This window comes from Sphingobium sp. 15-1, assembly GCF_013375535.1.
Lineage (GTDB): Bacteria > Pseudomonadota > Alphaproteobacteria > Sphingomonadales > Sphingomonadaceae > Sphingobium > Sphingobium aromaticivastans.
Map to the genome: position 1 here is coordinate 1,320,077 of NZ_JABXJG010000002.1, position 89,924 is coordinate 1,410,000.

An 89,924-nucleotide genomic window follows, 5' to 3' on the forward strand; every position below is an offset into this window, starting at 1 on the left:
CCAGCGCGATGTTCGCGTTGACGGTATGGCCGATCGGCACGCACTCCGTCCTGATCGTCTCATAATAGAGGTCGACCCACTTCTTGGCTTCCTCGTAACTGACGAAGGCGAAGGTCAGGGCGCCCATGCCCATCTTGGCCGCACGCACGATGGAATCCTTGTTCGAACAGGCGAGCCAAAGCGGCGGATGCGGCTTCTGAACGGGCTTCGGCACGACATTGCGTGCCGGCATCGAGAAGAATTCACCCTGATATCCCGGATAGGGGGTCATGGCCATCATGTTGGCCATTTCCGCCGTGCCCTCGCGCCAGGCTTCGCGCTTGTCGTCCGGCTTGATGTTGAACCCTTCCAGCTCGATCGCGGATGCCGATTCCCCGGTTCCCAGTTCCAGGCGGCCGTTGGAGATCAGATCGAGCGTCGCGCTGCGCTCTGCGACGCGGGCGGGATGGTTGTAGGCCGGCAGGGTCAGAACGACCGCGTGGCCCAGTCGAATGCGTTTGGTGTTGCGCGCAGCGGCGGCCAGGAAGACTTCGGGCGCCGAAGAATGCGCATATTCCTCCAGGAAATGATGTTCGTTCGCCCAAGCGTAGTCGAAGCCGAGACGGTCTGCCAGTTCAACCTGAGCCAGCGAGTTTTCGAACAGCTTTCGTTCGTCATCCTCGCTCCAGGGGCGAGGAAGTTGCTGCTCATAAATCAATCCGAACCGCATTTGCCTTCTCCATATCATTAATGTTTTCAATTTTTTCCATCACTGTGTCCTCACGCCATTTCACGAAGAAATCGCCGGGAAGATCCAGGGATTGGAAATCGTCAACTACCCCGGTGATCAAGGAACGATCCGGGTCGTATTTGTAGACTTTGCGAACACGATCAAATTCGTATCGCAAGATATCGGGATTATTCGCGAACCAGGATTCGATGAACAATTCAGCGAAGTCCTCGTCAGGCGCCGCCATGGCGATGAGCGCATTATATTCACCCGTCGTCTTCGAAATATAAGCGACAGGGGGTAGGACGCGCAGCCGCCTGGCCAGTGCCTCAAGTCTTGTCGGCCGTATCGCGGCCCGGATGAGATATGTCACCTCGATGCCCAGCATCGCGGCGTTCACCACGGCGCGAAAACGGATCACCCGCGCATCGAGCAGCCTTTTCACCCGTTGCCGGACGGCAGCCTCGGACAGGCCGACTTCCCGCGCAATCTCGCTATTGGATGCACGCCCGTTGCGACGCAGACAGGCGACGATGCGTTGGTTCAACCGATCGTCGATCATGACAATAGCCCGTAGGTCGTCGAATATTTATAGATGTCGCCCGCGATCTGGGCAGAAACGAAACAGATATGCGGACTGGACTCCTCCACCCGGCGCACGATTGCGTGGAAATCATCTACGTCGCGCGCAAAAAAGATCAGGGTCAGGACACCGGGCGTCACGGAACCGAACACGATATCAATCTCTGGTAACCGGCATATTGCCTCGGCAGCAGCATCTACTTCTTCGATGTCCGTTTCCACGCGCGCAAACGCCTGAATCTGAAACCCTTCAGCCCGGGCATCACGCTCGACAGTCAGTCGCAGGGTGTTTTCGGCCGTTAGCCTGTTGATTCGCGCTGCCACCGCAGACTCTGACAGTCCGACGCGTCGAGCAATGGCCGCGTTGGGAATGCGCGGCTCAGCCACCAATGTCTGAACGATCGCCTGATCGAGACTATCCAGCTTCACTTGGTCATCCTCTCGCGAACTGCGGCGCGCTTCTGTGGCATCCGCCAACGTTCTGATCATGATCATACGCCCAAAATCAGCGAAGGAACAGAAGATATCGTTGTAAAATACGCATGTAGGATTCGGAATCTGTTGTGAAAAAGCAACCGAATGACGGAAATCCGGGGATTTTTGGCTGTGGCGCATGGAGCAAGCGCTTTTCATCCATCACATATTTGATGCATGGGCGGGCAGGCCCGACGATGCGTCGAAAAGCACATTCCCAAGGCGCAGTCTGACGGTTGGCAGGATGACAAAGGCGACAGCGAATGGGGCGGAGAATGAAACATCATTCTCCGCCCCAAATTTCGACAGGCTTGGAAATATTATGGGTCAGTTCAGTTTATACGTCTTGCCGCACCTTCCCAATAGGGCTCCCTTATTTTCCGGCGCAGGATCTTGCCGGATGGGTTTTTGGGGATTTCATCGACGAAATCGACCGATCGGGGGCATTTGAATTTCGCGATTTTCTCACGCGCATAGGCAATGATGCCTTCGGCTGTCGGACTGCTGCCGGGACGCGCAACGACAACGGCTTTGACTGTCTCTCCCCATTTATCGTCCGGGATGCCGATCACGGCCACTTCGGCCACGTCGGGATGGCCGTAGACGGCGTTTTCAACCTCGGCCGGGTAGATATTTTCTCCTCCGGATACGATCATGTCCTTGATCCGGTCATGCAGGTACAGATAGCCGTCCGTGTCGAGATAGCCGGCGTCGCCAGTCCGCAGCCAGCCATTGCCGACGAACAGGTCGGCAGTGGCGTCCGGACGGTTCCAATAGCCCTGCGTCGCGAAGCTGCCGCGACAGACGATTTCACCAACCTCGTCAAACGGAAGGAATTGGCCGTCTTCGCCTATGATGGCGATTTCCGCGCCGGGCATGGGAATGCCAGCCGACCGCATCTTGCGATTGCCGGACGGATCATGGTCATTGGGCGGCAGATGGGTCACGCCGCCGGCGGTTTCCGTCAGGCCGTAGGACTGGATGAAGCCGCATCCAAAAGCGTCCATGCTTTCGCGCAGCAGGTCGAGCGGAATGGGCGAGGAGGAATAGAGAATGTAACGCAGGCGGGAAAAATCGACCTTCTTTATCCGTGGATCGCGAATGATGATCTGCATGGCCGATGGGACAAGGAAAATCTTGGAAACGACATGCTGTTCCATCTGGCTCAATATGGCGTCGGGCGAAAATTCGCGCGCGATCACATTTTTCGCGCCCGCATAAAGGCCGATGATGCCCCAGCCCGAACCGCCGATATGCCCCACTGGCGTCGCCACCAGGCAGACGTCATCCGCAGTCCAGTCGAACCATGGCCGTCCGGACAGGATCTGCGCGCGCCGGATGCCTAGGACATTTTCATGGGTGATGAGCACGCCCTTGGGAAAGCCGGTCGTTCCGGATGTGTAGAGTTGAAGGAAGACGTCATCCGGCCCGATGACCATGTCGGGATCGGAATCGTCTGCGGCATCGCGCCATGCCGGGAAGGCGGGATGCCCGCCATCGGCCCGTTCCATGGCTATGAGCTGGCGATCCCCCGTCGCCTCCAGCACTGTGGAGAGCGTTTCCGGCCCCGAAAACACCAGCAGCGATCCCGAATCCTCGATGATGAAGCGGATTTCCTCGCTGGCCAGGCGCCAGTTGATGGAAACCAGAACGACGCCGGCCTTGGCCGCCCCGAACATCAATTCGAAATAGAGGTCGCTGTTCTTGCCGACATAGGCGATGCGGTCCCCCTTGCCGAGGCCATGGGCCAGCAGGGCGTTCGCGACGCGGTTGGTGGAAAGGTCGAATTCCCCGTAGCTTTGCGTTCGCCCCTCGAACAGCAGCGCTTCCTTGTCACGCCGCTGTTTCGCATGATGCCGGGCAATGTCGGGCAATGTCCGCATGGCGGCGAGGTCGTGATGCAGATCAGGGGAAAGCGGTGGTTCGGCGGCGCCGCTATAGGCGGCATGATCCGGCAGATCGGCGGGCCTTGGTAGAAAATTCGTCGCCGCTTCGGCTGTGTCGGAATCCATCTTCATATTTCCTTGTCCTGCCATACGCCGCCCTGATCGATCATGCGGCCTGTATGCCGACGCCGGTCCGGCCAAGAATGATGTCGGCGGCCTTTTCCGCGATCATGACGACCGGCGCATTGGTATTGCCCGACACGAGTCGCGGCATGACGGACGCGTCGACGACACGAAGGCCATCGATACCCCGGACGCGCAATTGCGGATCGACCACGGCCAGATCGTCCCTTCCCATCTTGCAGGTTCCCACGGGATGAAAGATGGTCGTTCCGGCCGTTCGCGCATAATCCAGCAGTTGTTCATCGCTGGCTACCGCGGGGCCGGGCACGATTTCATGATCGATATGAGGGGCAAGCGCGGGCTGCTCCACGATCTTCCGGGTCCATTTCAGGCCAGCGACAGTCACGGCGCGATCCGTCTCGCTCGTCAGATAGTGGGGTTGGATGGACGGGTGCTGTGCCGGGTCCGACGATTTGAGGTGGATCGAGCCCCGGCTTTCGGGGCGAAGCTGGCAAACGCCGAATGTCAGGCCGGGCACCTTGTCCAGTGTCATGCGGCCTGTTTTGGCCATCGCTTCATAATCGGTTGAGGCGGGATGGATATGAAATTGCAGGTCCGGGCTGTCGAGGTCGGGGCTGGACTTGCAGAAGGCGGCGACATGGGATGGGACGTGGGACAGCAGGCCCCGCCGGGAAACCAGATACTTGCCCACTTCCCAGAAAAACCGGGCGCCATGCGCGGATCTGTTGAATGAATAAGTACTGTTTTTCAATCGATAGCGGGATGCAACCACGAAATGGTCCTGAAGATTTTCACCCACCCCGGGAAGGTCGGCGACAACCGAAATATCGAGCTCGCGCAACCGTGCCGCGTTTCCTACGCCCGACAGTTCGAGCAGTTGCGGGGAATTGATCGCGCCGCCGCACAGAATGACCTCCCGCCCGGCGTGGACGCGGTGCGTTACGTTCCCCTTGCGATAATCGATGCCTGTGGCGCGCTTGCCCTTGAAAACTATGCGGCTGGCCAGGGCCGACGTCACGACCTTCAGATTGGAGCGGCGCATTGCCGGGTGCAGATAGGCAACGGCGGTAGAGCAGCGGCGCCCCTTGCGCGTGGTCGCCTGATAGGGGCTGACGCCATGCTGGTCCCAGCCGTTGATGTCCGTGGAAATGGGCATGCCGGCCTGCACGCACGCCTCCATCACCGCGTCAGAGGTGGGATTGTCGGCGCGGATGTCGCTGACGGTCAGCGGCCCGCCCACGCCATGCAGATCGGACTCGCCCCGCTCCTGGTCCTGCGACCGGCGGAAATAGGGCAGCACGTCGGACCATCCCCATCCTTCGCATCCCAATTGGCGCCAGACATCGTAATCCTCGGCCTGCCCACGCACATAGAGCAATCCGTTGATGGAGGAGGACCCCCCCAGAACCTTGCCCCTGGGCCAGAAATGCGACCGGCCTTTCGTCTCTGGATCGGGTTCGGTCATGTACATCCAGTTCACGGCCGGATCGAGCATCGCCCGCGCAAAGCCTACCGGAATGTGGAGCATCAGTTTGTTGCGGAAGGTTGCGAGGTCCCGAAAAGGCCTGTCGTCGCCGCCTGCTTCGAGCAGAAGCACGGTCGACCGGCCGTCTGCCGACAGACGATCCGCAAGCACACAACCCGCCGAACCGGCGCCGACAATGATGTAATCGAAAGTTTCCATCTTTATATTCCTTCGCCCTGAAAGGATCGACTGCCAAAGGCCAAGTCAACGGAAAGTGTTGGTCGTGACACAGCCAGCAAGGATGTGATGCCTTGCCGTCATTGCGTTCATCCGTTGATGGCCTGAAACCAGCCTGCGGCCGGCGGCGTGTCGAGGCAGGCGACAAGGGCCTTGAGGGCATCGCGGGGCATTTGCGCGGATGCGGCTTCATGGGCGGCTCGATCGGCCCACCGTTCGATGAACAACACGGACCGGGGATCGTCGATATCGCCCATGGCCTCTGCGCCGGCGCATCCCGGCAGGTCGCGCACGACGTCCACCAACCGCTTCAGCACGTCACGTACCTCCACCTCCCGTCCATCAGCAACGGTCATGCGATAGACCCGCAAGATCATGTCCGCCTCTCCTTTTCAGCTTCTATCGGCGGGTTCCGACCCACTCCGATTGTTATATGTTTTCGATCTTCCGGGACCGGCCGTTTCAGCCCGCCCCGGAATGCGTCAAAGGGCGTTCGCTGTGCCCAGGATCGTCGTGACCTGGCTGGACAGCACGCCGCCATTGCCATGGCACAGGGCGATCTCGCTTCTGTCCTGCTGGCGTTCGCCGGCTTCGCGGCGCAGCTGCATCGTGGCCTCGACCAGCGTAAACAGGCCGTACATTCCCGGATGAACGCAGGAAAGTCCTCCGCCATTGGTGTTGACGGGTAACGACCCTCCCGGTGCGATGGCGCCGCTCGCTACAAATCGGCCGCCTTCGCCCTTGGGGCAGAAGCCCAGATCCTCCAGGAACAAGATCGTGTTGATCGTGAAGGCGTCGTAGAGTTGCACCACATCGACATCGGCTGGCGTCAGCCGGGCCTGTGCAAGGGCGCGGGGGCCCGACTGCGCGGCCCCGGTAACGGTAAGGTCGGGCATCTGCGCTATTTCGCGATGCGTCACCGCCGCCGCCGTTCCCAGCACATGGACGGGAGCCTTGCGGAGATGGGCAGCGCGATCGGCCCGCGTCATGACGATCGCGGCGGCGCCGTCGGTGACCAAGCAACAGTCCGAGACCCGTAACGGGGTGGCGACATATCGACTGGCAAGACAGTCTTCGATCGAGAGCGGGCCCTGGCGAAAGGCATCCGGGTTGAGATTGGCCCATTGGCGCGCAGAGACCGCCACCGACGCCAATTGCTCGGGCGTCGTGCCATAGACATGCATGTGGCGCGCCGCCGCGAGCCCATAGGCCATGACAGGCAGTCGCGGTTTGTAGGGCGCTTCGACAGGCGACGGACCGAATGCACTGACGAGGCCGCTGGACATGGTCCGCTGGTTGCTTCCATAAGCGATCAGGGCGACGTCGCAGGCGCCGGCGTCGAGCGCCAGGGCCGCATGTGCGACATGCGTCAGGAAGGCGGAGCCGCCGGTCCGGTTGTTTTCGGTCATCTTGGTCTGGATGCCCAGATATTCCGCGATCGTCAGGCCGGAATTGAAATCCTGCGGCAGTCCGGTGAACACCGCATCGACATCGCTGAGCTTGAGGCCCGCATCCTCGATGGCGAGCCGGCTGGCCATCGCGGCGAGATCGATGGCTTCATAGCCCGGCATTTCGCCGATGCCATAGGTCGCGGCGCCGACAATGGCGGTTCGGCCTCTTGGGAAAGCGTCGCTCATGCCTGTTTCTCCCGGCGGAACAGCAGGATCGGCTTTCCATCCTCCTCTCCGATAAATGCGGTTACCGGGTCGCCTATACAGCTTTCATGCGCAGGCGCATCCATGACCCGGCTCAGCAGGCGCGGTCCCTCTTCCAGTTCGATGATGGACAGGGTCTCGTCGGCCTCCGGCGGGCGTTTTGGAATGGTCGTGCTGGAATAGATCGTCCCCTTGCCGGACGCTTCCACCCATTCCAGATCCATGTCGCCGCTGCCCGGCGCGAACAGGCGCGGATAAAAGACATATTGCCCCGATGATCTGGACCTCTGGATCATGAAGTGGCCGGCGGCCAGTTGCTGAAAATAATAGGCGATCGGCGCCTGTTGTTGCGGCTCGCTCATACGCCGATCACCCATCCGCCATTCACGGACAGATGCTGTCCCGTTATATAGGCCGAGGCGTCCGACAGCAGGAAAGCGATGGAGCGCGCCGCCACATCCGGTTCCAGGAAATGGCCCAGCGGGATTTCCTCAAGATAACGCTCCCGGAAGCGTTCCTCCGTGCGCAGAGTCGTCGTCATCTCGGTGGCGACGACTCCGAACAATATGCTGTTCACCCGCACTTGATAGCGGGCGAGTTCGCGCGCGGCGCTCATCGTCAGGCCAAGGACGCCGGACTTGGCGGCGCCGTAATTGACCTGGCCCAACGTCCCCTTCCTGCCCGCGTCGGAGCTGATGTTCACGATGGCGCCCCCGATGCCGTTTTCCTTGAAACGCTGGACCATGTGCGTGGCGGCGGCCTGAAGGCAGACGAAACAGCCGGTCAGGTTGACGTCTATGACGTCGTCCCATTGCTGGCGGTCCATCTTCATCAACATGGCCGGGCGCGTGATGCCGGCATTGTTGACCAGCCCGTCGATCGCCCCGAACCGGTCGACGGTCGCCTGCATGGCCTGCTGGACGAAGGCTTCGTCGGAAACGCTGCCGGTCTGGACCAGGAGCCTGTCGGGATGCTGTTGCGCAAGCTCGTCAATGGGTTCGCGCCGCATGTCGATGACGGCGACGTTCGCGCCAAGGGACAGGGCTTTCCTGGCAACGGCCTGGCCGATTCCCTGTGCGCCGCCAGTGACCACGATGGTCCGGTTTTCCAGCGACATGTCGTTTGTCATGATATCTCTCCGTTGGTCCCGATTTACCTTATCCACACGCCGGAAGCGCGTGACCGATAGCCCAGGCATTTATAGGCGGCGTCGACCAGCGACTGGCCGCGTTCATTCAGCCATATCCCCGGCCCCATTTTGTTCATCGTGTAACCAAAGGACATGCCGGCGCCAGGATCGGCGAAACCGATGCTGCCGCCCGCGCCGACATGCCCGAAGGCGCGATCGCCCAGAACAGCGGACAGGATATGGCCGAGCGGCAGATGATGATTGTCCAGCGACTTCATGAAGCCCAGGGCAAAGCGTGTAGGGATTTGCAGGATGGCGTCGCGCTGGGTGGCCATCGACACCTGTCCCATCCGCGACACGAGATCGGCGGAATAGGGTCCGGCATCCGGCTGTGCCACCAGCGCGTAGAGGCGTGCAAGGCCGCGCGCATTGGTCACGCCGCCGGCTCCCCCCAGTTCGGCCCTGCGGGCGCGGGGCGTATCGGGGATGCAACGCCCCGTCTCCTCGTCGCGCAGCACAGGGCTGTAGCCTCCCGAATTGATCATGGCGCGCGCCGGCAGGCTTTCAGGCTGTTCAAGGCACATCCGCTCGAATTCGACGACGTTCGACATGTCGCGATGTTCAAACGGTTGGATATGCGCCACGCGATCCTCGTCCCCTTCCTTCTGCCCGATGGCGAAATCCAGCGCATAGGGTTCGGCAAGCTCCTCGCGGAAGAAGGCGCCCAGCGATTTGCCGGAAACCCGGCGCACCAGTTCGCCCACGGTCCATCCGAAGGTCAGCAGATGATATCCATTGCGCGTGCCGGGTTCCCAGAAGGGTTCTTCCCGCGCCAGCGCATCGACCATGAAATCCCAATCCTCGAACGCCCATTGGGACACGGGTTCGCGCAGGCCGGGCAGGCCCACGCTGTGGTTGAGCGCCATCAGGACGGTGGCGTCCTGCTTGCCGGCCTGAGCGAATTCGGGCCAGTAATGACTGATCGGCTTGTGCAGATCGAGTTCGCCGCGCTCGACAAGCATATGCGCGGCGAGGGCAGTCGCGCCCTTGGTTGCGGAAAAGACCAGCGAAACGGTATTTTCTTCCCAGGGCTTGGTTTCGCTCGCATTGCCGCCCCAAAGATCGACAACGGCGCGCCCCTGATGATGGATGCACAGACTGGCGCCGATTTCGCCCTTGTCCGTGAAATTTCGCATGAAGGCGTCTCGTATCGCCTCCCATCCGGGCGAGCAGATGCCAGAGACTAGGTGCGGTCGCAGCATGATCTTCCTCTCGTCATATCCTTTAGGGGTTCATAACTGACTCTGCATCGCAACGCGAAGGACGGGACCGGACATCACATATCTGGCGAAGGTCCAGCAGCCAGACGTGCCGTCCCACGGTCCAGCACGATGATATCGCGTTCGACGGATTTGCAGCGGAACCGGACATCTCGCCCCTGCCGCCATATTTCCGTCCTCAGCGTCTCGCCAGGATAGAAGGGCTTGCTGAAGCGCGCGGTGAAAAATTCAATCCGGTTGGCGTCTCCGTCCGCCGTCATGCGGGCCAGCGCCCGCCATGCATAGCCGTAGGTGGCAAGCCCGTGCAGGATCGGCCGGTCGAAACCCACTGTCCGTGCGGCCGCCGGGTCGGCGTGAAGCGGGTTGTAATCACCGTTAAGGCGATAGAGCAGGGCGGCCTGGTTCGGCACCGCCAGTTCCAGCTGGTCGTCCGGCGCGGTGGAGGGCAGGGCGGGGCCAGCCAGCGATGGCACGGTTTCATCGCCGCCAAAGCCGCCGTCTCCAGCAAGAAGCCAGGACATCACGGCTGTCGCGACAGGGTCCGGTTCACCCTGCGCAAATATATTCTTTGTGATATGGAGCATGGCGCCGCGATCCGGCCCCCGATCCTGAAGCCCGGTGAAGCTATATTCCGCCCGAATGTCGATATCCGCCTTTATCGGGCGGAAAACCCGCAGCGACTGTTCGGCATGCAGGATGCGACGCCAGTCGATTTCCAATTCGGGCGTGTTCGTCCATTGTTCGAAGCGCCCGAGCACGAGCGCCACGGCTGGATGGACCTTCAGCCTGCCCTCATAGACATAGTCCAGCTCTTCCGAGCGTTCCGGATCGCTGCCATAACCAAGTCCAAGGGCGTAGAGCATGGCATCACGCGCCGTAAACCGCTCCTGCGCTGATGGAATGCTGAAACGCCGGAAGGCTTCGATGTTCATGTTTCCGCCTGCTTGTACCTATTGTGCTCACGCCCCGCACTATCGGCATCGCACGCGCCGTAAAGCGAGGCTATTTCCTCTTCCGTCAGGTCAAAATACTCATGCAATATTTCGGCGGTGTGCTCCCCCGGTGCGGGCGGAGGCCGGCGATAGGATGCAGGAGATGAAGAAAAGCGCAGCGGGCTGGCGATCGTCCTGACCGGTATTCCGGCGTCGCGGTCCATGGAAACAAGGATTTCCCGGGCAATGACCTGCGGGTCCAGTTCCAGATCTTCCATCTTGTTTATCGGCCCGCATGACACGGTCGCTGCATTGAGAAGATCGGTCCATTCGGCGCGCGTCCGTCCTCGGAGGGCTTGTGTCACAAACTGCTTGAGCGTTTCGCGATTGGCTACCCGCGCCTCGTTCTGTGCGAAACGGGGGTCCTCTATCCATTCCTCATGCCCCAGAGCTTTTGCAAGGCGGACAAATTCGCGGTCGCTGAAAGTGGCGATGATAAGATGGCCATCGTCCACCTCGAATATCCCATAAGGCGCTGCGCTTGGATGATCGTTGGATGTCAGCCCGATCGAATGCTGGCTGTTCAACCAGGCCGATGTTGGGTTCAACATGCTCGCGATGGCGGATTCGAAGAGGGATATGTCGATATGCTGCCCTTCACCCGTCCGGTCCCTGTGCCGGATCGCAGCGATGATCGCGGTCGCCGCGTTCATGCCGGAGAGGATGTCGACCAGCGGGATGCCGACACGCATGGGGCCGCCGCCCGGCATGTCCTCCGGATGCCCGGTCACGGTCATTAGTCCGCTCATGCCTTGCGCGAGATAGTCATAGCCCGATCGGGAAGAATAGGGACCATCCTGGCCGAAGCCTGACAGGGAACAATAAATCAACCCGGGATTGAGCTGCTTCAGATTCTCATAGTCCAACCCATATTTGCGCAGGGTTCCCGGCCGGAAATTTTCGACAAACACGTCGCAACGCTTTGCCATTTCCCGCAGGATTTCGCACCATCTGGGATTGGAAAAATCCACGGTCATGGACCGTTTGTTGCGATTGACCGAATGATAGTAAGTCGAATCCTTCAGTTTCGCCTCTGCCCCGCCGGGCATCCATGGCGGGCCGATATGGCGGGAATCGTCGCCGCCATTGGGCCTTTCGATTTTCACTATGTCCGCGCCAAGATCGCCGATGATCTGGGTCGCCAGCGGACCGGCTATCACCCGGGTCAGATCGAGGACGCGAATATCCGCCAGCGGGCCGGGGCGTTCGATGTCGTGGGATGTTGCATTGCCAGCCATGAAAGCCTCACAGACGCTGATATGTCGGAGCAGGGGTATTACGGTGGCCCGTCGCCGCCGCCACGGGAATAGCCGTGGACGACAACGCGCAGGCGAGGCGGGGGAGGGGGATCATCAGAAATCGAGCTTGGCCGTGACGCCGATGGAGCGGGGACGCCCCCGCCAGTTCAGGTCGTTGCCGAAGGACTGTTCGGTATTCTGGCCCTGGCTGTAATAAAGCTTGTTGGCCAGATTCCGGACATAGGCGCCCAACGTGATGTGGCCGGTCGAATAGGTGAGGTTGGCGTCGACCAGCGCATAGGCCTTCTGCCCTTCCACCAGCAGCTTCCCTAAGCTCGTTTCACCATTTTCAGGATCGAAGAATATCTGGCTGCTGTAGGAAATATTCGTGTCGATGGTCAGCTTGCGGTCGCCCTCGTTGATCAGGGCATATTGCACGCCGCCGACGGCCGAGAATTTCGGCGCGGACGGGAAGCGGTTGCCGCCCACATTCCAGCTGTTGACGATCTGATCGGGTCCATTGTCATATCGCGAATTGAGTGCGCTGAGCGAGAACGACGCGTTTAGCCGCGAGGACAGCCGTGCATTGGCCTGGGCCTCCACCCCATAGACGCGCCCGTCGAGTCCGGTCAGGCCGGGATAGCTGATGCCCGGCGATGTCGGCGTGGCGGGAATGTTGAATTGAGTCAGGACCTGCTGGTTCTTGATCTTGGTATAATATCCCGTGATGTTCAGCTGGACGTCGCCGCCCGCCAGCCTCAGCTTCGTGCCGAGCTCGAAGTTGTCGACCTTTTCCGGGCCAACATAGCTCAGCTCGGCGGGGGAAAAGAACTGGACTCCATTGAATGCGCCATTGCGATAGCCATGGCTGTAGCTTGCATAGATCATGCTGCCGTTGAACTTGTAGGTGGCGATGGCGCGTCCGCTCAGCCCGTCGGACTTGCGAGTGACATCGGGATAGTAGCTGTTCGGCACATAGGGGCCGAAGCTCGGGATGGTCATGCCGATCGGGTCGCCATACAGGGCGTCCAGCAGCAGCGTGCGCATCTTCGAGATGCGGGTGCGATCCCATGTCTGGCGGACGCCGCCCGTCAGTTCGAAGCTGTCGGCGACCGCGATGGTGGCATCGGCAAAGGCGCCATAGGTCCTGCGATCCTGTTCGAAGCTGTTTTCCAGGAAGGTGGTGCCCGCAAAGCCGACATTGGACGTGAGATCGAAACTGTCCTTTGCGTAGAAGGCGCCCGCGGTAAGCGTCAGCAGGTCGTTCTTCAACTGGCCGCGAACGTCCTGACTGAACTGGTCCCCGCGAGAGGCGAAGTTCGCGATGCACAGATCGGACGGTGACCCGTCGCAATCGTTGCGCAGAATGGATTTGCTCTTCTGGTAGGACGTGATGGATGTCATCTTGACGTCGCCCAGTGTCTTGTTGATGGTCAGGCCGCTTTGCCAGGAACTGGCCTCCGGATCGCGATTATAGCTGAGTTCTGCTTCTCGATTGCTCAAGCCGCTCCGGGAATAGCCGCCGAAATTCGTGTGACCTGGCAAGATGCCGTCGCTGAACCCGGAGGATATGGTTCCATCGAAGTCGTTGGCGTAGAATTTGAGTTCGATATCCGTTGTGTCGTCGGGACGGAACAGCAGGGTAGCGCGGCCTTGGGTCGAGGTCGAATCGCCATAATAGCGTGGGCCGGAAGTGCCCACGTTCCGGATGAACCCATGCTGACTTTCGCGGAAAACGGCGAGGCGCAGGCCCAGCACATCGTCGATGACGGTGATGTCGCTGGCCGCTTCCGTCAGGAAACGGTTGAAGCTGCCATAACCCAACCGAACATAGCCGTTCATCTCGCCCTTCGCGAGCTTGGGGTCGTTGGAGATGAAGCTCACCGCGCCGCCTGTTGTGTTACGTCCGTAAAGCGTGCCCTGCGGCCCCTTGAGTACCTCGACGCGGGCAAGGTCGAACATCTGGACGCCCGGCGCGGGCAGATAGGTCTGATAGATTTCGTCCATATAGGTGCCGACCGGCTGTTGGACGTTGAGGTTGTACTGATTGGCCGGCCCGATGCCGCGAATGGTGAATGCTGACGCAAGCGTGGTCCCGTAGGAAGACGCCGCCTTCAGGTCCGGCACGAGCGCGCGGACTTCGTCCAGGGCCGTGATCTGGCGGTTCTGCAATTCCTCGCCGCCGACCGCCGAAATGGCCTGGGGAATGGAATTGATGTTTTCGGCGCGGCGTTGCGCGGTGACGATGATGTCGCCAACGCCGAGGGGCGCTGCCGATCCATCCTGTTCCGCTGCCGTCTGCCCATGGGCCAGGCCCGAAAGCGCGAAGGTCGAGGCCATCGAAATCGTGCCGAGCGCGCGAATGAGTACATGTTTCATCTAACATCCTCCCGAGATATTTATCGCGGCCTTAATCGGCCTGTAGGTCGGTCAGGACAATTCGAAATGCGGATGGTGCGCGATCCATCAAATATATGATGTCACCGAATTGGGCGCTTCACGGATGCCGCGCCATTCATCGACCATTACATCACAAATATATTGTTTGCCCGAATTTCTGGTCAAAGCGGATCGGCTGGCCTAATCGCAAAAGCATCCGGTCCCATGTTTCGGACGGCCGGTTCATTGATGCATGGACAGTCCAGAAAGCGAAAATGATGCTGCCGCGCGATTTCACTGAAGAACAGGGAATGTTCCGCCAGACCTACCGCCGTTTCCTGACGGAAGAGGTGGTCCCTCACATGGAGCAATGGAGGAAGGATGGCATCGTCGACCGCTCCCTCTTTCAGAAGGCGGGCGAGCAGGGCCTGCTCATGATCTGGCCGGACGAGAAATATGGCGGCATCGGTGATCGGGACTTCCGGTTCGAGCAGATCATCATCGAGGAAAACGCCTATGCGCGGACCGCCGATTGGTATTGTACGCTGCATTCGCGGCTGGTCGCGCCCTATTTCACGCGCTTCGGGACCGAGGCGCAGCTTGATCGGTTCCTGCCCGACTTCGTGTCGGGCAGGAAAATTCTTGCGATCGCCATGTCGGAACCTGCCGCCGGCAGCGACCTGGCCGCGATCAAGACGCGCGCGGTGGAGCATGACGATCATTGGGTGCTGAACGGCGCCAAAACCTATATCTCCAACGGGATCAACGCCGATGTCGTGGTCGTCGCCGCCAAGACGGGGGAGCCGGATCAGAAGCATCACATGACGCTGTTCGTTGTCGAGCGCGGCATGGACGGTTTCGAGCGGGGTCGCAAGCTGGCGAAGATGGGCAAGATGGCCCAGGACACGGCGGAACTCTATTTCAACGACGTGCGTGTGCCCAAGGAAAATGTCCTCGGCCGGGTCGGTGAAGGCTTCAAGCACCTTATGGTGGGCCTTGCCGAAGAGCGGCTGATCGGATCGACCGGCTATCTTGCGGCGGCGCAACTGTCGTGGGACCTGACCCGCGATTTTGTGCTGGATCGGCATGTCTTCGGGCGTCCGCTCGCGGACAAGCAGAATACGCAGTTCAAAATGGCGGAGATGCGTACCCGCCTTGATGTCGCTCAATGCTATCTGGACCAGTGTGTGCGGTCCTTCAACGCGGGCCAGTTGACCGCAGAGGACGCGGCGAGAGTTAAGCTGACGACCAGCGAACTCGCTATCGATGCGGCTGATCTGGGCGTGCAGTTGCATGGTGGCGCCGGCTATATGGATGAATATCCGATAAGCCGCCAATATACCGATGCGCGGATCGCGACCATCTATGCCGGCAGTTCCGAGATCATGAAGATGATCATCGCGCGCGAGATGCTGTCCGATCGCTATCAGCCGTTCAACATCCGCAATTTTTGATGGCCATGACAGCGAAGGATATGCAGCAGATGGGGCCGTTGACCGGATTCAGGATCGTGGAACTGGCAGGCATCGGCCCTGCGCCGATGGCGACGATGATGCTCGCCGACATGGGGGCGGAGGTGATCCGCATCGAACGGCCCGGTGCGCAACCGCTCAGCCAGAAAACCGACGTCAGCCTGCGGGGGAAGAAGTCGGTCGCGCTCGATATCAAGGATACCGCGCATCGCGAAGCTTTGATGCGCATCGTCGATGAGGCCGACGCCCTGATCGACCCCTATCGTCCCGGCGTGTGCGAAAAGCTGGGCATCGGTCCCGAAGCTTGTCTCGCGCGCAATCCACGCCTCGTTTTCGCGAGGATGACCGGATGGGGGCAGGAAGGCCCGCTTGCCCAGTCCGCCGGCCATGACATCAACTATATTGCGCTGTCCGGCGCGTTGCGCGCTTTTGCCAGGAAGGGGGAACGGCCGCTCGCACCGCTCAATCTGGTCGGCGACATGGGCGGTGGCGGCATGCTGGCGGCCATGGGCATATTGGCGGCGATGTTGGAGGCGCAGCGTTCGGGTGCGGGACAGGTCGTCGACTGCGCGATGGTGGATGGCGCCGCGCAGCAGCTCTGGTTGATGCACAGCCTGCGCGCAGGCGGCGCCTGGATCGATGAGCCTGAATCCAATCTGCTGGATGGCGGCGCCTATTTCTATGACAGCTTCACCTGCGCGGATGGCAAATATGTCGCCATCGGCGCTATCGAGCCTCAGTTTCACCGCCAGTTGATCGAGCGGCTTGGCCTCGATCCCGCTCAGTTCGATCAAAGCGACCGCGACGGCTGGCCGCGCCAGAAGGAATTGATCGCGGAGCGCATTGCGATGAAGAGCCGCGACGAATGGGCCGCGATCATGGAGGGTTCGGACGCCTGCCTGGCGCCCATTCTGGATTTTGAGGAATCCTTCGCCCATCCGGCGAATGTGGCGCGAAATGTGTTCGTGGAGGTCGATGGGGTCATGCAGGCCGCGCCAGCGCCGCGCTTTTCCCGCACGCCATCCCATATTGCGCACGGCTCCCGCCCGATTGGTGCCGACAGCGTCCAAGTGCTTCGTTCGATAGGATATGACGACCGGGCGATCGCTGCGCTCGGCATTGACTCCTTACAGGACTGACATCGCCCTTTTGGGGCAAATCGACCATCATGACGATAGAGTGAGACGATGGACTTCACACTGAACGACGATCAACAATCCCTGCAGGAAGCCGCCCGCAATTTCGCGCGCAACGAATTGCCCGATATCGCGCGCGATCTGGAGAACCGAAATGCGCCGCCATCGCAGGAGTTGATCCGGCGCTATGCTGAGCAGGGCTTTCTGGGCGTCAATGTCGCGCCTGAATATGGGGGCCTTGGCCTTGGCAATCTGGAAGCTCTCATCGTTGTAGAGGAGTTCGCCAAGATTTCCTCCGCCGTGGCCTTTCCGATCTTCGAATCCTGCGTGGGCCCGGTGCGCGCGATTGAGCATTTCGGCAGCGAAGCGCTCAAGCGCCGTGTGATTCCGAAAGTGTGTAGAGGCGAGATCGTCGTTGCTGTCTCCATGTCGGAACCCGATGCGGGCAGCGCGTTGACGGACCTCAAGACGCGGGCGGAGATTCGTGGCGACGAAGTGGTGTTGAACGGCACGAAACGTTGGTGCTCGGGTGGCGGCCATGCCGACGGCTATGTGGTTTATTGCCGCATGTCCGACGATCCCGGCGCCAAGGGGATCGGCGCGGTCTATGTGGAAAAGGACGCGCCGGGCCTGACATTCGGGCCGAATGAAACGCTGATGGGATTTCGCGGCGTTCCTTCCAGCGACCTTTATTTCGACGATGCCCGCGTGCCGCGCGAAAACATCATTGTTCCGGCCGGCGGCTTCCGCAAATTGATGGAAGCCTTCGATCTGGAACGCTGCGGCAATGCGACCATGTCGCTTGGCCAGGCATCGGGCGCGCTGGAGGATGTGCTGGCCTATGTCCAGGAACGCCGGCAGTTCGGAAAGCCGATCGTGGATTTCCAGGCCGTGCAGCTGCGCCTTGCGGAAATGCAGATGCGCGTCGATGCGGCTCGCCTGCTGATCTATCGCGCGGCGGCCAATTCGGAAAAGGGTCTGCCGTCGGTGTTGGAATCGTCGCTCGCCAAATGTTTCGCCAATGAAATTTCGCGCGAAGTGACGGGCCATGCGGTGCAGTTGATGGGCGCTTATGGCTATTCCAGCGAGTTTCCGATGGAACGGCGGTTGCGCGATGCCTGGGGTTGGGGGATCGCGGGCGGCGCTATCGACATACAAAAGACGAATATTACCAGCGCCATGATCGGCCGGCGTTTCGATCAGCGCGGCTGAACGCAATGACCGGCGCAGCGCGCAAATGATGCGACAACAAAAGGGGTGAGCATGCGTCTCCGTGCCCGATGAGTTCATCGGGCTCGGAGTCCCTCAACTTATACCGAAGCCGCCATCGACACGGAGCTCCGCGCCGGTGACATAGCTGCTTTCGTCGGACAGCAGGTACAGCGCCGCGCCGACGATTTCCCGCGTCGCGGCCGTCCGGCCGAGGGGCACCATTTGCGCGCCCATCTCCAGGCCATGTCCTCCCGATGCATCGTGCAGCAATTTGGTGTCGAAAAAGCCCGGATGGATCACATTGACCCGGATATTGTCCGGGGCAAGTTCTGCCGAAGCGGAACGCGACATGCCGACAATCGCGCCTTTCGTCGCCCCATAGACGGCCTGTTGTGGGATAGCCTTGACGAAACTGACGGAACCGATGTTGATGATCGAACCGCCACCCGCGGCTCGCATCGGCCCGACGACATGCTTCATTCCCAGCAAAGGACCCAGCTGGTTGACGCGGAACACGGCTTCGGCCGTATCCGCGCTGATATTCTCTATGGCGGACAGTTCCGGACGGCCGGCATTGTTGACCAGCGATGTGATGGCGCCGAAGCGTTCCAGCGTGCCGCTGACAACCCGCTCCCAATCGCGTTCATCCGCCACGTCCATCGGCATGTAGATGGCATGGTCGTCCAGCGACGCGGCGATTGACCGGCCCGCCGCGCCGTCCCTGCCGCCGATGACGACCCGCGCGCCTTCCGCCACGCATGCACGCGCAATCGCTTCGCCCATGCCACGCGTGCCGCCGGTTACGATGACGACCTTGTCAGCCAGCCGGGACATGGTTCAGCACCTGCCGCCGATGGAGGCGAGATGATCGGTGCGCAATTCCGGCAATTGCGACACGCATTCTTCCGCGAGCAGGAAGCGATTGCGGCTGCGGTCGAAGAAATTCTCCTCATCCTCCTCGAACGCCTGTTTCAGGGCAGGCTCCGTCAGCAGGAGCATCGCCTCCTCGAAAGAGGCCCGGTCGTCATACCACATCTCGGTAATGACATCGAATTCGGGCTCGACCAGCTGGCCCGTGAACGGTTCGCGATAGGCCTCCAGATAGGTGCGGCTGTAACGGCGCAACTGCGGCACATAACGGGCCATCTGGCTGTGACGATTTTCATAATAGTCCCGGAAATCCTGCATCGACATGCCCGACTTGCGTTTGAACAGTCCTATGGTCTTGAACATCGATGCTCTCCTGGGCTTCCGGTGCGCGAGCCCGGCTTTGCCAGGTCCCGCAGCCAGCGATGGCGGTGCGGAACAAATCGACTGCATTTCGCGAGGATTGTCGACTGGCCGTTCAGTTCGACTTCCATTCATCATGCAGGTGATTTCGGCATGCGGACTTTGACGAAGTATGAAAGGCGGGCGGATAAACGCGCCGTTGCAGCATATCAGATGAAATTCGAAGGAGAAGGTCATGACGCGCATAAGCACCGTGGACAGTCCAGACCATCCGGTCGCGAACGTTCTGGACCATGTCGATGCCGTGCTGTCCCATCGGCCCGACGCGCTCGCCGCCATGAAGGGGCTGGCCGAAAAGATCCTGACGACCGGGACATTGCCGGGGCGCCTCATGGAACTGGTCCGCCTGCGCATCGGCTTTCACAATCAGTGCCGGACCTGCATGGCCGTCCGCTATCAGCCCGAAGATGTGGTGACGGAGGATCTGGTCTGCTCGCTCGAACGGCCGGAGGAGGCGGATGATCTGACGGATCACGAGCGTGCGGCGCTGCGTTTCGCCGACCTGCTGGCCGTCAATCATTTCGGGATCGACGACAGGGCATATGATGAGTTGCGGCGCTATTTCAGCGATGGCGAGATCGTCGAACTGGGCATGTATTGCGCCTATTGCGTCGGTTTCGGCCGCTTCTTCGCAACGCTCAAGGTCACGGAAATGCTGGTCGACACCTTCCGGGTACCCGGCGACGGTGAACGGGTCACGCCTTGGGGCCATGACCGGGTCGAGCGCCCTCTGGGCTGAGGGCGCTGGCCCGGCTTCAGCGCGGCGGCGGAATCTGGCCCTTGCGGGGGCCGAGATAGCCGAACAGATAGCTGGCGACCTTTCGCATCTGGATTTCCTCAGACCCTTCCGTGATGCGATAGCGGCGATGGTGGCGATAGATATGCTCGAAGGGCTTGTGGCGTGAATAGCCGATGCCGCCATGCACCTGCATGGCCCGGTCCGCCGCCTCGCAACAGAGGCGGTTTGCCCAATAATTGCACATGCTGACCTTGTCGGAGATGCGCTTTTCCACTTCGGGATGCGGCATCTGGTCCATTTCCCAGGCGGTCTTGCGGATCAACAGGCGCAGCATCTCGATCTGCGTCGCTAGTTCGACCAGCGGCCACTGGATCGCTTGGTTGCGGGCCAGTTCCTCGCCGAACGGCTTGCGCGCGCGGGCATAGCGCACAGATTCCTCGACGCAATAAGCGGCGGCGCCCAGAGAGGAGGCGGCCTGCCTGATGCGGTTTTCGTGCACGAATGCCTGGGCCAGCGCCAGGCCGCGATCAGGCGGACCGAAAATGCAGCTGTCGTCGACCCACAGGTTGGAAAAACTGACCCGGGGATGGTCTGTCGGCATGTTGAACGTCCAGAGATATTCCTCGACCGTGATGCCCGGCGTGTCGGTGGGGACAAGAAAGGCGGTTATGCCTTTCGCGTCGCCATCGTCGCCGGCGGTCCTGGCGAAGATGATGACATGCGTCGCGCTGTGCATGCCCGTGGTCCACATCTTGCCGCCGTCGATCCGCCATCCGGCCTTGCCGTCGCGCATTTCCGGAACGGCCCGCGTTTCCATGTGCGTCGCGTCAGAACCATGATCGGGCTCGGTCAGGCCGAACGCCAGGAACAGCTTGCGATCCAATATTCCGGGGATGAAGACGTCCTTTTGCTCGGGCGATCCGAAATCGCGCAGCATGATGACCGACGGGAAATTGCCGACGACCGAATGTTCGTTCTGAAGGTCGTTGTGCAAACCGAGCCCGCGCGAGGCCAGATGCTCGCGGATGACGGTCATCCACAGGTTCGATCCATTGCTGCCGCCATATTCGCTGGGCAGGGCGAAGCGCAGGAAGCCCGCCTTGTCGGCGCGCCGCTTGGCTTCCTCCAGTAACGCTTCCCACTCATGGCGGGGCAGGCCGCCTTCCTCGAAATTTGTCCGCGCCCATTCCCGGCGATGATCGAAGAAGCGGATATTGTCATCGGCTTCTTCGAGAGGCTCGATCTCGCTTTCGATGAAGGCGTCGATCTTCGCAAGATATTGGGTCAGTTCATCGGGAAGTGAGAAATCCATGCCATGCCTCTCCATCAGTCTTTGTCGTCGGACAATGTCCGTAAGGTGGGATAGTTGGGCTGGTCGATGCGGATCTTCTCCAGCGTCGTTTCCCAAAGATGCGCCGCGACCTGCGCGTTCATGCCGTCGGCGCCTTTTTCGCGCAGCTGGACGCAAAGCGCCTCGTTCAGCGCTTCCAGATCTCCGTCCATTTCCAGAAGCGCCTGAAGCCGGGCGCGTTCCCGGGTCTCGCTCACCTTGCCCAGCGACAATTCGCGCTGGACGAGGCCAAGCGCGTTGATCGCGACGCGGACCTCGAACTGCTTGCGGGCGGGCAGATGCTCGATCACGCCGCGCAGGGTAGCGATGACGGCGGTCAGGAAGTCGTCAGGACTGGGACGATCAAGCATGGGCCATGCCTCCGCCGTGCGGGCGCGGAACATTCAGCGCCATCAGAAGGTCCAGTTCCGTTTCGGATGCGCGTCGCGCGATCACATGACGCTCCAGCGAGCGATCCACGCCGTCCAGCACCCATTGCCCCATATCGGCGCACATCCCGCCCCATCGCAGCAATGAAACGATGCTCCAGAAACGAAAGCGCACCGGATCGATGCCGCGCCCGGATGCGGCGGTATAGGCGTTTTCCAGATCCGCGAACTGCCCGATCCCGCCGACCGGCTTGTCGAGGGCGCCGAACCGCCAGCTTGGCATGCAAAGCCAGGCAAGATCCTCGACCGGATCGCCGACATGGCAGACCTCCCAGTCAAGCACACCGGCGATAGAGTCTGGCCCGAGCATCAGGTTGCCGGTGCGAAAATCGCCGTGGACCAGTGCCGGTTGATCGACCGGCGGAGGCATGTTGTCGGCCAGCCAGCGGAAGGCATATTCGAACACGGGCCGCTGGATCGATGTCTGGCGATAGCGGCTTTCGAGGTCGGCGACCATCGTGGCCGGCTGATGCAGCGGCAGGCCGAGATTCTGCCAGTCGAGCGCGTGAATGGCGGCAAGAATATGCCCGGCGTCCTGGGCGTAATTTTCCCGCGCTGTGGCATGGGCAGGGTCGCGCATGATCTGCTGGGGAAGCGCCTCACCCTCGATGAAGGTCATGACCAATGCGGTGCCGATCCCGTCGTCAGGGGTGAATGTGTGGCGGATTTGGGGTACGGGCAGCTGCGCCTTGCCGGCGTGGGCGATGACGGCCGCCTCGCGCAGCAGGCCGATGCCGCGGCCGTCGGCGCTCCTGCCATCGGGTTCGCGGCGCAGGATCAGCCTTTCGCCCCGTCCGTCGCCCGTTATTTCGAAAAGCCACGTTTCCATGCTTGCGCCGCCGGACAATTGCCGCAGCCCCCCTATGGCCCCCCCGCCCGGAGCAAGCTGCTGCGCTTTCGCGGACAAGGCCGCAAGAATTGTCGCGCCGTCCATCAGCCGTTCCCGAAGCTGGATGCGTTGTGCCGGGAAAGCGCCAAAGCGCGGCGGGGACAGCGTATGGTCATTTTTCGATGAACAGGCTGGCCAGCCACATCTTCTCTCCTTCTTCCGCTTCGTTGTCGGCCCGTATCGCCGTTGAAGAAAAGGCTATACAGCGCGCACCTGCAACAGCACGCTAATAGATCATCACGGATGTAATGCCTTGTACTGGAAGGTCGGGCATCGCCCGATACCCATCTATCGGCGGCTATAACTTACCGGCAGATGCTCGATGGCGCGGAACATCCAGTTATGCGCGTAAGTCACCGACGATCCTGGCTGCACGCGGATGTCGCGCACGGTGTCGAGCAGGGCGCGAAAACCCCAATATAGCTCGCGTCTCGCCAGATAAGACCCAAGACAGGCGTGGGCGCCCGAGCCAAAGGACAGATGCGTCGCTGCATTGTCCCGCTCCAGATTCACAGATGCCGGGCAGGCGAAGTGGCCATCGTCCCGATTGGCCGCCGCCACGCGCAAGGCGACCAGCGCGCCCTGCGGAATGGTCGCGCCATGCAGCGAGATATCGCGTTTCGCCAGCCGATAAAGGCCGACCGCCGGCCCTTCCAGTCGCAGCACTTCCTCGGCAAAGCCGCGCAGCAGGTTGTCGGGATCGCTGGCAAGGCGATCCTGTAGCGCCCGGTCCTGACACAGCAGATAAATGCCGCTCGATAACGCCTTGGACGTCGTTTCACCCCCGGCCATGAACAAATCCAGCATGACATGCATCAGGATCTGCGCGTCGGTCATGCGGGCGCCGCTGGGCAGGTCGGCGTTCACGAATGCGCTGAGGATCGTGTCGTCGGGATGGGCGCGTTTGGATTCGATCAGCGCCATGAAATAATGTTGGGCCGCGATTTCCTTTCTGGCTCCCGCGATCTCCTCCTCTTCCGTTCCTACGAAACCCAGATTGGCCACCATCGCGTCCAGCGCGTCCTTGATGACCGGAAGGGCATCGGTTGGTGCGCCCAGCAGCCTGAAGATGATGCGCAGCGACATCTGTTCGCAGAATTGCGACACCATTTCAGCCTCGCCCTGATCTGCTATCGCTTCGGCAAGCGCATAGGCGATGTCCCTGATCTCATCCTCTTTCTCGCGAATCCTGCCGGCGCGCAGGAAACTTTCGAACAGGCGGCGCCTTTCGCGATAATCCTGGCCATCATAATGGCCGATCGCCCGTTCGCGCGGCCAGCCTTCATCCGCAAACAATTGGCGGATTCGCGCCGCCCGTGCAGGATCGGGATCGCCGCGCAGCCGTTCGCCGACATGTTCGGATGTCAGCGCCGTGTTGTCGCTCAACAGCGTCCGGCAATCCTCATAGCGGCTGACGACGTAGAAGCGCGCGACAGGATCGAAATAGATCGGCGCTTCGTTCAACAGATAGTCATGCGCCTGTTGCGGGCAGCGAATGACGTCGGCGTCCTTGAGCGAAATGGCCATCGATCTTCCTCGTCCTGTCTTCGTCCGGCTGTTCCCCGGCTATCCTTGATGAAGGAAGGGCGATGGAAGGCAGGTAGGCAAGACAGGTGGTCGATTATTACGGAGGTGATGGGAATGGTTGTCGCAGTGACGATTGCCATCAAGCATATGATGACTTTTTGCATAATTTGCTGGTCCGTGCACAGAATGATAATTCTGCAAGACCGACGTTCATAACCGGTCGTCCTCATTCCCCGGAAAGGGGAAGTGGTGCGTCTCCGGCAAGACTGATTCAGTTCATAGTCAGAACAGATAACAGATAGAGGAGAGGCCGTGCTCGATCTTGTCATCAGAAATGGGCTTGTGGTGGATGGCGGCGGGGGGCAGCCCTTTGCCGCCGACGTCGGCATCCGTGACGGGATCATCGTCGAGGTGGGAAGCATTGCCGCCAATGCTGCCGAGGAGATAGATGCGCGCGGGCATATCGTGACGCCCGGTTTCGTGGACATCCATACCCATTATGACGGCCAGGTCATCTGGGACACGCATCTGCGCGCATCGTCCGCCCATGGCGTGACGACTGTCGTCACGGGCAATTGCGGGGTCGGCTTCGCGCCGTGTCGCGCGACGGATCGCGAGCGGATGTATGCGCTGATGGAAGGGGTGGAGGATATTCCCGAAGTCGTGATGGCAAAGGGATTGAGTTGGGAATGGGAGAGCTTTCCCGAATATCTCGACGCCATCGAACGCCGGCCGCATGACATCGATGTCGCGGCCATGCTGCCGCATTCGCCGATGCGGGTCTATGTGATGGGAGAGCGCGGCTCCAATCGGGAGCCGGCGACGGATGACGACATGGCGCGCATGAAGGACATCACGCGCGAAGCGATGGAGGCGGGCGCGCTGGGTTTCGGGACATCGCGCCTCATTCTCCACCGCACGCGCGAAGGTTCGCTGATTCCGAGCTATGATGCAGGCGCGATGGAACTCAACGCTATCATGGCGGGCATCAGGGAATCGGGGTGCGGCGTCGTCCAGGCGGTTCTGAATCTGGGCGCTGGCGTGGACTTCGACCAGGAATTCGGCGTCTTCACGGATATGGTCGCTAACGCCGAACGACCCGCTTCCTATTCGCTTGCACAGACCTGGGACGCACCGCATCTTTGGAAACGGGCGCTCGAATTGACGGAAGAGGCGAATGACAAGGGGCTGGAAGTCCGGGCGCAGGTGATCGGCCGGCCGACCGGGCTGCTTTACGGGCTGGACCTATCCTTCCACCCCTTCTGTCGGCATCCGTCCTACATGGAAATTGCGGATTTGCCTCTGGTCGAGCGTGTGGCGCGCATGCGCACGCCGCAACTGCGCGAGCGGATATTGGCCGATGCTCAGCGACCCGATGATGATTTTCCGCTCCTGGTGCTGCTCAACAGGTTCGAATGGATGTTCCCCATGGGCGACCCGCCCGTATATGAGCCGGCGCCCGAACTCAGCATCGCTGCGCAGGCCCAGGCGCAGGGGCGCACGCCCTATGAAGTCGCCTATGACCTGTTGCTGGAGGATGATGGACACGCCATTATTTTCCAGGCCGTCGCTAATTATGTCGAAGGCAATCTGAACGTCGTGCGGGAAATGCTGTCGAACCGGCACACCTTGTTGGGTCTGGGCGATGGCGGCGCGCATTATGGGGTCATTTCGGATTCCAGCTATCCGACGTTCATGCTGACCTATTGGGGGCGGGACAGAAAGGACAGCGTTCTGAGCGTCCAGGAAATCGTGCGCAAACTTGCCGCCGATCCGGCCCATGCGGTCGGCCTTCACGATCGCGGCCGCATCGCGGTGGGTTATAAGGCGGACCTGAACGTCATCGATTTCGACAAGCTTCGGCTGGAGCCGCCGCAGGTTCATCACGATTTACCAGCGGGCGGTAAACGATTGATGCAGGGAGCAAGCGGCTTTCGCGCCACCATCGTCAGCGGCGTGATTATCCAGCGCGACGGTGGGCCGACGGATGCGCTACCAGGGCGCCTTGTACGCGGGGCGCAGTCGGTCCCCGCATAGTGGGCGATAGACCGATTTCCGAGCGATCGGGAATCGCTTCAGATTTATTGTGCCGCTTCCTTCCACAAGCGCTGGAAGGTTTGTTCTGGATTTTGAGAAGCGGTGCAATCCTCAAGGTAAATGCCTGAAAATAAAATATGTTAAAAAATCATCTTATACATGATCTAAATAGTAATCATATAAATATGATTGCAGAAAATATTCCATAAAATATTACTATTCATATAAATATTACATAGGAGGGTGAAGTTATGGGAGATTTTCGGGGGGGCGGACTGCGGCTGGCCTTGTGCGGATTTGCATTGATGATGCCGTTTGAAACTTTTGCACAGGGTGTCGATGAAATCATCGTGACGGCGCAGCGCCGGGAACAGGCTTTGCAAGATGTTCCCGTTTCGGTTTCGGTCGCGACGGGAGCGAGTCTGGCAAAGCAGGGCATCATCTCTCTGGCAGACCTCAGCACGCGGCAACCGAATCTGCGTATCGTTCAGGGATCGTCGGCGGATCAATTGCACATCCGAGGCACCGGGTCGGGTTATAATGGTGGTTTCGAACAATCTGTCGCGACTTTCGTGGATGGCGTCTATCGCAGCCGGGCTCGTTCCACACGTCTTGCATTGTTCGACATCGAGCGCGTCGAAGTGCTGAAGGGGCCGCAGACTACCTTCTTCGGGGCTAACGCCATCGCAGGTGCGCTCAATATCACTACCAAGCACCCTGCCGACCACTTTGAACTTAACGCGCTTGCTCTCTATTCGCCGAGCGATGGGGAATATAATACCGAACTGGGCGTGACGGTGCCGTTGTCGGACAGCTTGAGCCTACGCGCCGCCGGCCGGTTTTCCGGCATGGATGGTTATGTGAATTTCGATCGCGATGTCGATGGTCCACACCTTAATGATCGGCAGGGACGGATTTCGCTTGCCTGGAATCCCAGCGACAGGATCGAAATATTTGCGCGGTTTGATGCAGCGCGGATGCGCGACCGAGGCGCGTTTCCCATGGAAATCTACGGTTGCCCGCCAAAGGGACTGCCCGCAACGGGCATTTGCGCGGCTGCTATTGCGCAATTCGGACCCATTGATGACAAGATAGACTATCATTCCGATGGCGCTTTTTCCGGTCGATTCAACCTCAACATGCGTGAGGGGCTGATCAACAGCCGGATTGCCTTTGAAAGCTTCGACCTCATCCTGTCGACGGCCTATATCGACCAGAATCTGCGTGCGATCGTCGATACGGCGCCATTTCCCGGATTGTCGGTGACCGGAACCGGGACAAGGGTGCCCGTCAACACCGGTGAGGACTATCAGCAGTTCAGCCAGGAGATCAGGCTGCAATCGACCGCCGATGGCCCGTTACAATATATGATCGGCGCCTATTATGAGCATGGCGATCTATTTACCGACACCTATACGGGCCTCTATCTTGCCAACCTTGCGGCTGCGGCACCGGCCTTTTTCCCCAATCGGACGCCGATTGCGATTGATTGGAACTTTCATCAGAAATCCCAGACGATGTCCGGCTTTGCGTCGCTTACCTACAATCTGACGGACGCGCTGAGCATAAGCGGGGGTCTTCGTTATTCGCGCGTCAGGAAAAAAGCGAGCAGAAGTGCGCTAATGGGAACGGGCGGCCGGTTGTATGTCACGCCTGAAGACTTCGTCGCAGCGCCTGAAGCGGCGCAGCTTCTTCTGGCGCGCGCGGCGGCTGTCGATCGCTCGCAATTTGCGGCGCCGCGGCGGGTGGATTCGGAATGGATGCCGAGTGTCAACCTGCGTTATGAATTCTCTCCCGATGTCATGGCCTATGCCTCCTTTTCGAAAGGATTCAAGGCGGGCGGTTATGGCTTCGTTTCGCCGGACACCTTCGAACCGGAAACGGTCAAGGCCTATGAGGCGGGTCTGAAAGCCTATTGGTTCGGCCGTCGGCTGCTGACAAATATTGCCGTGTTCCGCAGCGACTATGACAATCTTCAGGAATCGCAGAACATCACCACCGTAGCAGGCATCCCCTCGCTGGTTATCGGCAATGCGGCGAAATCGCGGGCCGAAGGCGTCGAGTTCTCCGGGCAATGGAAGGTCAGTTCCGCGCTCAATCTGTTTACGGAAGTCGCCTATCTCGATTCCAAATATGTGAGTTTCCCGAACGCCTCCTGCAATCCCATCCAGGCGGCCGGGCTGACTTCCTGCGTCCAGGACCTATCAGGACGACCGCGACCATTTGCATCGAAATGGTCGGGCAGTGCAGGAGGTGACGTGACCCTTCCTCTTGGTAATAGTCTGCAATTCGAAGCAGGTGCCGTTGCCTACTTCACAAGCAGCTTCTATTCACAATCCGTCCTGGGCGCCCCCGTCCGCCAACCCGCTTACGGCAAACTCGACCTGCGCGCCGGGCTGGGCGCGCCCGACGGGAACTGGAAATTTTCGATTATTGCCAAGAATGTTCTGAACCAGAAGACAGCGTCCTTCAGAAACTATGCATCGGGGACGTCAGGCACCGGCAGTGTTATCGCGGATAGGCCGCGCTCCATCGCGCTTCAACTCAGCTATTCCATGTAGGCGCCGGGGCGAAGGCAAAGAGGGCGACTATTGTCTCGCGCTTTTTGCAGGCTCCCGGGAAAATTCTTTCTCTAGACGAACGAAGGAGAGTTAGGATGGATTTTCCAGTTATTTCCGCCGATTCCCATGTAACCGAACCACCTAATACCTATATCGACTATGCCGATCCCGATTTTCGTGATCGCGCGCCTCGTCTTGCTGAAGAGGAGGAGGGCGTGGCCTTCGATATCGAAGGTATGGGCAAGTTCCGTATCGCTGTGGCGGCGGGGGCAGGCATTCCGCCTGAACAGCGTACTGAACGCCTGAAGAACATGTCCGATCTGCATCGTAGCGGATGGGATTCCCGCTATCGCTTGGAGGACCAGAAAAAAGACGGCGTGGCCGCCGAAATAATCTATCCTACTGTCGGCATGATCCTGTGCAATCACCCGGATATCGATTTCAAGGTTGGCTGCTTCAACGCATATAATCGCTGGATCGCTGAATATTGCGCGTTTGCGCCCAATCACCTGCTTGGTGTCGGTCAGACAGCAATGCGAGCGCCACAGGAGGGGATCCGGGATATCGAGGCCATCAAGGCCGCCGGCCTGCGCGGCGTTATGATGCCGGGCGTGCCCGGCGTCGAAGATTATGATTCGCCGATCTACGATGATTTTTGGGCAGCTGCCGTCGAAAATGACGTTCCGCTCGCATTCCACATCCTCGCCGTCGGGGGGCATGAGTTCAAATATCGCGGCGAGAAGGTCAACATCTTTTCGATGGTGCTTCGCGGCGTGCAAGATGTCATTGGAATGATGATCTTTGGTGGCGTTTTTGAACGCCACCCAAAGCTCAAGATCGTCTGTGTCGAAGGCGATGCTGGATGGCTGCCCCATTGGGGTCATCGCTTGGATAGGGCCTACGTTGAGCATCGTCATCATCTTGGCAGTCGTGGGCTGACAAAGATGCCATCGGAGTATTTTTTCGAAAATATCTATTTCACATTTCAGGACGATCCGATTGCGTTTCGATGTGCGGACATGATGAATTGGAAGCGACTTATGTGGGCTAATGACTTCCCTCATTCGGACGCGACATGGCCGCACAGCCAGAAGATATTGGAAGAGCAAACACGATGTGTCACGGAAGAACAGAAGCGAGCCATTCTTTGTGAGAATGCGGCAGATCTTTACAAGATCGATCTTACTGTTTTTGATAAGGCAATCGCCGTGTAGAAGTGTATTGCCGGATAAATAATTCACCGGTACTTCGGAAGATTTAAGTATAGAAATGCAATCCAGATGGGTAAATATTACATTATAAAATTCAGGAAAAGAACGAATTTAATTATTGATACGATATAAAGGTGGTGTAAAGATCATTCATAAAATTAAAGCATGGTTCAATTAATTTGATTCGGAATGCGCTTATTATTGTGAATATCTATTGATAAATCTAAAATTTATATCGAAATTGCAACGTGTCAGTACGGGGATAACCGGATATAAAGGTATTAACCTGCTAGATTTCACGGAAATGAAGGCCATCTCTATAGTGTATTTTATTGAAGATATTCTTGATGTTTCCGGTGAGCGGTCAGGCTACCGTTCGATCTTCTACACCTGGACGGAAATTGGTGAGTGGACACCCTCTGTCATTGGGTGCCGATCTACCTTGTAGTCCGGCACCCAATGACAGAAGGTGTCCAGGTTAGTCGAGCGGCATTACTGGCGCCAGAGGTAGCGTCCGAGGTTAATTCCGTGAGCGAGTAATTAGAGGGGCCGGAATTCCAGAAATGGAGATCATGGCCTCTTTACAGGCTTGTCAGGTCCAGGCGGGTGCGCAACTCGGCCAATTTCTCCTGACAGAGTTCGTTTACGACGGTTCCAAGAAGCTCGATACGTTCGGAGAGGTAAGTGAATTCCTCTTCGGTCATCTTGAAGTGATCGGAGTGTCGGGCCTTCACGTAGGCGTCCTTGAGTTTTAGAAAGCGCGCCTCGACCTTTCGAATTTCTCGTGGCCAGACATCAATCAGGCGCGGTGAAATCCGTTCTGCCAGGGAGCGTAGATACTTTAGATTATGACTATATGGCGTGTAGAAGGTGAAAACGAGAAGGATGCAGTAGTACAGCCGTTCACAAGCTTGCTGGAGATTGTAGGCTGCATCTGGATACCTGCCGTTCTCGTGACAATACTGAAATATCATCTTGGACGATATCGCAAGATCAAACCATTGATCGAAATAACCTTGGGCCATGTCATAGGCTTGCTGCGGTGTTTTTGGCTTTGGCTTGTGAAGCTCACTATTGTCGGATTGGTAAAGCGCAATGCCATCGCGCGCTATATCCATGAAGAAATATCGGCCATGAGCCAGGCCGTCGTTCACTTCCTGAAGCGTGTGAACAATGAAATTGACCGGCGCGCGCAAGCGATTCAGGATCATGAATTCCCTATCAATGCGCTCGGCAGCCTTATCCCAATATTGGAGCCAATCCGTCAATTCCTTCTGGTTGACGATGACAAGGAGGTCGAAATCCGAGCGATAGCCTCTCTCGGTGTGGGGCTCATGCACCCAGCGTCCGGTAGCATATGATCCGTAGAGAATTATCTTGAGGATGCGCGTAACCGGGGCAGATTCCCGGGCGTTCAGGCTGGGGCGTGCCGGACGAGGTCTGGTAGCCATTGGACGTGTGGTGCGCCGGGGACAGCGAAGCGGTCGCCGAGGAATTGGTAGAAAGAGATGCGCAGCTTGGCGCATGTCTTGAGCAGGCCAATCATGGTGTCGCGGGCGATCCTTCCGGCCTGGCTGACGGTGCCGCCGGAGATTTTGCGCTTGGTGACGAAGGCGCGGATATCGTTTTCCGAACCATTGGTGTGCAGGGGGATTTCCGGGCGCTCGAGGACGCGAAGCAACTGTGCCTTCTGGCGATGGAGGCGCGTGAGCAGCCGGTCGAGCATCACGTAACCGGTGCGCCTGGTGAAGATACGGTCGAAGCGGACCCGCAGGGCTCTGGCCCGTTTGGGATCGGGATAGCGCTGCCATGCCTTGAGGTCGGCATAAAGCCACCAGATCAGGGTGCGTTTGAGCTCGACGGCGTCACGATCTTTCTTCGAGCTGGGCTGGAGCTTGTGCACCAGCCGCTCGCAATGGACCCAGCACAGAGCATGATTGTCTCCGACCCGGAACTGGCCGGCACCATCGGAGACGATCGCCGTGTCGCCCAGCAAGCCTTGTTCGCTGATGGCACCCCACAGGGCACTTTCGGTAGCGACCTTGACCGGATCGGGCTGGACGTTGAGCTTGTCGAAGTCCAGCGCCGCAAGGTGGGCAGCCCAGGCCTCGGCACAAGCGAAGCGCTTGTCACCATGGCTTGCAAGGGCATCGATCTGGGCCGCCGCCATGTTCATCTCGCGCATCCGGGCCACTGCCACGTCATTGACGACATGCTCGCTGCGCCCGGCCTGGAGCAGACCCAGAAAGGCGGCACGGGACTTGGACACGCCACTCCGGAACACCGCAAAGCGCTGGTCACCCAGTTGCGTGACATAGCCATTGCGCCGGGCATGGGGAGCGCTGGTGTCATCGACGCTGATCCACCGGGCGGTCTCCAGTCCTGTGCGCAAAACGGCCTGATCTTCAGCCACCAGGGCTTCAAGTCCCCTGCTCAGAAGACGGACAACTTGCCGCTTGGAGATTTGCAGGCCCATTCCGTTCAAGATGGCTGTCAGCCGTTCACTCGTCATCTGCCCCTGGAAGTGACCTGCGGCAATGAAGCGGCGAAGCTCGGAGCCAAAGCCACCCAGGATGCCCGGCGGCAGAGGCGCCAATATCCGCTCGCCCGTCGCCGCCTCCCAGCGTTCCCGGCGATAGCGGACCACCTCGACGCTGATCTTCAGATCCTGCACCAGCACGTCTTCGTAGCCGCGAAACCTCGATCCGGCAGGCGCATCCGCCTTCAGCTTCACTTCTGACGTTACAGCCAGCTTGTCACGCACCGATCCCCGGCCGCGTTTACGGCCTTTCTTGCTCTTCGGCTTCGATGTTGCCTGCTCCATCCCCGATGGCTTCGTCTTGAACTTCGGTCGCGGCGGCAGCCCTTTCAGCCGCGCGATCTCGTCCTTCAGGGCCGCAATCTCGGCATCTTTCAGTGCTACTACCGCAGCATGCTCGTCCTGAGAATCCTGAAGCGACTTCACCTGCGCCGCCAGCGCACCAACCACACGGCGTAAATCGGCAAAACCGCCATCGTCGTCAGGGCCAGATCCACCGGGAGTCATCCAAAGTGTGAATCACAAACCGTGAAGCTTGAAAAGACCCCTGCACGGAAATTTGCCCCGCTTACAGGATGCGCCCAAGCTTTCGCGGTCCCGTCGGTTCTCCGTGAGCGTCCTCGAATTCCTCGAAAAGGATCTGAACAACGCGATCCAATTCGCGGCGCTTGTTTGCGGGAAGATGATCGAGGTCCGTTTTCATAAGTCTTTATCGCGTCAATTAGGCAACCATGGCCTATTACGGCCTATGGCTCAACATAGATTTTGCCAAATTTCTGAGACAGTTTGGCGGCATCCGAGGGGAGGAAGGGGAGGTTGGTGTTGGGGCTCTCCGCGATTGACGAGGCGGCCCGATCAAAGATGGCGACGCAATGCTGATTGTCGAAGCGTGACGTGTAAAGGATGCCGTCCGCGCTGGTGGTGGCATGGATGCGGGCGCTCACGGCCCAGGTCTTTGCATAGGCATCGCCATGAAGATCGGTGAATGAAAGGCCAAGCTTGGAAACTCCGCTGTTAACAAGGGGGTAAAGACGCAGGTGGCTGGTCACCAGCAATTCGCTTCGAACGCGCGCGTTCACTGCGGTGGAGAGCACAAATGGAATGTGGGGCGATCGGACCAGCGTCTCTCCGAACGCTGTCTCAAGCTTCCGGGCCGCATAGAGGAGCTTGAAACTGCCGTCGGGTGCGTCAAATCGGCCGTTCGGGTCCACGTCCGTCGGCCCGAAAAAGAGAGGGTGCATTGCGGATCGAGGAGCGCGCTTTGTCGCTTGTTGATGAGGTTTCGTGATGGTGCAGATACATCTCCAAGCCCGGACCCCGCCTGTTGTGCGGGCGGAAATCGCCCGCTCGGCTGAGCCCGCCAGTGTCGTGGCCAGGCGCTATGGCATCAGCGACGAATGGTCCGCAGGTGGCGGAAACGTGGAGACCAGGCGGTCCTGGATCGCTCAAGCTCGCACCTTCGTCTGGCCTGGTCCTCTCAGATCTCTACAGAGAAGTCGGGGGCGAGCGGAGGCTACGAAGGTGGAGCTGGAAAGTCCGGTTGAGCATGTCTGAAAGGATGTGCTTTCGTTCATGTTGAACTAGTAGTAGCCATAAACTCGATTGGGAAAATGAGCAGCGTTGACGTCGCGGAGGCGCAGAGACGTCCTTGGGAATCGACTAGCTTCGCTTCTGAGAAAGCGACACGACGACCGAGCGTCACCAGTTTGCCCTCCGCACGCACCGGTCCGCTTTGCTCGCTCAAGGCACGATGATAGGCAACTTTCAATTCCAGCGTCGTGTAGCCTTGACCTGCCGGAAGGCTCGAATGCACCGCGCACCCGCAGGCGCTGTCAAGGAGCGTCGCCGCGTAACCACCATGCACCGAGCCGATGGGATTGAAGACCTTGCGCGTGGGCGCTCCCTCGAACACGACACGGCCGCGCTCCAGTTCGATGAGGGCGAAGTCAAGCGTTTCGCCAATCGGCGGTTGGATATTGGCTTTCATTAATGCTGCAAGCTGGTCGTGCCCGTCGAGGCCGGCCGCGCTTTCGAGAATATTCATGCCATGTGCTTCCCGTCCGCCGAAGTTTCCTGGCTTGACGCGTTCTTGCCGTCGATCCAGGCGCGCGTCTTGGTCAGCAATTCTTCCGATAGCACAGGATCGTCGATCGACCGCGCCAGGATGAGCGCACCGACCATTGCCGACCAGTTGCCGATCGCGCTCAGACGGCGCTGGTCCGCATCTTTCCCGGGCATGACATTTGCAAAGCTATCGATCTGCGTTGCGAGCACCTGCCCCATTGAAGCGCGGGCTTCAGGTGATTGTTGCCGCATCAACCCAGCCAAAGCGGCCGTCGGGCAGCCGAGGCCAGGATGATCACGGTGAGGAAGCGACAGATAGGTGTCCATCCAGGCAGCGATACCGTCAGGCGCTGACTGATTGCCGAGGGAATGGGTGATGGTGTGAGCGATCAGATCGTCCTTCGATTGGAAATGCCCATAGAAGCCGCCATGGGTAAGCCCCGAGGCCTTCATAACCTCCGCGACGCTTACCGCATCGAAGCCCTTCTCGCGAAACAGGCGTCCAGCTTCGGTCAGGATGCGACTGCGGTTATGCGCCATCTGCTCCCGGCTGACTTTCATGTCGAACTATCTCCACGCACTATTGACATTTTCATGATGACCATCATATAAGTCATTCATGATAATCGTCATGAATATAGTTCAATGTTGAAAAAGGGCAATCCCCATGACCGCCAAACCAACCGTTCTTGTTACCGGTGCCTCTACCGGCATTGGCGCGGCCTATGCTGAGCGATTCGCGCGACGTGGCCACGATCTGGTACTGGTCGCCCGCAATGTAGGGCGGATGGAGGCACTGGCGGATAGCCTGCGCGGCGAAACCGGCGTTGCGATCGATATCTTGCCCGCTGACCTGGCCGATCCTGGCGAGCGCGCCACGGTCGAGGCGCGGCTGCGCGAGGATGGGCGGATCGATATCCTCATCAACAATGCCGGTACGACCTTGCCTGGAAACTTCATCGGCCAATCGACGGATGATATCGAACGGCTGGTGAGCCTGAATACGACCGCGATGGTGCGGCTCGCCCACGCTATCGCCCCACGCCTCGCGCAGTCGGGCAAGGGAGCGATCGTCAACATCGGCTCGGTGGTGGGTTTCGCGCCGGAATTCGGAATGGCCGTCTATGGCGCCACCAAGGCCTTCGCCCTTCACCTCTCGCAGGCCCTGAACGTTCAGCTCGGACCCCAGGGCATATATGTTCAGGCGGTTCTGCCTGCCACGACCCGCACCGAAATCTGGGGTCATGCCGGCGTCGATGTCGACACCATGGGGGCTGTGATGGAAGTAGACGACCTGGTTAACGCCGCGCTCGCGGGCTTCGATCGCCGTGAGGCGGTTACTATCCCGCCGCTGCACGATGTCGCAAAATGGGACGCCTACGAGACGGCCCGACAGGCGATGCTGCCCGGCATTAGCCAGTCCCGCCCGGCCGATCGCTACCTGGCGACTGCCTGATCCGCCTCTCGGACTCCCCATCCAATACGGAAGATGGACCCATGACCAATACCGACCTGTTCAAACCCTATGATCTCGGCGACCTTACGCTTGCAAACCGCATCGTCATGGCACCACTGACCCGAAACCGCGCCGGCGCGGGGCTGGTCCCAAGCGATTTCGCAGCCGAATATTACGCCCAGCGTGCGAGCGCCGGATTGATCATCACCGAAGCGACGCAGGTCTCCAAGCAGGCGCAAGGCTATCAGGAGACGCCCGGCATCTACACACCCGAGCAGATTGCAGGCTGGCGGAAAGTGACCGATGCGGTACACGCCAAGGGCGGGCGCATCTTCGTCCAGCTCTGGCATGTCGGCCGCGTCAGCCATGTCGATCTGCATGGCGGACAATCGCCCGTCGCGCCATCTGCGATCCGTGCCGAAGCCAAGACGTTCGTGAACAACGGATTCGTGGATGTGTCGGAACCGCGCGCGCTCGAACTGGACGAGATACCTGTCATCGTGGAAGATTTCCGCCGCGCTTCCGCAAGTGCGATCGCGGCCGGGTTTGATGGCGTCGAGATACATGGCGCGAACGGTTATTTGCTGGACCAGTTTCTGCGGGAAACCGCCAATGTCCGCACCGACGCCTATGGCGGTTCGATCGAGAACCGCGCAAGGTTGCTGCTCGAAGTGACGGCGGCGGTGGCGAACGAGATCGGCGCGCAGCGCACAGGCGTGCGCCTTTCGCCGGTGTCGCCAGCAAGTGGCATCGTTCCTGCAGGCGACGAGCAGCCGCAGTTCAACCATGTTGTCGAAGCCTTCGACGGACTCGGAATCGCCTACATCCATATTGTTGAAGGCGCGACCGGCGGACCGCGCGATGCGGCACCGTTCGATTTCGATGCGCTGCGGCAGCGTTTCCGCAACAGCTACATCGCCAACAACGGCTATGATCTGGAACTGGCCAGATCCCGGCTCGCCGCAGGCAAGGCTGACCTGTTCGCCTTTGGCCACCATTACATCGCCAACCCCGATCTGGTCGAGCGGCTGGAGAACGGCGTCCCGCTCGCGCAGCTTAATCCGGCCACACTCTACGGCGGCGGTGCCGAGGGATATATCGATTATCCAAATGCCACTGTCGCGGCTGACGCCTGATTGGGAACATACGCCATGAAAGCCTTCATTTTGGACCGCTACGGCAAGACGCAGGCGCTGCGCCTTGGCGACTGGCCTGAACCTGACATCGGCCCTGACGACGTTCTGGTCGAGGTGGGGGCGGCAGGCCTCAATCTGCTCGATGCCAAGCTCCGCAATGGTGAGTTCAAACCAATCCTGTCATACAAGACCCCGCTTGTTCTGGGCCACGATCTGGCTGGCACGGTCGTTAAGGTCGGTGCCAACGTGCGGCGCTTCAAGGCGGGCGATGCGGTCTACGCCCGACCGCGCGACGGGCAGATCGGCACTTTCGCCGAGCGGATCGTCGTCAAGGAAGCCGATCTCGCTCCCAAGCCTGCCAATCTCTCGATGGTGGAAGCGGCATCGATCCCGCTGGTTGCGCTGACCGCCTGGCAAGTGCTGGTCGAGCGGGCGAATATTCGACCCGGGCAGAAGATACTGATCCATGCCGGATCGGGCGGCGTCGGCACGATCGCCATCCAGCTCGCCAAGCATCTCGGTGCGACGGTCGCGACCACGGCCAGCGCCGCCAACGCCGCGCTGGTGAGGGAACTGGGCGCGGATATCGTCATCGACTATCGTACCCAAAAGTTCGAGGAAGAACTGTCGGGCTATGACGTCGTCCTCAACAGTCTCGATGCCACGACGCTGGAAAAGTCGCTCAAGGTCTTGAAGCCGGGCGGCAAACTGATCTCCATCTCCGGCCCGCCCGATCCGGCATTTGCGCGCGCGCAGGGCTTGAATGGGGTGCTTTGGTTCGTGCTGCGACTGCTGAGCGGCGGCATCCGGCGCAAGGCAAAGGCTGTGGGCGTCGATTATTCCTTCCTCTTCATGCACGCCGACGGTCGGCAGCTCAAAGAGATCGGCAAGCTGATCGAGGACGGCACGATCCGTCCCGTGGTCGATCGCACCTTCCCGTTCGAAAAGCTGAACGAAGCCTTCGCTTATATCGAAACCGGCCGCGCCAAAGGCAAGGTCGTCGTCACGCTCAGGTGACGCCTTCAAGGAAATGCGATCATGGCACTCTATACCCGCAACGCCGACTGGAAGATCGCACCGACCCGTCATGTCGAAGCCGCTGGCACGCATATTGCGTATCGCCAGCTCGGGCCTCAGGCTCGCGTGCCGGTGGTGCTGCTCAACCACTGGGGCGCGAACCTCGACAATTTCGATCCGCGCATTGTCGAGGGACTGGCAACGGATCGGCCGGTCTACGCGCTCGACTATCGCGGAATCGGCACGTCGGGTGGTGAGGCTCCGCTAACCGTCAAGGACATGGCGGACGACATGGTCGCCGCGATCCGTGCGCTGGGGCTGGCCTCTGTCGACCTGATCGGCTTCTCGCTCGGCGGCTTTGTCGCGCAGCAGATCCTCATTGATGCGCCCGATCTTGTCCGCCGCGCCATCCTCGCGGGCACCGGTCCGGCGGGCGGAGCGGGTATCGAGCGGGTCGGCGCCGTCTCCTGGCCGCTGATCATCAAGGGGCTACTGACGTTCCGCGATCCCAAGACATATCTCTTCTTCACCTCCAGCACGGATAGCAGGCGCGCCGCCAAGGCGTTCCTCGCCCGATTGAGGGAACGGACCCGCGATCGCGACAAAGCCGTGCCGCCCAAGGCGTTTCTGCGACAGCTTGACGCCATCAAAGCCTGGGGCCTGCAAGCCGCGCAGCCCCTGGACGCTATCCACACACCCGTGCTCGTGGTCAATGGCGATCATGACATCATGGTGTTGACCGAAAACTCGATCGACATGGCGCACCGTATCCCGGGTGCCGAACTCGTCCTGTATCCCGACGCGGGGCATGGCGGCATCTTCCAGTATCATGAGGCCTTTCTGACAAGGGCCCGGACCTTCCTCGCCGCCTGACCCGCCGATACTGCACACATGAGGATCTAGATGATGAACTATGCATCTTTCGGCCGCACCGGGCTGCAGCTTTCGCGACTGGCGCTAGGCACCGGTAATTTCGGCACAGGCTGGGGCTATGGCGCAGACGCTGAAACGGCGATTGCCATATTGGACGCCTATGCCGCAGCAGGCGGCAATTTCATCGATTCCGCCGATGTCTATCAGTTCGGCCAATCTGAAGAGATTCTCGGTAAGGCGCTGGAAGGGCGGCGCGAGGATTTCCTGCTGGCAACCAAATTCAGCAGCGGTACCGCGCCGGACGCCAACCGGCTGGTGACGGGCAACAGCCGCAAGGCCATGGTCGCCTCGGTCGAAGCGAGCCTGAAACGGCTGAAGACGGACCGGATCGACCTTTACTGGGTGCACCATCCCGATGGCCAGACGCCGATGGAAGAGATTGTGCGCGGCCTCGACGACCTCGCGCGCGCCGGTAAAATTCTCTACGCTGGACTCTCGAACTTTCCGGCCTGGCGGCTGGCGCGCGCGGCCACGCTCGCGGAACTGATTCGCGCGGTGCCGATCGCCGCCGCGCAGTTTGAGCACAGCCTTGTCCATCGTGAACCGGAAGCCGATATGTTCCCCGCCTGCACCGCGCTGGGGATCGCCGCAGTGACATGGTCGCCGCTGGGCGGCGGCGTACTGACCGGCAAATATCGCAAGGGGGAAACAGGTCGCGCCGAAGGTTTTGGTGGTCGCGTCTTTCAGGCGGAAAACACACCGCTCCGCACGGCCACCGTCGATGCTGTGCTGCAGGTGGCCGAAGAAGCCGGCACCAGTGCCGATCGCGTCGCAATCGCCTGGGCCGCGACGCACGGTGCGGTGCCGATCATCGGGCCGCGCACGCTCGTCCAGCTCGAAAGCAATCTGGGCGCAGCAACACTGACCCTTTCGGCTGAGCAGGTTGCGCGTCTTGATGCCACCAGTGCGCCTGCGGGAGCGCCGCCCCGCGCGGCGATACACCCTGTCGCCTGATACTGGAGTCAGACCATGGCCTCGCTGATGAACCTTCTCGCACAACCCCTTACCTTACCCAACGGCGTCGTGCTTAAGAACCGCCTTGCCAAAGCGGCGATGAGCGAAACGCTGGGCACCTGGGCCAATCGGCCAACCGCTGGCCTTGCCACACTCTACGAGCGTTGGGCTGCTTCGGGACTGGGGCTGATCATCACCGGCAACGTCATGATCGACTGTCGCGCTCTGGGCGAGCCGGGCAACGTCGTCATCGAGGATACGGCCGACCTGCCCGTACTGCGCGATTGGGCAAGCGCGGCAACGGCACAGGGTGCCGCGATTTGGGCGCAGCTCAACCATCCCGGCAAGCAGGCGACCAAGGGCCTCAATGCCGAGACGATCGCACCCTCCGCTGTCCCGTTCCGCGAAGATATGCAGGGACTGTTCGCAACGCCCCGTGAAATGACCGCGGCGGAGGTCGAGGACGTGGTCCGTCGCTTCGGCGTGAGTGCGGCGGTGTGCAAGGCGGCTGGCTTTACCGGCGTGCAGATCCACGGCGCGCATGGCTATCTGATCAGCCAGTTCCTCTCACCGCATCATAACCGGCGAACCGATGACTGGGGTGGCACGCCCGAAAAGCGCCGTCGCTTCGTGCTGGCGGTCTATCAGGAGATACGGGGGCAGGTCGGTGCCGAATTTCCGGTCGCGATCAAGCTTAACTCGGCTGATTTTCAGCGCGGCGGCTTTAGCGAGGCAGAATCGCTGGACACGATCCGTGCGCTTGCGCAAGCCGGTGTCGACCTCATCGAGATTTCGGGCGGAACTTACGAGGCGCCGGCGATGAGCGGAGGGCTGGAGGATAGCAAAGCCTCGACACGCGAGCGGGAAGCCTATTTGCGGATTCCGGCGAAGCCGGCCACTAATTCCGACACGAAGTCGGCCACCGCACCGATTTGAAGCCGGCCACCATTCCGATCTGATGTCGGCCATCTGGATGGCTCGTGCGGGTCTTGTTAATTGATGTCCTGATCTGTCTTGTTTGGTCAAGTGTCGAGTGACGAGACGCGCCTTTTGCGGAGGCTCTCGCCGGTTAGATCGATGCGGTATGCGTTGTGAACGACGCGATCCTGCTTATTGACTTGCCAGGTCCAGGTGGGAGCGCAATTCGGCCAACTTCTCCTGACAGAGCTCATTTACAACGGTTCCAAGAAGCTCGACACGTTCGGAGAGGTAGGCGAATTCCTCTTCCGTCATCGTAAACTGATCCGAGTGCCGGGCCTTCACATAGGCATCCTTCAGCTTCAGAAAGCGCGCTTCCACCTTCCGAATTTCTCGCGGCCAGACATCAATCAGGCGTGGCGAAATCCGTTCTGCTAGGGAGCGTAAGTATTTAAGATTGTGACTATACGGGGTATAAAAAGTGAAAACGAGAAGTACGCTGTAGTACAACTGCTCACATGTCTGTTGGAGATTGTAGGCTGCATGGGAAAACTGCTTGTTGTCGTAGAAGAATTGAAACCCCATGCGCGACGCTACGGCAAGATTAAACCATTGGTCAAAATAAGCTTGGGCCATGTCATAGGCTTGCTGCGGTGTTTTCGGCTTGGGTGTATGTAGCTCACTGTTGTCCGACTGGTAAAGCGCGATGCCATCGCGCTTTATGTCCATGAAGAAATATCGGCCATGGGCCAGTCCATCGTTTACCTCTTGCAATGTGTGCACGATGAAATTGACGGGTGCGCGCAAGCGGTTCAGGATCATAAATTCCCGATCAATGCGCTCGGCAGCCTTATCCCAATATTTGAGCCAGTCCGTCAATTCCTTCTGGTTGACGATGACGAGGAGGTCGAAATCCGAGCGATAGCCTCTCTCGGTGTGAGGCTCATGTACCCAGCGTCCCGTGGCGTAGGAGCCGTAGAGAATTATCTTGAGTATGCGTCCCAGCTTGCGCCGGCCGGTGGGTTCTCCAAGCGCGTCCTCGAATTCCTCGAACAATATTTGAACAACGCGATCCAGTTCGCGACGTTTGTTCGAGGGAAGGTGGTCCAGATCCGTTTTCATATGCCTTTGTCGCTCTACCCGCTCACCATGGCCTAATGATGCCTAAGGCTCAACATAGATTTTCCCGAATTTTTCCGCCAACTTGGCGGCTTCTGAGGGGGATAGGGAACGCTTCACATTGGGACTTTCCGCGATGGATGATGCTGCGCGATCGAACAGGGCGACGCGGCGCTGATTGTCGAAGCGCGACGTATAGAGAATGCCATCCGCAGTGGTGGTGCCGTGGATATCCGAGTTGACCGGTCTCCAGCTCGACGATGTGAACCGCCCTACGGTCGATGCGGTCCATGTGCTGGGGAAAGGTCGCCGCGAACGCGTGCTCCCGCTCTGGAAGGAAACGCAGACGGTCTTGCGCGACTGGCTGCGGATACGACCGGCGGCCGACGATCAAGCTGTGTTCCTCAACGCCCGCGGCGAAGCAATGGGGAGGCACGGCTTCGCCAACCGCCTCGCGGCGCACGTCAAGACGGCTCAGCGATCCGCCCCGAGCTTGACCCGCAAAAGCGTAACGCCGCACGTTTTGCGGCACACCTGTGCGATCCATACCTTGGAGGCGACTGGCGATATCAGGCGGGTTGCGCTGTGGCTCGGTCATAGCAGCGTTACCAGCACTGAGATCTATCTCCGGATCGATCCGAGCGAGAAGCTCGACATCCTCGACGCGGGCGCTCCGCCGCAGATCAAGCGCGGCACCTTCAACGGCGTATCTGACCGGCTGCTGGCCATGCTGGAGGCAAGCCATGCGCGATAATTATGTGAAGCAATCCATGGCCGGTGCCGCGCAATGCGGCACCGGAGGGCAAGCCCTCAACATAACGCAGTGCTCGACATACTTCGGCCTTGCGGACCTTGGCTTTGGTTGCCCTGAACTGGGCTATTTCAGCCTGATGGAAATCACCGCGATCCGGCTTCCTTTCGGTCTCAGGGTCGAGCGGGACATTGCCTTCAACAGTCTGACGCCGATTTCCATCTGGTCCGATTGGTCGCGGCGCACTGGTTCGATCATCTCGGCGCAAGCGAAACTGGCCCAAGCGCCCCATCCGCTACCACCCGGCTTTGATCCCGACATGATCGGACAGGGCGGCCCGTCCCGTTGATCTGACACCCCATCGACGAAAGGCCGGGGTCGCCTCAGCGATCCTGACTTCTCCCCCAACCAATCCCAGAATCGGAGCATGACATGACCCAAAATCCCAACGGCACTACCGCCGATGGCGCAGACCCGCTTTCGACTCTCAGGGCACGGCTTGAACGCGCCGCCGCCGAGGCGCAGCGGGGTTGCGGCCTCTCCTATGACCTCCATGTCCGACGCTTCAGCGCCGAAGCCGAATCGCTTCTGGACACGGTTGATCCCGATCTGCGGAGTGAGGCCGCCGCGATTGCTGCCGCGCTCGGATATGGTGATGACGAGGCGGATGCCGACTATGGGCCGGGCGTCTGCTCGCTCACCGGCATCGATGAATATTGCTGTCCTTGCGGGCGGCATCCTTGAAGGAAGCGCCGCCCGGACCGGCTCGCTCGCGTGTCGCGCGACCCGGCCGGACCGCGCGGCGCGACGCCTCGACCGGCCCCAAGACAACACCACAACTCTCTCACAGACGTCCCATTGTGCCAGACCGCCTTCACCTGCCTCAAGGATCGGTGGTCCCCCCAATTTAGCCGCCGCCGCCGCCACGCTTCGCGCGGCAGCGGCGGCAACTAAATCGGTTCCCCCACCGCCCGCTGCGCGGTCGCCGGCTGCGCCGGCGCTCCTTGACCCAGGCTCGGCGGCCCGACGCGGGACCTCCCGTCTTTTCGACATCAAGGAGGCTCCCATGCACACGAACGCCGCTTACAATCACAGCGCCTTTCTTGCCGCAGTCCGCTCCGCCGAGCGCCGCGCCGCTTGCAGCTATTACGATCAGCATGTCCTGGAGGATGGCGAGCAGGGCTATGTCACCATCGACGAGGGGGATTATACCGAGCTACCTTCGATGCTCATCGAGCGGATCGTCCACACCGTACCGGGCGCGCTCATCGACGAACTCTGATCCTAAGGGGAGGGCCAGCACGGCCCTCCGGCCCTTCCCGGTTCGAGGCACGATCATGGGGGCGTCGAACCCCCATGATCGTCATGGCGAGGGGGACGTCCCGACTTCAGGATGGTCGGGACGGCAGCGCCTTGAGGGCCTGAAGCGAGGCCGTGGACCCGGCCTTGATCGCGAGGCTGATGAGGTCCCGAAAATCCCGCTCGGTCAGCAACTCCACCTCCAGTTCGGAGATGATGGCCGCATATTTGCCGCGTAGCGCAACGCGGGTCTGCTCTATCTCCTCGGCGATCTTGCGCTTGCGCTGCTCCAGCTCTGCCAGTCGTTCGCGGTCCGTCAATTTGGGCATGGTGACACCTTCTACACAGGAAGGTTGGTCCGCCGCTCATGGCCGTAGCAGGGGAGCCGGACGCGGCAAGAAGGATCGCGGCCAGAATGGCGGCTTTTGCCGATCAGGCGGGGAAGGGTCGGGCGTGAGGATGGGGCTTGCCTCTCACGAAGAGACCCGCGCCTTCCGGCACGAGGTCGGCGCAGCGGACAAGCGCGCTGCGAAGAGGGGACGCACGCCCTTGGGCGTTTGTAATGCACCGTACGCACGGGTGCTGCGGGCCAGAAACTCCAGCTTTTCTGCGGCTTTTCGTTGGCGCAAGATGGCAGCCGTTTTGGCACAGGTCGGCAGCCGGCGGCAGCCATCAGTTGAGCGGGGAACGGCTAAGCCCCTGATCTGGCTTGGCACTTTGTGGCTGCCACCGGCAGTTTTCATAAACTATTGAGTTTGAAGCATAATTGAGCTATCAGAACTGTGCTTCATCACAGTTTTCGCGTGTCGGATAAGGAGTCCGGCACGTGGCACGTATTACAATCCGAATAGACGACGACCTCTACGCGCGCCTTGTCAGTCAGGCGCGCGGCGCTGGCGGGGGTACGGCGAGTTATTGTCGCGACATATTGGACAGGTTCGATGGCGCCGACCCAACGGGCTATCATGGGCGCTTTGACGAACTCCACGCGACGGTCATCCAGGCCTTCGCCATCCTCGCGACATCGGTCGGTGAGCGGTCGCCCGAACTCCTCCAGAAAGGTCTGACCGAGGCCCGCCGTCTCCTCCGTGAAAGGGGATTGCTCGAAGCCGGGGAGGACCGGCCATGAGCATCTTCCGGCATGATACGCTCGGTTCCTGGACCAGGGGCGGGCAGGCCATCGTTCACAATGTGCGGATGACGACGCAGGTCTTCTACCAGACTTTCCTGGCAGGGTTCGTCATCTGGATCGGTGGTATCATCTGGTATGCCTGTGAGGCGTCCACCGATTATGAGCGGTTTATCCTTCTGAAGATCGGGCAGGCGACGATCATGGGGGACGCGGTCCCCGGCAATGTCACGCCGATCCTTTTCAGGACACCAGATGGGCAACAATATTGGACGAATCCCAAGGCTCTCATCGAGTCGGGCATCGCCCATAAAACGCTCGGCGCCTTCGAGACCTATCTGATCCATGGGGCGCTCATCTCTGGCGGCTTCGCCCTTCTCATGCTGTTCTGGGCCTGGTTCTATTTCACCCGGACGGGGAGGGGGCTGGGCTCCAACCAGTTCCTGCGCGGGGCGCGTTTCGGCACTGTCCGCCAGGTCCGCCGCGCGCTCTGGCGGCATGCCAAGGGCAGCTTCGATATCGGCGGTGTGAATGTGCCGGACATCTTCGAGCCGGAACATATTCTCATCTGCGGAGCCCCCGGGACGGGGAAGACGAACCTCATCGTAAAGATGCTTGAAGGGATCCGGCAGCGCAGGCGGCGAGCGATCGTCTATGACACCGCCGGCACCTTTGTAGAGAAGTTCTACCGGCCGGGGATCGACGTTCTCCTTAATCCGCTCGACGCCCGTTCTGACTGCTGGTCGCCCTGGGTCGATGTCCCGCGCGACTATCATTATGACCAGATTGCCGAGTCCACGATCCCCGACAAGGCGGGCGATCCCTTCTGGGCCAAGGCCGCGCGAGGCACGCTGGTCGCCGTTCTGCGCAAGCTCGCCAGGCAGGAGCGGCCCCTCATTTCCGTCCTCCTCGATATCCTGCTGCGCTCGAAGCTCAAGGATCTCGCCACCTTCGTCGACGGCACGGAGGCCGCTGCCTTCATTAGCCCGGAAGGGGAGCGCACGTCGGCCGGCGTCCAGGCCGAACTCGCCTCGGTGATGCGCAGCTTTTCCTATCTTGATGACACGGCGGATGGGCTTTCCATCCGTGACTGGGTGGCGCACGAGAAGGACGACAGCTGGCTGTTCATCACCGTGAAGTCGGATCAATTGCCATCGCTTCGGCCGCTCATCACCGTCTGGCTCGACATTGCGATCAGCGCGATCATGAGCATGACACCCGACCGCAACCGCCGACTCTATTGCGTGGTCGACGAGCTTCCAACGCTCCAGAAGCTGCCCTCGCTGTCGGACTTTCTTGCCCGCGCCCGGAAATATGGCGGCTGTGGTGTCCTCGGTTTCCAGAGCTCTCCCCAGCTGGAGGCGACCTACGGCATCCAGGATGCCGCTGCCATCACAGGCTATTGTTCCACCTGGGTCGCATTGCGCGCCAACGATACGCCGACAGCGAAGCATGTCAGCGAGAATCTTGGTCAGGTCGAACAGGTCGAGGCCAATGAGGGCATGTCCTACGGCGTCAATGACATGCGCGACGGGGTGAACCTCTCGCGCATGCAGGTGACCCGTCCGCTGGTGATGCACACGGAGGTGACGAACCTTCCCAATCTGGCCGGCTATCTGCGATTCGGGAGGAGCCTCCCGGTCGTGCGGTTCGAGGATCGGTTCAACAAGGTTGCCTCCATCGCCACCGCCTTCGAGGAACGAATCGCTCCACCCGTGAGGCTTGTCGAGGACGCGCCGGAGCCCGTTAGTGTCCCGCCCGTGCCACCAAGATCTCCCCGCCCGGCTCCGCCGAAAGCGAGATCCCGCAAGCCACAGGCCGCGTCCGACGAAGCGGAACTGCCACTCCTCCCGCATCCTGAACCGCATTCCGGGAAGAACAAGGATCAGGCAGGGCCGACGGCAAATGCCGGTGATGCCGGTCCGGGCGAACCGCCAGCAGTTCCCCAGCTTGAACTCTTCGGCAAACCTGCCGGCTTCCGTCTCCGGCAGCATGGCCGGCGCAATGGCCACCGTAACTCAGCGAGGCCGGCATGATCCATCCCCGCCGCCTCAAAGGCACACCCGCCAATATCGCCCGCTACTATACGGTGGGCGACTATTATACGAAGGGCGCTGACGAACATAGCGAGTGGGGAGGGGCCATCGCGCGTGACCTCGGCCTCGAAGGGAAGGTGGATGGCGCCATATTCGCCGCTCTGCTGGAAGGAAAGGTCGCGGGGCAGCAACTCGGCCGACATCGCGCCAACGGGGAAATCCAGCATCATCCCGGATGGGACTTTGCCGTGAACGCCCCCAAGTCGGTGTCGATCATGGCGCTCGTTGCCGGTGACCGGCGCATCATCGACGCTCATGAGCAGGCGGTGGGAACTGCCCTTTCCTGGATGGAAGAGCATGCCGCTACCAGGGCGCGCGTCAATGGCGAGATCACCGAGCGCACGACCGGACGCCTTCTCTTCGCGCGCTTCACCGAACATGCCTCGCGCGAACTCGACCCCCATCTCCATACCCATGTCGTGGTGATGAACCTCACCAATGATGCGGTAGGGCAGCGATTCACCAGCCTCGAAACCAGGGCCATGTACGCCGAGCAGATGGTGGCCGGGCAGATCTATCGCAACGAACTGGCGCATCTTCTGCGCGAACGCGGCTATGAGGTGGAGTTCGATCCGCGCAAGGGGCTGTTTGAGATTCGGGGCGTGCCCCGTGACCTGATGGCGGACATGTCGCAGCGCGCCCAGCAGATCGAGGCCCATGCCAAAGAGCACGGCCTCACCGGACAGGCGGCTCGCCGCGTTTCCTTCTACGCTACCCGGGGGGGCGAAGGAGAAAGTCTCGCTCGAGACCGTTCATGACCAGTGGCACGTCCGCCTCGGCAAACATGAGCAGGCGATCGAAGAGACGCGACTTGCGGCGGAGAAGATCGGTGACCGGACGCTTGCTGTTCCTACCCAGCTGGCGGCGCGCTCCATGCTGTTCGGTCTGCGGCAATCAGAGGGAAGGGAGGCGGTCAATAATCTGGGCCGGCTGCTCCGGGTTGCCCTAGCGTCCCATGTCGGGGAGGTTCGCCTGAGCGACATTCGTCCCCTAGCACATGAGCATGAAGCGCGGCGAAAGCTCCTGGCGACCCGGCACCAGACAGGAGATGAAATCCACACCCAAGGCCGCACGACTCGCCGAACCGCGCGGCTGGAGCTTGCCTTCTCGGATCACCTTGCCCTGGCCCTTGGTGACGCCAAGCCGCTCGCGACACAGGAGCGACTCGTCGAGCAGGCAAAGGCGCATGACCTCAATGCTGGGCAGCGCGTGGGCCTGCTGCATCTGGGGACCAGCGAGGATCGGGTGATCGGCGTGCATGGGGTCGCCGGCTCAGGTAAGTCGACGCTCGTTGCCGCCTTGCGGCACGCTGCCGATTCGGAAGCGATCCTGGTTGCCCTCGCTCCGACGTCGTCAGCGGCAGCTGAGCTGGGCAAGAAGGCGAAAATCGAATCGCGGACCGTCGCGAGCCTGATCGCTGGAGCCGGCCGTGGCCTGGATGACCGCCACACGCTCGTGGTCGACGAAGCGGGGCAGTTGGGTAACCGGCAGGCGATTCGCCTGTTGGAAATCAGTCGGCTCACTGGTTCCCGCATCATTCTGCTCGGTGACAATCGCCAGACCGGCGCCATCGAGCAGGGTAAGCCCTTCTGGCTGATGCAGCGTCTGGGGCTGCCAAAAGTGGAACTCACCGAACCGGTGCGCCAGCAGAACGACGCCATGCTGGCTGCGGTAGCTCAGGCCCGTCTTGGCAAATACGAAGAATCGATCGGGTATCTCGACAAGGTCGTGAGCGGCGCATCAAGCGACAAGCTTGCAGCGGGGCTGGTGGAGGAATGGACGCGGCTGAGTTCTCTAAGCAGGGACCGCACGAACATCCTCGTCCTGGAAAATGCCACCCGGCTGATCGTCAACTCCAAGGTCCGCGAGGCGCTCAAGACGGAGGGGGCGATCGCTGCTGAAGATGCCCGGCTCTCGATACTGGCCCCGTCTGGCATGACCGATCAGGAGAAGAATTTCGCCCGCTTCTATGCTCGCGGACAGGTGGTGACCTTTGCCCGTGATAATGTCGGCCTCGGGATAGGCCGCGATGCCCAATATAAGGTCGTCGGCCTGTCGCGCGACTCGCGTGGTCGGCAGAGGGTCAGCCTCACCGACGAGAATGGCAGGACGATCCAGTGGGATCCGCGACTCGGGCGAGCGTCGCAGATCAACGTGTTCAGGGAGGAAGACCGCGCTCTCGCAGCTGGCGACCGGATTCAGTGGCGTCTGGTGAACCACGAACTTGGTCTGAAGAACGCCGAACGGGGAACGGTCGAGCGCCTTGATGGGCCGATCGCCTCGATTCGTTGGGACCGCGACGGCAAAGTGCAGGAGGTCAACCTGTCCCAGCACCGGACCTGGGACCACGGCTATGCCGAGACCATTTATGCGGCCCAGTCTAAGACCTACGATCGGGTCTATGTCTTGGCGCCGGTCAATTCCCCGCTGGTCACCGGACAGAATTATTACACCGCCATCACCCGCGCGCAATTTGGTGTGAAACTCTGGACCGAGGACGCAAAGCGCCTCGCCGAGAAACTCACCCTGAAATCTGGCGAAAAGACGTCCTCTCTGGAGGGACTCGGGCGCCTTGACCGGAGTTCCGTCAAGGGACGAGCAGCGCAGCATGGTGAGCGACTGGAGCGGTTGCGCGAGCAGCAGCTTGGAGATCGCGAAGCCCGGAGGGCGCGGCTGGCAGCCGAGCGCGCGGAACGGAAGGCCAGGGAACCGGACGGCATTGCAGCGCTCCTTGCGGGCAGGGCTCAATCGGCGGCGCGCTTCCTGGATCAGTGGCTCGTTGCGCTTCTCGACCGCAACAGAAGCGATCAAGGGCAAGTGAATTTTCCCCATCAGTCGGCACCGGAAATCCCAGCAAATGTGCCGAGTCGAAACGAAGAACTCGAACGCGGAGGTGGGTATGACCGTTGATCGGCTTTGCGGCGGCACCACCTTCATGCTCCTGCTGTGCTTGACCCAGCCTGTTCATGCGAACCCCGTCCTTCCAGCGGACCATGAAAGCCGAGTGGGTCGTTGCATTCGACAGGCTTCCGATGGTCGGCTTTGGTTGGAGCGGACCCTTTGGGGCTTGCGTGACCAGGAGGCAGGGTGGGTCGGAGCTGAAATCCTCAACAGGGACGGCTCTCATGATCTGGGGCCGCTTCAGGTCAACAGTTTCTGGGTGCCCAAGCTTGCCGCCATGGTCGACCGACCGCCGGCTCAGGTCCGCGTCTGGCTTACCCATGATCCGTGCTTCAACGTCCAGGCCGCTCGATGGATATTCCTGTCCGCGCTATCGGCGACGCACGACTATTGGAAAGCCGTCGGCGTCTATCATAGCCCCGCCGAAAGGCGGCAACGACATTACGCAGGCCTGGTTGCGGCTAAGCTGGTCCAACGATTTGGTCCTTCCATCTTCCTGAAGGGCGATCATCGTGTCGGAGACTGATGGTGGCAATCCGCGCCGCGACGAGGATCGCGCGCTCAGAATGCTGCTTCGCCGCGTGCCCCGGACTGGGACGCTGCCGCAGCAGCTACCGCCACTTGCGGTTCCGATCGAGGTGGCGCCGTTTGAGGGAAGAACCGTAATGCAACCGCTTTGCGTTCGCATTACGGTCGCTGCGCAGATGCTCGGCATCGGTCGCACCAAGCTATATGCCCTGATAAAGCGCGGAGAGCTAAAAACTATCAAGCTGGGCGGCTCGGTACTCATCACGATGACCAGCCTTGAGGCATTCGTTCAAAGATGCGCTGACGCTGGTTTGTCAGGTCGGAGATAAAATCAATATGTTCAATGATGTGCCTGTCTAGTCACCTGGACTGAAGTAGGCATCATTGTATAGCTCTGTTGGAAGGCAGGTCCATATGGTGGCGGGCAGGCAGGCGGGTATGGTGATATTGAGCGATGATGATCGCTCATTTCTGGAGGGGCAGGTTCGGCGGCACAAAGCGCCGCGCTCTTTATCCGACCGGTGCCGGATGGTCCTTCTCTGTGCCGAAGGACTTCAGAGCAAGGAGGTCGCCGAACGCCTCGGCGTCCACGAGCATACGGTCGGCAAATGGCGGCGTCGGTTCATCCAGGATGGCATCGAGGGGCTGACCGACGAATATCGTGCGGGCCGACCACGCACAGTATCGGATGAGCAGGTAGCTCAGGTGATAGAGCGGACGCTGAACACCACGCCGAAGGATGCAACCCACTGGTCGATCCGTTCCATGGCAGCCGCGTCGGGGCTATCGCACACCAGCATCCGCCGGATCTGGGGCGCGTTTGGCTTGCAGCCGCATCGGTCAGAGACGTTCAAGCTGTCCGCCGATCCTCTGTTCGTCGACAAGGTTCAGGACATTGTCGGTCTCTACATGTTGCCGCCGAACCGGGCGATTGTGCTGTGCGTCGACGAAAAATCGCAAATCCAGGCGCTGGATCGCGAGCAGCCGGTCCTGCCCATGGCACCGGGCATGCCCGAGCGGCGCACGCATACTTACGTCCGCAATGGCACGACGTCTCTATTCGCAGCGCTCGACATCGCTACAGGCGCCGTGATCGGAAAATGCTACAAACGCCATCGGGCAACCGAGTTTCTCGACTTTCTCAAGCGGATCGACGCCGCGATGCCCAAAGGGCCGGACGTCCACCTCGTGATGGACAACTATGCCACCCACAAGACGCCGAAGATAAAGGCCTGGCTCGCGCGCCGCCCGCATTGGCATGTCCACTTCACCCCGACTTCGGCGTCTTGGATCAATCAGGTGGAACGGTGGTTTGCAGAACTGACACGCAAGCAGTTGCAACGCGGCGTCCATCGATCCACAGCCGAGCTTGAGGCAGACATCACTGCATTCATCGCGGCTCACAACGAAAATCCCAAGCCCTACAAATGGGTGAAATCCGCCGACGAAATCCTCGCCTCCGTCAAACGATTCTGTCAGAAAACAATGAACCGAACTTCGGATTCAGGTGACTAGAGCCTGCGCGGGGTCCGACGGCGTTTGATTTTAGAAATGCCTCCAACTCGTTGAGGTGGCGTCGGCCGAATCGAAAGAGGCGCAAGATATGAGAAGATCTGTCGGGTTCATCGATCGCGAGATATTGGCCGACCGTAAGGCTTGGCTCTTGGGCCAGGATATCGCGAGTCCGCCAGTTCAGCGGAAGCTCGAAAAGGGGCGTTTCCGATGTCACCTGGACAACGGGCGGCATTCGTTCGAGAGCCTCGACCGCCGCGGCGTGGAGTTGAGAGGCCCGGCCCGGAGAGATCCTGAGTTCTTGGCCGATTTTCGCGAAGCTTGCACCAGACTTCCGCCGAGTCAGAACGAACGCGCGCCGAGCTTGGACATCTACCATGTGAACCTCCAAGAGGCGGCTAACATAGCTAAAACGTTAGCAAATTTCTAGACTGGGTTGGCGGTGTTCTCCGGCTACATCAGGCTACCTCTTCCAGGATTTGCGCGCGAGCCTGTTGTCCGGCCGTTTCGAGATTTGGCGATCTTCCCTGAAGATAGTCGGTCGGCCATGACCGACTTCCGCTTTTCAAACGCATCCTTTCTGCGGTACGCACGGGTGACCGAGCTTCCCACCTGATGCGCCAATGCGTGCTCGATGACGGTCTCTGCGTGATCGGTTTCATCGCCCATGTAATCGCGAAAACTGCTGCGCATTCCATGGACTGTGAACTGCCCGAGGTTCATCCTTCGCATCAGCAATGGCATCGCCATCTGCGACAATGGGCTATCGGGTTTCTGACCCGGGAAAATATAGTCGCCGGGCTTGCAGGGTCTTCCTTCGGCAACCGCCCTGAGCACGGCGACGGCTGCGTACGACAAGGGTATCCGATGCTCGATCCGCATCTTCATCCGTTCAGCCGGGATGGTCCATATGCTCCGATCGAGGTCAACCTCGCTCCAGCGGGCGAGCAAGGTTTCGCTGGTCCGGGTCGCGCAAAGGACTGTCAATTCGAGTGCCCGGGCTGTCGGGGCTTCCCTCTTTTGCAGAGCTTCGAAGAACTCCGGCATGTCCTCATAGGGGATCGCGGCATGATGCCCGGTGACGAGCCTCTTCCGCTTTGGCAGGAGAAATTGGAGGTTGCCCTTCCATTTTGCTGGGTTTTCCCAAGGGCTCTGAATGTGCCCCTCGGCCTTGGCAGCGTCGAGAACGTTTTCTATCCGCCCCCTGACTCGACCGGCAGTTTCGGCGAACTTCGTCCAACTGGTCTTCAGTGCTTCCGCGACATCTTGCGGAGTGATCTTGTCAACGGGGATGTTGAGGATCCCCTTGGCGTGCTTCTCCAGCGAGTTGGTCCACTGCCAGATATGCTTCGCGTTGGACCAACCGCCCTCGTGGGCGGCAATGTATTTCTTGGCATAAGCGAGAAAGGTTGGACTTCCGGTAGCTGGCCGAGCCTCTTGCTCCTCTTTTTTGCGCTCGGCTCTTTCCTCCTCCTGTTCCGTCTGCCTCATCTCGATGGGATCATATCCCTCCTTCAGCAAATTCCTGGCCGCCGCCGCCATCTCCCTCGCGTCGTCAAGCGTGTAGGCATCGTACGAACCAAGTCCCATCTCACGCCGCACCTTGTCGCGGATCCAAATGAACTTCCAGCTTTTGGAGCCCGAGGGTTTGATCCGGAGCCAGAGGCCACCTCCATCACCATGCCAACCTGGCGTGCTCAGCGTTTCCAACCGCCGCGCCTTCAGTTTGTGAATTGTCCTGCTCATTCCTTGTCCACCTCACACACCCAGGGCCTAATTCAGGGCCAAACCTTTGAGTCCATCCGGGCCTAATTTGGGGCCAAATTTCAGCGCGTATCTGCGTGAACAGATTTGAACGAATTTGAACGTGCCTGAACGCATGGCCTGGAATTTATGTAGCAAAAACAAGGCTTTTTTGCAAGTTTTCTGGTGTTATTTCAAAGTGTTAAAAGGTCTAATTAGGGCGACCATGCATCCGCCGCGCCCACCCCGGCAGCAAGGCCACCGCAGCCTGCATCATCATCGCCTGCGCGGGCGCGAGCGCCATGGACGGCGCGGGCTGGCGCAGCAATATCCGCGCGACCTCCCGCGTCCGCTCCGTCACCGCCAGCTCCCCGCGAAAGCGCGCCATCAACAGCACCGCCTCCGCCCGGCTCTCCGGCACCGGATCGGCTCCCAAAGCCCGCGCCACCAACGCCGCCTCGGCAAAATAGCGGTCCTGCTCAATCAGCGGCATGAACGGCTCCGCATAGGCGATCCATGCGTCGAGAAAGCTCAAAGCCTCGCAGACATGCACCCAGGCCAGCAGGTGCGGCTCGCCCGCTGCATAAGCCGTGCCATCGGCCAAAGTCCCCCGCACATGTTCATGCACCGCCCGCACCCGGGCGATGGCCGCCTCCGCCTCTTCCCGCTCGGCATAGGTCTTCACCGCAATGAACCGCGCCGTCCGCCGCAGCCGCCCCAGCATATCGTCGCGGAAGCTGCTATGATCCCAAATCCCCGCCAAAGCCGCTGGATGCAGCATCTGGAGCAGCAGGGCGCTCACCCCGCCGATCATCATGCTGGTGACATCGCCATGCACCCGCCGGATCACCGACCCCGGCGGATAGAGCGCAAGGTCCGAAGCCTTGACCGGCGCTTCGCCCTTCGCGGAGTCGTGAAAGACGCTCCGCACCTGTCCCACAAGAAGACGCCGCACCATTTGCGAAGGACGATCCATCAGCCTATTTCTCCGCCTTCATTATCCCTCGCCCCTCTGGGGAGAGGGTGCGCAGACTTGGCAGCTTGCTGCCTAGTCATAGCTGGGAGAGGGGGAGATGCGGTGCCTTACCCCCTCTTCCAACTTCGCCTAGCTTCACTCTGTTCAGCAAGGCTCCGTACCCTTCTCCCCCAGGGGAGAAGGGGAAACAGTCCTACCCCGCCGCCATCTGGGTCATCGACGCATAATCCGTCTTCCCGGTTCCCAGCAGCGGTAGCGCGTCCAGCACCCGGATTTCCCGAGGCAGAGCCAGTTCCGCCACCCCATGCGCCTTCCCCCAGGCCTGAAGCGCCGCCGCCTTCGCGTCCCGCGCCGTGGTGAACAGCACCAACTGCTCCCCCTTGCGCGCATCGGGCCGCGTCACCACCGCATGCTCCGCCTCTGGCCACAGCGCCGAAGCATAGCCCTCCACCGCAGGCAGCGAAATCATCTCCCCGCCGATCTTGGCGAAGCGCTTTGCCCGCCCACGGATCGTCACGAAGCCCTGATCGTCGATGGTCACGATGTCGCCGGTATCGTGCCAGCCCCCATCTGGCGGTTGCAGCACGCCGGGGGCATTGGCCTTCATGTAACCGGCCATGATGTTCGGTCCCCGGATCGAGAGCCGCCCGCCCTCGTCGATCCCCGGCACTGCGTCCAGCCGCGCCTCGATCCCCGGCAGCAGTCGCCCGACCGATCCGGCGCGGAAATGCATCGGCGTGTTGACGGCGATCACCGGCCCCGCCTCGGTCGCGCCATAGCCTTCCAGGATGCGCAGTCCGAACTTCTCGGCATAGACTTTCCGCGTCTCGTCCCGCACCCGCTCGGCCCCCGCGAATATGTAGCGCAGCGAATAGAAGTCATAGCCATGCGCCATCCGCGCATAGCCCGACAGGAAAGTGTCGGTCCCGAACAGGATCGTCGCATTGGCGTCATAGGCGAGCGCAGGCACGATCCGGTAATGCAGCGGACTGGGATAGAGCAGCGTCTTCACCCCATGGAAGATCGGCAGCAACGTCCCGCCGGTCAGCCCGAAACTGTGGAATACCGGCAGGGCGTTCAGCACCACGTCGGCGGAGTTGAAGTCGATCCGCGCCGCCAACTGCCGGCAATTGGCCAGCAGATTGCGATGGGTCAGCACCACCCCCTTGGGCAGCCCCTCCGACCCGCTGGTGAAGAGGATGACCGCCGCATCGTCCGGCGACACGCCAAGCCGCCTGTGCGCCCGCCCGGCAAAGCGGCTGGCGATCAACCCGCGCAGCTTCGCCCCGGCCCCGATGCCGGCGGCCACATCCTCCAGCCAGAGAAAGCGGACGCCCTCCGCCTCCAGCCCGGCAACCACATTGCCCAGCTTGCCTTGCTCGACAAAGGCCCGCGCCGTCACGACCGTCCCGATCCGCGCCGCCGCGCAGGCCGCCTTCAAATTGGCCAGCCCCGCCGTGAAGTTCAGCATGGCGGGCACGCGCCCGCCCGCCTGCAACGCGAAGAAGGTCACCGCCACCCCTGCCACATTGGGCAGCAGCACGCCGACCGCTTCTCCCTGTCGCGTCGAGCGTCCCAGCGCCCGCCCCAGCACCAGCGCGCCCGTCACCAGCCGCCCGTAACTCAAAGGCTCGCGCTTCACATCCTCGACCACCGCCGCGCCCGCGCCATGGACATGCCGGGCTTCCAGCAAGGCCTCGAACAAGGTCCGGTCCGTGTCCGACGTGGCGAACATCATCTGGCTCATCTCGTCATAGAGCCGCCGCCCGGCAATCGCCCGTCGTGCCCGCGCCGTCATCTCGCCCTCTATGGCGAAGCGGCGGGGCGGAAGCACCGTCAGGTGAATCTTGGGGAAAGGCCGCAACCGCACCTTGCCCTTCAGGCGCGAGAAGGGCGTGTACTGCGCCCCGTCGATCCGCACCGGAATGATCGGCGCATCCGCCTTGTCAGCGACCATGCCGGGGCCGTCGAATATCTTCATCAGCGCGCCGGTCACAGTGATCCGGCCCTCCGGAAAGATCACCAAGGTCCGCCCCTCGCGAACCGCCTTCACCATCGCCTTGGCCGACAGGGGATTGGTCGGATCGACCGGAAAGGCATCAAACAGGGGAAGAAAAGGCTTCACCCACCAGGCCTTGGCGATCCGCGTATGCACCGCGAAGGTCGGCTTGCCCGGCAGGAAAGCCGCCAGCAGCAGGCCGTCCAGGAACGACACATGGTTCACCACCACGACGGCCGGTTCCCCGACTCCGGGCATATTCTCCGCCCCATGCACCTCCACCCGGTAGCAGAGCTTCAGCAGCCCCCGCACGATCGCCTTGATCAGCGTCTCCGGCAGCAACCAGCAACTGATCAGCGCCACCGCCAAAGTCGCAAAGCCCATCACCCCGATGACACCGGGCACGCTCTCGCCCCGCGCCAGCATCGCCGTCACCGCCGACACGACCGCCACCGTGGTCGCCGCATTGACGATATTGTTCGCCGCGATGGTCCGCGATCGCTCCTCGCGCGGGCTGTGCGTCTGGAGGATGGCGTAAAGCGGCACGATGAACATGCCCCCCGCAAAGGCGATGCCGAACAGATCGGCCATGATCCGCCAGCTCCCCGGCGACCCGACGAAGGCTGCGATGCCCGCCCCCGAATGGATGGGGGCATAGCTGCTGGTCGACAGCCACAGATCGATCATGAACCCGGCCAGCGCCAGCGCCGACACCGGCACGAACCGCGCCGACACATGCCCGCCCAGCAGCCGGTTCACGAGCATCGACCCCAGCGCCACGCTGACCGAGAAGATCAGCAGGAAGAAGGTCGCGACCTCCTGCCGCGCCTTCAACACGCCGCTCACCAAAGGCGCGAATTCCGCCAGCAACACCGCGCCCACGGCGAAGAACCAGCTTATCCCCAGGATCGACAGCCACACGCCCCGCCCATGCCGGGCCGCCTTCAAAATATGCCAGGTGCTCCTGAACACATTGCGCTCGATCCTGAGGCCCGGCACCACCGTGGGAGCTGACGGCACCGCCAGGCTGACCAGAAAGCCCAGCGTCGCCAGCGCCACCGCGACCACGCCCGCTTCCCAGGGCGGGATCACGCCCGCCAGCAACTGCCCGCTCAATATCGCCAGGAAAGTCCCCGCCTCGATCAGCCCGGTCCCGCCCATAATCTCCTCCGGCCGCAGATGCTGCGGCAGGATGGAAAATTTGACCGGGCCGAAGATCGTCGAATGCAGCCCCATCAGGAACAGGCAGGACAGCAGCAGCGGCACGGACTGAAGCCAGAAACCGGTCACGGCCAGGCTCATGATGACGACCTCCGCCGCCTTGACCGCCCGCACCAGCTTCGCCTTGTCCCAGGCGTCGGCCAATTGCCCGGCCAGTGCGGAAAAGAGGAAATAGGGCAGGATGAACAGGCCCGTGGCGATGGTCGCCAGCAGCTCCGCCTTGTCAGGTTCCGCCCGATACAGGCCGAAATTGGCCAGGAAAAGCAGCGCGAACTTCAGCAGATTGTCGTTGAACGCGCCCAGAAACTGCACCACGAACAAAGGTGCGAACCGGCGTTTGCCCAGCAAAGACAGATCAGGTGCGGACATTTTCTTACCCCCGTCCTTCACGCATTATGCCGCATTCGTCGCGGAGTTGTTAACCGGTTCCCGCAACACGCGATTGTAAAGCCATCCGATCCCGATCAGGCTGAACCCCAATGCCAGGAAGGAAGCGATCCGCAGCAGGCCGGTCAAGCCCGAAGCGTCGAACAGGAACACCTTCGCCACGGCGACAAGCATCAGCAGCAGCGAAGCGATCCGCCAGTCCCGCGCCTGCCTGTGGATGCCCCACAGCAGGAAGCCCACCGCCAGCCCCAGCGCGAGCACGGAGCGGAGAATATCCTCCGCCTGGCCGACCCCCGGCACCGTCAGCAAGGGGCCCGCAAAGGCTTGCCGGAGCAAGGCGACCCCGAACAGCGCCGTCAAGCCCATCCGCAGCCCATCCGCCATGCGCGGCCCCCAGGCCCCCACGACCCGAAGCGCCAGGAAGGAGAGGGCAAGAGCAACCGGCAGCAGATTGACGACCGGCCAGCGGCCGACCTCCTGCGGAAACCACAGCGGATCATGCAGCACGACGGTATAAACCAGCAAATGCGCCAATCCCGCACCGGCGAGCAATCCTCCGGCGGCCTGTCCTCCCATCCGCCAGATCAGGAATCCGGCCCCGATCAAAAGCCCTTCCCAAACCGTCCGCTCCGCCAGAGCCCAGCGCGTCACGTCGCCCCAATCCGCCAGCCCGAAAAGCTGCTTATACCCCACATGCACCGCGACCCCGCCCAGCAGCCCGGCGACAGCCCATCCCACCCGCCGCTCGACCAGCCCGACAACCGGAGCGGCGCGCCACAAGGCCACAGCCAGCAGCGCCGCTGGCACGGCCAGCCGCCGCGCCGCGTCCCCGATCCCCGGCAGATCCCGCGCCAGCACCGGCTCGCCCGCCAGCGACAGCAAGGCCCGGCCCAACCACATGCCCAAAGGCCAGCAAGCCCAAAGCGCCACCACCGCCAGGACCACGCCCAGCGCAGGCACCATCCGCCCCACCGGCAGCCGCCGCGCCCCCTCCGCCAGCAAGGCCAGCCCCAAAGCGGCCGCCACCGCCAGCCAGCCCCCCGGAACCAACTGCGTCACCGCGCCATAAGCCAGCAGCGCCGCCGCTCCCTGGGCCACCAACCGGCCCTCCGCAAAGCGCGCGCGCCAGGCGAAGAGCGCCGCCATCGCCGCTACGGCTGCCCAATGCGCCATGCACTGCGCAGGCGCGCCCGATGCCGCCTCGCCCCAGAGCCGGTCCATTCCGTTCGATCCCGCCAAAGCCAGGACCGCCATGCAGGCGAATCCCCAGCCGCTCCATTCGACCCGCCGATCCTCCGCGCGCTCCGCCAGCATCAGCATCCCCGCCGCCACCGCCGCGATCACCACCGGCAGCATCCACTCCGGCAGTCCCAGCCCGCCGGACAGCAGCATCAGCATCCCCGCCGCGCTCGCCAGCGTCACGAAACGCGCATCCCCGCGTCGTCCCTCGCAACCCCAGCCGGTCAGCATCGCCGCCCCCGGGAATCCCGCCGCCGCCAGCGCCAGCAGGGCAAATTCCCCGTCCAGCCCCACGCGCCAGAAATGCCCCAGCGCCACGAAAAACCCGCCCAGCGCCAGCCCGGCGATCTGCCCCGCCTCGACCAGTCCACCGACGCGCCAGAGCCGCCACAGGGCCGCCCCGCCATAGATCGCGACCATCCCCAGCATGACGAGCGTGAAGCGCCCCATCTCCGGATGCGGCCACACCGCCGCCAGCAGCAGGGCCACGGCCGCTCCGACCGCCGCCAGGGGCCGCAACGCCGCCTCCCGCCCCAGCCACAGCAGCGCGGCGGACAGCAGTCCGAACAGCCCCCAATGCAACAGCGCAAAGCCGCCCGTCGCCACCAGCGCCGCCATTTGCGCCGCCGCCACGACAGCCGCGCCGACCCGCAGCAGCACCGCCCGCGCTCCGGAAAAGGCGAACAGCGGCAAGATGATGCCCAGCATCAGCGCCAGCAGGCCAACCGACAGCGACGACGCCCATTCCAGCGCCCCGACCGCCAGCATGACCGCGCCCCAGCCAGCCCCGCCGATCAGCGCGCTCACGCCCAGCCACATCCACCGCTGCGTCCGCGACAGCAGCGTCAGGCCGCCGACCGCCAGGGCCAGATAGCAGCTCAGCAAGGGCACGTTGGGCTGCCCCGCCTGGACCAGCGCGGGTGCCGCCAACCCGCCGACCAGCCCCAGCAGGGCGCTCGGCGCCCCGAAGCGCAGCGCCAGCGCCATGGCCAGCCCAGTCACCCCCGCCAGCCCGGCAAAGGCGACGGCCGGTCCCACCAGCCCGTACAGCGTATGCGCCGCCAATATGCTGACATAGAGCGTCGCGAGACCTGCCCCGGACAGCGCCTGCCATACCCGCGCATCGCGCACCCGCTCCTCCAGCCGCAAGGCCGCCTCGGCGCCGCCGATCAGCCCGCCGCCGAACAGCAGCCCCAGCGCGACCCGCACCAGCGGCGACAACAGCCCTGCGTCGATCGAATATTTGACCAGCAGCACCCCCGCGACCGCCAGCGTCACCCCGCCCGCCCAGATCGGCAGGCGGTGGCCGAACAGCTCCTCGAAGCTGAAGGACGGACGGGAAGGGGCCGCGACGGGCGTTTCCGGTTCGGCGGGGATTTCTGCGATCGAGGGCGGGGGAGAGGCTTCTACACTATCCGTGCGCCGCTCCACGATCGCCGCAGGCTGTAATGGCCGCTCTGCCTCTTCCTTCTCCTCTCTGTCATTCCCGCGAAGGCGGGGCCCCATCTCCCGCACCTCACCCCAGGGGGAACGCTCATGAGATGGACCTCCGCCTTCGCGGGAGTGGCGGTCGAGGGCAAGAGGGGAGGGCGCAGTCATGTCCCCACCCTCCAGCACAGCCAATCGGCGCTCCGCAGCCTTCAGCCGCCCGCGCATATCGAACAGCATGATCCCGAAAACCACTAAAACGAGCGTCATGAACATGAGTCGAACCCCTGAAACCCGACCGACATGCTCCTGCTACCGAAAAATTTAACACCGTTCAATAAAATAATTAGACAGCGTTCAATTCATTCCCTATCGCTCATCCCATGGGCAGACGATCCGATCACAGCCGCGAGGAATTGGAGGCGTTCATCCTGGAGGAAGGCCACCGCCACATGGCCGAATCCGGTTTCGCCAAATTCTCCTCCCGCGAAGTGGCCAAGCGCATCGGCTACTCCGTCGGCACGCTCTACAATGTCTTCGGCAGCTATGACCGCCTGGTCGCCGCCATCAACACGCGCACCTTCGACCTGTGGGCCGCCTTTCTGGAGCAGCGTCTCGCCGGCGATCCGCAAGACCGCATCGCCGCGCTGGTGGAGGGATATTTCAGCTTCGCCCAGGAAAACCCGAATATCTGGATGGCGATCTACGACCACCGCCTGCCGCCCGGCGTTCCCATGCCGGAGGATTATGCCCGGCAGCGCGGCCGCCTTACCGAAGTCGTCGTGCGCGAAGTCGCCGCTGTCCTGCCGCCGGACGGCAGAGAGGGCGCCCCGCGCCTCGCCCGCTCGCTGGTGGCGACGGTCCACGGCCATTGCACTTTCGCGCTCAACGGCAGCTTCGCCCTTCTGGGGGAGACCGATCCGCTTGAGATGGCGACGGCCCGCGTCAAGGAAAGCTTGATCGCAGCCGGGGCGAAATTGTGACATGGGAGGGGCCGCATCGCATGATCCTGCGCGGAACAGGGAATCGCGACGCAGCCTCCTGAATCTGCTATAGTCCCCTCCGGCTGTCAGGGGAGTCGCATCATGGTCTACTGGATGCTCAAGGGCCGGGAATTCGCCAACTGCAACTGCGAATATGGCTGCAACTGCCAGTTTGGCGGCTTGCCCGACAAGGGCCATTGCCAGGCCGCCTTCGGCTTCGCCATCGATGAGGGGCGCCACGGCAATACCGACCTGTCCGGCCTGAACATCGCCGCCGTGTTCCGCTGGCCCGGCCCGATCCACGAAGGGCAGGGCGAATGCGTGACCTTTGTCGACGAACGCGCGAGCGAGGCGCAGCGCAACGCCCTGCTGACGATCATGACCGGCGGCGACACCGCTCCCATGGCGACGGTGTTCGCCGTCTTCGCCTCCACCATCGCCACCATGCATGAGCCGCGCTTCGTTCCCGTCAATTTCGAGGTCGACGTCGAAGGGCGCAAGGGCCGCCTGCGCATCCCCGGCCATCTGGAAATGGACGGCGAACCGATTCGCAGCCCGGTCGACGGATCGGAAATCCGCGCCCAGATCCACTTGCCCGACGGCTTTGAATATGAAGTGGCGGAGGTCGGCTCCGGCGCCAGCCGCGCCATTGCGCCGATGCAGCTCGACCATGCGTCCAGCTACGGCCAGTTCGCCTATCTTCACCTCGACAGCCACGGCGTCGTCAGGGGTTGACGATGCCGCCATGGAGCGCGGTGCTCGCCCGGCACCGCTTGATTTCGCTTGTCGCTTTGGCGGTGCTGATCGCGCTGGCCTGGGGCTGGCTGATCTCGGGCGCCGGCATGGGCATGGCTCCGGCCGCCTCGCTGTTCCCCGCCGGCCTGGCGGAAGACCCGATGCTGGCGATGATGATGCCCGGCGACGCGCCGTGGACGGCGGTGCAGTTCGCCGTGACGTTCGCCATGTGGTGGGTGATGATGGTCGCGATGATGCTTCCCTCCGCCGCGCCGATGGTCCTGCTCTACGCCCGCGCCGCGCCCGCCAATGTCCGCGCCGCGGCGGAGAGCTTCATCCTGGGCTATTTGCTGGCCTGGGGCCTCTTCTCCCTGATCGCCACGCTGATGCAATGGCGCCTGGCGACAATGGCGATGCTGTCCCCCATGGCGATGGCGACATCCAGCCGCCCGCTGGCCGCCGCGCTGCTGATCGCGGCGGGGGCCTATCAGATCAGCCCATGGAAGGATGCCTGCCTGCGTCAATGCCGCAATCCCGCGCAATTCCTCAGCCGCCATTACCGGCCGGGATGGATCGGCGCGCTGCGCATGGGAATGGTCCATGGCGCCTGGTGCGTGGGCTGCTGCTGGATGCTGATGGCGCTGCTGTTCGCGGGCGGGATCATGAACCTCGCCTGGATCGCGCTGCTGACGCTGCTGGTCGCGCTGGAGAAGCTGTTGTCTTGGGGCCGCGCGTTGTCTGTGGCGGCGGGTATAGGCTGTATCCTGTTGGGATGGGCGATATTGGTGGGGTGAGGGTTTTTGGCGGTAGGCGTGGATGATGTTCGGTCTGGGTAAACTGGGCTCCTGCGCAGGCAGGAGCCCAGTTCCGCCCTCAGTATGTCATCGCAGCGCTTGAACTATGCTCCTGCCTGCGCAGGAGCACGTACCGCGTAACGGCAGCAGCTAGCCAGACCAGCCCGCTGCCAGATTAAGCCTCGTCTTTCTCCACCCCTGCATGAAAGGCGATGCGCAGCGCTTCGGCCAGGCTCTTCACCTCCAGCTTCTGCATCAGGTTGGCGCGGTGGATCTCCACCGTGCGGGGGCTGATGCCCAGATCATAGGCGATGGTCTTGTTCGGCAGCCCTTCGACCAGCCCGTCCAGCACCTCGCGTTCCCGCTCGGTCAGGATGTTGAGCCGTGCCCGCGCGTCGTCCGCCCGCGCGCTCGCGCCGCGATCGGCCACCGCCACCCGCCGCGCCGCATCGACGCAGCCCAGCAGCGCCGCCTTTTCGAACGGTTTCTCGATAAAGTCGCTCGCCCCGGCCTTCATCGCGGTCACCGCCATGTCGATGTCGCCATGGCCGGTCATGATCACCACCGGCAGCATGACGCCCCGCTCCCGCAATTCCCGCTGCACCGCCAACCCGTCGATGTCGGGCATCCGCACGTCCAGCAGCACGCAGCCCGGCTCCAGCTCGGCGGCCTCCTTCAGAAAGGGCAAGCCGCCCTCGAACAGCTTCACGGCGAAACCGCTCGTCTTCAGCATGAAAGACAGCGACCGCCGGATCGCCTCGTCATCGTCCACGACATAGATGGGGAATGGCTCGCTCATGCTTTAGTCCTTCTTGTTGGCCGCATTTTGCGAGCCGTCAGCCGTGCCGGCTGACTTCAAAATGCTCTAATCCGCTGCGTCCAGGGTGAAGTGAAAGGCCGTGCCGCTCCATTGCGACGGTCCGGCCCAGATGCGTCCGCCATGACCCTCGACGATGGTCTGGCTGATCGACAGGCCGACGCCCATGCCGGAAGCCTTGGTGGTGGTGAAGGGGGTGAAGAGGGTGCGCGACATGTCCGGCGCCAGCCCCGGTCCGCTGTCCGCGACGATCACCTCGACCCGGCCGTTTTCTCCCGGAATGGCGGACAGGCGCAGGATGCGCGCCGGGCTGTCGGCCATCGCCTCCACAGCGTTCTTGGTGAGGTTGATGACGACCTGCTGCAACTGGACCCGGTTGACCAGCACCTTGTCGACGCGGGGATCGACGCTGATGTCCATGTCCAGCCCCCGGCTGTCGACGCCGATGAAGGCCAGCGCCGCCCCTTCCGCCAGCAGCACGCGCAGGGGTTCGGGCTGGCGCATGGTTTCGCCGCGCTTGATGAACTCGCGCAGCGACCGGATGATCTCGCCCGCGCGCAGCGCCTGGTTCGCGCTTTCCGCCATCGCCTCGCGCAGCAATTCCCGGTCCACCGGCCCCTCGGCGTCGAGCATGTCGCGCCCCGCCTCCAGATAATTGGCGATGGCCGTCAGGGGCTGGTTGAGCTCATGCGCCAGGGCGGAGGCCAGCGTTCCCATCGCCGTCACGCGGCCGACATGGGCCAGCTCCGCCTGCAAATCGGCCACGCGCCGCTCGGCCTGCTGGCTTTCGGTGAGGTCGCGGATGAAGCCGGTAAACAGCCGCCGCCCCTCATCCTGCACCTCGCCCACCGACAGTTCGATGGGAAAGGTCGACCCGTCCCGCCGCCGCGCGCTGGTCAGGCGGCCGACGCCGATGATCCGCTTTTCCCCGGTCGACAGATAATGATGGATATAACCGTCATGCCTTTCCCGGTCGGGGGAGGGCATCAGCATCGAGATATTCTCGCCCAGCACGTCGCTTTCGGCATATTGGAACATGCGCTGCGCCGCCGCGCTGAACGACACGATCTGTCCGCGCATGTCGATGACGATCAGCGCGTCCGGCACGGTCGCCAGGATGGAGCCGAGCAGAGCCTGTTCCAGACTATGCTCGCGCTGCGTCAATCCATCGGTTTCGTCGTCCGCTACCGCCATGCCCCTACCATGCCGTGGCTTCAGTGCGCCAGCAAGAGCGGAACATGCACTTCACGCAGCATGGCGCGGGTGACGCCGCCGAACACCATCTCGCGCAATCGGCTATGGCCAAAGGCGCCCATCACCATCCAGTCCGGCTTCAGCACGCCGATGGCGGCCTTCAGCGCCGCTTCGACGGTGCGGCCGTCCTGCGGCCAGGTGTGGAACTGGCATTTGATGCCGTGGCGGGCCAGATATTCCGGCGCATCGGTCGCCGGGAAGGGATATTTGCCCGCTTCCTCGACCGTCACGACATGCACTTCCTCCGCCAGCTTCAGCAGCGGCACGGACAGGCGCAGCGCGGCGGAGGCTTCCTGCGAACCCTCCCACGCCACGACTGCGCGGCCCGTCACCCGAAAGGACTTCGCCTCCTGCGGCACGGCGATCACCGGAACCCGCCCGGCCAGCGCCAGATCGGCGGCCAGGTGCAGCGGATCGGCAAATTCCTTGCGCGGGCCGGCCGGCAGGGTGACGATCATGCCGTCGGTCAGCGTCGCGGCGGACAGCAGGCCATGGACGACATCGCCCTCCACATGGCGCCAGTCCCAGCTCACATCCTCCCGGCGCAGCCGATCCTCTATGCGCGTCCGGGCCTTTTCGTCGATGTCGTAGAGTTCGGCCATCATCGCCGGCGCCATGGACGCTCCGCCATACATGTCCGCCGCGACGAAATCGGGCATGGCCGTCACCTGCGCGCAATGGATATGCGCGCCCGATGCGCGGGCCAGATCGCAAGCCGCCTGCAAGCGGCTTTCCGCGCCATGATCTTCGTGAATGTGCAGCAGGACCGATTTCATCGTCTATCTCCCGGCAAGCGTCTCTTCACCCTCTGGCTAGGACTGCCCCGGCGCGGTCGCCATCAGGAATAATCCTTATATCTCTTTTCGCGGCGGAATCCGATTGCAATGGTCATGAGCTGGACGACCATACGCCTCGAACTTGCCCGGACGCCGTCCTTTCCCAATGGATCGGCGGCCCGAAGCTATGTGCTGCGCCTGCCGCTGGGGATCGGCGGCCTGATCGACGAAAAGGAATATCGCATCCACCCCGAACTGGCGACGGCGCGGCGGTTCTGGCCCAATGAGCCCGACCGGCACGGCACGCTGCTGCACACCCGGCATGGCTGGGCGCTGTCCTATGAACCGGGGGAGGCGGATGACGAGAAGATCTACCGGCTGGACGCGCACGCCATCCAGCCGGGCGCCTATCTGACGCTGACCGATCCGGAGGGGGAATGCCTGCCCTTCGTGGTGAAGGCGCTCAGTTCCGCCTGACAAGGATTCTCCTTCATCACGGCCATTGGGGCGCAATGGCGTCATCAGGGTTAATCGATTTTACATCTTCCGCAAAAAGGCGCATCTTGCGGCCACTATGGGGCAGGGGGGTATGATGCCGCGCGTCAAGGGGCTGATCGCAAGGATGATGGCGGATGGTTCCGGCGCATCGGCGGCGGAATATGCGCTGCTGCTTGGCGTGCTGGCCAGTTCGGTGGCGATGGCCTCCTGGGCCTTGGGGCAATCGATCACCGGGGTCTTTAACGACAGCGCCGACCTAATCGTCCGTTATGCTTCGGCCTCGGGCGCCGATGGCGGCTCTTCCTCGACAGGAGCATCCTCCGCCACGCCGGGCGCAGGCGGCTCTTCCTCCTCTTCCACTCCACCCGGCAATTCAGGCAGTGCGCCGGGCCAGAATGGGACGACGCCGGGCCAATCCGGTTCCAATCCAGCCAGCGGCAACGCCCCGCCGGGTCAATCGGGCACCAATCCGGGGCAAAGCGGCGGCAATTTCGGTCAGTCGAAGAAGAATCCGTAGAGGCTTGGCGGCCGGGCGGCTCGCGCTAGGCGGGCTCCCTGGCCCGGTGCACGATGCTGTCCGCCAGCTTGGCGTTGACTTCCGCCAGATGGTCGAAATGCGCTTCATAATGCGCCATGCCCTGGCTCATCGACCGGATTTCCGCCTCCATCCCCCGCAGGCCCGCTTCCGGCAGGAGGACTTCCAGCACATCCCAATGGAACCAGCCGTCCAGCGTCGTCATGCGCAGCATCTGGCCCCGGCGGCTCGCCACGGCGGAGGTGATGCGGGAGGTCGCGGCGCCTGGGCTCATGATCGTCACATGGGCCACGGGCTCCAGCAGATAGGGCGCAGCCGCCGCCAAGGCATCGGACATGGCCATGCGCCCGGCGGTGCGGAAGGCCAGTTCCGAACTGTCGACGCTGTGGAATGATCCGTCCACCAGCACGGCAGCCACGTCAACCACCGCAAAGCCGAGCGGCCCCTTCGCCACGGCGTCGAGCATGCCCTTCTCGACCGCCGGAATATATTGCTTGGGCACGGCGCCGCCGGTGATCCGTTCCTCGAACCTGATGCCTTCCCCCCGGTCCAGCGGACGGACTTCCAGAACCACATCCCCGAACTGGCCATGGCCGCCGGACTGTTTCTTGTGCCGCCCCCGCTGCGTCACCGCCTTGCGGATCGATTCCCTGTAGGCGATCGTCGGGGCATGCACCGACACCGCAACGCCATAGCGGCGCTTCAGCCGGTCCAGCGCCACCGCCAGATGATCCTCGCTCATGCCGTGGAGCAGGGTTTCGCGCGACCCCTCATCCTGATCCCAGTGCAGCCCCGCATCCTCTTCGGCCAGCCGGTTGAGCGCGGTGGAGAGGCGCACCTCATCCTTGTGATCCTTGGCCGCGATGGCCAGCGCGCAATTCGCCGCCGCTTTCTCGACCGCATAGCCGGTCGCCGGAACCTGCGCCGTTATGCCGATCACATCGCCCGCCTGCACGCCCTCGATCTTCGCGATGCCGACGATCGCGCCCGCTCCGGCCGAAGGGATTTTCGTCGTGGCGGAGCCTTGAACGGCGAACAGGCCGCCCGGCCGGAGCGGCCGCCCCGCCGCGTCGACCATCTCCGCCCCATCGCCCAGCGCGCCGCCGAACAGGCGCGCCAGCGCCAGCCGTCCGACCGTCGCGGCATGGGAAATCTTGAAGAGCTGCGCCGCATCTCCCTGGATCGCGAGCCGTTCCGCCGTCTGCGCAGGCATCGGCGTGTCATGGCGCAGCATCTTCAGCAGCTGCCGAATGCCGAAGCCGTTGGAGGCGGAACCGAACAGCACCGGCACGATCAGCCCGCTGGCGGTCTCCCGCGCCAGGTCGGCAAAGACGGTGTCCAGACTCGGCTGTTCGTCCGACAGCAATTGTTCGAGCAACAGGTCGTCATGGTCGGCCAGTTGTTCCAGCATATGGAAACGCGCCGCACTTTCATCATCCTTCACATGCGGGGCGAGCGCGACCTGCTGCGATTTCTTGCCCGGCTCATAATGATAGCCCCGCTCCAGCGCGAGGTCGACGAAGCCCGCGACTCGCTCTCCTGCGCGGATCGGGATCTGGCGCGCCACCAGCGCGGCGGTGCTCATCGGCGCGAGCGCGGTCAGCAAATCCTCTATGCTGCCCCGCGCCTGATCGATCTTGTTGACGAACAATGCATGCGGAATGCCCGATCGCTCCAGCCTGCGCAGCACCGGCTGGGCTAGCGCGACTCGGTCCGGGTCGGGATCGATCACGACGATGGCGAGGTCGGCCATGTCGAGCGCGATGGACCCGTCAGCCGCAAAGCCCGGCCCGCCCGGCACGTCGATCAATGCGAACCGGTCGCCCATCCATTCGAAATGCATGAGGTTGAGCTCGGTCGAACTGCCGCGCTCTCGCGCTTCCGGGCTGGCGTCGCCCACGCTGCTTCCCGCCTGCACCGATCCCTGGCGCGGGACCGCGCCGGTTATGAACAATATGGCTTCCGCAAGGCTGGTCTTGCCCCCTCCGGCGGGCCCGACAAGCGCGATGGCCCGTGTACAACAGCCGCTCATCCTGCTCTCCTCCAATCCATCCGTCTTTCTGCGAAGCGGTCGCTTGGAAGGCGGGATGTTCGCCCCATATCGATCCGAACGCAAGGGCGAGATCGCCAATCCCATGTTTGGCCGTATCGACATTTGGAAGATGATGAGCCGCAGCCGCCTTCCCCCTTGGTTTGGAAGCTGCACCGGGTTATCCGCGCAGCATGAGCGGCGAGACGGCGACGACAGGACAGGCAGGGAAACGCTGGCAGGGCGGGCGGCTGCCGCGTGCGGAGGTGGACCGGCGCATCGACCGCCTGCTCGACATCGCGCTGGAGGAGTTCGCGCTGACCGGTTTCGGCGGCACCAGCCTCGACCGGCTGGTGGAGCGGTCGGGCGTCAGCAAGACCACCATTTACCGCCGCTTCGGCAGCAAGGAGGGGCTGTTCACCGCGCTGCTCCATCGCAGCATGGAAGCGGTGCGATCCGGCCTGCGGGCGCTGGAACTGGACGTGGATGATCCGCTCGGCACGGTCGAGCGGTTCGTCGCCACCTATACGCAGGTCGCGGTCTGCCATCCGATGGGGCCGACGCTGCTGCGGATCGCGGTCGCGGAAGGGCGCGACTTTCCCCATCTGGGCGCGATGCTGCTGGCCAATGCCTATGAGGGTTTCCGCCCGATCAGCGATTATTTCGAGCGGTTGATGGCGGACGGCGTGCTGCGTCCAGGCGATCCGCAGGAGGCCGCCTTCGACCTGCAAGGGCTGATCACGCAGGGGTTCCGGGTGATGGTGGACGACATGGCTTTCGTCCATCGGCCGGGCCGGGCGCGGGAAATCGCCGGACGGTTCCTGCGCGGCTGGTCCTGACGCCGCCCGGCGGCCCTTATGCCGGGCGATAGATCATAGCCATGATGCATGGCGATCATCGCTGATTTCTGCATGCAAAATCCTCTCTTCGCGGCAATAGCGAGGGCCGTGACCTTCGGGTCGGTTCGGCCGTCGCGCCGACAATCCAGATGAGAGGGGAGCTCATGACCAGATTCAGCCTTGTTCGACGTGACCGTCGACTATCTCAAGACCCGCCAGCAATTCGGCGTTGCCATCGGCAGCTTCCAGGCGCTCCAGCATCGGGCCGTCGAAATGTTGATGCAGCTCGAACTGTCGCGCAGCATGGCGATCCTTGCGGCGCTGTCGCTCGACATCGACGCCGATCAGCGGAGCCGCAACATTTCCGCCGCCAAGGCGCAGATCGGCAAGTCGGGCCGCATCATCGGGCAGGAAGCGGTGCAGATGCACGGCGCCATCGGCATCACCGCCGAATATAAGGTCGGGCATGCTTTCAAGCGGCTGACCGCCATCGATGCGCTGCTGGGCGACCGGGACTGGCATCTGGCTCGGCTGGTGGAAAAGCGCGGCGTCTATCCCGTCGCTGCCTGAGGGGCGTTGCTGATGTCGCTGACGGGGAGCGGCGCGTTCCCGTCAGCATAGGAGCGCAGGCTCTAGTCACCTGAATCCGAAGTTCGGTTCATTGTTTTCTGACAGAATCGTTTGACGGAGGCGAGGATTTCGTCGGCGGATTTCACCCATTTGTAGGGCTTGGGATTTTCGTTGTGAGCCGCGATGAATGCAGTGATGTCTGCCTCAAGCTCGGCTGTGGATCGATGGACGCCGCGTTGCAACTGCTTGCGTGTCAGTTCTGCAAACCACCGTTCCACCTGATTGATCCAAGACGCCGAAGTCGGGGTGAAGTGGACATGCCAATGCGGGCGGCGCGCGAGCCAGGCCTTTATCTTCGGCGTCTTGTGGGTGGCATAGTTGTCCATCACGAGGTGGACGTCCGGCCCTTTGGGCATCGCGGCGTCGATCCGCTTGAGAAAGTCGAGAAACTCGGTTGCCCGATGGCGTTTGTAGCATTTTCCGATCACGGCGCCTGTAGCGATGTCGAGCGCTGCGAATAGAGACGTCGTGCCATTGCGGACGTAAGTATGCGTGCGCCGCTCGGGCATGCCCGGTGCCATGGGCAGGACCGGCTGCTCGCGATCCAGCGCCTGGATTTGCGATTTTTCGTCGACGCACAGCACAATCGCCCGGTTCGGCGGCAACATGTAGAGACCGACAATGTCCTGAACCTTGTCGACGAACAGAGGATCGGCGGACAGCTTGAACGTCTCTGACCGATGCGGCTGCAAGCCAAACGCGCCCCAGATCCGGCGGATGCTGGTGTGCGATAGCCCCGACGCGGCTGCCATGGAACGGATCGACCAGTGGGTTGCATCCTTCGGCGTGGTGTTCAGCGTCCGCTCTATCACCTGAGCTACCTGCTCATCCGATACTGTGCGTGGTCGGCCCGCACGATATTCGTCGGTCAGCCCCTCGATGCCATCCTGGATGAACCGACGCCGCCATTTGCCGACCGTATGCTCGTGGACGCCGAGGCGTTCGGCGACCTCCTTGCTCTGAAGTCCTTCGGCACAGAGAAGGACCATCCGGCACCGGTCGGATAAAGAGCGCGGCGCTTTGTGCCGCCGAACCTGCCCCTCCAGAAATGAGCGATCATCATCGCTCAATATCACCATACCCGCCTGCCTGCCCGCCACCATATGGACCTGCCTTCCAACAGAGCTATACAATGATGCCTACTTCAGTCCAGGTGACTAGGGTGTGTGGGGATTCAGCCCATGGCGGGCTGCAAATGGCGGCCTTCTGCGCTTCCGGTGCTCACATACTTTGAGTACGCTGCGCGCCGGTTCTCCAAATCCACCATTTTCGCTCCACCCTGAACTGAATCCCCACACACCCTAGGCGGTTAGGCCGCGTGGGCAAATTCGGAATGTTGGGAAATGGCCATTGGCTGCCCTTAAGCGCCCCGTGTTCCTGCGCAGGAGCACGGTTTACTTCGAGGAAAGCGGGCGGGCCACTCTCCACCCAAATCACTCAATACTGCGAGTCTTGAATTTGTCCACGTCGCCTAAAACTTGAAACCGGCCGTGACGCCATAGGTGCGCGGATAGCCATAGGCGACGTCGAGACCGGTGAAACCTTCGATCAGGGAAGTCGTGTAGACCGTCTTGCCCAGATTCTTGCCCCACAATTTGACCGTGACATGCTCGCTCTTGTCGGTCCAGGCGATCGACGCATTGATCAGGTCATAGGCCTTCTGGAACGCGATGTTGTCCGCTGCCGCATAGACCTTGCTCTGGCGGAAATAGGTCGCATTCAGCGCGATTTTGCCGATGCCGGTGTCGATCGAATAATCGCCGCCGATGTTGAAGGAGAGGGTCGGCGTCTGGGCCAGCTTGTTGCCGGCCGCTTCGCACTGCACGACGCCCCCTGGCGGCGGCGTGGGGCAGCCGGGCCTCGGCGCGTTCGAGTCCGCCAGCGGGAAGGACTTGAACCGGTCATGGATGTAGGAAAGGCCGCCGTTCAGCGACAGGCCCTGCGCGATGATGATCTCTCCATCCAGGTCGACGCCGTACATCCGGGCCTTGGCGCCATTATAGATCAACTGGCTGCCGGCGTCGAACCGCTGCACCTGGATATTCTTGTAATCATAATGGAAGGCGGAGATGTTCAGCCGCATCCGGCGATCGAAAAGCTGGGTTTTCAGGCCCACTTCCGCCGCCTTGATGTCCTCCGGCTTGAACGGCTGTGCGTCGCGCTTCGCCAGCACGAAGCCGCCGCTCTTGAACCCCGTATTGTACGAGATATAGCCGAGAATATCCGGGCCGAACTTATGATCGAGCGCGATGCGATAGTTGAAGCGCTTGAAGGTCGCCTTGGTCGGCACGGAAGCCGGCGGCGACGTGTCGGGGAAAGGGACGCTTCCCGCAGGCGCGCCGAACGCCGTGTAGGATTCCGTTCCGCTGACGCTCTTATGCTCATAATTGTAGCGGCCGCCCAGCGTCAGATTCGTGGCAGGCAAAATCTCGTAGCTGGCCTGCGCATAGGCCGCTACCGCATCCGTCTTCTGGTAATTCTCATCGATGATGTGGAAGGGAACGCCCGGCGCCTGGGCGTTCACAAGCGGCCCGATGCCGATGTCGATCGGTTGCCAGCCATCCTTCGAATGGAAATAATAGAGACCGGCGACCCATTTCAGCGGACCGGAGTCGTTGGAGGAAAGTTGCAGTTCCTGGCTGAACTGGTTGAACTTGGCGATGCTGAAAGCGGTGAAGCCGTCGATTGGCAGCAAGTCCAGGTCGAGGTTGAACTGGAACTTCGATTTCCGGTAGGCGGTGATGCTCTTGAGCGTGGCGCTGCCCAGATCGTGGTCGACCTGAAGCGAAGCGCCGCCCGCCTTCAGCTTGTTGCGGAATTCGTAATTCTGGTTGACGTCATAGGTGCCGCCCAGTGGGAAGGGGCCGAAGCCGAGATAGAATGGGCTGAAGGGCTGCTGGGTCGTGTCCAGATGCTGGATGTCGCGGTCGCTGTCGCGGGATTCATAGTCGAGGGCGAGGCGGATTTGCGTCCTGTCGCCCGGTTCGATCAGCAGCTTCATCCGTCCGGCGAAATCATGGTCCAGCTTGCCGACTTCCTGGCCGTTGAACAAATTGGTGCCGAAGCCCTTGTCCTGATGTTCGTAGCGGACCGCCAAGTCGGCGGCGATGGTGTCGGAAAGCCCGCCGGTGACATAGGCGTCGGCAATGACCGTCTGATAATTGCCGTAGGAGAGGTTGACCGCCCCGCCAGCGTCATGCGCCGGGTCCTTGGTGACGATCTGGATCAGGCCGCCGGTCGCATTGCGCCCGAACAGGGTGCCCTGGGGGCCCTTGAGCACTTCCACCCGCTGAATATTGTTGAGTGTCAGCAGGGAACTGGGGGCGCTCGCGATATAGACGCCGTCGATATAGGTCGCGACGGGATTTTCGATGCCCGGCCCGTTCGACGACGTGCCCACGCCGCGAATGCGCGGCTGGGTATAGCCCGAAGTCTGCGGAATGGTGAGACCGGGAGTGATGACGCTCAGATCCTGGGAGGATTGAATGCCGACCGCGGCGAGCCGCTCGCCCGTGGCCGCGGTGACCGCGACGGGAACGTCCTGTAGGCGCTCCGAACGGCGCTGCGCCGTGACCACGATGTCCGCGATACCCAGATCGGCGCTTTTGACGTCGGCGGCGACTGCCTGATCCTGCGCATGGGCCGCTGACGACACGAAAGCGGCAATACAAACCGTTGTAAGAAATATGGGTTTCATTCAGGTCCTCCCGGCCTTTTTGTTTCTGTCGGTCATGAAATATCTGAAAAGATGGGTCCACCAATAATTTGTGCACAGTCATGCAAAATAACGGGCGCCCTCCAGCCGACGCACTCGCGTCGCCAGTTTTTGAAAAATTCGTTTGATCAGTCGAATGCCGTCGGTTCAAGTAGCGGCGCCCGGATAGACAGATCGACGGACAATGATCTTATCCGACGAATGTCAGAAAGCTACTTCCTGTCATTCATCCTCCCGTCGATGATTGCCGACTGTTCTTGCGGATGATGGTATCGTGAGAGACACGCTCTTGTCAGATATCAATAAAAACTTGGCGATACCTTAGGCGGTAGATCAAAGCGCCGACACGCCGCCATCGACGGAATAGCAGGCGCCGTTGACGAAGCTCGACGCGTCCGACAGCAGGAATGCAATCACTTCACCAATCTCCCTCGGCTGGGCGAAACGGCCCGAAGGATTCAGCGCCTTCCTGCTCTCCAGGCTGGGCCAGTTGGGGTCATTGGCATGTTGCGCATAGATGGCTTCCAGCATCCGGCCCTGCACCGGGCCGGGCGCCACGCAATTGACCCGGATGCCATAGCGCCCCCATTCCAGCGCGCCGCTCCGCGTCAGTCCCAGCACCGCATGTTTGCTCGCCACATAGGGGGCCATGCCCTCGACGCCCTTGATGCCGGCTGTGCTACAGGCGTTGACGATCGCTCCGCCGCCGCTTTGCTGGAGCAGGGGGATGCCATGCTTCATGCCCAGGAAAACGCCCTTTACGTTCACGGCCATCACGGCTTCGAACATTGCGGTCGCGCATTCGTGGATCGGGCCGCGCGCGCCTTCGATGCCCGCCGCGTTGACGATGCCGTGCACGCCGCCGAAATGGTTGTGCGCGTCGGCAAAACGGGATCGGACGTCTGCTTCATCGGTGACGTCGCACGATCCCACAAACAGCCTGTCGGAACCGCCCGCATCGGCGCGCAGCCTTTCCAGGGCTTCGGCCGAACGGTCGAACAGCGCGACCCTGGCGCCGCGCGACAACAACAACCGTGTCGTCGCCGTTCCTATATCGCCCCCGCCGCCCGTGAGGATAATGGTCTTGCCTGCCAGAATATCGCTGCTTGTGGCCATTCCGCTCTCCTGTCGAACCATCCCGCCCCGCTCGTTCAGTGGCGGAGCAGAAATCGCTCTATCGCTTCCGACGTCGCTTCGGGCTGGTCCACATTCACATGGTGGCCCGCATCCGGGATCGTCACCAGTTCCGCGCCCGGAATGGCGGCGGCCAGATCGGCGCCCATCGTCTTCCGCGCCTCCTCCGACGCCCAGATGATCAGGGTGGGGCAGGCGATTTCGCCCAGCCTGGGCGTGATGTCCACATAGCTCTCCGGCACGCAAGGAAGCAGCCTGACGCTGTCGCGGGGATGGGAGAGGATGACGTCGACTTCCTCCGCAAAGCGTTCCGGCTCGCGCTCCACGAAGCTGGGCGCGTGGAAATAACTGGCGGCGAATTCCACCACAGCCGCCCGGCGCACAGCTTCGTCCCGCTCCTCCGCGAAGCCCGCCGCCAGGTCGTAAAGACGCTGGATCGCCGCGGGAGGCGGACCGCCCGGTCCCCCACACATATTCACCAGCGCCCGCACCTTCTCCGGATATTTCAGTGCGACGCGCATGCCGATAGCGCCGCCTTGGGAAACGCCAGCGATCATCGCCCGTTTCTCGCCCAAAGCCTCTATGATCGCGGCGACATCCTCCACCAGATCGTCGGCCGTCCAGCCGCCGGGCGTGTAGCCCGACCCGCCATGCCCGCGCCAGTCCAGCGCGACGCAGCGAAAATGGCGGCTGAGATATTCGAACTGAGGGAACATGAGCCGCTTGCCCCCGAACGTGCCGTGGCAGAGCAGCAGCAGCGGTCCTTCCCCCGCCTCGACGCAGGCATAGTCGATACCGCCGATGTCGAGCGTATACGCCTTCATCAGACGTAACTCGCGGCGCCGCGCACGACGTCGACCAGATTGGCGCAATCGGCGGGCGCCTCATCACCGCGCCAGGCGACATGCTGATCGGGACGGATGAGCGTCAGCTTGCGCTCATATTGTTCGACGACGTCCGGCCGGTCCGACAGATCGAGGACCTTGAGCGGCAGGCCCACGGCGGCAGCGGCGCTTTCCAGCGGCGCGGTGTCGGCCTGCGCATCCAGCTTCAACAGGCAGAAGCCCCAGCCGAAATGATCGTAAAGGGAATCGTCCTCCCCCAGCCACACATGCGGCGCACGGCAGCCCGGCACCGAAGAGGGCACATAGTCGCCATAGGTCATCGGCGGCGGTTCGGCGCCGTCGCCCATGACGATGGGCGAACCGGTGTAGCGATAGCCGAACTGCGCGCCATGGCTGCGGAATTGCTGCGTCTTTTCCTCGACGATGAACTTGCGGATGTCCTCGCGTATCTGTTCGCCGCGTTCGCTATCCTCTTCCATATGCGGGCGCACGATCGCCTTGCCCCACACCGTATTATTGTGGGCCGATCCTTCGATGATGAACTTGCATACTGGATAGCGTTCCAGCGTGTAGCTTTCCAGCAGGCCCGGCCCGCCCCAGCCTTCCAGCATCGCGGCCATCTTCCACCCCAGGTCGGCGGCATCGCCCACGCCCATGTTCATGCCGAAGCCGCCGAACGGCGGGGTCAGATGCGCGGCGTCCCCGATCAGGAAGGCGCGGCCGAAATGGAAAGAGCGCGTCATGCGCGCATGGCTGCCCCAGACCCAGCCGCGCTCGTCGCTCGTCTCGAAGGGCTGGCCGACCGAGCGGAACATCATCTCACGGACCTTGGACCAGTCCATGGGATCGATGTCCTCCGGCATGGGCGAAACATAATAGCCCCAATAATCGTCGCCATAAGGCACCAATATATCGCCATAGGCGTCTTCGTTCAGGAAAAACGTCATCGAACAGAGATGCGTATCCTTGAACAGCGTCTTCAGTTCCGGGGCATGGAAGCGCCAGGAGATATTGTCGAACAACGTGCCGCCTTCCAGTCGCAGGTTGATCTTGCGGCGCTGCGGCGAATGGGGACCGTTGGCGATGATGAAATAGTCGCCGCCCGCCGTGATCCGCTCTCCGTCCTTTTCGTAGACGACTTCGACCCCATCGCCATTCTGCGTGAAGTCGATCACTTTGGAATGTTCGATGAAGGTCACCGTGTCGAGTTCACCGATCCTGTCGCGAAGCGTCTTCTCGATGGCCTCGAACGGCGCCCATTCCGGGGTTTCCGAAGCGATCGGCATGCGTTCGCGCCATTCATAGGCGCCCTCGGCTTTGAACAGGATCTTTCCGTTGGCTCGGGTGGAGAATACAAGGTCGCGGGCGACTTCGGAAGGCACCGGATCGTTGGCGCGGTGGCGATCTGCAATGCCCCAGCGACGGAAATGCTCCATCGAGCGGCCATTCACCAGGTTCACCTTGGCGATGCCATATTCGGTGAAGGCGCGAGGTTCGCAGATCAGCGTGCGGATGCCGCGCAAACCCAGCTCGATCGCCACCGCCATGCCGCAGGGCCCCGCGCCCGCGACGATAACCTGATATTCACTCGCTTTGCTGTCCACGATCACCCTCCACTGCAAATCCCGGTCTTGCTGTTTCGGAGCCGGGTTTCGCGCCATTTGTTCGGCGGCATAGGCTTTGAGCCGATGGCGTTGGGCTAACCGGCGCATGGGGCCGCCGCCAGATGACAAGACAAGTCCCGCGATACCCGCAACCGCTGCACGGGGAACATAAAACTCGCATTGCCTCTAGCGAATCGGTATCAAGGGCGAAAATGACATAGGGGAGGAAATATGAAGCTCACCCATTTCCGGGATCTGCTCGCCGTCGTCCAGACCGGCAGCCTCCGCGCCGCGAGCAGGCATCTCAACATCGCGCAGCCCGTCATAACCCGCAGCATCAGGGAACTGGAAAATGAGCTGGGCCAGGTCCTGCTGGAGCGTCACTCGAAGGGCGTGACGCTGACGCCGGTAGGCGAAAGGTTCGTGCGCCGGATCGAAAGCGTCCAGAGCGAGATTCAGCGCGCCAGGGAAGAAGTCTCGCAATGGGCGGGCGACAATAGGGGGCAGGTGTCGATCGGCCTGTCTCCCTTGACCTGCATGACATTGTGGCCGCCCGCGATTTCGACATTCAACCGCCAATATCCGGAGGCGGTGACCAAAATGCAGGTGACGCTGTTCAAGCCTGTCGAGCAGAGGCTGGCGGAAGGCACGCTCGATTTCTGGATCGGCTCGATACAGAAGGACAGCATTTCCCAGCGGTTTACGGTCGAAGTTCTCATGCAGCATAACCGGCGCATCGCCGCCCGCAGGGGCCATCCACTGCTGGATGCGAAGAGCTTCGACGATCTGGTCGGCGCCAATTGGGTGCGCCCCTCGCTCAACGATAGAAGCGCCGAAAGCGATCTGGAGGAAATGTTCACCGCGCGGGGATTGCCGCTGCCGAAAGTGGCCGTCGAATCCTCCTCGATGTTGTCGATCCTGCTGACCGTCGCCAACACGAATCTGCTGACCTTCCTGCCCGACCAGATGTTCCAGTTGATGCCGATCGCCCAGTTCTGCGCGCCGTTGGAAAATATCCCGCCGCAGCCTTCCGATCCGATCTGCCTCGTCCACCGACTGGGATTGCCCCTCACGCCGCTGGCGGAACGGTTGAGCGATCTCATCAGAAAGGCCGCGCATAACTATACGCTGAACATGCAAATGCAGGATCTCTAGCTTGCCGATTCGCATGCCAATGCCGGTAATCCGAACCGGCGCAGGTATCAGCCCGCCGACTTTATGATCGCCTCGTTATCGAGCGGAGCCGTTACAAACGGTTCGGACTCTGCAAGATAAGTGAGGAGAGCTTACCCATGAAACTGTTGCGCTTCGAGGCGGACGGGCGGCCAGTGATCGGCGTCGTGTCCGGTAACGGAATTGTCCGTATTTCGGACCTGCTGCCCGAATTCACCGAGATGCGGCAGCTCGCCGCCGCTGGGCCGGAGGCGCTCGCCAGGCTCAAGGACAAGCTGGCCACCGCCCAGCCCAAGGATGCGCTCGAAGGCGTGAAGCTGCTCGCCCCGATCGAGCGCCCCGGCCATTTCATGGCGCTTGGCATGAACTACAAGAAACATGCCGAGGAAGGCATGCGCCTGGGCGTGATGCCGCCCCGTTTCCAGGTCTGGTTCAACAAGGCGACCAACTGCGTGTCGCCGCCCAATGTCGACATCGATCCCGGCGTCACCAAGCAGCTCGACTATGAGGTGGAGCTTGGCTTCGTGATCGGCAAAGCTGCCCGCTATGTCTCGCCCGAAGAGGCGCCCGCCCATATTTTCGGCTATTTCGTGGCGAACGACGTGTCGGCCCGCGACTGGCAGTTGCACGCCAACACCTGGACGGTCGGCAAATCCTTCGAAACATTCGGCCCGATTGGGCCATGGATCGTGACGCCGGACGAAATCGGTGATCCGCACAAGCTGGAACTGCGCTGCTATGTGAACGGCGAACTGCGCCAGAAGAGCAATACCAGCGACATGATCTACAATATCTGGGAGCAGATCGAATATCTCTCGACCGCGTTCGAACTGGAGCCGGGCGATCTCTACCTGACCGGAACGCCTGAGGGTGTCGGCCATGCCATGAATCCTCAGACGCACCTCAAGCCGGGCGATATCGTGCGGTGCGAGATCGAGAATATCGGCGCGATCGAGAACAAGGTCATAGAGAGCCGGGCCAAGAGATTCCCTGATCTGGAGGAAAGCAGAATCCAGAAATTATTCTCAAGCGAACAAGTGTAACAAGAAGAGGCGCTGAATGGCGCCTCTTCCCATATCGGGAAAAGCGGGACGAGACTGGTGCCGGCGATCGCGGCGACAGCCGGTACCGGCAGGGAGACGGAAATGCGGGCGTTGAGGAATATCTGGTACATGGCTGCCTGGTCGGAGGAGATCGAGCAGGGAAAGCTGTTCCACCGCCAGATCGTCGGTGAGCATATACTCTTCTTCCGCGGCGAGCATGGGCAGGTCCATGCCATTGGCGATCGATGCCCGCACCGTTTCGCGCCGCTCCATATCGGCCAGCAGGTCGGCAATGCCGTCGAATGCAAATATCACGGCCTGCGTTTCGGCGCGGACGGCGCTTGTCTGTTCAATCCGCAGGGCAATGGCGCGATCCCCAGGGCGGCCAGGGTGCCCGCTTTTCCGACGACGGAGAAATATGGCATCATCTGGATCTGGATGGGCGATCCGGAAAAGGCGGACCCCGCCACCGTGCCCGATTTCCCGGTCCTGGAGCCGGAGGATTATGCCGTCGGCCACGGCTATCTCAAGGTCAACGCCCATTATGAGCTGGAGTCCGACAATATCATGGACCTCAGCCATATCGAATTCCTGCACCCGCTCTTTTCCACCGAAGCGGTCCGGCGGGGCAAGACCTCGTCGTCCCAGGAAGGCGATGTCGTCTGGTCGAAGCGGTTCATCAGCAATGACAGCCTGCCCTCCTTTCTGGAGGAGATATTCTTTCTGGAGCCGGGGACGGCGGCCGACCGCTGGCTCGACTGCCGCTGGCAGGCGCCGGCCCTGATCGAACTCTATAGCGGCGCGACGCCGGCCGGGCGGCCCCGCGAGGAGGGGCATGAAGCGCCCAGCGTCCATTTCTTCACGCCGGAAACGGAAAAGACGACGCATTATTTCTACGGCATGTGCTGCCCCAGAAGCATGGGCGAAGCGGCACAGCAGCGCGCCGATGAGCAGACCGAGGCCGTCCGCGGCCCGTTCCTCGAAGAGGATTTGCCGGTGATAGAGGCCCAGCAGGCCATGATCGGGGACGCCGACTTCATGTCGCTCCAGCCGATATTGTTGCCTGGAGATGCCGGCGGCGGACGCGCGCGTCAGGTGCTGGCGAGGATGATTGCCGCCGAAGAGGCTCAGGGCTGATCCCTCTGCCTTTGGACAAGCATAAGCGGGAGAAGAGCGGATGGCGGAGTGGCTCAGAAATTGCTGGTATATGGCGGCGTGGGCGGATGAGGTGCCGCGTGGTTCGAGCCTTACCCGAACGATCATCGACGTGCCGCTTCTTTTCTGGCGAGACGGGGAGGGGCAAGTGCGCGTGCTCGTCGACCGCTGCGCCCATCGCCTCGCGCCGCTCAGCTTGGGACGGATCGAGCGGGACATCGTGCGGTGCGGCTATCATGGCCTTGCATTTGACGGCAATACGGGGCGGTGCATCCACAATCCCCACGGGCCGATCACCTCATCCCTGGCGGTAAGGGCCTATCCCCTGGCGGAACGTCACAAGGCGCTCTGGATATGGATGGGGGCACCGGAAAAGGCCGACGAGGATGCCATTCCCGACCTGTCCTTTGCCGACGCCGCGCCGCAGCATGCCTTCAGCGAGGGATATATGCCGACGGCGGCGGACCACCGCTTGCTGGAGGATAATATTCTCGACCTCAGCCATGGCGATTATCTGCATGCCGAGACGCTTGGCGGGGGGTCGTTCACGCGCGCGGGCGTGAAGGTCGAGGAGAGGGGAGACACTGTTTTCGTCCGCTGGACCGCGAAGAACGAGAAGGCGATACCGATCTGGCAACCGGAACTGCCGGACCCGGACATGATGGTGGACATGACGACCGAGGTTCTTTGGCATCCGTCGGGCGTCATGCTGCTGGACGGCATATTGACCGCCGCCGAGGGCAGGGCGGATGTCGAGATCGTGACGCGCAACGCGCATGTCATGACGCCTGAAACATCCACGACAACCCATTATTTCTATTGCAACTCGCGCAATTACCGGACCGACGACGCGGAATATAACAAGGGCATCACCGCCGGACTGGCAATGGCGTTCGGCGGCGAGGACAAGCCGATGATCGAGGCGCAGCAGGCGCGGATCGGCGGCGCCGATCTGCTCGAATGCGGCCCGGCCTTGATGGCGATCGACAACGCCTCGACCCGCGCCCGCCGCATCTATCGCCGCCTTGTCGAAGCGGAGAAGGCAGCGCTGGCGCCCGCCTCGCAGTGAACCATCTCGCGGTGAAATCGCGCATGTCTCGCCCGGCAACGGGCGAGACATTTGGTCATGAGGCGCTTCTAACCCTTAGGTTGTGACCTGAGCCGCTTCCGCAAATGCATGGCCGGTGACCGCCGACATCAGCGTGTCGGGAACCACCGTTCCGCGCCAAGCGACATGCTGGTCGGGCCGCACCAGGGCAAGCGGCTGTTCATACAGGTCGATCACTGCCCGGTTCGACGTCTCGAAAATCTCGAAGGGTATATTGAGGCGCTGCGCCTGCTCTTTCGCTTTCCCGGCTTCGGCCCGTGCCTCGGGCGCGAGCACCAGCATGGTGAAGCCCTGGCCGAAATGATCGTAAAGCGAACTGCCGTCCTCCAGCCACTGATGCGGGGCAAGGCTGCCCGGCGCGGCTGACGGCATATAGTCGATCGCCTTGTTCCAGGGCTTCGGATGGGTCTCTTCGACGATGATGGGCGAGTCCATGTAGCGATAGCCCAGCACGACGCCCAGACTGTAGAATTCCGGCCGCTTGGTCGCCCAGATAAGCTCCGCCACTTCTTTGCGCACCTGCTCGCCGTGCGGGGAATCCTCTTCGATCCCTTCGCGCGCGAGTTGGTTGGGCGCCAGGCTGTGGTTCGCTTCCGCCTCGTCCAGCACATAATGGTGGATCGGCCTGCGCTCCATTTCATAGGTGTCGAGCAGCGCCGGATCGCCCCAGCCCTGCACTATGGCGGCCAGCTTCCAGCCCAGGTCGACGGAATCGCCTATGCCCATGTTCATCCCGAAGCCGCCGAAGGGCGGATGGAGATGGCAGGCGTCTCCAGTCAAGAACACCCGGCCGCTGGAATAGCGCTCAGCCAGCAGACGGTGGATCGTCCAGATTTCGTTGCTCAGAATTTTATAGGGCAGGTCGAGCCCGGTGGACCGCCGGATCATGCCCAGCACCTCCTCCTCGGAAAACACCGCATCCGGCGCGATGCCGGTCGGTGCGAAGAACCAGCGGTCGTCAGTGTCCATCGGCCCGATGAAGCTGGGCGCTTCGTCATTGCACTGCCATATCTGGATGCCGGGGCCATGGGGTTGCGCTTCCGCCAGGCCCGGCGCCTGGAAGATGGTCATGTTGTTTCGCGAAAGTCCGTAATCCCCGATCATGCGGATGCCGACCTGCTCGCGCACGGTGCTGCGCCCGCCATCCGCTCCCACCAGATATTGGGCCGAGAGTTCCCGCACGGCGCCGGTTTCCAGATTCCGGACCTGCGCGGAAACGCCTGCGTCGTCCTGCGCGACCGTCACCAGTTCCTGCCCGAACGCGACGGTGACGGAGGGCAGGGACCGCAGATGCGCCAGCAGCACGGCCTCGACCTTATATTGCGGAATCCACTGCGCATGTTCCGAATAGCGTTGGTCGCGCTTCCGGTTGCCATCGAAGGCATCCTCGAACCGGGTGATCAGATGGCCGCCCAGCCGCGTGACGAACAGCACATTGGCCGGATAATCGATGCCGAAAGGCGCCGCCTCCGCCAGCCGTTCGGCAATGCCCCAACGGCGGAAATGCTCCCGCGTGCGCACATTGCAGTTCTTGGCGCGGGGGGCGTAGCCGGTGCGATCATTCTTTTCGATGACCAGGCATGAGACGCCGCGGCTTCCAAGTTCCACCGCCAGCGAAAGCCCCGAAGGGCCTGCGCCGACGATGATGACCTCCGGGTTGGTTGCGCCACTCTTCACCGTCATGATCCTGTCCTGTTTTCTGTCGGGCGGTTCTACGATGGAACCGGGATATTAGGAGGATAGCAAAAAGGGTCGTCTGATCTTTGCAGGGTATCGTTTGCCGCTTTTCGGGTGCAGTGCCTTCCTCGGAACAGCGGGCGCATTCAGGAAAACTCTCCCGCATCGACGCCCCGCGTGAAGTCGAGAAGGGCATCCGCCACCTTCTCCGGCGCCTCCATCGCCGCATAATGGCCGACCCCTTCCAGCAAGAGAGAACGGATTTCCCGCCCCGGCACGGCGTTTGCCATGGTCTGCGCGGTGAACCCCCCGCCGCTGGCGCCAATGGCAAGGACAGGCGCGCTCAGCGTTCGCGATTGCGCCAGCGCCGCAATCTCCCCGCCTTCTTTCAGCATGGAGGAATAGAGGCCCGCCGCCCCGCGCCAGCCGCCCGGTCGCGCATAGGTGCGGGCGAACTCTTCGACATCCTCCTCGCGGATGGCATCCGGCGTCGCGCACATTGCGGGGAACATGAAACGGCCGAGGAAGGCCTTTTCGCGCCCTTCAAGCAGCATTTCCGGAATGCCGGGGGCGGCCATGACGCCGATATGCCATGCGCCGCCCTTGGCTACGTCCGCGAAATCCTCCAGCCCGAACCCGGCCAGGCCCATCTCGATCGCTGTGAAGCTCAGGAGATCGCCGGGGTAGGTTGCGGCAAAGCGGAAAGCGGCCCCGCCGGCAATATCCTGGGCAGTCAGATGAACGGGCCCAACGCCCAGCGCCTGCACCAATCCATGCAGATCCTCTGCGGCGACCCTGCTGTCATGCCCGGCCTCCGCGCAATCGGAGTCACCAAAGCCCCGCAGGTCGACGGCAAAGACGCGATGCCTTTCCTCCAGCAGGGGAAGACGCTTGTGAAACGCCCACCAGCTTTCGGGAAAGCCGTGGACCAGCAGGATGGGCGATCCGCTGCTCCCCGCCGAGACATAGTGCAGGCGCGTTCCGTTCACCGCGACGCGGTGATGCGTGACGCCGGGAAGTGTCTTGCCGATGGGTTCGATGTGCATGGATGCTTCTCCGCTATGGACAACATGGTTGTCTTTTTCGGATAGACAACCATATTGTCTTTGTCCATGGCTATTCGACAACTATATTGTCTTTTCCGGCGGCCGTCTTAAGCAGGGTGCCATGGCTAGATCAGGCGCAGACCTTGCATTGCTTCTTCTCGGCGGGTTTCGCTTCATGGCGGATGCCGCGACCGCTGAATTGTCCCGGCGCGGTTTCGACGATGTGCGGCCTGCCCATGAGTTCGCGCTGAGGGCGATCGCGGCGGGAGCGGGCAACGCTTCCGAACTTGGCCGCCGGCTTGCGGTGACCAAACAGGCGGCGGCCAAGACGGTCGCACTGCTGGAACAACGCGGCTATGTCTCGCTCGAAACCGCCGGGACATCGCGGCGCAAGCGCCTCCACGTCACCCCGCGCGGCCATGCCCTGATGGAGCAGGGCGAAGCGATTTTCGAGCAATTGCGGGCGCAATGGGAAAAGGAGATCGGCAGCGCCGACCTCCTGAAACTCGAAGCAATTCTGGCCCGGCTGCTAGGGTCCACGCCGATCCGGCTGGACGCCCCCGGCTGGATTGCGCAAGACGCGACTTAGGGCAAATCCGATCCGGTTCCACCTGCTTGGAAAATGCCTTAGCGCGCCTGGGCCGGATCACCGGAAAGCAGCGGATGCCGCATCCGCCAATTGTCCAGCAGCGTTTCGATTGCCGCGATTTCCTGAAAGGAGCCGGTCGGCGTCGCGGCCCAGTTGCAATGCGGGTGGGTCGCCCGGCTATAAAGCCGGATCGGCCCCACCAGCCTGCGCCAATGATGCTTGCTCCGCCCGTGGTCGCGCACCAGCCTCGCCACGATCAGGTCGACCAGTTTGTCAGCCGTCATTATCTTTCCCTTCGGTTGAAGACCATTGCCCCGGCAGGTCCAGATAGGCCTCTAATTCCCGCCAGTGCCGGTCCCATCCCGGTCCGCGCCGTTCCTGCGGCACATAAGCCTCGACCATCCGCCGCGCCCGCACCACGACGTTGCCCGAAGGTGCGCGCAGGCGATCCAGAATGTCCCGGATGCTGTCCGTCATGAAGATCGTCGCGCCATGCATGGCTGATAGGCAGAGGCATCCCAGCTTTCAACTTTTCTTCACGCCGGCAGGCAGGGCATGGATGCCGCCACCCGCTTCACCTTCGATGGTCGTGGGCGCACCCAGGCGCAAGCCGCAAAGCCTGCATCCGCCCGAGCGCTCTATGCACTCGTCAAACGTCCCGCAAAGCCCCACATGGGGACCATGACAGTCTCGACCTTCGCCAGCGCCGCTCCCGAAAGGCTGAACCGCCGCTTGCCCGATCCGGTTCGGGCGGTCATCTTCGACATGGACGGCACCCTGCTCGATACCGAGGCGGAGCATCGCCGCACCATGGCTGAGGCCGCCGCTGCCCTGGGATGGCCCTTCCCGGATGAGGTGCTGCTCGCCATGGTCGGCATTCACCGGGACGCGAACCGTGTGATGCTGAAGGAGCGGTTCGGCGCCGATTTCCCGATGGAGCAATTCTACCTCGACAGCGACCTGCTGTTCGAAGCGGCGCTGGACGCGGCCATCCCCATGCGCCCCGGCGTCGAGCCCATGCTGGCGCGGATCGCTTCGGCTGGCATTCCCATGGCGGTGGCGACCTCGACCGAAGCGCGCTATGCCCGCCAGCGGCTCGAAAAGGCGGGGCTGCTCGACTATTTCGACGTGGTCGTCACCCGCAACGATGTCGGTCGTCCCAAGCCGCATCCCGAACCCTATCAGCTCGCGGCGAAGCGGCTTGGCGTGGCCGTGACCGACGCGGTCGCGGTGGAGGACAGCTATGCCGGCGTCCGCTCCGCCGCGGGAGCGGGCATCGCGACGGTGATGGTGCCCGATCTGCTGCCCCCGACAGAGGCGGAGCGGGCGATGGTCGCGGCGGTGCTGCCCAGCCTGCATGACTTCGCCGCCCTGATCCTGCCTTGATCCGGGGCGTTCGTCCCACGGCTTCCCCCCTTCGTCGCAAACCCCGTTGCGTCCGCACCGCTCTTGGAATTGGGCAGCCGATGTGGGACAGCGGGGTCTGGATCGCTGACAGGAAGATACCGGGACGTTATGCCGCTGCCGAGCCGATTGAGGACCTTGCCCTGGACAGGCGGCGCGGCGGGCCTGACCCTGACGGTCTTGGCGTCGGGCGTGTCGGCGTTGGCCGCCGATCCTGCGCCTTTCGAGCTTGGCGGGCCGGGGCTGCGCATTACGGTCACGCGGGACGGGGAGGTGCTGCCCATCGCCCAGGTGCCCAGCCTGGCCGAAGGCGACCGACTGTCGATCAAGGCCGATCTGCCGGAGGATCAGGGCGCGCGCTTCCTGCTGCTGTCCACCTTCCTGCGCGGCGCCACCAATCCGCCGCCCAAGGATTGGATCAAGGCCGCCGAAACCTGGAAGAAGAAGGACAAGGATAACAGCCTCACCCTGACCGTGCCTAAGGGCGCCCGGCAGATGACCCTGTTCCTGGTTCCCGACACCGGCGGCGCGGAAGGCACGATCGTCGACGCCGTGCGCGGCAAGCCGGGCGAGTTCATCCGGGCGACGCAGGAACTCAACCAGGCCTCGCTCGACCGTTCCCGGCTGGACGCCTTCATGGCGGCGATCCGGGCGCAGGAAAACAGCCATCCCGAATATCTGCGCTCGGTCGCCCCGGCCCTGGCGCGCAGCCTGTCGATGAAGCTCAACGACGAATGCCTGTCCAGGGTGGTAGAGCTTCAGGCAAGCTGCCTGCTCGAAAATCGCGAGCAACTGGTGCTGGCCGACGTGCACAGCAGCTCCATCGCGGAAACGCTGACCGGCGCGCCAACCGACCTGGCGCTCCAGCTCAGTTCCACGCGGGAGGCGGGCTACGGCTTCTACAGCCCCTATATCGGCGTGGTGCGCGACGTGGCGAAGATTTTCGGCGCGTTCAGCAATCCGGAATTCGACTATCTGCCGACACTCAGCATCCGCCGCGATGAGGCGGCTGCGCTGCTGCTCAACAAGGCACCCTCTTTTCAGAAGCCCAAATCGGTGCTGGTCGTCGGCATGCCCGCGATCGAGGCCGACAGCCCGCCCCGCCTGCGCAGCGCCGCCAACGGCCCGATCTGCGCGGCGCGGCCGGGCGTGGTGCTGCCGGTCGAGGGCGCGCCGCTCATCTATTCGACTGCCTATGCGCGCAACATGATGGTGAAGCTGACGGCGTCCGGCGGGGAGACGCTGGACCTGCCGGTAGAGGCGCGGGCGGATCGCGGCGGCTATGTCGTCCGAAACAGTGACCCGCTGCCCCCCGCCTTCAAGGGCACGGTGAAGGGGCATCTCTACGGCCATTGGGGTTTCGAGCGGTTCGAGGGGCCGGACCTAGCCCTGCAATTGCCCGGCGATGCGCCCTGGAAAGTGGCGGGCGAGGTGCCCACGCTCGTGGTCGGACGCGACAATGCGCTGACGCTGACCGGGGAAGCGCCCGCCTGTGTCGAGGGCGTGCTGCTGCGGCAGGGCGACGGCCCGCTGCAATCCCTGCCCTGGAAGGTACAGGGGACGGACAGCCTGGCCCTGACCCTGCCGCTGGCCGACCGCAAGCCCGGCGACATCAGGGTAGAGGTCAAATATCAGGGCATGGCCGAACCATCCGTGCTGCCGCTCAAGGCCTATGCCCAGGCGAGCCGCCTGGACGGGCTCAGCCTGCATGCCGGGGACAATAGCGCGATCCTCTCCGGCCAGCGGCTGGATCAGGTCGCCAGCGTCGATCTGTCCGGCATGGCCCTGCAACCCGCCGAACTGACGCGCGACGGATCGGTGGACCGGCTATGGCTGGTGGCGAAGGGCGAGGGCGCCGCGCTCAAGCCCGGCGATCAGGCGACGGCGCGGATCAGGCTGAAGGACGGGCGCTCGGTCACTCTGGCCGCAACGGTCGAGCAGGCGCGGCCTCGCCTGACCCTGCTCAGCAAGAGCATCTCGCAACGGACGGGCGAGGGGCGCAGCCTGCAACTGCCGGGCGAGGATCTGCTGCCCGACGATGGACGGCTCGTTTTTTCGGTGCGCGCGGACCAGGGCGCCGCTTTCCGGCCGGACGATGCGCTGGAGGTCGCCACGGCGGACGGCGGGAAGTCCGTCACGCTGGGCAGTGCCAACGGGCTCAGGCTATCGGGGC

79 protein-coding genes and 3 pseudogenes (2 of these 82 running past the window's edge) are annotated in these 89,924 nt (G+C 62.0%); 38 read left to right on the forward strand and 44 right to left on the reverse strand.

The window, feature by feature from the left end:
• From HUK72_RS21970 to HUK72_RS22030, 13 genes are all read right to left on the reverse strand, one after another.
• A protein-coding gene (locus tag HUK72_RS21970; protein WP_176590601.1) for an LLM class flavin-dependent oxidoreductase crosses the window boundary here: on the reverse strand, window positions 1-709 show its 5' portion. 632 nt of this gene lie to the left of the window's left edge; only the first 709 of its 1,341 coding nucleotides appear in the window; the start codon lies at window positions 707-709; the stop codon falls past the left edge of the window.
• On the reverse strand, window positions 687-1,271 hold the full coding sequence (locus tag HUK72_RS21975) for an Lrp/AsnC family transcriptional regulator (protein ID WP_176598659.1): 585 nt from the start codon (window positions 1,269-1,271) through the stop codon (window positions 687-689). The genes HUK72_RS21970 and HUK72_RS21975 overlap by 23 nt, the downstream gene beginning before the upstream one ends.
• Entirely contained in the window at window positions 1,268-1,906 is a 639-nt protein-coding gene (locus HUK72_RS21980; protein WP_176598660.1) for an Lrp/AsnC family transcriptional regulator, read from the reverse strand. Before HUK72_RS21980 ends, HUK72_RS21975 begins: the two co-directional genes overlap by 4 nt.
• 191 nt (window positions 1,907-2,097) lie before the next feature.
• A complete protein-coding gene (locus HUK72_RS21985; RefSeq protein WP_255325910.1) occupies window positions 2,098-3,777 on the reverse strand; it encodes a fatty acid--CoA ligase in 1,680 nt (559 codons plus the stop codon).
• 40 nt (window positions 3,778-3,817) lie between these two features.
• Complete coding sequence (locus HUK72_RS21990) at window positions 3,818-5,479, reverse strand: GMC family oxidoreductase (RefSeq protein WP_176598661.1); 1,662 nt, start codon at window positions 5,477-5,479, stop codon at window positions 3,818-3,820.
• 107 nt (window positions 5,480-5,586) lie between these two features.
• Window positions 5,587-5,874 (reverse strand): putative quinol monooxygenase, encoded by a 288-nt coding sequence (locus HUK72_RS21995; RefSeq protein WP_176598662.1) that lies wholly within the window; start codon window positions 5,872-5,874, stop codon window positions 5,587-5,589.
• 105 nt (window positions 5,875-5,979) lie between these two features.
• On the reverse strand, window positions 5,980-7,134 hold the full coding sequence (locus tag HUK72_RS22000; RefSeq protein ID WP_176598663.1) for a thiolase: 1,155 nt from the start codon (window positions 7,132-7,134) through the stop codon (window positions 5,980-5,982).
• Window positions 7,131-7,514 carry a Zn-ribbon domain-containing OB-fold protein gene (locus tag HUK72_RS22005; protein WP_176590607.1) on the reverse strand — a complete coding sequence of 128 codons (384 nt, stop codon included), beginning with the start codon at window positions 7,512-7,514 and terminating at the stop codon, window positions 7,131-7,133. Before HUK72_RS22005 ends, HUK72_RS22000 begins: the two co-directional genes overlap by 4 nt.
• Complete coding sequence (locus HUK72_RS22010; protein WP_176590608.1) at window positions 7,511-8,281, reverse strand: SDR family NAD(P)-dependent oxidoreductase; 771 nt, start codon at window positions 8,279-8,281, stop codon at window positions 7,511-7,513. Before HUK72_RS22010 ends, HUK72_RS22005 begins: the two co-directional genes overlap by 4 nt.
• 23 nt (window positions 8,282-8,304) lie before the next feature.
• The gene (locus tag HUK72_RS22015) at window positions 8,305-9,477 is read right to left on the reverse strand and encodes a serine hydrolase domain-containing protein (protein WP_218036205.1); all 1,173 of its coding nucleotides are present in this window, start codon (window positions 9,475-9,477) and stop codon (window positions 8,305-8,307) included.
• Between the two features lie 140 nt (window positions 9,478-9,617).
• The gene (locus HUK72_RS22020) at window positions 9,618-10,493 is read right to left on the reverse strand and encodes a MaoC/PaaZ C-terminal domain-containing protein (RefSeq protein WP_176590610.1); all 876 of its coding nucleotides are present in this window, start codon (window positions 10,491-10,493) and stop codon (window positions 9,618-9,620) included.
• Window positions 10,490-11,791: a CaiB/BaiF CoA-transferase family protein gene (locus tag HUK72_RS22025; RefSeq protein ID WP_176598664.1), complete on the reverse strand. Its 1,302-nt coding sequence runs from the start codon at window positions 11,789-11,791 to the stop codon at window positions 10,490-10,492. The genes HUK72_RS22020 and HUK72_RS22025 overlap by 4 nt, the downstream gene beginning before the upstream one ends.
• A 114-nt stretch (window positions 11,792-11,905) precedes the next feature.
• Window positions 11,906-14,170, reverse strand: a complete 2,265-nt coding sequence (locus HUK72_RS22030) for a TonB-dependent receptor (protein ID WP_176598665.1) — start codon at window positions 14,168-14,170, stop codon at window positions 11,906-11,908.
• Window positions 14,171-14,445: 275 nt separating this feature from the next.
• On the opposite strand from HUK72_RS22030, the gene HUK72_RS22035 reads away from it, so the two are divergent.
• The 3 genes from HUK72_RS22035 to HUK72_RS22045 are packed head-to-tail and all read left to right on the forward strand — an operon-like array spanning window position 14,446 to window position 17,990.
• Window positions 14,446-15,624, forward strand: coding sequence for an acyl-CoA dehydrogenase family protein (locus tag HUK72_RS22035; RefSeq protein WP_255325911.1), 1,179 nt, complete (start codon window positions 14,446-14,448; stop codon window positions 15,622-15,624).
• Window positions 15,625-15,629: 5 nt separating this feature from the next.
• Window positions 15,630-16,781, forward strand: coding sequence for a CaiB/BaiF CoA-transferase family protein (locus HUK72_RS22040; protein WP_304413933.1), 1,152 nt, complete (start codon window positions 15,630-15,632; stop codon window positions 16,779-16,781).
• Window positions 16,782-16,829: 48 nt separating this feature from the next.
• Entirely contained in the window at window positions 16,830-17,990 is a 1,161-nt protein-coding gene (locus HUK72_RS22045) for an acyl-CoA dehydrogenase family protein (RefSeq protein ID WP_176598666.1), read from the forward strand.
• Between the two features lie 93 nt (window positions 17,991-18,083).
• Here the strand turns inward: HUK72_RS22045 and HUK72_RS22050 are convergent, their stop codons facing one another.
• Window positions 18,084-18,824, reverse strand: coding sequence for an SDR family NAD(P)-dependent oxidoreductase (locus tag HUK72_RS22050; RefSeq protein ID WP_176598667.1), 741 nt, complete (start codon window positions 18,822-18,824; stop codon window positions 18,084-18,086).
• Window positions 18,825-18,827: 3 nt separating this feature from the next.
• Complete coding sequence (locus tag HUK72_RS22055) at window positions 18,828-19,223, reverse strand: EthD domain-containing protein (RefSeq protein WP_176590615.1); 396 nt, start codon at window positions 19,221-19,223, stop codon at window positions 18,828-18,830.
• 232 nt (window positions 19,224-19,455) lie between these two features.
• On the opposite strand from HUK72_RS22055, the gene HUK72_RS22060 reads away from it, so the two are divergent.
• A complete protein-coding gene (locus tag HUK72_RS22060; protein ID WP_176598668.1) occupies window positions 19,456-20,019 on the forward strand; it encodes a carboxymuconolactone decarboxylase family protein in 564 nt (187 codons plus the stop codon).
• A gap of 16 nt (window positions 20,020-20,035) precedes the next feature.
• Here HUK72_RS22060 and HUK72_RS22065 read toward each other — a convergent pair whose 3' ends face one another.
• From HUK72_RS22065 to HUK72_RS22080, 4 genes are all read right to left on the reverse strand, one after another.
• Window positions 20,036-21,331 carry an acyl-CoA dehydrogenase family protein gene (locus tag HUK72_RS22065; protein ID WP_176598669.1) on the reverse strand — a complete coding sequence of 432 codons (1,296 nt, stop codon included), beginning with the start codon at window positions 21,329-21,331 and terminating at the stop codon, window positions 20,036-20,038.
• Window positions 21,332-21,345: 14 nt separating this feature from the next.
• Window positions 21,346-21,720, reverse strand: coding sequence for a DUF6285 domain-containing protein (locus HUK72_RS22070; protein ID WP_176598670.1), 375 nt, complete (start codon window positions 21,718-21,720; stop codon window positions 21,346-21,348).
• Entirely contained in the window at window positions 21,713-22,732 is a 1,020-nt protein-coding gene (locus HUK72_RS22075; protein ID WP_176598671.1) for a phosphotransferase family protein, read from the reverse strand. The genes HUK72_RS22070 and HUK72_RS22075 overlap by 8 nt, the downstream gene beginning before the upstream one ends.
• A gap of 243 nt (window positions 22,733-22,975) precedes the next feature.
• Window positions 22,976-24,214, reverse strand: coding sequence for a cytochrome P450 (locus tag HUK72_RS22080; protein ID WP_176598672.1), 1,239 nt, complete (start codon window positions 24,212-24,214; stop codon window positions 22,976-22,978).
• A 312-nt stretch (window positions 24,215-24,526) separates the two neighbouring features.
• Between HUK72_RS22080 and HUK72_RS22085 the strand changes: the two genes are divergently transcribed.
• The 3 genes from HUK72_RS22085 (at window position 24,527) to HUK72_RS22095 (ending at window position 30,026) form a co-directional block, all read left to right on the forward strand.
• Window positions 24,527-26,251 carry an amidohydrolase family protein gene (locus HUK72_RS22085; RefSeq protein WP_176598673.1) on the forward strand — a complete coding sequence of 575 codons (1,725 nt, stop codon included), beginning with the start codon at window positions 24,527-24,529 and terminating at the stop codon, window positions 26,249-26,251.
• A 251-nt stretch (window positions 26,252-26,502) separates the two neighbouring features.
• Entirely contained in the window at window positions 26,503-28,812 is a 2,310-nt protein-coding gene (locus HUK72_RS22090) for a TonB-dependent receptor (RefSeq protein WP_176598674.1), read from the forward strand.
• Between the two features lie 95 nt (window positions 28,813-28,907).
• On the forward strand, window positions 28,908-30,026 hold the full coding sequence (locus HUK72_RS22095; protein WP_176598675.1) for an amidohydrolase family protein: 1,119 nt from the start codon (window positions 28,908-28,910) through the stop codon (window positions 30,024-30,026).
• Window positions 30,027-30,604: 578 nt separating this feature from the next.
• Here HUK72_RS22095 and HUK72_RS22100 read toward each other — a convergent pair.
• The 4 genes and pseudogenes from HUK72_RS22100 to HUK72_RS22110 form a co-directional block, all read right to left on the reverse strand.
• Entirely contained in the window at window positions 30,605-31,474 is an 870-nt protein-coding gene (locus tag HUK72_RS22100; protein WP_176598676.1) for a HEPN domain-containing protein, read from the reverse strand.
• Window positions 31,438-33,069, reverse strand: coding sequence for a transposase (locus HUK72_RS22105; protein WP_176596369.1), 1,632 nt, complete (start codon window positions 33,067-33,069; stop codon window positions 31,438-31,440). The genes HUK72_RS22100 and HUK72_RS22105 overlap by 37 nt, the downstream gene beginning before the upstream one ends.
• A 64-nt stretch (window positions 33,070-33,133) precedes the next feature.
• A pseudogene (locus HUK72_RS27400) lies at window positions 33,134-33,265 on the reverse strand (nucleotidyltransferase); the annotation flags it as partial.
• Window positions 33,266-33,308: 43 nt separating this feature from the next.
• Window positions 33,309-33,860, reverse strand: coding sequence for an RES family NAD+ phosphorylase (locus tag HUK72_RS22110; RefSeq protein WP_369806045.1), 552 nt, complete (start codon window positions 33,858-33,860; stop codon window positions 33,309-33,311).
• Here HUK72_RS22110 and HUK72_RS22115 point away from each other — a divergent pair.
• Window positions 33,850-34,034, forward strand: a pseudogene (locus HUK72_RS22115) (IS481 family transposase); the annotation flags it as partial. The gene HUK72_RS22110 and the pseudogene HUK72_RS22115 overlap by 11 nt on opposite strands.
• Window positions 34,035-34,132: 98 nt before the next feature.
• On the opposite strand, the gene HUK72_RS22120 reads toward HUK72_RS22115, so the two are convergent.
• Together HUK72_RS22120 and HUK72_RS22125 are read right to left on the reverse strand one after the other, a co-directional pair.
• Window positions 34,133-34,606: a PaaI family thioesterase gene (locus HUK72_RS22120; RefSeq protein WP_176598678.1), complete on the reverse strand. Its 474-nt coding sequence runs from the start codon at window positions 34,604-34,606 to the stop codon at window positions 34,133-34,135.
• Entirely contained in the window at window positions 34,603-35,187 is a 585-nt protein-coding gene (locus HUK72_RS22125) for a TetR/AcrR family transcriptional regulator (protein ID WP_176598679.1), read from the reverse strand. The genes HUK72_RS22120 and HUK72_RS22125 overlap by 4 nt, the downstream gene beginning before the upstream one ends.
• Window positions 35,188-35,293: 106 nt before the next feature.
• Here HUK72_RS22125 and HUK72_RS22130 point away from each other — a divergent pair, with 106 nt between their 5' ends.
• The 6 genes from HUK72_RS22130 to HUK72_RS22155 are packed head-to-tail and all read left to right on the forward strand — an operon-like array spanning window position 35,294 to window position 41,058.
• Window positions 35,294-36,082 (forward strand): SDR family oxidoreductase, encoded by a 789-nt coding sequence (locus tag HUK72_RS22130; RefSeq protein WP_176598680.1) that lies wholly within the window; start codon window positions 35,294-35,296, stop codon window positions 36,080-36,082.
• A 41-nt stretch (window positions 36,083-36,123) separates the two neighbouring features.
• On the forward strand, window positions 36,124-37,218 hold the full coding sequence (locus HUK72_RS22135; protein ID WP_176598681.1) for an alkene reductase: 1,095 nt from the start codon (window positions 36,124-36,126) through the stop codon (window positions 37,216-37,218).
• Between the two features lie 15 nt (window positions 37,219-37,233).
• Entirely contained in the window at window positions 37,234-38,235 is a 1,002-nt protein-coding gene (locus HUK72_RS22140) for an NADP-dependent oxidoreductase (protein WP_176598682.1), read from the forward strand.
• A 21-nt stretch (window positions 38,236-38,256) separates the two neighbouring features.
• Window positions 38,257-39,108 (forward strand): alpha/beta fold hydrolase, encoded by an 852-nt coding sequence (locus HUK72_RS22145; protein ID WP_176598683.1) that lies wholly within the window; start codon window positions 38,257-38,259, stop codon window positions 39,106-39,108.
• Between the two features lie 33 nt (window positions 39,109-39,141).
• The gene (locus tag HUK72_RS22150) at window positions 39,142-40,122 is read left to right on the forward strand and encodes an aldo/keto reductase (RefSeq protein ID WP_176598924.1); all 981 of its coding nucleotides are present in this window, start codon (window positions 39,142-39,144) and stop codon (window positions 40,120-40,122) included.
• 27 nt (window positions 40,123-40,149) lie between these two features.
• Window positions 40,150-41,058 (forward strand): hypothetical protein, encoded by a 909-nt coding sequence (locus tag HUK72_RS22155; protein ID WP_176598925.1) that lies wholly within the window; start codon window positions 40,150-40,152, stop codon window positions 41,056-41,058.
• A gap of 174 nt (window positions 41,059-41,232) precedes the next feature.
• Here the strand turns inward: HUK72_RS22155 and HUK72_RS22160 are convergent, their stop codons facing one another.
• Window positions 41,233-42,162, reverse strand: a complete 930-nt coding sequence (locus tag HUK72_RS22160) for a HEPN domain-containing protein (protein ID WP_176598684.1) — start codon at window positions 42,160-42,162, stop codon at window positions 41,233-41,235.
• Between the two features lie 235 nt (window positions 42,163-42,397).
• Here HUK72_RS22160 and HUK72_RS22165 point away from each other — a divergent pair, with 235 nt between their 5' ends.
• The 4 genes from HUK72_RS22165 to HUK72_RS22180 all read left to right on the forward strand — a co-directional run bounded on the left by HUK72_RS22165 (window position 42,398) and on the right by HUK72_RS22180 (window position 44,192).
• Complete coding sequence (locus tag HUK72_RS22165) at window positions 42,398-42,913, forward strand: tyrosine-type recombinase/integrase (protein WP_255325913.1); 516 nt, start codon at window positions 42,398-42,400, stop codon at window positions 42,911-42,913.
• Window positions 42,903-43,259, forward strand: coding sequence for a DUF2958 domain-containing protein (locus HUK72_RS22170; protein ID WP_176598686.1), 357 nt, complete (start codon window positions 42,903-42,905; stop codon window positions 43,257-43,259). Before HUK72_RS22165 ends, HUK72_RS22170 begins: the two co-directional genes overlap by 11 nt.
• An 83-nt stretch (window positions 43,260-43,342) precedes the next feature.
• The gene (locus tag HUK72_RS22175) at window positions 43,343-43,654 is read left to right on the forward strand and encodes a hypothetical protein (protein WP_176598687.1); all 312 of its coding nucleotides are present in this window, start codon (window positions 43,343-43,345) and stop codon (window positions 43,652-43,654) included.
• A gap of 322 nt (window positions 43,655-43,976) precedes the next feature.
• On the forward strand, window positions 43,977-44,192 hold the full coding sequence (locus HUK72_RS22180; RefSeq protein WP_176598688.1) for a hypothetical protein: 216 nt from the start codon (window positions 43,977-43,979) through the stop codon (window positions 44,190-44,192).
• 106 nt (window positions 44,193-44,298) lie between these two features.
• Here HUK72_RS22180 and HUK72_RS22185 read toward each other — a convergent pair whose 3' ends face one another.
• Window positions 44,299-44,538, reverse strand: coding sequence for a hypothetical protein (locus tag HUK72_RS22185; protein WP_176598689.1), 240 nt, complete (start codon window positions 44,536-44,538; stop codon window positions 44,299-44,301).
• 497 nt (window positions 44,539-45,035) lie between these two features.
• Between HUK72_RS22185 and HUK72_RS22190 the strand changes: the two genes are divergently transcribed.
• From HUK72_RS22190 to HUK72_RS22215, 6 genes and pseudogenes are all read left to right on the forward strand, one after another.
• Window positions 45,036-45,338, forward strand: coding sequence for a hypothetical protein (locus HUK72_RS22190; protein WP_176598690.1), 303 nt, complete (start codon window positions 45,036-45,038; stop codon window positions 45,336-45,338).
• The gene (locus HUK72_RS22195) at window positions 45,335-47,374 is read left to right on the forward strand and encodes a type IV secretion system DNA-binding domain-containing protein (RefSeq protein WP_176598691.1); all 2,040 of its coding nucleotides are present in this window, start codon (window positions 45,335-45,337) and stop codon (window positions 47,372-47,374) included. Before HUK72_RS22190 ends, HUK72_RS22195 begins: the two co-directional genes overlap by 4 nt.
• Window positions 47,371-50,344: pseudogene (gene mobF, locus HUK72_RS22200) on the forward strand (MobF family relaxase). The gene HUK72_RS22195 and the pseudogene mobF overlap by 4 nt, the downstream one beginning before the upstream one ends.
• Window positions 50,345-50,501: 157 nt before the next feature.
• Window positions 50,502-50,861, forward strand: coding sequence for a lytic transglycosylase domain-containing protein (locus tag HUK72_RS22205; protein WP_254911602.1), 360 nt, complete (start codon window positions 50,502-50,504; stop codon window positions 50,859-50,861).
• Between the two features lie 178 nt (window positions 50,862-51,039).
• Window positions 51,040-51,192, forward strand: a complete 153-nt coding sequence (locus HUK72_RS22210; protein WP_255325961.1) for a helix-turn-helix domain-containing protein — start codon at window positions 51,040-51,042, stop codon at window positions 51,190-51,192.
• Between the two features lie 85 nt (window positions 51,193-51,277).
• Window positions 51,278-52,378: an IS630 family transposase gene (locus tag HUK72_RS22215; protein WP_087576363.1), complete on the forward strand. Its 1,101-nt coding sequence runs from the start codon at window positions 51,278-51,280 to the stop codon at window positions 52,376-52,378.
• Window positions 52,379-52,828: 450 nt separating this feature from the next.
• Here HUK72_RS22215 and HUK72_RS22220 read toward each other — a convergent pair whose 3' ends face one another.
• The 4 genes from HUK72_RS22220 to HUK72_RS22235 form a co-directional block, all read right to left on the reverse strand.
• The gene (locus HUK72_RS22220; protein ID WP_176598692.1) at window positions 52,829-54,121 is read right to left on the reverse strand and encodes an integrase arm-type DNA-binding domain-containing protein; all 1,293 of its coding nucleotides are present in this window, start codon (window positions 54,119-54,121) and stop codon (window positions 52,829-52,831) included.
• Window positions 54,122-54,329: 208 nt separating this feature from the next.
• Window positions 54,330-55,094 carry an oxygenase MpaB family protein gene (locus tag HUK72_RS22225; RefSeq protein ID WP_176598693.1) on the reverse strand — a complete coding sequence of 255 codons (765 nt, stop codon included), beginning with the start codon at window positions 55,092-55,094 and terminating at the stop codon, window positions 54,330-54,332.
• 193 nt (window positions 55,095-55,287) lie between these two features.
• Complete coding sequence (locus HUK72_RS22230; protein WP_255325914.1) at window positions 55,288-58,683, reverse strand: acyl-[ACP]--phospholipid O-acyltransferase; 3,396 nt, start codon at window positions 58,681-58,683, stop codon at window positions 55,288-55,290.
• 24 nt (window positions 58,684-58,707) lie between these two features.
• Entirely contained in the window at window positions 58,708-61,638 is a 2,931-nt protein-coding gene (locus tag HUK72_RS22235) for a DUF2339 domain-containing protein (RefSeq protein ID WP_255325915.1), read from the reverse strand.
• A 113-nt stretch (window positions 61,639-61,751) separates the two neighbouring features.
• On the opposite strand from HUK72_RS22235, the gene HUK72_RS22240 reads away from it, so the two are divergent.
• The 3 genes from HUK72_RS22240 to HUK72_RS22250 all read left to right on the forward strand — a co-directional run bounded on the left by HUK72_RS22240 (window position 61,752) and on the right by HUK72_RS22250 (window position 63,880).
• The gene (locus HUK72_RS22240) at window positions 61,752-62,351 is read left to right on the forward strand and encodes a TetR/AcrR family transcriptional regulator (protein WP_176598695.1); all 600 of its coding nucleotides are present in this window, start codon (window positions 61,752-61,754) and stop codon (window positions 62,349-62,351) included.
• Between the two features lie 102 nt (window positions 62,352-62,453).
• Window positions 62,454-63,086, forward strand: a complete 633-nt coding sequence (locus HUK72_RS22245; protein WP_176598696.1) for a DUF1326 domain-containing protein — start codon at window positions 62,454-62,456, stop codon at window positions 63,084-63,086.
• Window positions 63,087-63,088: 2 nt separating this feature from the next.
• Window positions 63,089-63,880, forward strand: coding sequence for a DUF2182 domain-containing protein (locus HUK72_RS22250; RefSeq protein WP_176598697.1), 792 nt, complete (start codon window positions 63,089-63,091; stop codon window positions 63,878-63,880).
• 175 nt (window positions 63,881-64,055) lie between these two features.
• On the opposite strand, the gene fixJ is transcribed toward HUK72_RS22250, so the two are convergent.
• From fixJ to HUK72_RS22265, 3 genes are all read right to left on the reverse strand, one after another.
• Window positions 64,056-64,679, reverse strand: coding sequence for a response regulator FixJ (gene fixJ, locus HUK72_RS22255; RefSeq protein ID WP_176598698.1), 624 nt, complete (start codon window positions 64,677-64,679; stop codon window positions 64,056-64,058).
• Between the two features lie 66 nt (window positions 64,680-64,745).
• A complete protein-coding gene (locus tag HUK72_RS22260) occupies window positions 64,746-65,891 on the reverse strand; it encodes a sensor histidine kinase (RefSeq protein ID WP_176598699.1) in 1,146 nt (381 codons plus the stop codon).
• A gap of 20 nt (window positions 65,892-65,911) precedes the next feature.
• On the reverse strand, window positions 65,912-66,727 hold the full coding sequence (locus HUK72_RS22265) for a universal stress protein (protein WP_176598700.1): 816 nt from the start codon (window positions 66,725-66,727) through the stop codon (window positions 65,912-65,914).
• Window positions 66,728-66,841: 114 nt separating this feature from the next.
• Here HUK72_RS22265 and HUK72_RS22270 point away from each other — a divergent pair, with 114 nt between their 5' ends.
• Both HUK72_RS22270 and HUK72_RS22275 read left to right on the forward strand, forming a co-directional pair.
• Window positions 66,842-67,204 carry a hypothetical protein gene (locus tag HUK72_RS22270; RefSeq protein ID WP_176598701.1) on the forward strand — a complete coding sequence of 121 codons (363 nt, stop codon included), beginning with the start codon at window positions 66,842-66,844 and terminating at the stop codon, window positions 67,202-67,204.
• 112 nt (window positions 67,205-67,316) lie between these two features.
• Window positions 67,317-67,742: a Flp family type IVb pilin gene (locus HUK72_RS22275; RefSeq protein WP_218036207.1), complete on the forward strand. Its 426-nt coding sequence runs from the start codon at window positions 67,317-67,319 to the stop codon at window positions 67,740-67,742.
• Between the two features lie 25 nt (window positions 67,743-67,767).
• On the opposite strand, the gene HUK72_RS22280 is transcribed toward HUK72_RS22275, so the two are convergent.
• Window positions 67,768-69,792: an elongation factor G gene (locus HUK72_RS22280; protein ID WP_176598703.1), complete on the reverse strand. Its 2,025-nt coding sequence runs from the start codon at window positions 69,790-69,792 to the stop codon at window positions 67,768-67,770.
• 191 nt (window positions 69,793-69,983) lie between these two features.
• Here HUK72_RS22280 and HUK72_RS22285 point away from each other — a divergent pair, with 191 nt between their 5' ends.
• Together HUK72_RS22285 and HUK72_RS22290 are read left to right on the forward strand one after the other, a co-directional pair.
• A complete protein-coding gene (locus HUK72_RS22285) occupies window positions 69,984-70,628 on the forward strand; it encodes a TetR/AcrR family transcriptional regulator (RefSeq protein ID WP_176598704.1) in 645 nt (214 codons plus the stop codon).
• Between the two features lie 189 nt (window positions 70,629-70,817).
• Complete coding sequence (locus HUK72_RS22290) at window positions 70,818-71,198, forward strand: acyl-CoA dehydrogenase family protein (protein ID WP_336952732.1); 381 nt, start codon at window positions 70,818-70,820, stop codon at window positions 71,196-71,198.
• Between the two features lie 62 nt (window positions 71,199-71,260).
• Here the strand turns inward: HUK72_RS22290 and HUK72_RS22295 are convergent, their stop codons facing one another.
• The 5 genes from HUK72_RS22295 to HUK72_RS22315 all read right to left on the reverse strand — a co-directional run bounded on the left by HUK72_RS22295 (window position 71,261) and on the right by HUK72_RS22315 (window position 78,556).
• Window positions 71,261-72,361 carry an IS630 family transposase gene (locus HUK72_RS22295; RefSeq protein WP_087576363.1) on the reverse strand — a complete coding sequence of 367 codons (1,101 nt, stop codon included), beginning with the start codon at window positions 72,359-72,361 and terminating at the stop codon, window positions 71,261-71,263.
• Between the two features lie 368 nt (window positions 72,362-72,729).
• Window positions 72,730-74,955, reverse strand: coding sequence for a TonB-dependent receptor (locus HUK72_RS22300; protein WP_176598705.1), 2,226 nt, complete (start codon window positions 74,953-74,955; stop codon window positions 72,730-72,732).
• Between the two features lie 351 nt (window positions 74,956-75,306).
• Window positions 75,307-76,089: an SDR family NAD(P)-dependent oxidoreductase gene (locus HUK72_RS22305; protein ID WP_176598706.1), complete on the reverse strand. Its 783-nt coding sequence runs from the start codon at window positions 76,087-76,089 to the stop codon at window positions 75,307-75,309.
• A gap of 35 nt (window positions 76,090-76,124) precedes the next feature.
• The gene (locus tag HUK72_RS22310) at window positions 76,125-76,931 is read right to left on the reverse strand and encodes an alpha/beta fold hydrolase (protein WP_176598707.1); all 807 of its coding nucleotides are present in this window, start codon (window positions 76,929-76,931) and stop codon (window positions 76,125-76,127) included.
• Window positions 76,931-78,556 (reverse strand): FAD-dependent monooxygenase, encoded by a 1,626-nt coding sequence (locus HUK72_RS22315; protein WP_176598708.1) that lies wholly within the window; start codon window positions 78,554-78,556, stop codon window positions 76,931-76,933. Before HUK72_RS22315 ends, HUK72_RS22310 begins: the two co-directional genes overlap by 1 nt.
• Window positions 78,557-78,787: 231 nt before the next feature.
• Here HUK72_RS22315 and HUK72_RS22320 point away from each other — a divergent pair, with 231 nt between their 5' ends.
• The 4 genes from HUK72_RS22320 to HUK72_RS22335 all read left to right on the forward strand — a co-directional run bounded on the left by HUK72_RS22320 (window position 78,788) and on the right by HUK72_RS22335 (window position 82,996).
• Window positions 78,788-79,711, forward strand: coding sequence for a LysR substrate-binding domain-containing protein (locus HUK72_RS22320; RefSeq protein WP_176598709.1), 924 nt, complete (start codon window positions 78,788-78,790; stop codon window positions 79,709-79,711).
• 137 nt (window positions 79,712-79,848) lie between these two features.
• The gene (locus tag HUK72_RS22325; RefSeq protein ID WP_176598710.1) at window positions 79,849-80,772 is read left to right on the forward strand and encodes a fumarylacetoacetate hydrolase family protein; all 924 of its coding nucleotides are present in this window, start codon (window positions 79,849-79,851) and stop codon (window positions 80,770-80,772) included.
• A gap of 102 nt (window positions 80,773-80,874) precedes the next feature.
• The gene (locus HUK72_RS22330) at window positions 80,875-81,909 is read left to right on the forward strand and encodes an aromatic ring-hydroxylating dioxygenase subunit alpha (protein WP_176598711.1); all 1,035 of its coding nucleotides are present in this window, start codon (window positions 80,875-80,877) and stop codon (window positions 81,907-81,909) included.
• 40 nt (window positions 81,910-81,949) lie between these two features.
• A complete protein-coding gene (locus tag HUK72_RS22335; protein ID WP_176598712.1) occupies window positions 81,950-82,996 on the forward strand; it encodes an aromatic ring-hydroxylating dioxygenase subunit alpha in 1,047 nt (348 codons plus the stop codon).
• Between the two features lie 75 nt (window positions 82,997-83,071).
• Here the strand turns inward: HUK72_RS22335 and HUK72_RS22340 are convergent, their stop codons facing one another.
• Together HUK72_RS22340 and HUK72_RS22345 are read right to left on the reverse strand one after the other, a co-directional pair.
• Window positions 83,072-84,718, reverse strand: a complete 1,647-nt coding sequence (locus tag HUK72_RS22340) for an FAD-dependent monooxygenase (protein WP_176598713.1) — start codon at window positions 84,716-84,718, stop codon at window positions 83,072-83,074.
• A gap of 140 nt (window positions 84,719-84,858) precedes the next feature.
• A complete protein-coding gene (locus HUK72_RS22345) occupies window positions 84,859-85,758 on the reverse strand; it encodes an alpha/beta fold hydrolase (protein WP_176598714.1) in 900 nt (299 codons plus the stop codon).
• A 121-nt stretch (window positions 85,759-85,879) separates the two neighbouring features.
• On the opposite strand from HUK72_RS22345, the gene HUK72_RS22350 reads away from it, so the two are divergent.
• Window positions 85,880-86,347: a MarR family winged helix-turn-helix transcriptional regulator gene (locus HUK72_RS22350; RefSeq protein ID WP_176598715.1), complete on the forward strand. Its 468-nt coding sequence runs from the start codon at window positions 85,880-85,882 to the stop codon at window positions 86,345-86,347.
• A 38-nt stretch (window positions 86,348-86,385) separates the two neighbouring features.
• Here the strand turns inward: HUK72_RS22350 and HUK72_RS22355 are convergent, their stop codons facing one another.
• Together HUK72_RS22355 and HUK72_RS22360 are read right to left on the reverse strand one after the other, a co-directional pair.
• On the reverse strand, window positions 86,386-86,631 hold the full coding sequence (locus tag HUK72_RS22355; protein ID WP_176598716.1) for a hypothetical protein: 246 nt from the start codon (window positions 86,629-86,631) through the stop codon (window positions 86,386-86,388).
• A complete protein-coding gene (locus HUK72_RS22360) occupies window positions 86,621-86,824 on the reverse strand; it encodes a hypothetical protein (protein ID WP_176598717.1) in 204 nt (67 codons plus the stop codon). Before HUK72_RS22360 ends, HUK72_RS22355 begins: the two co-directional genes overlap by 11 nt.
• A 195-nt stretch (window positions 86,825-87,019) precedes the next feature.
• Between HUK72_RS22360 and HUK72_RS22365 the strand changes: the two genes are divergently transcribed.
• Window positions 87,020-87,733 carry an HAD family phosphatase gene (locus HUK72_RS22365; RefSeq protein ID WP_255325920.1) on the forward strand — a complete coding sequence of 238 codons (714 nt, stop codon included), beginning with the start codon at window positions 87,020-87,022 and terminating at the stop codon, window positions 87,731-87,733.
• A 129-nt stretch (window positions 87,734-87,862) separates the two neighbouring features.
• Window positions 87,863-89,924, forward strand: the 5' portion of a protein-coding gene (locus HUK72_RS22370) for a hypothetical protein (RefSeq protein WP_176598718.1). It continues 350 nt past the right edge of the window; only the first 2,062 of its 2,412 coding nucleotides appear in the window; the start codon lies at window positions 87,863-87,865; the stop codon falls past the right edge of the window.

Coding starts and splice junctions, on each gene's coding strand:
- HUK72_RS22020 (WP_176590610.1), bottom strand. CDS start 10,493: ATGAACATCGAAGCCTTCCGGCGTTTCAGCATTCCATCAGCGCAGGAG.
- HUK72_RS22295 (WP_087576363.1), bottom strand. CDS start 72,361: ATGGTGGCGGGCAGGCAGGCGGGTATGGTGATATTGAGCGATGATGAT.
- HUK72_RS21975 (WP_176598659.1), bottom strand. CDS start 1,271: ATGATCGACGATCGGTTGAACCAACGCATCGTCGCCTGTCTGCGTCGC.
- HUK72_RS22080 (WP_176598672.1), bottom strand. CDS start 24,214: ATGGCCATTTCGCTCAAGGACGCCGACGTCATTCGCTGCCCGCAACAG.
- HUK72_RS22275 (WP_218036207.1), top strand. CDS start 67,317: ATGATGCCGCGCGTCAAGGGGCTGATCGCAAGGATGATGGCGGATGGT.
- HUK72_RS21995 (WP_176598662.1), bottom strand. CDS start 5,874: ATGATCTTGCGGGTCTATCGCATGACCGTTGCTGATGGACGGGAGGTG.
- HUK72_RS22180 (WP_176598688.1), top strand. CDS start 43,977: ATGCACACGAACGCCGCTTACAATCACAGCGCCTTTCTTGCCGCAGTC.
- HUK72_RS22145 (WP_176598683.1), top strand. CDS start 38,257: ATGGCACTCTATACCCGCAACGCCGACTGGAAGATCGCACCGACCCGT.
- HUK72_RS22065 (WP_176598669.1), bottom strand. CDS start 21,331: ATGGATTTCTCACTTCCCGATGAACTGACCCAATATCTTGCGAAGATC.
- HUK72_RS22360 (WP_176598717.1), bottom strand. CDS start 86,824: ATGACGGACAGCATCCGGGACATTCTGGATCGCCTGCGCGCACCTTCG.
- HUK72_RS22240 (WP_176598695.1), top strand. CDS start 61,752: ATGGGCAGACGATCCGATCACAGCCGCGAGGAATTGGAGGCGTTCATC.
- HUK72_RS22215 (WP_087576363.1), top strand. CDS start 51,278: ATGGTGGCGGGCAGGCAGGCGGGTATGGTGATATTGAGCGATGATGAT.
- HUK72_RS22075 (WP_176598671.1), bottom strand. CDS start 22,732: ATGGACGGCGCGACAATTCTTGCGGCCTTGTCCGCGAAAGCGCAGCAG.
- HUK72_RS22305 (WP_176598706.1), bottom strand. CDS start 76,089: ATGGCCACAAGCAGCGATATTCTGGCAGGCAAGACCATTATCCTCACG.
- HUK72_RS22230 (WP_255325914.1), bottom strand. CDS start 58,683: ATGTCCGCACCTGATCTGTCTTTGCTGGGCAAACGCCGGTTCGCACCT.
- HUK72_RS22135 (WP_176598681.1), top strand. CDS start 36,124: ATGACCAATACCGACCTGTTCAAACCCTATGATCTCGGCGACCTTACG.
- HUK72_RS22250 (WP_176598697.1), top strand. CDS start 63,089: ATGCCGCCATGGAGCGCGGTGCTCGCCCGGCACCGCTTGATTTCGCTT.
- HUK72_RS22000 (WP_176598663.1), bottom strand. CDS start 7,134: ATGAGCGACGCTTTCCCAAGAGGCCGAACCGCCATTGTCGGCGCCGCG.
- HUK72_RS22005 (WP_176590607.1), bottom strand. CDS start 7,514: ATGAGCGAGCCGCAACAACAGGCGCCGATCGCCTATTATTTTCAGCAA.
- HUK72_RS22070 (WP_176598670.1), bottom strand. CDS start 21,720: ATGCTTGATCGTCCCAGTCCTGACGACTTCCTGACCGCCGTCATCGCT.
- HUK72_RS22155 (WP_176598925.1), top strand. CDS start 40,150: ATGAACCTTCTCGCACAACCCCTTACCTTACCCAACGGCGTCGTGCTT.
- HUK72_RS22100 (WP_176598676.1), bottom strand. CDS start 31,474: ATGGCTACCAGACCTCGTCCGGCACGCCCCAGCCTGAACGCCCGGGAA.
- HUK72_RS21980 (WP_176598660.1), bottom strand. CDS start 1,906: ATGCGCCACAGCCAAAAATCCCCGGATTTCCGTCATTCGGTTGCTTTT.
- HUK72_RS22090 (WP_176598674.1), top strand. CDS start 26,503: ATGGGAGATTTTCGGGGGGGCGGACTGCGGCTGGCCTTGTGCGGATTT.
- HUK72_RS22010 (WP_176590608.1), bottom strand. CDS start 8,281: ATGACAAACGACATGTCGCTGGAAAACCGGACCATCGTGGTCACTGGC.
- HUK72_RS22160 (WP_176598684.1), bottom strand. CDS start 42,162: ATGAAAACGGATCTGGACCACCTTCCCTCGAACAAACGTCGCGAACTG.
- HUK72_RS22030 (WP_176598665.1), bottom strand. CDS start 14,170: ATGAAACATGTACTCATTCGCGCGCTCGGCACGATTTCGATGGCCTCG.
- HUK72_RS22150 (WP_176598924.1), top strand. CDS start 39,142: ATGAACTATGCATCTTTCGGCCGCACCGGGCTGCAGCTTTCGCGACTG.
- HUK72_RS22175 (WP_176598687.1), top strand. CDS start 43,343: ATGACCCAAAATCCCAACGGCACTACCGCCGATGGCGCAGACCCGCTT.
- HUK72_RS22220 (WP_176598692.1), bottom strand. CDS start 54,121: ATGAGCAGGACAATTCACAAACTGAAGGCGCGGCGGTTGGAAACGCTG.
- HUK72_RS22050 (WP_176598667.1), bottom strand. CDS start 18,824: ATGTCCCGGCTGGCTGACAAGGTCGTCATCGTAACCGGCGGCACGCGT.
- HUK72_RS21990 (WP_176598661.1), bottom strand. CDS start 5,479: ATGGAAACTTTCGATTACATCATTGTCGGCGCCGGTTCGGCGGGTTGT.
- HUK72_RS22210 (WP_255325961.1), top strand. CDS start 51,040: ATGCTCGGCATCGGTCGCACCAAGCTATATGCCCTGATAAAGCGCGGA.
- fixJ (WP_176598698.1), bottom strand. CDS start 64,679: ATGAGCGAGCCATTCCCCATCTATGTCGTGGACGATGACGAGGCGATC.
- HUK72_RS22015 (WP_218036205.1), bottom strand. CDS start 9,477: ATGCGAAATTTCACGGACAAGGGCGAAATCGGCGCCAGTCTGTGCATC.
- HUK72_RS21985 (WP_255325910.1), bottom strand. CDS start 3,777: ATGGATTCCGACACAGCCGAAGCGGCGACGAATTTTCTACCAAGGCCC.
- HUK72_RS22195 (WP_176598691.1), top strand. CDS start 45,335: ATGAGCATCTTCCGGCATGATACGCTCGGTTCCTGGACCAGGGGCGGG.
- HUK72_RS22335 (WP_176598712.1), top strand. CDS start 81,950: ATGGCGGAGTGGCTCAGAAATTGCTGGTATATGGCGGCGTGGGCGGAT.
- HUK72_RS22340 (WP_176598713.1), bottom strand. CDS start 84,718: ATGACGGTGAAGAGTGGCGCAACCAACCCGGAGGTCATCATCGTCGGC.
- HUK72_RS22270 (WP_176598701.1), top strand. CDS start 66,842: ATGAGCTGGACGACCATACGCCTCGAACTTGCCCGGACGCCGTCCTTT.
- HUK72_RS22130 (WP_176598680.1), top strand. CDS start 35,294: ATGACCGCCAAACCAACCGTTCTTGTTACCGGTGCCTCTACCGGCATT.
- HUK72_RS22310 (WP_176598707.1), bottom strand. CDS start 76,931: ATGAAGGCGTATACGCTCGACATCGGCGGTATCGACTATGCCTGCGTC.
- HUK72_RS22365 (WP_255325920.1), top strand. CDS start 87,020: ATGGGGACCATGACAGTCTCGACCTTCGCCAGCGCCGCTCCCGAAAGG.
- HUK72_RS22350 (WP_176598715.1), top strand. CDS start 85,880: ATGGCTAGATCAGGCGCAGACCTTGCATTGCTTCTTCTCGGCGGGTTT.
- HUK72_RS22320 (WP_176598709.1), top strand. CDS start 78,788: ATGAAGCTCACCCATTTCCGGGATCTGCTCGCCGTCGTCCAGACCGGC.
- HUK72_RS22185 (WP_176598689.1), bottom strand. CDS start 44,538: ATGCCCAAATTGACGGACCGCGAACGACTGGCAGAGCTGGAGCAGCGC.
- HUK72_RS22280 (WP_176598703.1), bottom strand. CDS start 69,792: ATGAGCGGCTGTTGTACACGGGCCATCGCGCTTGTCGGGCCCGCCGGA.
- HUK72_RS22330 (WP_176598711.1), top strand. CDS start 80,875: ATGCGGGCGTTGAGGAATATCTGGTACATGGCTGCCTGGTCGGAGGAG.
- HUK72_RS22285 (WP_176598704.1), top strand. CDS start 69,984: ATGAGCGGCGAGACGGCGACGACAGGACAGGCAGGGAAACGCTGGCAG.
- HUK72_RS22345 (WP_176598714.1), bottom strand. CDS start 85,758: ATGCACATCGAACCCATCGGCAAGACACTTCCCGGCGTCACGCATCAC.
- HUK72_RS22260 (WP_176598699.1), bottom strand. CDS start 65,891: ATGGCGGTAGCGGACGACGAAACCGATGGATTGACGCAGCGCGAGCAT.
- HUK72_RS22060 (WP_176598668.1), top strand. CDS start 19,456: ATGACGCGCATAAGCACCGTGGACAGTCCAGACCATCCGGTCGCGAAC.
- HUK72_RS22045 (WP_176598666.1), top strand. CDS start 16,830: ATGGACTTCACACTGAACGACGATCAACAATCCCTGCAGGAAGCCGCC.
- HUK72_RS22105 (WP_176596369.1), bottom strand. CDS start 33,069: ATGACTCCCGGTGGATCTGGCCCTGACGACGATGGCGGTTTTGCCGAT.
- HUK72_RS22170 (WP_176598686.1), top strand. CDS start 42,903: ATGCGCGATAATTATGTGAAGCAATCCATGGCCGGTGCCGCGCAATGC.
- HUK72_RS22055 (WP_176590615.1), bottom strand. CDS start 19,223: ATGTTCAAGACCATAGGACTGTTCAAACGCAAGTCGGGCATGTCGATG.
- HUK72_RS22265 (WP_176598700.1), bottom strand. CDS start 66,727: ATGAAATCGGTCCTGCTGCACATTCACGAAGATCATGGCGCGGAAAGC.
- HUK72_RS22095 (WP_176598675.1), top strand. CDS start 28,908: ATGGATTTTCCAGTTATTTCCGCCGATTCCCATGTAACCGAACCACCT.
- HUK72_RS22245 (WP_176598696.1), top strand. CDS start 62,454: ATGGTCTACTGGATGCTCAAGGGCCGGGAATTCGCCAACTGCAACTGC.
- HUK72_RS22040 (WP_304413933.1), top strand. CDS start 15,630: ATGACAGCGAAGGATATGCAGCAGATGGGGCCGTTGACCGGATTCAGG.
- HUK72_RS22235 (WP_255325915.1), bottom strand. CDS start 61,638: ATGACGCTCGTTTTAGTGGTTTTCGGGATCATGCTGTTCGATATGCGC.
- HUK72_RS22355 (WP_176598716.1), bottom strand. CDS start 86,631: ATGACGGCTGACAAACTGGTCGACCTGATCGTGGCGAGGCTGGTGCGC.
- HUK72_RS22120 (WP_176598678.1), bottom strand. CDS start 34,606: ATGAATATTCTCGAAAGCGCGGCCGGCCTCGACGGGCACGACCAGCTT.
- HUK72_RS22035 (WP_255325911.1), top strand. CDS start 14,446: ATGATGCTGCCGCGCGATTTCACTGAAGAACAGGGAATGTTCCGCCAG.
- HUK72_RS22325 (WP_176598710.1), top strand. CDS start 79,849: ATGAAACTGTTGCGCTTCGAGGCGGACGGGCGGCCAGTGATCGGCGTC.
- HUK72_RS22225 (WP_176598693.1), bottom strand. CDS start 55,094: ATGGATCGTCCTTCGCAAATGGTGCGGCGTCTTCTTGTGGGACAGGTG.
- HUK72_RS22125 (WP_176598679.1), bottom strand. CDS start 35,187: ATGAAAGTCAGCCGGGAGCAGATGGCGCATAACCGCAGTCGCATCCTG.
- HUK72_RS22025 (WP_176598664.1), bottom strand. CDS start 11,791: ATGGCTGGCAATGCAACATCCCACGACATCGAACGCCCCGGCCCGCTG.
- HUK72_RS22140 (WP_176598682.1), top strand. CDS start 37,234: ATGAAAGCCTTCATTTTGGACCGCTACGGCAAGACGCAGGCGCTGCGC.
- HUK72_RS22300 (WP_176598705.1), bottom strand. CDS start 74,955: ATGAAACCCATATTTCTTACAACGGTTTGTATTGCCGCTTTCGTGTCG.